Genomic DNA, 98897 nt, shown 5'->3' with positions numbered 1-98897 from the left:
GCCGAGAACCGTCTGCGTGTCTTCATGCTGGATCGTCCTTTTCATCGGTCGATCCACCTTATGCCCCTGTCTCGGAAACCGGGACCACCTCAGATGTTGCGGACGCCAGCCGTGAACGAGGTCTGCTCGTTGAAGCGATATTCGGCGTTTATGTTGGCGAGCCCAAATCCCGGAACCCGGAAGAAGGCCAATTCCCTGTTGTTTGTCGACCAGCGATGGCTGGAAAGCTCGATGCTGGGCGTGACGGTGAGCGCTTCAACCGGGGTCCAGTGTGCGTAGAGATAGGCGACGTGCTCGGGGCGGCCCACAGGCTTGAGATCTGGCCGGCCGGGATCTTCATACTTGCTCTTCAGGTAGGTGTAGTTGCCGCCTAGCGTAAGTTCGGGAAGAACATCCCACTCACCCGATACCTCGAAGCCGTAATAGGTCGCCTTTCCGATATTCTGGAACTGGCTGAATTGACCCGTTTCTCCGGGCGGGGTGGCGATTCTCACAGATTGGATGGCATCTCCGACATCACTGTAAAAGATGGCGCCGCCAATGCGGGCACGTCCATCGAGAATTGCGCCAGTGCCGCCGATCTCATAATTGGTGGCGCGCTCCGGCCCCAGGTCGGGGTTCGGAAGATTTGTATTGAAGCGTGTGCTGTAGCGCTCGAACAGGTTCGGGAAGCGGGTGCGCGACGAAATGCTGGCGTGGAATTCCGTTTCGGCGTTTGGTCGCCAGATGGCCGCCGTCTGCCAGTTCAGGGCGTGGTTGCTGAACAACGGATATTCCCCCAAGGTGCTTCCGTCGAAATTTTCAGCGCGCTTCGTGTCATACCAGTCGTAGCTGACGCCTCCCACCAGATCTATCGTGTCGGTCGCATGGAAGGTGTTTTCGGCAGCTATGGACCAGGTGTCTTCAATCCGGCGTTGCAGCGGGGAGATGTCGGGCGTTCCAGCCGCGCCCGGATTGCGATGGTTCCAGCGCCTGTGGACGTCCTTGCGGAAATGCAGGGCGGCTTTCAGCGTATTCATGGGGATCAGCTCGGTTCCCCCTTCCATACTGAAGCCATAGGCATAGTCGTTGTAATAGCTGTTTTCCCCGCTGCCGGCCTGCGACGTGAACGTGCTGTCGTCGTACATGGCCAGCAGATTGTCGAAGGTATTGTAGTAGACCTTGGTTTTCACATAGGAATCGTCGCCGACCTGTGTGTGCGAATTGAAGGATGTCGATGCGATGTCCCACTCTGGCCATTTCCAGTTCTGTTGGGAACCAAGAGCCTGCCGGACATTGTACGGTGCGCCCTTGCTGCCTTCCTGACGCGTATAGCTGATCACGTATTCGTCTGTTTCGTTCGGTGTGAAACCGAATTTCACATTTCCGCGCCAGTCGTTGACATCGCTGAAGTCGCGCTTGCCCGACTCCTGCGTGGGCGTTCCGCCGAAATAGCTGGGTTCATAGTTGCGCGAGAGGAACCATCCATCGCTGTCGCGGATTGCGCCGCTGGCCTGAAGATAGAACATCTCCTGTTTCGTGCCTACCGAGCCGGACAGGGTGTAACCCGCCATGTCACCGGTGTTGCCAAGATCGAAGCCGGCGCGGACTTCGCCTTCCAGTTCCCTGGTGGGCTTGCGCGTGACCAGATTGATTGCCCCGCCCATGCCGCCCGGTCCGTCAAGCACCGACACATACCCTTTGTGGATCTGGATCTCTGCAAGGTCAGGCGTCAGAAAGCGACCGTAGTCCAGCCTGTTGTCAGCCGGCAGGTAGATGCGCACGCCGTCGATCGACAAGGGCGCCTGCCAACGGTCGAAGCCGCGTATATAGACCATGCGCTCGTTGCGCTGGCCGCCGAAATTCGAGGATTCGACACCCGGAACAGTGCGCAATGCGTCATCCAGCGTGTTGCGGTTCTGGCCGCGTATATCCTCGGCGGAAACCACGCTTTGCGAGACCGCCTGACCGCTGGTCCCGCCAATTTGCCGATCGCCGTAGACGTTGATGCGCCCCAGAACGAAGACGTCCTCATCGGCCTTTTTGGCGCGAGGTTTCTTGTCCTTTTCATTAAGCCGGGCCTCGGAAATCTCATTTTCCGCTGTCTGCGCCAGACCGTTCTGGGCGGACAGGATGGTGGCTAGCGCCGTCGTCGCTAACCCAATCAGGATATATCGCAATTTTATTCCCCCAAACTAACAAAAACTATGGCCATGATTTCATGGGAAATTCTATTTAATGGAATCGATCTGTTATATTCATAAAAACATATCGAGAGCTGACGCAAGGGTATTTGACTGCGCCGCATGAAACGGCGGATTTTCGTCGGCGAAACCATTGCGAGTGGAAAGACGTTTCTCTATATCGATAGCATCCTACTTAATAGGAGTGCATTCAAATGGACGCTGGCGAACTGTTCGCCGTCGAACTGGCTCGTGTGAGCCGGCAATGGCGCAAGCGCATCGATGAGAGGCTGCGCCATCTTGATCTCACGCAGGCGCGGTGGATGGTGCTTTTGCACCTTTCCCGGATGGGTGCGCCGGTATCACAGCGCGAGCTGGCGGACATCATCGGCGTCGAGGGGCCCACATTGGTGCGCGTTCTCGACAATCTCGAACGGCAAGCTCTTGTCCAGCGTCGTGCTTGCGAGGCCGACAGGCGCGTCAAGCTGATCGAGCTGGCCGAAGGAGCGGGGCCGGTGATTGCCGAGATCGGCCGCATTGCAGCCGGCCTGCGACAGGAATTGTTGGAAGGCGTGCCTGCCGAAGAATTGGAACGGGCGCGCGAGCTTTTGAAAATCATTGCAGATCGTTTGGAGTCAGGCGTCCGTGGATAAGGTTGTGGAACTGCGCAAGGACAAAGATGTGGCGGAGGCCGGACACAAGGCGACGCCGACCGTTCCGCCGGCCGCGCCACCGGGAAGGGCTCGCGGGCGGATCGGTGGGGGCAGGGCAAAGCTGGGCCTGCTGATCGTGGCGCTGGTTGCGGCGACGCTGGTGGCGTGGCCATGGCTGTCGCACCGTTGGACCCATGTCGCAATCAACGATTCGCGCATCGCAGCCAACCTGGTCACGGTCGGCAGCGAGGTCAGCGGTCGCGTCGCCTCCATCGATGTGATTGCAGGCGATCAGGTGAAGAAGGGCGACCTGCTCGCCTCGATCGACAGCGAGAACGCCAAACTCGAACTTGCCGCGCTCGATGCGCAGATTGGCGGCGTGAGCGCCCAGCAGGCGCAGTTGCGTGCGCAGCAGGATATGGTGCGCACCCAGGTGGTGGCGAAGCTGGCCGCTGGCGAAGCGCAACTGACCGCGGCCGAAGCCAATCATCGCGCCAGCGAAGCTGGTCTCGTGAACGCCCACAGCCGTTTCGAACGCGTGAACCGGCTCGCCAGCAGCAAGGTCACATCCGAGCAGGTGCTGGAAGAGGCGCAGGCGGCGCTCTCCACCGCCACGGAGCAGGAAAAATCGGCGGCGGCCGCCATATCCGCCGCCAAGGCCAATCTGGACGTCGCAAAGGCCGACGAAGCACAGATTGCCGTGCTTGACCGCCAGATCGCCGTTCTGGAAAGCCAGAAGGCGGCGCTGGCGGCCGAGCGCGGCCAGAAGGAAGTCGATCTGCGCAAGCGAGAGATACGGGCCGGCTTCGATGGCGTCATCGACAGCACCTTTATCGAGGCGGGCGAATATGTCGGGCCCGGCACGCGGCTTCTCATCTACCATGATCCGAACGTGATCTGGGTGGATGCGAACGTGAAGGAGACCGATTTCGCGCGGCTGAAGCTCGGCGCGCCGGCTGCCGTCACCGTCGACGCCTACCCGCAGCTCAAGGTCGAGGGCAAGGTGACCCGCATTGGCGAAGCGGCGACCAGCCAGTTTGCGCTGCTGCCGAGCCCGAACCCGAGCGGCAATTTCACCAAGATTACCCAGCGCCTGCCGATCCGGATCGAGATCGACCAGCGGGACGGGCTGTTGCGGCCGGGCATGATGGTGGAAGTGAGCGTCGATGTCGTCAATTGAAGGTCTTTTTGACCGCTATGGGCCTTCCTACCGGTGGTTCGCCACCGGTACGGTGATGGTCGCGACGATTGCGGTTGTGCTTTCAACGACCATCGTCAACGTCGCCATTCCGGATGTCATGGGTGCGTTCGGCATCAGCCAGGTGCAGGCGCAATGGCTCTCCACAGGCTTTCTCGCGGCCATGACGGCAACCATGCTGGTGACCGATTGGGCCGATCGGGCCTTTGGCCAGCGCGCCACGATGGTGGGAGCGCTGGTCATCTTCATGGCGGGATCGGTGCTGGGGGGCATCGCGCCGAACGAGACCGTGCTGACGATTGCGCGCGTCATTCAGGGGGCGGCCGCGGGCGTGGTGCAGCCGCTTGCGATGATCCTTCTCTTCCAGGTCTTTCCGCCAGACCAGCGCGGCGCGGCCATGGGAATTTTCGGCATCGGCGTGGTGCTTGCGCCGGCCCTCGGGCCGTGGATCGGCGGTCTGCTGATCGACGCCTTCACCTGGCGCTACGTCTTCTATCTGGGCATTCCGTTCGCCATTGTAGGCATCTTGCTGGCCAATCTTTTTCTGCCGGGGCGAAAAGATGGCGGCCCGCGTCCCGCCTTCGACTGGGGCGGCATGGTGTTGCTGTGCATGTTCCTCGCAACGCTGCTCAATGCGCTGACCAATGCCCAGCGCCTCGGCTGGTCGTCGGACCCGATCCTGTTTCAGTTCGCCATTGCCGTGGCGGCGCTGGCCGGCTTCATCTGGTGGGAAATGACGACGGGCAAGCCCATGCTGGATCTTCGCTTGTTCGCCAACCTGCCTTTTTCCTCAGCCTCGCTGGTCGCCTTCATCATGGGTGCAGGCCTTTTCGGCTCGACCTACCTGGTGCCGCTTTTTGTGCAGACGATTCAGGGGCTTACCCCGACGCAGGCCGGCCTGATGCTGATGCCCTCCGGGTTCGTTCTGGTGGTGATCTTCCCCATTGCGGGGCGGCTGTCGGACAAGGTGCCCGCCGGTTACCTGATCGGGGCGGGAATGTTGATCTTCGCGTGGTCGTCATGGCTGACGGCGTCGGTCAGCGTCGACACCGCCTTCTGGACCCTTGCCTGGTGGACCGTGATTTCCCGGATCGGGCTTGGCCTGCTTTTCCCGTCGCTGACCGCCGGCTCCCTGAAGGTGCTGCCGCGCGAACTGGTGGCGCAGGGATCGGGCGCGATCAATTTCATCCGCCAGCTTGGCGGCGCTTTTGGCGTCAATCTTCTGGCGGTCTTTCTGGAACGCCGCACCGTCTACCATTCCGACGCGTTGACGGCGACGCAGACGAGCCACAACCCCGCCACCATGGATTTGCTCCAGACCGTCGCAGGTTTGGCGAAGGCCAGCGGTCTGCCGGACTATCAGCAACTTCCGGCCGCGATACAGTTTCTGGGGCAGGTCATCGCCATTCAGGCCAACACGCTGGCATTCCACGATGGCTTCCTGATCGTTACGCTGGTGTTTCTGATCGCGCTGGTCCCGACATGGATGTTGCATCGCGCGCATCGCAAGCCCCGCGGCATTTAACTTCCCGATCCTGATAGGAAACGGCGTGGCCCGATTTGAGCCGGCAGGTTCGCCCGATAGCTCGTCGGAGGAAAGATTCTGTTTCAAATTGGCGCAATATCGCATGGCATGAGATATGCGTCGCCTGCTATGCCGGCCTTGCCGGCGGCCCGATGCAGAGAGGGCCGGCTGTCGGGGTGGTTGGGCTTGGGCACCCCGGCAGTCACACATCACAGCCCGTGCGTCCAGTTGGATGCACGGGCTCTGACACTTTGATCGAGCATTGGAATAATCCGACAAACCGCGCAGACTGTTTGGTCCGACGCTTCGACAAACGATATCTGCTGCCGCCTCGCAGCAATCATTTGTTAACCATAGCGACCTAATCAATTCAGGCAGATAAACTGAATTCGGACGGGTCGATGTCAATTTCCCGCAGAGGTTTTATTATTGGGCTGCCATTGTTTATGGCCGGGTGCACGACCTCCCAATATGCCAACTACGGAGCCATCCAGGGCGAGCGCTTTCCGCTGCCGGCGATACCTGCATCCGAGATCAAGCCGGAATTGCGCCGCACCGAGGTCGCCTATAGCGGCGGCGAGTCTGCCGGGACCATCGTGGTGAATACGCCGGAGCGCCGGCTGTATTACGTCCTCGGCAACGGCCGGGCGATCCGCTACGGCATCGGGGTCGGCCGTGAAGGTCTGGCGCTGCGGGGCAATGCAACCGTCGGCCGAACGGCCGAATGGCCGAGCTGGACACCGACAGCGAACATGATGCGCCGCGATCCCCGTAACCGGCGATATGCCGGCGGTGTGCCGGGCGGACCGAACAACCCCCTGGGCGCGCGAGCGCTGTATCTCTACAGGGATGGGCGCGATACGATGTTCCGTATCCACGGCACCAATCAGCCTGGCACCATCGGCAAGGCGGTTTCCAGCGGCTGCATCCGCATGCTCAATCACGACGTGATCGATCTTTACGCGCGCGTCCAGCCGGGTACGAAAGTGGTCGTCATCCAGGCTTGATTACATGCCTTGAACGAGCCGAACCCTGCGTGAGGCGAAGGCGTGGCTTACAGCGCCCAGCTCGCATCGCGTTTGAGTGAGCGCCTTGATTCATAAAGATGAATTGAAATTCTCGGGATTTTTCAACTGGTCGGAGTGGCAGGATTTGAACCTGCGACCCCATCGTCCCGAACGATGTGCGCTACCAGGCTGCGCTACACTCCGTGACCAGTGGCCGGGCTTATAGCGCTGCGATTTCAATCCTGCAAGCGTCAAAGGCACGACAACTTGCGGGTTTGTGACGATTGTTTGTGCAAGAGGCGAGAAGGTGAGAGGATAACCCCCTTTAAAGGCTTTGCTGCTAGGCAAACTGGCAGGATTGCATATGAAGGTGCGGGGAGCCTCTCAAGTGAAGCTGACCATTGTGGAGCAGGCGCGGCCGAACACGTTCGAGTTCGAGACCGCGGCGTTGATCAGGCCTACCGGTTTTCGCGAATATGACGCGCGCTGGTGGTTCGGCCGTCCGGGCTCAGAAAAGGAACCGGAACTGAACCTCATCGGCGTGCAGGCGCTGGGCATGGGGCTGGCCACGCTGATCCGGCGCATGGGCATCGGCCCCGAGATCGTGACGGGGCACGATTTCCGGGAGTATTCCCTGGGGATCAAGCTGGCGCTGGTTTCGGGCCTGATGGCGGCGGGCGCGAAGGTGAAGGATATTGGCCTCGCCCTTTCGCCCATGGCCTATTTCGCGCAGTTCGCGCTCGACACGCCTTCAGTCGCCATGGTGACCGCCTCGCATAATGAAAACGGCTGGACCGGCGTAAAGATGGGCGCCCAGCGCCCGCTGACCTTCGGCCCGGACGAGATGACGGCGCTGAAGAACATCGTTCTGGGCGGCGACTTCGATCTCGTCGGCGGCGGGTCCTACGAATTCGTGGGAGGCTTTCGCGAGACCTATCTCGATGATCTGGTCGAGGGCAAGGCGATCGGTCGCAAGCTCAAGGTGGTGGCGGCCTGCGGCAATGGCACCGCCGGGGCGTTCGCGCCCGAAGCGCTTGAGCGCATCGGCTGCGAGGTGATACCGCTCGATGTGGAACTGGATCACAGCTTCCCGCGCTACAATCCGAATCCGGAAGACATGCAGATGCTGCATGCTATCCGCGACAAGGTGCTGGAGACGGGGGCCGATGTCGGCCTCGGCTTCGATGGCGATGGCGACCGCTGCGGCGTGGTCGACAATGAAGGCAATGAGATCTTCGCCGACAAGGTGGGCGTGATGCTGGCGCGCGACATTTCGCGGCTGCATCCGGGTTCGACCTTTGTCGTCGACGTGAAATCGACCGGCCTGTTCAAGACCGATCCGCAATTGCAGGCGCAAGGGGCTACCACGGATTACTGGAAGACCGGTCATTCCTACATCAAGCGGCGGGTGGCCGAACTCGGGGCCATCGCCGGCTTTGAGAAATCCGGCCATTTCTTCTTCAACCCGCCGATCGGGCGCGGCTATGACGACGGGCTGGTGACGGCGATTGCCGTGTGCGGCATGCTCGACCGCAATCCGGACAACACGATGGCCGATCTCTATCGCGAACTGCCGGTCACCTATGGCACGCCGACCATGTCGCCGCATTGCGACGACGAACTGAAATACGGTGTGGTCGAGCGCGTGCTGGCCGATTTCGAGCGCATGAAGGCCGCCGGCGAGCGCTTCGCCGGGCAGGAAATCGTCGATCTGGTAACGGTGAACGGCGTGCGCGTGGTGGCTGGGGACGGCACCTGGGGGCTGATCCGCGCTTCGTCCAACAAGCCGGAACTGGTCGTCGTGGTGGAAAGCCCGATCTCCTCGGAGCGGCGGCGCGAGATGTTCGAGGCGCTGGACGCCGTGCTGCGGCGCAGCCCGGAAGTCGGCCCCTATAACCAGACTTTCTGAGTGACATCATGAGCGAACGCATTGCCTGTTTCGTGATGAGCGGCGGCGTGGGTTCGCGGCTCTGGCCGCTCTCGCGCGAGGACAATCCCAAGCAGTTCCATGACCTGTCGGGCGATGGCTCGATGCTCGCCAAGACGTTGCGCCGCATGACGGGGCGCACTGCCGGTGCTGCTCCGGTATTCCTGATCGCGTCCGAACGCCATTCCGGGCGGGTGCATGCCGACATAAATAGCATCGACCTTGCCGGAGGCGGGGTGTTGTTCGAACCGGTGGGGCGCAATACGGCAGCCGCCGTGGCGCTGGCCACGCTGCGCACGCTGGCCGACTTCGGCGACAGTCTGGTGCTGGTGGTTCCGTCCGATCACGAGATTTCCACCACGGCGCAATTCTGGCAGACCGTGGAGCAGGGCGTTGCGGCGGCGAGCGAGGGGCGGCTGGTGGTGTTCGGCATTCGCCCCGACCAGCCCGAGACCGGCTATGGCTATATCGAGGTTGGCGCGGAAAATGGCGGCGTGTTCGACGTCTCCCGCTTCGTGGAGAAACCCGATGTCGAAACGGCGCAGAAATATGTCGCGGCGGGCAACTATTACTGGAACGCCGGCATCTTCCTGTTTCGCGCAAGTGTGATGCGCGATGCGTTTTTGCACTTCCAGCCAGAGATCTGGGGGGCGACGGAAAAGGCGTTTGCGGCGGCCACGAGCGATCTCTCCGGCCTCTACATGCCGGAAGAGCTTTATGCCGCTATTCCCTCCGATTCCATCGACTATGCGGTGATGGAGCGCGCCGGGCATATCGCCATGGTGCAGGCTGGTTTCCGCTGGAACGATCTCGGCTCCTGGCAGTCGCTGCTCGACGTCGGTCCTTCCGATGAGAACGGCAATGTCATCATCGGCGATGTCGTCGCCATCGATTGCCAGAATTCCTATATCCGCAGCCATGGACGGCTTCTGTCGGCGGTCGGGTTGAACGGTACGGCGGTCGTCGCCACCGCCGATGCGACCTTCGTGGCCCCGGTGTCGCACAGCCAGAATGTGCGCAAGGTGGTGCAGCAGCTTGAAAAGAGCGGCCGGCTGGAAACACGCTTCACGCCCTCGCATGATCGCGTGGTGGAAAGCGGCGCTTGGCGCGGGCGGGTGCGGCACTGGCTGTTCGAGGAAGCGCTGCCGCTATGGTCCACGGTTGGCGTGGACGAAGTTCATGGTGGGTTCCATGAAGCGCTGGGCCTCGATGCCGTGCCGCTGGCCAGACCCAAGCGCATGCGCACCATGGCGCGACAGGTCTATGGCTTCGCCGTGGCGAAAGCGCGCGGCTGGGACGGTCCGGCCGACCGGCTGATCTCCCACGGTCTGGAATTCATGTCGCGCGGCCGCACGGATCGCGGCGGCTGGGCGCGCACCTTCAATGTCGACGGCTCGGTGAGCGATGCGACGGAAGACGCCTACGACCATTCCTGCGTTCTGCTGGCGCTGGCGCATGCTCATATGTGCGGCAATGCGGATGCGTTGAAGCTTGGCCGGGAGACTTTCGCTTTCCTTGACGAGCATCTGGAGGACAGCAGTCTTGCCGGTTTTCTCGAAGCGCCGGAAGGCGGCAGCCTGCGCCGCTCCAACCCGCATATGCATTTGCTGGAAGCGTTTCTAGCCTGGCATGAGGCGACGGGCGACCGCACCTATCTGCGCCGCGCCGCCCGCATCGTCGATCTCTTCCGCAGCTATTTCTTCGATGCCGAAAGCTGGACGGTCGGCGAATATTTCCAGGACGGCTGGGCTCCGGCGGCGGAGGGCAAGGGGGACTGGACCGAGCCCGGTCATCATTTCGAATGGGCGTCCCTGCTGATCGATTTCGCCAACCGCAGCGGTCAGAAAAGCCTGACCGTCTATGCCCGCAAGCTCTACGCCTCCGCCGTAGCAAACGGCCTCAACCGGGCGACCGGGCTAGCCTATGGCGCGGTGTCGAAACAGGGCATGCCGCTCGATCGGGTGTCGCGGAGCTGGCCTCAGACGGAGGCGATCAAGGCTTCGATCGCGCTGGACAGGGCCGATGGACCCGATCTCAAACCCGAGGTCGAGGCGCGCGTGGGCCGCCTTTTCCGCTGGCATATCGATCCCGCGCCTGTCGGACTGTGGGTCGACCGTATCGATGAGCGCGGCCGGTCGGTGGCGGGCGAGGTGCCGGCCTCGATCTTCTACCACCTCGTCTACGCGCTGATGCAGTATCTCGACGCGACGGACGAGAGAGCTCAGTAAGGGCTGTCGACGTCGCCGGTCTCCACATAGACCGACTTGATCTGCGAATAGTGTTGGAGTGCGGCCAGCGAATTCTCGCGGCCGATTCCGGACTGCTTGTAGCCGCCGAATGGCATCTCGACCGGGGTGAGATTGTAGGCGTTGATCCAGCAGGTTCCGGCCTGCAACTCGCCGATGACACGATGGGCGCGTGCCATGTCGCGGGTGAAGACGCCGGCGGCGAGGCCGAATTCGGTGCCATTGGCGCGGTCTATCGCCTCGCTCTCATCCTCGAAGGCCAGCACGCTCATTACCGGGCCGAAAATCTCTTCCCGCGCGATGCGCATGTCGTCGGTCACGCCGGTGAAGACGGTCGGCTCCACGAAGAACCCGCCATCGAAGCCTTGCAGGGCGGGAACATTGCCGCCGCAGGCGAGTGTCGCGCCTTCCTGCTTGCCCGCTTCGATATAGGACAGCACGCGCTCATGCTGTGCCTTGTTGACCAGCGGCCCCATCTGGGTTTCGGGATCGAGCGGATCGCCGATGCGGATTTTCTTGGTGCGCTCGGCGAGACGCTCGACGAAACGGTCGTGCAGGCCCTTCTGGACAAACACGCGGGTGCCGTTGGAGCAGACCTGTCCGGTGGAATAGAAATTGCCGAGCATCGCGCCGCCGATGGCGTTTTCGAGATCGGCATCGTCAAAGACGATGAGCGGCGACTTGCCACCAAGTTCCATCGTGGCGTGTTTCATCTCCGCCCCGGCCTGCGCCAGAACCCGTTTGCCGGTGGCGACGGAGCCGGTGACCGAAACCTTGGCGATGGAAGAATGGCCAACCAGCGCCGACCCCACTTCGCCATAGCCCTGCACCACGTTGAACAATCCGTCCGGCAGGCCGGCCTCGGAATAGATTTCCGCCAGCGCCAGCGCCGAAAGCGGTGTGTTCTCGGATGGCTTGAAGACCATCGCGTTGCCCATGGCGAGCGCCGGGGCCGATTTCCAGCCGGCGATCTGGATGGGATAGTTCCATGCGCCGATGCCGACGCAGACGCCGAGCGGCTCGCGCCGCGTATAGGCGAAGGGGCCGCCGAGATCGATGAACTCACCGTTGAAGCTAGCGACGGCGCCGGCGAAATATTCGAGGCAATCGGCGGCGGAAGGCGCGTCGGCAACCAGCGTTTCCTGAATGGCCTTGCCGGTGTCGAGCGTTTCGAGCCGCGCCAGCGCCTCGTTGCGTTCGCGCAATATGTCGGCGGCGCGGCGCAGGATGCGGCCGCGCTCCACCGGCTTGATGCGCGCCCATTCGACCTGGGCGGCGCGCGCGGACTCGATCGCCAGTTCGATGATGTTGGGCGTGGCCGCATGCAGTGTTGCGATGCGCTCGCCCGTCGCCGGATAGATGACCGCGATCTCCGTGCCGCGATCGTCGTCGATATAGCGTCCATTGACATAGTGGGAGGCGGTTGGCTGGGCGCGCATCATGGGGGCTCCGGAAACTTCTATCGGATCGGGCAGGTGGGGCGGATCATGCTTTATCTGTCCGACTCTTGCCAGCGCGGATTGATCCATGGTTCCTGATTGGACGGTGGCAGCGGTGTGCGGCCCAGAATATGGTCGGCGGCCTTCTCGCCGGTCATGATCGAAGGTCCGTTGAGATTGCCGTTGGTGATGCGCGGAAAGATCGAAGAATCCGCCACCCGCAAGCCTTCCACGCCGATAACCCGGCATTCGGGGTCCACCACGCTCATAGGATCGTCGGCGCGACCCATGCGACAGGTGCCGCAAGGGTGCAGCGCGCTTTCGGCGTGCTCGCGAATGAAGACGTCGAGCTCATCGTCGCTCTGCACATCCTCGCCGGGAGAAATCTCCCTGCCGCGATAGGGATCGAAAGCCGCTTGCGAGAAGATTTCGCGGGTGAGGCGGATGCAGTGGCGGAATTCCAGCCAGTCGTCGGGGTGTGACATGTAGTTGAAGCGGATGACCGGCTTGTCCCATGCATTGGGCGAACGCAACGTGACCGAGCCGCGCGATTTAGAGCGCATCGGACCGACATGGGCCTGGAAGCCATGCGTGTCGGCCACCGCCTTGCCGTCATAGCGCACGGCGGCGGGAATGAAATGATACTGGATGTCGGGATAGTCGATGCCGGGCGCGGAACGCAGGAAGGCCGCCGCCTCGAAATGGTTGGTGGCTCCAAGCCCGCTCTTGAACAGAAGCCACCGCGCCCCGATCAACGCCTTGGAGAAGGGGTTCAGCACGGAGTTCAGCGTGATTGGCTGGGTCGATTCCTGCTGGATGTAGAGTTCGAGATGATCCTGAAGATTGGCGCCGACGCCCGGCCGGTCCGCCACCACGGCGATGCCGTTGTCCTGCAGGTGCCGGGCGGGACCGACGCCCGACAGCATCAGGATTTTGGGCGAGTTGATCGAGGAGGCGGCGACGATCACCTCACGTCGCGCCTTAACGACCTGAATCTTTCCGCGAGCTTCGATCTCGACGCCGGTTGCGCGTTGATTCTCGATCACGACTTTTCGCGCGAAGCCGCTGACAAGGCGAACGTTTTTCCGTTTCAGGGCAGGGCGAAGATAGGCGTTGGCGGTGGACCAGCGGCGGCCGCCATGGATGGTCTGCTCCATCGGCCCGAAGCCTTCCTGTTTTGAGCCGTTGTAGTCCCGGGTCAGTTCGAAGCCCGCCTGCCTGCCTGCCTTGATGAAGGCGGCGTAGAGCGGGTTTTCGCGCTTGCCGCGCTGGACATGCAAGGGCCCGTCAACGCCCCGCCAGCCTTCCTCGCCGCCATGCGAGTGTTCCATGCGCTTGAAGTAGGGCAGCACATGCGCATAGCCCCAGCCGGTCGCGCCTTCCTCGGCCCAATGGTCGAAATCACGGGCGTGGCCGCGCACATAGACCATGCCGTTGATGGAGGAGGAGCCGCCCAGAACCTTGCCGCGCGGCGTGGCCAGAACGCGTCCGCCCAGATGCGCCTCAGGCTCGCTGGCGAACCCCCAGTCGTAGCGCGACATGCCGAGCGGGATCGACAGGGCGGACGGCATCTGGATCAGCGGGCCGTAATCGGTGCCGCCATACTCGATGACGATGACCGAATGCCTGCCATCCTCGGAAAGCCGGTAGGCCATGGCCGAGCCGGCGGAGCCGGAGCCGATGATGACGAAATCTGCCTCATGCATGGCTATTCACCTCGCGGAAACCGTTTCTGTTCCTCCAGAACGTTGAGGTCCATGTGGTTGCGCATGTAGCGCTCGGAAGCTTGTCTGAGCGGCTGGAAATCCCATGGAAAATAAGAGCCGTTGCGTAGCGCCGGATAGACGACCCAGCGCCGCGCCTGGCTCTCGCGCACGGCGGCGTCGAAGGCGGGCATATCCCAGCGGGCGCGGACTTTTTCCATAAATCCGGCGACCAGAGACTCATGTTGAGGGTCGGCCGCAATGTTGTTGGCTTCCAGCGGATCCGATTCCAGATCAAACAGTTGCGGCGGGTCGATCTCGCAATGCACGAACTTGTATTTGCCCTCGCGGATGGCGACCAGCGGGGCGTAGGAGCCTTCGGCTGCATATTCCATCAGCACGGGTTCGGTGCGCGCGCCGCCTTGCAGGAGCGGCTTGAGCGATTGCCCGTCCGTCCATGGCATGATGCCGGAAATGTCGATGCCGGCGAGATCGCAAAGCGTCGGGCAGATGTCGAGGTTGGAGACGGGGGTGTCGATACGGGCCGGGGCGACGCCGTGTCCGGCGATCATCAGCGGCACGCGGGCCGAGCCCTCGAGGAAGCTCATCTTGAACCACAGGCCGCGCTCGCCCAGCATGTCGCCATGGTCGGAGCAGAACAGGATGACGGTGTCGTCCAGCATGCGGGTGCGTTCGAGCACGTCGAGCAGTTCACCCACCTTGTCGTCAATATAGGAGATGTTGGCGAAGTAACCCTGGCGCGAGCGGCGCACCTGCTCCGGTGTGATGTCGAAGCTCGCATAGTCGCTGGCCAGATAGAGGCGCTGCGAATGCGGGTCGTGCTCCTCACAGGGGATGAAGCCGACTTCCGGCTCCAGTTGCGGGCAGCCCTCGTAGAGGTCCCAGTACTGGCGGCGTGCGACATAGGGGTCGTGCGGATGGGTGAAGGAGACCGTCAGGCACCAGGGGCGGCGGCCGGCCACGTCGGACTGGCGCGAGAGGTCGTAGAGTTTCTGGCCGGCGAGGAAGGCGACCTCGTCGTCATATTCCATCTGGTTGGTGATCTCGGCGACGCCCGCCCCGGTGACGGAGCCCAGATTGTGATACCACCAGTCGATGCGCTCGCCGGGCTTGCGGTAGTCCGGCGTCCAGCCGAAATCGGCCGGATAGATATCGGTGGTCAGCCGATCCTCGAAGCCATGCAACTGGTCCGGCCCGACGAAATGCATCTTGCCCGACAGGCAGGTGTAGTAGCCAGCGGCGCGCAAATGATGGGCGAAGGTGGGGATCGAGGAGGCGAACTCGGCGGCGTTGTCATAGACGCCCGTGCGTGATGGAAGCTGGCCGCTCATGAAGGAGGCCCGGGCGGGGGAGCAAAGCGGAGAGGCGGTGTAATTGTTGCGGAAGCGGGCCGACCGCGCCGCCAGCGCCTTCAGATTGGGCGTGTGCAAAAAGCTGGCCGGACCGTCCGGGAACAGGGGTCCCGCAAGTTGGTCGACCATCAGGATGAGGACGTTCGGACGAGCGCTCATGGTGCGTTGGCCTGCCTTTCGAGTTTCGCGTCGACATAATCTTCCACAAGCGATGTGGCGCTTGCCGGGTTTGGGAGGCCATCGCGCAAGGCGCGGCGGATGTAGAGCCCGTCGATCAGGGCCGCGATGGCCTCGGCCATGCGTTCAGCTTCCGGGCGCGAGGTGAGCGGCAGGAGCCCGCTCATCAGGTTGGAGTGCAGCCGCCGCGCATAGACGCGCAGCAACCGTCGCAGCAGCGGCGAGTTCTGGGCCTCGACATAGAAGGCGAGCCAGGCATGCACGGTTTCTTCCCGAAACTGGCCGGCGTTGAAATTGACGGTGATGACTGCCGACACCCGTTCGCGCGGCGTGGCCGCCCCGCGCAAGGCGGAAACGGTGTCGCGGCCCAGATCGGCAAGCAATTGTCGCATCGTGGCCTGCAAAAGTTCTTCCTTCGGGCCGAAATAGTGATGCGCCAGCGCGGAAGATACGCCAGCCCGCCCGGCAATCTCCGCCACGGTGACGTTGAGCGTGCCGCGTTCGCCGATGGTGGAGATGGTCGCGTCGATCAGCGCCTTGCGGCGCAGCGGCTCCATACCGATTTTTGGCATTTCGAATTCTCCTTGCGGCGATGGTATTTTTAATTGACTGATCAATCAACAAAATAGTCGTTCTCCTGTTGGGCGATAGGGATCGGCTTGAGCAGAACCGTATTTGGCGGCTATGTCTCTGTCCAAGATCGCCGATCGCTGAGGACTGAACAGACATGACGAATCCGGTTTTGGTTGAGGTGCTTCGCGGCGCTGTGGTGGAAAGCCTGCATCGTGGCGCTGTCGCCGTCTGCGATGGGGAGGGCAAGCTGGTCTGGGAAATTGGCGATACGGCGAAGCCTGTTTTCCCGCGTTCTGCGGTGAAGGCCATACAGGCGCTGCCGCTGGTGGAAAGCGGCGCGGCTGACGCTTACGGCTTCGGAGACCGCGAACTGGCGCTGGCATGCGCCTCGCATTCAGGCGAACCGGAGCATGTCGAGACGGCGCGGTCGATGCTCGCAAGGGCGGGACTGGACGAGACGGCGCTGGAATGTGGCGTCCACTGGCCGGGCAATCATGCGGCGACCATAGCGCTGGCGCGCAGCGGCGGCGTGCCGAACGCCTTGCACAACAACTGCTCCGGCAAGCATGCGGGCTTTCTGTGCGCCTGTCGCCATTCCGGGGTGGCGCATCGCGGTTACGTGGCTGCCGGACATGAATTGCAGGATATGGTGCGCGACGCCATGGAAGCGGTGACGGGCGCGGCCCATGACGCGGACCACTGCGGCGTTGATGGCTGCTCGATACCCACCTATGCCGTGCCGCTGCGCAGCTTCGCCGCCGGATTTGCAAGAATGGCGACAGGTACGGGATTGGGGCCGGTGAGGGCGAATGCGGCGCGTCGCCTCCTTTCGGCCTGCATGGCCGAACCGTTCATGGTGTCCGGCACAGGCTGCGCCGACGAGCGGCTGATGAAGGCCGCGCCCGGCCGCATCTTCGTCAAGATGGGGGCGGAAGGTGTCTACTGCGCGGCCATTCCGCAACTGGGCCTCGGGATCGCGCTGAAATGCGATGATGGCGCAATACGTGCCGCCGAAATCACCATTGCCGGTGTGCTGGCGAAGCTGCTGGCGAAAGATGAGGACCTGGCCGGAAATTTGCACGGGCAGGCGATACAGCCGATACTAAGCCGCAACGGCGTGAAGGTGGGCGAAATGAGACCGGGAGGAGCATTGGTCGAGCAGCTATGAGCAGGGCCTTTACGAGAGAGGAAGATAACGAGAATGCGGCGTCGGCGCTTGGCGAACGCCCGGTGAGCCCGCATCGCAATCTCGTCACGCGAAGCGGCCTTGCGATGATCGAGGCCGAACTCGCGCGGCTGCGTGAGGAAATGGCGGACGTGGAGTCGGATGAAGATCGTGAGCGCGTGGCGCTGATGGCGCGCGACTTGCGTTACTGGACCGCGCGGCGCGAAAGTGCCGAACTGTCCTTACCGGAAGCGGATTCGGATGTCGTGCGCTTCGGCATGACGGTTTCGCTGGAGGATGAAGACAGCAAGACGGCCCGGTGGAGGATCGTGGGCGAGGATGAAGCCGAACCGGCGAAAGGCTCGATCTCGCACGTCTCGCCCATGGCGCAGGCCTTGTTCGGCCGCAAGGTCGGTGACCTTGTGACCGTCAACGCTCGCGAGTGGGAGATCGTGGCGCTGACGGCGGACGCCTGAAGATCCGGCATTTCGTCATGTGCGGCAGGATCGTGGAAAGGCGGCCGCGCCAGCTTTGTCGCTTTGGCTCGCTGCGTTGCGAGCAGAATTATAATCGATGAGGGTCAGGGCGCGTCGCCAGCCACGGCGTCCATTCCCAGCGGGTGCAGCGCCTCGCAGAAGACGACCCCATCGGTTGGGGCGGAATGGCGCTCCGCCGCAAGGGTCGGGACCGTGCCTTCCGCATTCGCACGGGTCGCGCGCTTGCCCGCGCCGGCCTGCAATCGCTGTCGGGCGGAGGCCCTGACGCGGGACTGAATGTGCCCGGCCCTGAGGCTTGGCAAAATACCGCCCTCCTGCTCTATGCGCTGGAATTCCGCCCATCCCTGCTCTGCAAGGTTATTGGTAAGCACGTTGATGTCGTCGGAGGTTTCGACGTCGTGATGCGTCATCATCATCTGGATGTCGAGAGCGACGCGCCGGGCGGATTCCTCCGGCAGGCCATGCCCGATGGTGTGCGGCAGAACTGCTATTGAATCCGCGCCGCCGGCAACCGCACCCGAACAGGCGGCGGCGTTGCGGGCGACGTTTCCGGTGAGATCGTCTCGTTCGACAATGCGCATCGAGGTTTCGGCATGGATCGCGGCGGGCGCAGGCGCGATCATGAAATTTTCCTGCAAGCGGGTCCACAGAACGCGCAACGCTTTGATTTTGGCGGCCGACAGCGCAACGTCGTCATCCACGCCCAGCGCAAAGCCGATATGTGGCGCGGCATAGACCAGCGCCTGCCGCGCTTCCTCGAAAAGCCGCAGATGCCCGGCTGCCGAGGCAAGCATCGCGCCAAGCTCCTGAGCCTCGCTGGCGCCTGCGTTGTGCAGCACGCGCCCGTCTGCTTCCAGCAGGATGCCCGGAAGGTCCATGGCGAAGAAATGCGCCAGCGATTGCGGCATCGACGCCTGCAAGGCTTCGATGCTCATGCGCAGGCGACCGGTGCCGGCGAAGGTCGCCGCCGGATCGATGCCGAAGGAAAGGTTGAGACGCCCGGGGTCGACCTTGCCACGACTGAGCAGGCTCACCAGCCAGTCGGCCATGGCGCGGCTGGCGGGATGCACGTCTATTCTGAGATAGATCCGATCCAGCGGCACGCCTTCCAGCACCTGCTCCAGAGCCTCGGCCGTGCCGGGCAGGCCGTAGCCAAAAGCGTTGGGCGCGCCGTCGAACAAGAGCGCCAGCCCTGTCGCGCCATTGGCGAGATCTTCGGCGATCTGGGCGCGGGCGCGTTCGACATCCGGATCGTCGATGCGCTGGCACGCGATCCAACGCCTCGAACCGGCGCCGCCGTCGTGGCGAGCCTCGCCGCCAAGCACCCTTTCGGCGAAGGCACGCCACCGCTTCTCCTGGCCGTGGCGATCTGCTGCTGTATCGGTCAAGAATTTATTCCTCTGCTGCACCCCCGCGGCCACGCATTGGCCGGATCCCGCGCAGTGTACGGTCCCTGCTTCTCTACCGCAATGCAACAGATGGAGGAGGAGGAAGAAGATGCATCTTTGAATTTGCCCGCTGCCTTACTATACCGGAAGGTGGCCAGTAAGCTCTGGACCATTCGGGATTGCGGAGAACTGATGATGGCAGGTGACGACAGCATTTTCCTTGGCGCAAGCCGCAAGCCTGACGATAGTTATCAGGAGGCGGAGACCCTTCTGCTGCGCTACGGCAACCGGCACGGACTGGTCACAGGGGCGACCGGCACCGGCAAGACGGTAACCTTGCAGATATTGGCCGAGGGCTTCTCCAACGCCGGCGTTCCGGTGTTCTGCGCCGACATCAAGGGCGATCTCTCCGGCATCTCCATGATGGGTGAGGCCAAGGATTTTCTGCTGAAAAGGGCTGAGGAAATTCACCTCGATCCGTATGAGTTCCAGGAATTCCCGGTGATCTTCTGGGACCTGTTCGGAGAGCAGGGCCATCCCATCCGCGCGACCATTTCGGAGATGGGGCCGCTGCTGCTGTCGCGGCTGATGAACCTCACCGAGGCGCAGGAAGGCGTGATGAACATCGCTTTTCGTATCGCCGATGAGGAAGGCCTGCTTCTGCTCGACATGAAGGATCTGCAGGCGTTGCTTTCCAATCTTGCCGAACGGGCCGCCGAGATCGGCGCTCGCTATGGCAATGTCACCAGGCAGTCGGTGGGCGCGATCCAGCGCTCGCTGCTGGTGCTGGAGCAGCAGGGCGGCGACAATTTCTTCGGCGAACCGGCGTTGCGCATCGCCGAATTGATGCGCACAACGCGCGACGGGCGCGGCGCTATCAACGTGCTGGCCGCCGACAAGCTGATGATGAATCCGCGCCTCTATGCGACCTTCCTGCTGTGGCTGATGTCGGAGCTGTTCGAGGTGCTGCCCGAGGTAGGCGATCCTGACAAGCCGAAGCTGGTCTTCTTCTTCGATGAGGCGCATCTTTTGTTCGATGGTGCGCCGAAGGCTTTGGTCGACCGTGTCGAGCAGGTCGTGCGTTTGATCCGCTCCAAGGGCGTCGGCGTCTACTTCGTGACGCAGAACCCGCTCGACGTGCCGGAGACGGTGCTGGCCCAGTTGGGCAACCGCATCCAGCACGCATTGCGCGCCTATACGCCGCGCGAGCAGAAGGCGGTGAAGACGGCGGCCGACACGTTCCGGCCCAACCCGGATTTCGATTGCGCCACGGCGATCACCCAGCTTGGCACCGGCGAGGCGCTGGTTTCCACATTGGAGAACAAGGGCGTTCCGTCGATGGTGCAGCGGACGCTCATCCGCCCGCCATCCTCCCGGCTCGGACCGGTGACGCCGCAGGAACGGCAGAAGATCATGGCGATGAGCCCGGTGGCCGGTCAGTACGACCAGCCGATCGATCGCGAATCCGCCTTTGAAATTCTCCAGAAGCGCGCGCTGGAAGCACAGGCCACCCAGCAGCAGGCGCAGCCCCCGGCGCAGACCGGCAGCGGGACGGGTTGGACGCTGCCCGATTTCGGCAATGCTCCCGCGCCAACCACCCGCACCCGCGGAACCGCCGCGCCACGGCCATCCAATCGCCAGACCGTGACGGAAGCCGCGATCAAGTCGGTGGTCCGTTCGGTCGGATCTTCCGTAGGGCGCGCGCTCGTGCGCGGCATTCTCGGCAGCCTGAGTCGAAAATAGCAGTTTGCGACGCAATTCAAAAAAAGGCGGCGCTCCATGCGCCGCCTTTTTATTGAAGCGTTCAGCCTGCCGTCAGAGCCACGAACGGCTGACGCGACCGAGCAGGGTGGAGTCTTCCGGCACACCCGCATCGACAGGCACGCCGCCCGGATCGTGGCTGGCAACCCGCGCGCCAAGCCCGCTTGTGACGAGAATGGGCGTCTTGCCGGGAACGCGGCTGTGGAGGTCGATGATATCCTGGTTCATCAGGCGCACGCAGCCTGACGAGATCGACTTGCCGATTGAATGCCATTCCGGCGAACCGTGGATACGGTAGAGCGTGTCTTCATTGTTCTGGAAGATATAGAGAGCGCGCGCGCCAAGCGGGTTCATCAGGCCGGGCGGCATTCCGCCATTGCGCACGCTGTATTTTTCCAGTTCCGGCTGACGGGCGATCATCTCATCCGGAGGCGTCCACTTCGGCCATTCGCGCTTGTACTGGACGACCGCGCGTCCCGCCCACTCGAAACCGGCCCGGCCGAGACCGACGCCGTAGCGTATGGCCTCGCCATTTTCACGGACGAGATAGAGGAAGTGTTCGGAGGTGTCGACGACAATGGTGCCGGGGCGCTCCCCGGTCGGATCGCGCACGATCTGGCGCAGGAATTTCGCATCGATCTTGCGGTAGGGGACCGCGGGAACCTCGTAGCCGCCGTCGAATACGGGGCCATACATGATGTCGTAGCTGCCGAGCTCGGGCTGGGCTTGCGGTTCCGGGGGGGCAAGCGGAACGGACGGGCCCGTAGTGGTGCAGGCCGATACGGTAGCTGCCGCTGCGCCCATCGCCGCCATATTGAGGAAACGACGCCTTGTCAGCAGGACGGGAGATGAATCTGTTGCCATAAGCTGCGGTCTCGATCTTTCTTACTGTTCATATCGGCGCGCCCTCGGCGGCGTCGCCTCTCCCGACCGGGCCGATAGGTAGCGCCGAATCTGGCCGCAGGGAGGATAAATAAAGGCGAACATGTGACTAAGGTTCCACTGTTGCCGATCGGCAACGGGTTGTCCGAACCTAACCAGCGCTGCTGAAAGGAAGGTAAACAGATTATATGGACGGCTCTGGATCAATGGTTATGACGTCTTCGTGATTGACGGGCGGGCGGCAAGAGAAGACCAATGAGACATTGGTTAAAAACCGGACGGACTGGAAACAACATGACATTGGCGGAAAAAGCGCGCACGACGACCTGGACCTATGTGGACGGCGACTGGCATGAGGGCAATGTCGCGCTGATCGGGCCGATGAGCCATGCCATGTGGCTGGGCTCGACCGTATTCGACGGAGCGCGCTGGTTCGAAGGCGTGGCCCCCGATCTCGATCTTCATGCGGCTCGCGTCAATGCGTCTGCGATTGCGCTGGGCCTGAAGCCGACCATGAGCGCCGACCGGATCGTGGAACTGACCCGGGATGGCCTGAAAAAGTTCGACGGCAAGACAGCCGTCTACATCCGTCCCATGTATTGGGCAGAGCATGGTGGTTATATGGGCGTGCCGGCTGACCCGGCCTCGACCCGATTCTGCTTGTGTCTCTACGAATCGCCAATGCTTGCCCCGGAAGGGTTTTCGGTCACCGTGTCGCCGTTCCGCAGGCCGACCATCGAAACCATGCCCACCAACGCCAAGGCCGGGTGTCTTTACCCCAACAATGCGCGCGCCATCATGGAGGCGCGAATGCGCGGCTTCGACAATGCGCTGGTGCTGGACATGCTGGGGAATGTGGCCGAGACCGGCTCGACCAATATTTTCATGGTGAAGGATGGCCACGTCTTCACGCCAGCCGCCAACGGCACGTTCCTCGCCGGAATCACGCGTGCCCGCACGATCCGATTATTGGCGGACTATGGTTTCCGAACCACTGAAAAGACGCTGACGGTGCGCGATTTCCGCGACGCCGACGAGATATTTTCCACCGGGAATCACTCAAAGGTGGTGCCTGTGACCCGTTTCGAGGACCGGGAATTGCCGGCAGGGCCTGTGGCCAGGAAAGGGCGGGAGCTTTATTGGGAATGGGCGCATTCGACTTCCGCCGCGTGACCACATAAAAGGTGCCCATTGCCTGCTGGCGGGAGTTGTTCCCGAGGCATAGAGACCTATGTTAGTCCGGTAACCCGCCGGATTTTTTTTGAGGAGTAAGACCAATGGCTTTCGAACTTCCCGATCTCCCATATGACTACGAGGCTCTTCAGCCTTTCATGTCCAAGGAGACGCTCGAGTATCACCACGACAAGCACCACAAGGCCTATGTCGACAACGGCAACAAGCTGGCGGCGGAAGCCGGCATGGGTGATCTCTCGGTCGAGGAAGTGGTCAAGCAATCGTTCGGCAAGAACCAGGGCCTCTTCAACAACGCCGCCCAGCACTACAACCACATCCATTTCTGGAAATGGATGAAGAAGGACGGTGGCGGCAACAAGCTACCGGGCGCGCTTCAGAAGGCGATCGACAGCGATCTCGGCGGTTATGACAAGTTCAAGGCCGACTTCACCAATGCAGGCGCCACGCAGTTCGGCTCGGGCTGGGCCTGGCTTTCGGTCAAGGACGGCAAGCTGGAAATTTCCAAGACCCCGAACGGCGAGAACCCGCTGGTTCACGGCGCTTCGCCGATCCTCGGCGTCGATGTGTGGGAACATTCCTATTATATCGACTATCGCAACGCCCGCCCGAAATATCTCGAAGCTTTCGTCGACAGCCTGATCAACTGGGATTACGTGCTGGAGATGTACGAGAAGGCCAGCGCCTGATCGTTTTAAAGCGCAAGGCCCCGGCCAGTCCGGGGCCTTGTTTTTTCGCCTTCACCCACGCCTCACGCAAGCGTGATGGGCAATCCTCCACATTTTGGGACAGCTTAGGCCCCATCCTCCGATTCCTTCGGAATAGCCACGTTTCTTCGCCAGATACGGAGCCACGCATGAGAAAACTTCTACTCGCCATCTCCATCCTCGCCCTTGCCGGAACTGCGGCGTCCGCCGACCCCCTTGGCGACCGGCAGGCCCTGATGAAGGAGCGAGGCAAGCTGACCGGCGAGCTTGCCAAGGTGGTGAAAGGCGAGCAGCCGTTCGACGCCGCCGCTGTGCTGACGACGTTGCAGGCGATGAAGGACAATGCCGGCAGATTCGATATCGAAGCGCTTTATCCCGAAGGCTCCAATACGGGCGACACGACCGCCGCGCCCGCGATCTGGGAGAACCCGGACGGCTTCAGCGACGCCGAAAAGAAATTCGAAGACGCGGTCGATGCGGCAGTCGCGGATGCGCCGGCCGATCTGGATGCGCTCAAGGCGAAATTCGGCGCCATCGGTGCGAGCTGCGGCGCGTGCCACGAAAACTTTCGCATCCGCAAGGGTTGATCGCCGCTCATGTCCAGGAGTGGAAAAGTCGGCGCCGTTTTCGGCGTCGTGGTTGCAGCGGGTGCGGCAGCAGGCTGGTTCCTCTCCGCGCCACAGCAACTGGATAACCGGATCATGGCGGCCGCGGAACCTGGAAACGCGGAGCGCGGGCTGCGTATCTTCCATGCCGGCGGATGCGGGCCCTGCCATGCAGCCAAGGGTGCGGAAGGCGACGCCCGCTTCCAGCTTGCCGGTGGCCTGGAACTCAGAACGCCGTTCGGCACCTTCATTGCTCCCAACATCTCGCAGGATGCAAAGGACGGCATCGGCAACTGGACGCCGGACGATTTCGCCGCAGCGATGCTGAAGGGCGTTTCACCGGACGGCAGACACTATTATCCGGCTTTTCCCTACACGTCCTATGCACGCATGAAGCCGCAGGACATCGCCGATCTGTTTTCTTTCATGCAGACATTGCCAGCAGTGGCGGGGCGGACAGCCGGGCATGAGCTGGCGTTTCCATTCAATATCCGCCGGGGCATCGGCCTCTGGAAACTGCTCTATATGAACGATGGCCCGGCGGTGGATATCGCCGGCGCATCCGACAAGGTGCTGGCGGGGCAATATCTGGTCGAAGGGCCGGGCCATTGCGGCGAATGCCACACGCCGCGCGATTTCGGCGGGGGCACAGACAAAGGCAAGTGGCTGGCCGGCGCGGTCGCTGCGGAGGGCGAAGGCGTGACGCCCAACATCACTTCCGGCGAGGGTGGTATCGGCGACTGGTCCGAAGCGGACATCTCCGGCTATCTCGAAACCGGCTTCACGCCCGACTTCGATTCCGTCGGCGGATCGATGGTCGAGGTGCAAAAAAACATGGCCGAACTCACCCCACAAGACCGCGAAGCGATCGCGGCCTATCTCAAGGCCATACCGGCGCATCCGAATGGCTATCCGGCGCGCCGGCCCTGACGGGGCTTAAGAAACCGGCGTGACGCCGGCCCTGCCTGTGACTTTCAGTGCGAACGCGTAAGTGTAGGCGATTTCCTCCAGCCGCGAGAAGCGGCCGGAAGCGCCAGCATGGCCGGAATCCATGTTGATCTTGAACAGGACGGGATTGTCGCCGCTCTTGCGATCGCGCAGCCGCGCGACCCATTTCGCCGGCTCCCAATAGGTGACACGCGGGTCGGTGAGACCGGCGAGCGCCAGTATCGGCGGATAGTCGCGCGCGCCCACATTGTCATAGGGCGAGTAGGCGGCGATGGTCTTGTAGTCTTTTTCCGAAGCGATGGGATTTCCCCATTCCGGCCATTCCGGGGGCGTGAGCGGCAGCGACGCGTCGAGCATCGTGTTGAGCACGTCGACGAAAGGAACTTCAGCGATGATGGCGCCAAAGACCTCCGGCGCGATATTCGCTACTGCGCCCATCAGCATCCCGCCAGCCGAGCCGCCATGCGCGACGATGCGGTCGTGCGCCGTGTAGCCTTCGCCGGCGAGGTGCTTCGCGACTGCGATGAAGTCCCTGAAGGTGTTCTGTTTGTGCGCTCGCTTGCCGTCGTCGTACCAGGAATAGCCTTTGTCCTTGCCGCCCCGGACATGCGCGATGGCGTAGACGAAGCCGCGATCCACCAGCGACAGGCAGTTTGTGTTGAAGGAAGCGGGGATGCTGATTCCATAGGAGCCGTAACCGTACAGCAGACATGGCGCAGACCCGTCCAGCGGCGTGTCACGGCGGTAGAGGAGGGAGACGGGAACCATCTCGCCATCTTCCGCCGCAGCCATCAGACGCCGGGTGACATAGGCGTCCGGATCGTGACCGGAAGGAACTTCCTGCGTCTTGAGAAGGGTGCGCGTGCGCGTGCGCATGTCGTAGTCGAACACCTGCGCAGGCGTGGTCATGGACGAATAGGAAAAGCGCAGCACGTCCGTATCGTATTCATACGATCCGGCCATGCCGAGCGAGTAGGCTTCCTCATCGAAAGCAATGGCATGTTCCTCGCCCGTGGCGCGCTCCCGCACGACGATCCGTGGCAGTCCCTCGAAACGTTCGAGGCGGACTAGATAATTGCTGAAGCCGGCGATTGACAGGATGAGGCGTCCCGGCTGGTGCGGAACCAGTTCCTCCCAGTTTGCGCGTACGGGGTCGGTCGCCGGCGCGGTCATGATCTTGAAGTCCTTGGCGTCGCCTTCATTTGTCAGGATGAAGAAGACATCCCCGCCTTCCTCCAGGTCGTACTGGAGGCCGGTCTCGCGTGGCGCAACGAGCCGGGGTTCGGCGAAGGGATCGGCCGCAGGAAGGATGCGATATTCCGATGTCTCATGATCGCTGATGCTGATCATGATCCAGTCGTTGCGGCGCGTGCCGCCCACGCTCATGAAAAAGCCGGGGTCGGTTTCTTCATAGATCAGGCGGGCGTTCGCAATGTCATCTCCCAGCCTGTGGAACAGCACTTTCGAGGGCCGGTGGTTGTCGTCCAGCAGCGTGTAGAAGAAACCGTCATTGTCGGCAGCCCATGCGCCGCCGCCTCCGGTGCTCTCGACCCGGTCCGGCAGTTCGGCGCCGGTGGCGATGTCGCGCACACGCAGGGTGTAGAATTCGGAACCCTTGTCGTCATACGCCCATAAAAGACGCTTGTGATCTGACGAATGATCTATGCCTCCGAGCTGGAAATAGGCCTTGCCTTCTGCCTCGCGGTCGCCGTCGAGCAGGATTTCCTCATCCGGCGCGCCTTCCAAAGCCTTGCGGAAGTAGCGGGGATGCTGGCCGCCGAGTCTGTATGATGAGCCATAGGCATAAGGGCCGTCCCTCATGGGCACGGACGAGTCATCCTCCCTGATGCGCCCCTTCATCTCGGAGAACAGGATTTTACGGAGCTCGACCGTGTCGGCCATGAGCCTTTCCTGATAGGAATTCTCGGCTTCCAGATGCGCGCGTATGGCGGGATCGAGCCGCGAGGGGTCGCGGAACACTTCCTGCCAGTTCTCGGCCCGCATCCATGCATATTCGTCGGAGCGGGCGATGCCGTGCCGCGTGTCGGAGTGGGGCCGTTGCTCCGGGCGGGGGGGCTGCGCCTGCTCAAAAGGCATAGTCGTCGTCATCATGTCATTTCCGTTTCTTTCACAGGTGAATGACCATGACATGCATCCGGGTTCAAGTCCTGTCCGGCGTTGCGGGCTCAATTTGTAATAGTTCTCTTGTTGGACAAGCAGTTGAGGTGTGGCCTCGGGCGACTGGAGTTTGAACTTGTGTATTAATAATTGAGTACTTCAGATGTAAAAAACATTGAATGATTACCGAAGCGACCGAAAGAGGTGATTGACTTGACAGTCATCAGGTATCATGAAAATCACGCAGGCCGAATCGCAGTCGAGGTCTGCAACCTCAGAATCCGTAGATGCCCTTGAAACGATCACTGGCATCGTCATCACGTCTCTCGTTGGGATTTCACTATCATGGACACTGCCGAAACATCTCCGAAAAATATCGACACGCTGATCGAACTTACAGCTGATGTCGTGGCAGCCTATGTGAGCAATAATCCGGTGCCGGCTTCCGAATTGCCGAACCTGATTGCAGACATCCATGCCGCACTCGGCCGGGTAGGGGGCAGTGTTTCGGCGGAACCGCAGCCCGTCGACAAACAGAAGCCTGCAGTGAATCCAAAAAAATCCGTCCATGACGACTTCATCATCTGTCTGGAGGACGGCAAAAAGTTCAAATCCCTCAAGCGTCACCTCATGACGCACTATGGGCTGACGCCGGAGCAGTATCGTGAAAAGTGGGGCCTGGACGCCAACTACCCGATGGTTGCGCCGAGCTATGCCGCCGCCCGTTCCGAACTGGCTAAGAAAATGGGTCTGGGCCGCAAGCGCAAGAGCCACTGAGCAGAGCGCCAAATCAGGCGCAAGAACAGAAAACGGCGCTTCACCGCGCCGTTTTTTAGTTCTGGATTGTCCCGATCCCCTATCCTTTCATCTCCCGCAGCCGGTCGCGCGCCTGCTTCAAGGCTATGTGGCGGTTCAGATCGTAGCTCCAGTGTCGTCGCAACCCCCTGAGACGCTCACGCTCAAGCAAGCGGTCCACACGCTCGATGAGCCGGAGTTTTTCCTGGCTTCCGGCTGCCATTACGTCTTCAAGATCGAGCCCGCACAGCAGCCGCAACGCCACGCGCTGGCCTGCCTCTGTCGCCTTTTCCTGCCTGTGCCTCGCAAATCTGCTGGCATCTCGCTGCAGCGATCGCATCTGTCATCTCCCTGAAACAAGGCGCCTACTTTCGATCCGCCAGCGGAGGGTGGGGAGTAAAATTCCTGCCGCACCTGTGTGAGGGTGATGAAAATCGTTCAATATCAATATCCTATGGAATGTTGACAGAGATCGATGTTCGTTGTTTGTTCACATATCGTCCGAAACCTCCTATAAGGAAGATATTCCTATTTTGGAGAAAGTTTCGTGCAGGCAAATCTCACTCCTATCCCGGACGATCCCGTACATCTGACCACCGAACCCGAGGCAGGCGACTGTCCCGGCCATGTCCTTCCCAAACGGAAGGATGAGATCGCGCTGGAGGTGTGCGAATGCCTGATCGACATTGCCTCCGCGCTGTTTGCGCTCTCCTCGAAGGAGCTCCGAAAGGCGGGCAGGACGTCTCAGCCGGTGTCGCGCGTGCGTCAGATCGCCATGTATGTGGCCCATGTGGTGCTGCGCATGACCATGAGCGACGTGGGACGCGGCTTCGGACGTGACCGCACGACGGTGATGCACGCCTGCCAGACCATCGAGGATCTGCGCGACGACCCTGAATTCGACCGGGTCGTGCATATGTTCGAGCAGATCGCCTCCGCCGCATTCCGCAGCCGACTGGGGTTTTGACTGATGCCGGGGTCTTTTCGGGAATTGCCTGCTCGTCTCCTGACTTTTCTGTCCAAAGGATCGGGACGCGTGACGCAAGCTGCACAAGGCGGCAAGCTGCTGGTCGAGGCAGGCGATAGAGGCGCCGTTTCGGTTGACGAAGATGTGTTTCAATGGCTGGTTTCGGAAGGGATCGTCACTGTGCGCGGAGTCGAAATTTCCTTGTCGCGAACAGGATTTGAGATAGCGCACGATCTTACGGCCGCCCGGTCGTCCGGGAATAGGCGGCGTGAAGCAGGCGCAGTGTACGCCGATGTAGCCGGCGAGGCCCGACCAATTCTGGTCAATCTGTCGGAGTCGCCTCTCGCGCAGCTGGCGAGATTGCGCACGAAAACAGGAAATCCGTTCCTCTCTGCACGCGAGTTCGAGGCAGGCGAACGACTTCGCGCAGACTACACCCGTGGTCAGATCATGCCCCGCCTCGGCGCCAACTGGATTGCCAGCGTTGCGTCCGGCAAACGTTCCGGAGCGGGCGGTGCGGCGGAACTGACGGAAGTGGCGCTTGCCGCGCGGTTGCGGGTCGAAAAGGCAATTGCAGCGGTAGGCCCCGAGCTTTCCGGCGTGCTGATAGACGTATGCTGTTTCCTGAAAGGCATGGAAACGGTCGAGCTTGAACGCGCGTGGCCCGTAAGGTCAGGCAAGATTGTGCTCAAGACTGCGCTGTCCGCGCTGGCCCGCCATTATTGGCCGAAGGCGGCGTCGGACGAAAGCAAGCCGGCGCGCATGCTGCACTGGGGCGCGCAGGACTACAAGCCGAGCATGCACGGGTCCTAGAAGATGGAACTCAAACGGCCTGACGTGCTCTGTCCGCATCCGTGCGGATGCGCCTGACCATGGAGCGCAGCCCGTTGGAGCGCTGCGGGGTGAGGTGCTCGTCGAGGCCGAGCTTGCGCAACGTGCCTTCCGCGTCGATGTCGAGAATGTCGCTTGCCCTTTGGCCCGAGTACAAGGCCAGAAGGATGGCGACGAGTCCACGCACGATATGCGCATCGGAATCGCCACTGAAGGTGATGACTGGATCGGAGCCGTCACCATAGCCTGTGGTCAGCCACACCTGGCTGACGCAACCCGGCACCTTGTTTCCCGGCGTACGTTCGCTTTCCGGGAACTCGGGAAGCGCTTCTCCGAGTTCGATGACATAGCGGTACCGCTCTTCCCAGTCGTCGAGCAGGGCGAAGTCGTCGAATATGCTTTGGATCGTCGTCACCATGCGGTTGGATATAGTGTCGGGAAAGGGTCGCGTCACGGAAAAAAACGCCAGAACGGCCCGCCGCTCCACAAAGGTGAGGATGCTCAGTCTTTGGAAGGGATACTGCCGGTCGTGACGGGTTCCTGGGGTGAAGGCGCAGATGTGGCCGGTGCATCCTCGATCATGGTTGCGGCCAGGCGCGCCGCGATCCTGGCGCGCTCCGTGACGGTATGGATTGCGGAAGCGCCGGTTTCGCAGACATCCGGCTGACGGTCGCACATGCCGGCGATATCGCCCACCGCGTCGCGCGCCGCCAGCAGCGCCTGAATCGGATTGACGCTTTCACGACCGCTTCCGTCCGGCCCAACGTCGAAGGGCAGGGCAAGCAGCACCAGAGAAAACCAGAACGCAAACCTGATCAGGAAACCCATGTTCTTCTTCTTTCCAGAGCCCCTTGCTCAACTCGCGCCATCCTAGCTGGACCGCACCAAGGAGCGATTGCAAGCAAGACAGGAATTTTATTAAAATTTGAAATAATTCCCGTGCACCTCGCATTTGCCTCCCACGCGGAACCTGCGTGAAGACATGGTGACCGGTTCAACCTATCCTTTTGATTCAGCGTTGAAAGGTCCGCTTGCAAGCTGTCGTGAGGATCGCCTTCAGATTGTGCTCGCGGCTAACCCGACATTTACCATGGGGTGAATTGACGCCTTTCATGAGGCCTTTCTACGGAAAAATGACCCCGAAATGGATCGCGCGCGCGGTGCTTTATCCATTCCTTAAAGGCTGGATGCGACTTTCAGGTCCAATCAGAAACGATCTGCGAAGCAGGTGTGTACGAGGCGTTGAGTTGAGTTCGATTGCGGCAAGATACGTTGGATTGCCTGACGCGGTTGCGACGGGCTGCGAGCGTCTCGTGCATGGCTGCGTGACCGAAAAAACGGCGCGCGCCAGACATGCCCGTTTCATCGGCGTCATGCTTGCCGCGCCGTTCCTTGCAGCCGGAAGCGCGGTTATGCTTGTAACCGCCAGCCTCGGCGCGTCGGCGACGCTGGCGACCATTCTCGCCATCTTTGGCGTGTGCTGGCTCGCTGCCCTGCTGGTGTCGGCGAGCGGTCGCCATGTGGAATCCGGCACCGCGATTCTTGCCATCTCGGCGCTGGCTATCGGCGCTCTTGTCGCCTTTTCGGGCGGGCTTGCATCACCAGCCGCATTGCTTCTGGCTGCACCTGTCGTGGAAGCATTCTGGGTCAGCCGGTCGAGGCGCTGGGCGCTGGCCGGAGCCGCCGCGGCAATCGCCGGTGCGCTCATGCAATTCCTGCCGGGTGAAGCGGCGCTGCCCGCTTATGTGCAGCCTGCGCCCTGGCATTGGCTTCTGCCGCTGGCCTGGGGCGCGACGCTTGTTCCTCGCTGGGCCGGGTTCCGACATGACGGCGATGTCAAAATGGAAACCGCGGCCGATCTCGATGTCGAGGGGCTGACGAGCGCCGTCCTTCTACGGATCAACAGGCAGGGCGATGTGCTTGACGCCGGTGAGCGCACGAACGCCGTGCTCGGCCTGGCGCCTCATCTTCTGCTTGGCAACGCTCTCTTCGATCGCATCCACATCGCCGACCGCATCAGCTATCTCAACGCTCTTGCCGATATGCGCGACGGTGCGATTTCCGCTTCTGTGGAAATGCGCGTTCGCCTGCCGAAGGCGACAGACGAAAGCACGAGCAGCCACAAGCCTTTCATGTTTGAACTGGCCAGAGGCGACGAGGAAGGCAATGCGTTCCTCGCCTTGCTGCGCGACAATTCCGAAGTGGCCGAACTGCGGCAGGCGCTGTGCGAAGCGCAGGAGAGCGCGGCGAGCGCCGAGGTGACGAAGAGCCGCTTCCTCGCCGCCGTCAGCCATGAACTGCGTACGCCACTCAATGCGATCATCGGCTTTTCCGATATGTTGCTGCATGAGATGTTCGGGCCGTTCAACGATCCGCGGCAGAAGGAGTATGTCACGCTGGTACGTGATTCCGGGCAGCATCTGCTGGAAGTGGTGACGTCGATCCTCGACGTGTCGCGCATCGAGGCGGGCGCCTACCGCACCAATCCGGAGCCGTTCCGCTTCGCGGAAGCCGCCGAAATGTGCCGCGCCATGATGCAGTTGCAGGCCGAAACCAGGAAAATCAGGCTGGAAATGCGGGTGGCTGCCGATACGGGCGAGGTGAATGCCGACCGTCGCGCCATTCAGCAAATCCTGATCAACCTGGCCTCCAACGCCATAAAGTTCACGCCGGAGGGCGGCGAGGTGGCGATCGGCGCGCGGCGTGTCGGTTCGCGGTTGCATTTCTGGGTGAGCGATACGGGAATCGGCATTGCCGAAGAGGATCTGGCCCAAATCGGCCACCCGTTCGTACAGGTGCAGAACGACTACACGCGCGGTTTCGAGGGAGCGGGGCTGGGCTTGTCGCTGGTCAAGGGGCTGGTCAGCCTGCATGAGGGCGCCATGTCCATCGACAGCATGCCGGGTGAAGGCACCACGGTTTCAGTGAGCATTCCGGTCGATGGACCGAAGGCGGACAAGGACAGGCTGGTGGTGCTGGCGGATGCGACGCCGGCAGGCAGGAAAAATGAGGAAGTGCATGGCTCGCTCCGCAAAACGGGCTAAGGCCAGAAAGCGGTCGAACCGTCCGGGCGTGATCCAGCGTGGAGCGGTCGCCGTCGGCGAGATGGTCACGCGCAATCCGGTGCTGGTTGGCGGCTCGACGGCGTTCCTCGTGACGCTGTTCTACGTGTCGGCGAATGCGCTCTGGTATCAGCCCTTTCCGCATTCAGGCGCTTTTTTCGCCACCAGAAGCCTGCAGGATTTTCCCGTCGCCGAGCCAGCCGAGCCGGAGACCACCATCAATATCGTACGCCCGGACCCGGCGGTGCGGCCGGCAGCGCCCAAAGGCGATCCGGTTGTGCGGCAGGTGCAGTCCATCCTGCGCGATCTTGGTTTCTATACAGCCGAACCCGACGGCCTGAGCGGGCCGAACACCCGCGACGCGATAGCCTCCTATCAGCGCAAGGTAGGGCTGGCGCCGACCGGAGCGGTCGACGATGCACTGCTCGATCAGCTGGGCGCAGCTCCGGCGTCGGCCATGCCTGTTCCGGGCAATCGCAATGACATGACGGGATCGGTGAAACCGAACACGGATATTGTTTCCGGCGCGAGCCAGGTTGTGAAGATTCAGGCGGGCCTCAGAGCCTTCGGAAATCCGGATATTCAGCTCGACGGCATCGCAGGCGCGCGCACCAAGGCCGCGATCCGGGAGTTCCAGTCCATCTTCGGTCTCGCCGCCACCGGCGAGCCGGACGCCTCTGTCTACATCAAGATGCGCGAAGTGGGCCTAACCGACTAACGTCTCGTCATACAGTGTTCCGGCTGCTATGCAGCAGGATGATCGATCTGAATTTCTTCACCTGAAATGCGTGTGACGACAGACCTGTGGGCGTCTGCACTGGTGCGCCGCGTGTTCGGTTCCGGTGGGTTCGCGGCGATTTTGAAGCGCGGATCCAGTGAGGCGGGGGCGGCCTTTGTCCTTGTCAGGGACAGGTTTGGCGAGGTGGCGCTATACGGGCCCGCACCGCAGACAAGCTATGATTCCGCCAGACCCGATGAGCGCCTGTTCACACGAATGGGAGACGGGGAAACAGTCGAGCTACTGGAGGCCCGCATCGAGCGTGAGAAGCGTTTCGATCCCGATATATGGGTGCTGGAAATCGAAACCGGCGCGCTGCCTGTCGAAGAGCTGGTTCCGATAAAAGGCTGAAACTCAGCCGGCTTTGAGCGTCCGCCCGCCAGCAGGGGAGATGTCGCCGCCTTTCGCCCATGATGCGACCCTGGCGATGGCGTTTTTCGGTTCGAGGCCACGATAGCGCTCGATGAACAGGCGCACGCTGCCGGTGTCGGGGAAGGAGCCGGGCAGGGCGGCGCTGGTGATCAGGAACGCCTCGGCTTCTCTTAGTTCAAGTGCGCGCAGCGCTGTGAGCAGCGACAAATGATCGGATGACGAGGCGATCTTGCGGGCGGCGTCGAACTCGATTGCGAGAGCGTCGGCAAGGGCGGTATGGAAAAAGGCGGCGTTTGCGTCGAGCGCCGCATCCAGCAACCGGCCGAAGCCATGCGGCGTCGCCGGTGTGACGGAAAAGGACGGGTGAGGGCCATCGGCCATCATCGATCTGAGCTGGTCGCGCGTCCTGTCTGCCGCCTTGCCCTGGGTCGCTGACGCTTTTTGTTCTGATGACGTGCCGGGGCGATCAAGCGCACGAACAAGGCTGGCGATCGTCGGGTGCAACTCCTTGCGGCGGGCGATGGCGCGCGCGTGCGGCAATCCATGACGTCCGATGAGCGCAATAAGTTCCACATCGGCGAGCGCGCGCGAGCGGACGAGCAGGGGAGCCGAGATCTCGACGGGCTCATCCGAGAGGCGTTTCACAAGGCCGGCCGGTGCACTTTCGCATTCCGACAGGGCGGCGGCGGCGAAGCGACGGGCTTCGGGCGAAACCTCGTCGAACAATGGCAGCGTCAGATCGTCCAGCTGCGTAATTTCCCGGCGCGAAGGGCGCGTCAGGGCGCAAAAGGCGGATATGGCCGCGCGGAACAGGCGCTCGGCCTTGCCGGCTTCAGTCCTGATCGCGATTTGCCGGAAATCCGAGGATGACACGAAGATACGCCTTCAACGACTCGCGATGAAACCCGCAGGCCAACAGCGGCATGCGCGGCAGAACAACATTCAAATTAGCCGCGATCCGTTAGCGCTCCGTTAACCCTCAAGGGGACTCTATGCATAAAGGAGGCGTTGCGTTGTGCTCCGGTTGAACCGAGAGGGATGCGCGAAATGGGTATAGTCCTGTCTTTCACGCCGCAAAGCGCGGCCATGAAGAAACCTTCGAGAGGCTGTGGAACCGCCGCGGTGGTGATCTTCCCCGGCGTCCGCTACGAGCGGGAACAAGCGGGCGCGGCTGCGCCGCAAGGCAAAACACCTTTGTTGCCCGTGGAATTACCGCCCGCGCCGAAGCATTGAAGGGCGCGGCTAAAGCTCCTTCAGTTCGCAGGAGCTTTGCCGGAGAAACTGCGAGACCGCGGGCCGCCAGCTTTCATCGGGAACGAAGGCGCGCAGCACAATGACGCCTTCGCCGATCGGGGTTTCAACGAAGATGGAGCCGTCGAGGTCGTCCGGCAGTTGCCGCCGCACCTCCAGCATCTGGGCGGGAGTGAGGGCGACGGCGTCGAGCGTGGCGTTGGTCGCGCTGTGGTCGTTGAAGCTGTAGATATTATGGCCGTTGCGATCATAGATCGAGACCGACCAGAATGGGGCCTTGCCGGGAGCCTTGAGCTGAACCATGCCTTCGCGGAGGTCGAACCGGCAGGCGACGGCGAGGAACAGCGGATCGACGGATTTCACCACGGGCTGACCGCCGGTTTCCGCCTCAAGCGGCGTCATGCGATAGAGGTCCGAAGCCATGGCGAGGCGCGACCATGCATCGCGTTCGGACAGTTCCGGCACCAGCATCAACACCAGAATGTGGATGATGCCCGCACCCACAAGCCCGACCAGAACGGCATATAGAAGATTACGCATCGCAGCCGCTCCTGACGATGCGCGGCAGTTCGATGCCGGACAGACCCGTGCTGCTGGCGATCGGTGTGTCGTAGAAAGTGAGCACGAAATACATGGCTCCGCTTCCCGCCGTCAGAAGCCAGTTGCCGGGAGCCGGGTGTCTGGACGCTGTGATGCGCACGGAATTGTCCGGTTCTCTCACCACCTGGTAGGATTGCAGCGCAGCCGGGCGGGATTTGCCTGTCTTGATGACATCGAGTGACCGGTCCGCCGCATAAAGCGTCCAGAACCGGGCGATCGGGAGATGACCCTCAAGGCGGTAGGTGCATTCCTTCGTCAGCGGTCTTCCGCCCGAATCGTGTTCGGCCACGAAGGCGAGCCCTTCGGCGCGACCAAGGGCGAGAACCCCCTCACGCGCCACGCGGGCATTGGTGTAGGGATCCGCTTGCGGGGTGCCGATATCGGGAAAGGCGGTCCATGAACCGACGCCAATTGCGCCTGCGCCCTTCTGGACATGCAGGGCATACCACACGCTGGCCGCACCGCCGCCAATGGCGATGACCAGCGCGATCAGCGTCAGCATGGCTCTTTTCAGCATCAGCGGCCCCGATGAATAGTCGAGGCGCAGTTACCGCGAGCGGCGTCCGCGTGGCAAGTTGTCTGAAGCTTCACAGCGAAGACACCGTCTCCGGTTCGGCATCCGGCTGGAGGACGGGGGCCGACAGGAACTGCTTGTTCATCTGTCGCAGGAGCTGCGTGCTGCGGCTGGACAGGACCGGCGGACGTTCGGAGGCTGCGCGGTCGGCTTCCGCCTGCGCGGCAGCCCTGGCTGCCTCCTCGGCCTTGGCGGCGACGGTTGCATCGACAAACGGATTGGCGATGCCGGGGATCGGCTTTAGGTCGATGTTCTGATGAGCGTAGGCCATCAGACGCTGCCAGACCATGGCCGGCAGCGAACCGCCGGTCATGTTGCGGGTAGGGCTGTAATCGTCATTGCCGATCCAGACCGCGGCCGTGTAATTGCCGGTGAAGCCGACATACCAGGCGTCGCGATAGGACTGGCTGGTGCCCGTCTTGCCGCCCGAGACGATGCCCGGCAGGGCGGCGCGGCGCGCCGTGCCGATGACGGGCACCTGAACCAGCATCGTGTTCATGTAGGAAACGGCCTGTTCCGACAGAACGCGATGAGGCGGCGCAGCATCCTTGGCGAAATCATAGATGACGTCGCCCGTATGAGTGACGAGCTGGGTGACGCCGTGCCGCGTGCCGACCATGCCGTCCTGCGGGAAGACACTGTAGCCTGTGGCCTGATCCATGACGGTCATGCCCGAGGTGCCGAGAACCATGGTCTTGTGCGATTCCAGCACCGATTCGACGCCCATCGCCTCAGCCAGTTCCTTGATCGGCTTGATGCCGAGATTGTCCTTGGCGAGGCGCACAGGCACGGTGTTGATCGACTTGACCAGCGCCGTGGTCAGCGTCATGCGGCCGGCCGAAGCGCCGTTGTAGTTGCCGGGATGCCAGTTGCCCCAGCTTACCGGAGCGCCCGAAACGATGGTTTCCGGTGTAAAGCCGTGTTCGACGGCCGCGGCATAGACATAGACCTTGAAGGAGGAGCCGGGCTGGCGAAGCGCCTTGGTGGCGCGGTTGAACTGGCTGGCGCCATAGTCGCGGCCGCCGACGATGGCGCGGACCGCGCCGTTGGTCTCGATGACCACGATTGCGCCCTGCGAGGCGTTGTACTCCTTGCCATGCTGGCGAAGGTGAAATTCCAGCGATTCCTCGGCTGCCTGCTGGATGTTGGGATCGAAGGCGGTATGGGCGACCAGCGAATGCTGGCGCGAATTCGCGGCGAACTTGCGCACCTCCTCGAAAGCCCAGTCGAGATAATAATCCGGGCTTTTGCGGTCACCCCGATCCACCACATCCGCTGGATGCCTGCGGGCCTGCAACACCTGTCCCTCGGTCATGAAGCCGCTGTCGACGAGATTGGACAACACGACGTTGGCGCGGGCGCGAGCCGCCGGCAGGTTGACGTGCGGGGCGTATTTGCTGGGCGCCTTGAACAGGCCGGCCATCATCGCCGCTTCGGGCAGAGTAAGATCACGTACGCTCTTGCCGAAATAGAAGTCGGCCGCCGCTTCAATGCCGAAGGTGCCGCCGCCCATATAGGAGCGGTCGAGATAGAGCTGGAGAATCTCCTTCTTGGAGAGGTTGGCCTCCAGCCACAGGGCCAGGAACGCCTCCTTGATTTTGCGCTCCAGCGTGCGTTCATTTGACAGGAACAGGTTCTTGGCCAACTGCTGGGTGAGGCTGGAGCCCCCCTGCACGACCGAATTGGCGCGCACATTCTCGGTCATGGCGCGCACGAGCCCCAGAGCGTCGATGCCGTAGTGCTCGAAGAAGCGGCGATCTTCCGTGGCGAGAACCGCCTTGATGACGTGATCGGGCATCTGGTCCACCGGCACGGAATCGCGCTGGATGAGGCCGCGCTGGCCGATCTCGTTGCCGTAGCGGTCGAGGAAGGTGACGGCGAAATCGTCCTGCGCCCGCCAGTCTCCCGAGGTTTCCTGGAAGGCCGGCATGGCGAGCGCCAGCATCACCACCGCCCCTCCCGCGCCCAGCGTGAAGCCCTCGCTCAGCAGTTCAATGACACCGCGCCGCCAGCCCTTGACGCGGAAGCGGCGGAAGAAGATCGTCGCGGCTTCCCAGAACTCACGGAATTTGAAGCCGACTTCGTAGAGAGTGGAATCGAGCCAGGCGTCGATCGCCAGCAGGAAGGCGGCGATCCGGCCACGTTTCTTCTTCGGCTCCAAGGGACTGACCATCTACAAGCTGCCCGGCTGTATTGGGCGCCGGAAACACTCCGTCAGAAACCGCCCACATATTCCTTTTCCCCCATCCGCAAATGGCCGGCAAGAGGGATTCTCAATCAAAGCGCGTGCGGCCGAAATAAGTTAAAATTCCTAGGAATTAATTCTTGACACCGTAACGCTGCTCTGATAGTGTTCAGTTATCGTCAAAAAAGTGTGACTGGCGCAGGCCGGTTCACAAGGAAGCGGCCGGAACCGGGCGCTTGGCGATCCAATCAATCACAATTCCCGTTTGCTCATGTTTGGATGAGGCGAGGACCATGCCGGAAGCTGCGGCAGGGCGGATGGCCCGTTTGCACGCGTTGCGCATACTGGCCGAAGGCGGGCATGCGACGATCGAGCGACTGGCGATGGCCAGTGGACGATCGGTCGCTTCCCTTCGGCGTCTGGCGCGGGACGAAGGCTGGAAGCTGGTCGAGGCCGGCCCGCTGGATGTCTCGGCGCGTATACGCAAGGCGGCCGGCATGGTCCTTGGCAAGGTGGAGGAATTGGGAAAGGCAGCAGAAAACGGCGGTAATATCGACAAGGGCGCCATCGACGGGCTGATCGCGATGATCCGCGGGCTCGAGAAAATCGGCGAGATCATGCGGCCGGAAGAAGCCGCCAGGGAAAACCACATCAGGGATAATGAGGACCTTGCCGAGACGCTGCGACGGATCGAGGAACGTATCGTCGAGCTTGCGGGCGAACTCGCAACTCGAATGGTTGAGGAAAAATCTGCGGCCGCAGGAGGCGCGCAAGGCGGTGCATGAATGGCTCATCCGGGGGCGGGCCAACCAGATTCAGCTCGGGCGCGATCCGGCTGGATGGCTGGTGATGGGCGGTCGCGGCTCGGGAAAGACCCGTCTCGGCGCTGAATGGGTGATCGCGCTGGCGCGCGGATTGCCGCCTTTCGCACGGCCCGGCAACCGGCATGGGCTGATCGCTCTCGTGGGCGAGACGCTGGGTGACGTGCGTGAGGTGATGATCGATGGCGCTTCAGGCATCGCCAGCGTGGCCCGGGGCGACCGGCCCCGCTATGAGGCGTCCCGGCGGCGGCTTCTGTGGCCAAGCGGTGCGGTGGCGCAGGTGTTTTCCTCCGAAGACCCCGAAAGTCTGCGAGGCCCGCAATTTGCTGCGGCCTGGTGCGATGAGCTGGCCAAATGGAAGAATGCCGAGGCCACTTATGACATGCTGCAATTCGGCCTGAGGCTTGGTGAAAGGCCACGCCAGCTCATCACCACCACGCCGCGCCCGACACCATTGATGAAGCGGCTGTTGGCCGATCCTTCCATGATGCTGACGAAGCTTGGCACCCATGAGAATGTCGCCAATCTCGCGCCGGGTTTCATCGAGGCGATCGAGCGGCGCTATGCGGGCACACGGCTTGGGCGGCAGGAACTGGGCGGCGAACTGATCGAGGATCGCGAGGACGCGCTCTGGTCGCGCTCCATGCTGGAGCAGGCGGCGGCGAGCGCCGTGGCGGCGGAGTTGCAGCGGATCGTGGTGGCGGTCGACCCGCCGGCCAGTTCGCGCCGCACTTCGGATGCTTGCGGCATCGTTGCGGCAGGGCTGGATGCGCAAGGTTTCGCGGTTGTTCTGGCCGACGAGACCGTGCGGGCGGCCAAACCGCAGCAATGGGCGCAGAAGGCGATCGGCCTGTTCCACAGGCTTCAGGCGGATTGTCTTGTGGTGGAGGTCAATCAGGGAGGCGAGATGGCGACGGCCGTGTTGCACACGGTTGACCCCGCCGTTCCGGTGAAGCCGGTACGGGCGAGCCGTGGAAAATGGCTGCGGGCCGAGCCGGTGGCCGCGCTCTACCAGCAGGGCAGGGTGCGCCATGCCGGCCGCTTTCCCGAACTGGAAGACGAAATGTGCGATTTCGGCCCGGACGGTTTGCCCGGCGGCCGGTCGCCCGACCGCATGGATGCGCTGGTCTGGGCGATCACCGAATTGACGTCAGGTCGGGGTTCGGCCCCGCGTATTCGCGATCTTCTTTAAACGACAGGATTTGCAATGGCTTGGAAATGGCCCTGGCCCCGAAGCGCGGGGGATGGCGGCGCGCGCCTGGAAACCAAGGAAGCGGCGGGTTCCGGCTTCATCGCCTTTCATGCGCAAGGCGAGGCGAACTGGTCGCGGCGCGACTATGCGACGCTGGCCCGCGAAGGCTTCATGCGCAACCCGATCGTACATAGGGCGGTGCGGCTGATCGCTGAGGCGGCCGCGAGCATCCCATGGCTTCTTTACGAAGGCAGCAGCGAGATCGAAGCGCATCCGCTGCTCGATCTTCTGGAACGGCCAAACCAGCGGCAGGCGGGCGCGACTTTTCTGGAGGCGCTCTATGGGCATCTGCTGCTTGCCGGAAACGCCTATGTCGAACTTGTCGAGGCCGGTGCGCAGACGCGCGAACTGCATCTGCTGCGCCCCGACCGGGTGACGGTGGTTACGGACGCAGCCGGCTGGCCCGTGGCGCTGGACCACCGGGAAGGAAGCACGAGACGGAGGGTGCCGCTCGATGCCGGCGGAGCGGTGCATCTGACGCTTTTTCATCCGCTGGAGGATCACTACGGCTTTCCGCCGCTGGAAGCCGCGCTGATGGCGCTCGACACGCACAATGCTGCCGGGCGCTGGAACAAGGCCCTGCTCGACAATTCGGCCAGGCCTTCGGGCGCGCTGGTTTATGCGCCGAAGGAAGGCGGCAACCTGACCGACGAGCAGTTCGACCGGCTTAAAGCCGAACTGGAACAGGGCTATTCGGGCGCAACCCGCGCCGGCCGGCCGCTTCTGCTGGAAGGCGGGCTCGACTGGAAGGCGATGGGCCTGACGCCGCGCGACATGGATTTCGTGGAGGCCAAGCATTCGGCCAGCCGCGACATCGCGCTGGCCTTCGGTGTGCCGCCCATGCTGCTCGGCATTCCGGGCGACAACACTTATGCAAACTATCAGGAAGCGAACCGCGCCTTCTACCGGTTGACCGTGCTGCCGCTGCTGGCGCGCACGGCCAGGGACCTGTCGGCCTGGATGAGGCCGGCCTTCGGAGAGGGCCTGAGGCTCTGGTACGACGCGGATCGTGTCGATGGCCTGACCAGCGACCGCGATGCGCTGTGGACGCGTCTGGAAGCCGCTTCCTTCCTGAGCGACGACGAGAAACGCGAGGCTGTGGGCTATCAGCCGCGCCGCGCTGATGAAGGAGACCGGTCATGACCGATATGTCGCAGGGAAGCTGGCTGTGGGCAGCCAAGGGCGTTGGCGCGATCGCGGGATCGGCGGCCTCGCTTGTCTATATCCTGCCCCAGGGACGCCGTGAGGCGGCGTCGCGCTTCATCGTCGGGGTGATGTGCGGCGTTGTTTTCGGCGGGACGGCAGGTTTGAAGGTCGCGACCGATCTCGGCATCGAGGAGCGAATCGGCTCCTCCGAGATGGTGCTGATGGGATCGGCGCTGGCCAGCCTGTGCGCCTGGTGGGCGCTGGGCTTCGTCCTGAAGCTTCTTGGACAGTATCGCCCCGATCGTCCACGCGGTGACAGCGAAGAGGGGAACGGCCATGAACGCTGACCCTGTCGCGCCCGGATTCGAACGAAAATTCGCGAACCTCATTGTCGACCGGATCGAGGCGAACGGGACTTTCGCCGGTTATGCCAGCGTGTTCGGGATGGTCGATCTCGGCAAGGATGTGGTCGAGCCGGGCACATTCGCGAAGTCGCTGCGCCGGCGAAAGGCCTCCGGCATCCGAATGCTCTACCAGCATGATGCGGCGCAGCCGATCGGCGTGTGGACCGAAATCCGGGAGGACAGGCGCGGCCTGTTCGTGCGGGGCCGGCTTACGCCGGGCGTGCAGCGTGCCGATGAAGTGCTGGCGCTGTTGCGCAGCGGCGCGCTGGACGGGCTGTCCATCGGCTTCAAGGCGGTGCGCACGCGACGCCATCAGCCAAGCGGCGTCCGCCACATCATCGAGGCCGATCTGTGGGAAATCTCGGTCGTGACCTTTCCCATGCAGCCGGCGGCCCGTGTCGAGACCGTCAAGGCAGAGCGCCGCAAGCAACCCGCCGACGACGAAGCCGGTGTGCGTCAGCTCACCAGAGAAATCCGTCACGCAATCAGCATCATCAACCCGAAAGGACGTTCTCTATGAATGCATCGCAGCCTGCCCAGCCGCTCGAAACCAAATCGATGAGCGGTGATCATCTGGACCTGAAGGACGCCTTCGGCGAGTTCATGTCCACCTTCGAGGCTTTCAGGGAAAGCAATGACGGAAAGCTTGCCGAGATGGAGCGCCGGATGGACGCTGACGTGCTCACCACCGAGAAGGTGGACCGCATCTCGCGGGCGCTCGACGAACAGAAGCGCGCTATCGATCAGCTGGCCCTGAAGCGGGCGCGGCCGGTTCTGGACCGGGAGCAGGCGATCCTGCCCTCCGAACACAAACAGGCCTTCGACGCCTATATGCGCAGCGGCGATGACCGCCATCTGCGCGCGCTCGACACCAAGGCCATGTCCTACGGTTCGGGGCAGGATGGCGGCTATCTGGTGCCACCGGAAACGGAGGTTGAAATCGGCAAGCGGCTTGCCGCCATCTCGCCGATCCGCGCCATCGCCTCAGTGCGTCAGGTGTCGTCGGCCGTACTGAAGAAGCCCTTCGCGGTGAACGGCCCGGCGGTCGGCTGGGTGGCCGAGACAGCGGCGCGCCCGCAGACCAATACGGCGATGCTGGCCGAGTTGCAGTTCCCGACCATGGAACTGTACGCCATGCCGGCTGCGACCGCGACGCTGCTGGAGGATTCCATCGTCGATCTCGACCAGTGGATTTCGGCCGAGGTGGAGGCCGCGTTCGCCGAACAGGAAGGGGCGGCCTTCGTGTCCGGCGACGGCGTGAACAAGCCGAAGGGCTTTCTCGACTACACGATGGTGGAGGAGGATTCCTGGGCGTGGGGTTCCATGGGCTACAAGGCGACCGGCGTGGCGGGCGATTTCCCGGCCAGTGACGAGTCCGACATCCTGATCGACACGGTCTATGCGCTGAAGGCGGGATATCGCCAGAACGCGCATTGGGTGATGAACCGCAAGACGCAGGCCGCGATCCGCAAGCTGAAGGACGGCGACGGCAACTACATCTGGCAGCCGCCGGCCGGCCCCGGCCAGAACGCCATGCTGATGGGCTTCCCGTTGGTGGAGGCCGAGGACATGCCCGACATCGCCACCGATACGACGCCGATCGCCTTCGGTGATTTCGGGCGCGGCTATCTGGTGGTCGACCGGGCGGGTGTGCGCGTCCTGCGCGATCCCTACTCCGCCAAACCCTACGTGCTGTTCTACACCACCAAGCGCGTGGGCGGCGGTGTGCAGGATTTCGACGCTATCAAGCTGGTCAAGTTCGGCGTCTCTTAAGCGGCGCTTTACGCTGCTCAAGCCTGCCGATGCGGCCCCGGATTCCTCCTCCGGGGCCGCTTTTTGTCTCCATCATAAGGCGATTGCATGACGCTGATCAGAACCGTGGAGCCATCCGCCGAGCCGGTGACGCTGGCGCAAGCGAAGGCGCATCTACGCATTGACCATTCCAGCGAGGACGAATTGCTTTCGGGCCTCATTCGCGCGGCGCGCGAGGAGGTGGAGCGGGCCGCTGGCCTGGCGCTCATCCAACAAAGCTGGCGGCTGGTGCTGGACACATGGCCGCGCAATGGCGTGGTGACGATCCCGCTGCACCCCGTGCGCGAAATCCTCTCGGTGACGGCTTATGGACGGGACGGCGAGGTATCGCTGGTCGATCCGACCAGCTATCGGGCCGATACCATCTCGCGCCCGGCGCGCATCGCCTTCGGCGCTGCGCCGACGGCCCTGCGGGCCATGAACGGCATCGAGATCGATTTTGCGGCCGGCTTCGGCGAGGCGGGGACTGACGTGCCCGACCTGTTGTTCAGGGCGATGCTGCTTCTCGTGGCGCATTGGTATGAGTTCCGCACCGCCTTTGGCCCGAAGGATCAGCCGGTCGGATATCCGGCCGGATACGACCGGCTGATCGCGCCGTTCCGGACAAGGAGGCTTTGAATGCTGGCCTCCTTCATCAATCCGGGTGCGCTGCGCACAGAGCTGGCGCTCGAAAAGGTCGAGGCTGCGCCGGACGGCATGGGCGGATTTTCCGAGCAGTGGAGCGAGGTGGCGACCGTTTTCGCGCATATCGAGCCGCTGGCGGCCGAAAGCCGCTTCGGCGCCGACAGGAGTTTGGAAACGGTGACGCATCGCATCACCCTGCGCAAGCGTGAGGGTGTCGCCGGCGGTATGCGCTTTCACCGCGGCGGACGTATTTTCCAGATCGTGACCGTGCACGATCCTGACGAAACCGGCCGCTATCTGGTCTGCCGGGCGAGGGAGGGCGCGCCATGAATGTGAGCATCGCCCTGACCCTCGACGGGTTGCTGCGCGCCCTGCGCTGGAAAGGTCATGAACTGGTGGAGCAGATAGAATTTCGCAGGCCTGAGCAGGCACGCAACGCGGATCAGATGAAGGAGGTACGCGATGACCGCAGCCTGCGCTGATTTGCAGAAGGTCATGTTCGAGACGCTGACGGGGAATGCGGTGCTCGTCGCCTTGCTGGGCGGCGGGCGCATTTTCGACCGCGCGCCGACCGATGCGGCGTTTCCCTATGTCACTTTCGGCCGGACGAGCGTGTTCGACTGGAGCACCTCGACCGAAAGCGGTCTCGAACATCTGGTGACGCTTCATGTCTGGTCGAAGGCGAAGGGCAGGAAGGAAGCCTTCGCCATTGTCGACGCCGTGAGGGCGGCGCTGGAAACGCCGCTGACGATCGACAACCAGCATCTGGTGAATTTCCGCTTCGAATCCGCGGATGTAATCTTCGATGACGACATTTCCGTCCATCACGGCCTGCTGCATATGCGCGCCGTGACCGAGGATGCCGTCTGATCCTTCCACTTCATTGCAATCAGGGAGACCGACATGGTCGCACAGAAGGGCAAGGACCTTCTTCTCAAGATCGATTCCGATGGGCAGGGGGCCTTCGTCACCGTCGCCGGCTTGCGCACCAAGCGCATCGCCTTCAACAGCGAGACTGTCGACGTGACCGACGCGGATTCGACCGGGCGCTGGCGCGAACTTCTGGCCGGCTGCGGTGTGCAGCGCGCGGCCGTCAGTGGCTCCGGGATTTTCAAGGACGCGCAGTCCGATGCGCTGATGCGGCAATGCTTCTTTGCCGGCGACATCGTCGGCTGGCAGCTCGGCGTTCCGGATTTCGGGGTGATTTCCGGACCGTTCCAGATCACCTCGCTTGAATATACCGGCGCGCATGACGGTGAGGTCACGTTCGAGATGGCGCTGGAATCGGCCGGGTCAATCAGCTTTGCGGTGACGCCATGAACGCCAATCGCAGGCGCGGCGAAATCGCAGCGGAACTGGACGGCAGGCATTTCCGGCTGTGCCTGACGTTGGGTGCGCTGGCCGAACTGGAAGCCGCATTCGCCGCCGACGACCTCGGTAAGCTGGTGGAGCGCTTTTCAAATGGCAAGCTTTCGGCGCTCGACATGATCCGCGTCATCGGGGCCGGGCTGCGCGGCGCGGGCGAGGCGATCAGCGACGAGGAGATCGGGCGCATGAGCGCGCCGGGCGGCATGGCGGGATTCGCCGCTATCGTGAGCGATCTGCTGATCACGACATTCGGGGGCTCCCCCGGGGGCGAGCAGTCGCCACGCCCTTGAGCGCCGCAGCGGGCACGACAGCCTTTCCCTGGGATGAGGTGATGGCGACCGGCCTTGGCCTGCTGCGGCTTTCCCCGAAGGATTTCTGGGCGATGACGCCGATCGAGTTCGAGCGCGCGGCACGGCCGTTTTCGCAGCCCCGGCAAGCCGCTCCGGCGCGGGCCGAACTGACGGAACTGATGCGTGCATTTCCCGATCAATGACACAGGAGGCTGATCTTGGCACAAGACATGACCGTGGCCATCAAGGCGGATGTCGCGCCGTTCCAGATGGCGCTCGCCAATCTGGAAAAACTGTCTGACGGCTTCGGCGCCAATCTGGCCGGAGCCATGAAGCAGGCCGTGGTGGGCGGCAAGGAACTGGACGACGTGCTGCGCAAGCTAGCGCTCAATCTTGCCGGCATGGCTCTCTCGCAAGGGCTAAAGCCGCTGCAATCGCTGGCGGGATCGCTGTTTTCGGGTTTGCTCGGCGGTTTGGGCGGTGCGCTCCCCTTCGCCAAGGGCGGCGTGGTGCCCTTCGCATCCGGCGGTGTGGTGTCGTCGCCGACCTATTTCCCGATGGGCGGACAGATCGGCCTGATGGGCGAGGCGGGCAGCGAGGCGATCCTGCCGCTGAAGCGCGGTCCCGACGGCAGTCTCGGTGTCGCCGCCGGCGGGGGAAGCGCGCCGGTCAATGTCGTCTTCAACGTGAGCGCACAGGACGCCGCCTCCTTCCGCAAATCTGAAGCGCAGATCACTGGCATGTTGGCGCGTGCCGTGTCGCGCGGAACACGAACCTTCTGAGGTGATGCGTGTCCGAACTCGCAAGCTTTCATGATGTGCTGTTTCCGCTCGCCGTATCCTTTGGCGCGACGGGCGGGCCGGAGCGGCGCAACGAGATCGTGGCGCTGACTTCCGGCCGGGAAAAGCGCAACGCACGCTTCGCCCATTCGCGCCGGCACTATGATGCCGGCACCGGCCTGCGCTCGCTGGAAGACCTGCACGAGGTGCTGGCTTTCTTCGAGGCCCGGCGCGGTTCGCTGCACGGCTTCCGTTTCCGCGATCCGTTCGACATGAAATCCTGCCCGCCAGGCGCGTCTCCTGTGGCTCTGGACCAGATACTGGGAACCGGCGACGGCACGACGCATCGTTTCGCGCTGGTCAAGACCTATGGCAACGGCCCTGACGCATATCGGCGGCCAATCGAAAAGCCGGTGGCCGGCACATTGCGGATCGCGGTGGGCGGGACGGAAATTCCGGCGGCGGATTTCAGCTTCAATGGGGCGACCGGGGAGGTGGTGTTCGCCTCGGGCAAGACGCCCGGAGGCGGGCAGGCGGTGACGGCGGGCTATGAATTCGACGTGCCGGTGCGGTTCGACACGGATCGGCTGTCGATGAGCCTTCGGGCCTTCAAGGCCGGCCAGATTCCTTCCATCCCCCTGATCGAGGTGCAGCCATGACCGCCTATCCGCAGGAACTGCTCGACCATTTCGGGCAGGACGTGACCAGCGTTTGCCATTGCTGGCGGCTGACGCGCAGGGACGGAATCTTGTTCGGCTTCACCGATCATGATCGCGAGCTGACCGTTGACGGGATGACGTTCGAACCGGAGACCGGACTGAGCGCCAGCGAGGCGCGGCAATCTCTGGGACTTTCGGTGGACACCGTCGATGTCGAAGGCGCGTTGTCATCGAACAGTATCAGCGATGAGGACATCGCTGCGGGCCTCTATGATGGGGCGGTGGTCGAGACGTTTCTGGTCAACTGGCGAAAGCCCGAGGACTACGCGCTGATCGGCAAGGCGACGGTGGGCAAGATCACGCGCACGGACGGGCGCTTCCTGGCCGAATTGGAAAGTCTCCTGCATCAGTTGGACAAACCCAATGGACGCCATGTAGCACGCAAATGCGATGCCGAAGTCGGTGACGTGCGCTGTGGGGTCAATCTTGGCCAGCCTGCCTTCAACGGCGTGGGCATGGTCGACGCCATCGAGGGGCCGGATATGGTCCGTGTTTCGGGGCTCGGAGGCATTGATACCGGCTGGTTTTCGTTTGGCGCGCTGACATGGACAGGCGGGGCGCGGCAGGGACGAAGCGAGAGGGTGGTGGATCACCGAAGCGACGGCGCATCTGCTGTCCTGACGCTGCAAGTCGGCGCCGGACCGGTGATCGGCGCGGGAGACGGTTTCACCATCGTGGCCGGTTGCGATCATTCATTTGCGACCTGCAAGGCGAAATTCGCAAATTCGCTGAACTTCCGTGGCTTTCCGCATCTGCCCGGAAATGACGTGGCTTATGCCTACGTTTCCGAGGGTGGCGTCTTCGACGGCGGCCCGGTGACGCCATGATGGAAGCCGAGAATGTCGTGATCGAAACGCTGTCATGGATCGGGACGCCATATCGACGCCAGGCGAGCGCCAAAGGTGTCGGATGCGACTGCCTCGGACTGGTTCGGGGCGTATGGCGTGCGCTCTACCACAATGAACTGCCTGCGCCGCAGGATTACGCCCCAGACTGGAGTTGCAGCGATGCGAAGGAAGCGCTGCTTGCCGGTGCTTGTCGACATTTCCAGTCCTGCGATACCGGCGCACCTTTGCGCGGGCGGCTGCTGATCTTCCGCTGGAGGCCGCATCTGCCGGCGCGGCACGCAGGCATTGCGGTCGCAGAAGATCACTTCGTGCATGCCTATGACGGCGGCGGCGGGGTCGTGCGATCCTTCCTTGTTCCGCAATGGCGCCGGCGCATCGCCGGCGTTTTCGCTTTTCCTGACAACTGACCAACGCCGGAGCGTTTCATGGCGACCATCCTGCTGCAGGCGGCCGGAGCCTATCTGGGCGGCTTCCTCGGAACATTCGGCGGTGCGATCGGGACCGCGGTTGGCGCGGTGGCGGGCTATGCGATCGATCGCGCGCTGATCAGCGGCACGCAGCGGATCGAGGGACCGAGACTGGCGAATGCAAGACCGTTCAGCGCCGAGGAAGGCGCATCCATACCGCGCCTGTACGGTACGGCGAGATTGGGCGGGACGCTGATATGGGCGACGCGTTTCGAGGAGCGCCGCTCTACCCGGCGACAGGGCAAGACGGGACCGAAGGTCACCGAATATTCCTATTTCGCCAACGCCGCGTTTCTGCTGTGCGAGGGCGAAATCGCCGGCGTCAGGCGTATCTGGGCGGACGGGCAGGAGATTGATCGCGAGACGCTTGAGTTCCGTGTCTACACCGGCGGCGAGGACCAGCAGCCGGATCCGTTGATCGAGGCGCGGCAGGGGACGGGCAACGCCCCCGCCTACAGAGGTTCGGCCTACGTGGTCATCGAGCAGATGGACCTGAGCCCTTTCGGCAATCGTATTCCGCAACTGCAATTTGAGGTGATCCGCCCGGTCGGCAAGGTGCACACGGGCGTAAGGGCGGTTGCGCTGATCCCCGGCGCGACGGAATACGGGCTTTCCACGACACCCGTGACAAGCCGCAAGCGGCCCGGTGAAGAGGCCTATGTGAACCGCAATGTGTTGTTTGCGGGCACCGATATCCAGGCTTCGCTGGGCGAATTGCAGCAGACCTGCCCGAACCTGAAACATGTGGCGCTGGTCGTCGCCTGGTTCGGCGACGATCTGCGCGCCGGCCAGTGCCGGATCAGGCCGATGACGACCACCGGCCTCGATGGAGGCTTCTCGAAAGAGTGGCGGGTATCGGGAATTTCACGACAGGCCGCCCCCGCTGTTTCGAAACATGACGACGGGCCAGCCTATGGCGGAACGCCCTCGGACGGGAGTGTCATGGAGGCTATCGCCGAGATAAGGGCGCGTGGCCTCGAGGTTACGCTCAATCCCTTCATCATGATGGACGTGCCCGCCGGCAACGGGCTTCCGGACCCCTATGGCGGGGCGAACCAGCCAGCTTATCCATGGCGCGGGCGCATTACCTGCCATCCGGGGCCACTACAGCTTGATTCGGCCGACCGCACGGCTCTGTCGAGAGCGCAGGTTGCCACATTCTGCGGCTCGGCCCAGAGGAACCAATTCTCCCCTTCCGGAGACACGATTTCGTTCAGTGGCGGAGCGGACTGGGGCTACAGGCGTTTCATCCTCCATTATGCGCATCTCGCGGCAAGGGCAGGAGGGGTCGACGCCTTCCTGCTGGGCAGTGAATTGCGCGGTCTCACGACGCTTCGCGATCAGGCCGACGCGTTTCCCTTCGTGGAACAGCTTGGCGCGCTCGCAACCGATGTGCGCATGGTGGTCGGTCCGTCGACGCGGATCAGCTATGGAGCAGACTGGAGCGAATATTTCGGCCACCACCCGGCCGATGGTTCGGGCGATGTCTTCTTCCATCTCGATCCGTTATGGGCGCACCCCGCCATCGACGCCGTGGGGATCGACAATTACATGCCGCTGTCGGACTGGCGGGACGCGGATTACGCAGGTGGCAACCCTGACGGCTTTGCCGGTCCCTATGATTTGAGAGGCCTGCAGGCTGGCGTCGCCAGCGGCGAGGGCTTTGACTGGTATTATCCCGATGCTGCGGCAAGAGAGGCGCGTGCGCGGGAGCCGATCGCCGATGGCGCGCACAACAAACCATGGGTTTTCCGCTACAAGGACATCCTGTCCTGGTGGTCCAGTCCGCACTACGACCGTGTGGGGGGTGTCGAGAAACCTGTGCCGACCGCCTGGGCACCCATGAGCAAGCCGATCTGGTTTACGGAACTGGGCTGCCCCGCTGTCGACAAGGGGCCGAACCAGCCGAATGCATTCCCGGACCCGAAATCTGCCGAGAGCACCACTCCCTACTTCTCGAACAAGGGGCGATCCGATCTGGCGCAGATGCGGTTTCTTGAGGCCCACATGTCGCACTGGGATCCGTCTTCCGGGGATTTTGACGAGCCGGGAAATCCGCTCTCGCCTGTCTACGCCGGTCGGATGGTCGATCATGAGCGGAGCTACCTGTGGGCCTGGGACGCGCGCCCGTTCCCCGCGTTTCCGCAGCGTGTCGACCTTTGGTCGGATGGCGAGCACTGGAGCCGCGGCCATTGGCTGAACGGGCGATTGAGCAATCCTGACGTAGCTGCACTGGTCGCCGCAATCCTGCGGGATCATGGCTATCATGACGCAATTGTCGGTGAGGTCGATGGTTGCGTGAGCGGCTACGTCATCGCCGACCCGACGACAGCGCGGGCAGCACTTGAGCCGCTGATGGACCTGTTCGACCTGAGCGCGCATGAAGCCTGGGGAAAGCTGATCATCGAACGCGCGGGCGCCGGGAAAAGGCCGGCGCTTTCCATCGATGAACTTGTCGTTGACGACAGCGCGCCAACGCTGGAGGCGGTCCGCGAGGCTGACCATGAATTGCCTGTAGAAGCATTGCTCAGCTTTGTCGATCCTGCGAACGATTATCAGGTCGCCACGGTCAGGCGCGCCCGTGGCGGCGTAACCGGCAGCAGGCAGCAAGCCATCTATTTCCCCGGCGTACTGGAAGCAGGACAAGCAGGGGCTCTGCTCGATGATTGGCTCAGGCGCGTGTGGCGTCAGCGCGAGGCGGTTTCTTTCGCCGTGCCTCAGCCCAACGCGGATATCTTGCCGGGCGCGGTGGTCCGATTGCCGTTTTCCGATTTCCCGTCGGATTATCTCGTAACCGGCATAGAGGATGGCGTCACGCGCAGGGTGGAGGCGCGCCAGATTTACGCCGCCGTTCCTTCTCCATGGCGGGAAGCCGTTCTTCCCGGCGTGCCGCAGATATCCGTCGTCGCGGGCCAGCCACATGTATTGTTCCTTGATTTGCCCGCAGGCGCTGGCGGAACCGGCGCGACGGAACAGTTTCGTGTTGCGGTCTGGCAAAAGCCCTGGCGCAGCCAGACAGTATTTGCCTCTCCCGAAGGGGAGGGGTTCGCTTATCGGCAGCTTGTTCCAAGACCCGCTTCATTGGGACGCCTGCTTGAACCATTGCCACCGGGGTTTGAAGGCCGGCTCGCACATGGCAGTTCGATCATGGTCGAATTGTTCGACGCCGATGTGCAAAGCGTAAGCCTGCTTCAGATGCTCAATGGAGCCAACTCGGCGGCGGTCAAATCGGCTTCTGGCGCCTGGGAGGTCATGCAGTTCAGACAGGCTGAGCAGGTGGCTTCGCAAACATGGCGTCTGTCTTTTCTGCTTCGGGGGCAGTTGGGTACCGGTGACGCCATGGCGGCCGGCGCGCCTGCCGGTTCCGATTTCGTGATTCTCGACGAAGCGGTGGTTCCGACAGGCCTTCAACCGGCGGAAGTCGGCCTCGAACTCAATTGGCAGGTCGGCCCGACGGCGATGGATGTTTCCGATCTCCACTTCATAACGGAGCGGCATATCGGTGGATTGCGGTCACAGGTTCCGCTTTCTCCGGTGCATCTGAAAGCGAAGCGCGTGGGAGACGATGTGCGGCTTTCGTGGATCCGCCGTGGCCGGCTGGACGCGGATAGCTGGGAAGCGCCCGATATTCCCGTGGGCGAGGAGCGCGAAGAATATCGTATCGAGATTGCCGATCCCACCGGCCAGGTCGTGCGCACCGAAACGGTGACCGAGCAAGGCTGGCTGTATGCGCAGGCCCTGATCGCCACGGATTTCGCAACGCTGCCTGAAACCATCGGTCTGACGGTGCGCCAGGCGGGCGGGCCGACCGGGTGGGGGCTGCCCGGTGTATCGCGCCTGAGCATCATTTGAATCAACCGACATGTGAAAGGAACAGCCAATGAAAGCGATCAAACCCTGGTATTTTTCCCGAACCATATGGGCGTCGATCATAACGGTCGTGACAGGTGCGGCCGGTGTGGCCGGTCTGCCTGTCGAGGCAACCCATGGCGCTCTGCTTACCGACACGCTGCTACAAGGCGTAAGCGCAATCTCGGGCCTGATCGCCATTCTTGGCAGGTTGTCTGCAAAGGACAGGATAGGTTAGGATTGACATGTAGCGCCTCCGGCGAGGCTTGGTTCTTGTGTGCAAATGCCTGTTGGGGGGATATGCGCGATGCGTTCAGCATTCATTTCACGTTCAGCCATGGCAGGTTAGAACGGCGACCATGGAAAAGTTTCGAAACACGATCCGGTCGACGATGTTGGCGTTTTGCGCCGGCGCACTACTCGCGCCGCCCGCTGTCGCCGCCGATTGCTATTCGATCGGACAGCAGGTTGCCGCGCAGAACGGTGGAACGCTGGCAAAAGCTTCCGAAGCCAACAGGGGCGGGCAGGCGGTGTGCGTCATCGTCGTGCTGGTTCCGGGCAGAGATGGCGAACGGCCCCGCCGAACCGAGGTCGTGGTGCCGAAGGGCTGAAATGCGTCTCGTTTCAATGACGCCGGAATCGCTCTATATCTGACAGCAATTGGGCCGACTGGCCGCTACGGCAGGATCGTTTTCATGCGTGTGCTCGTCGTCGAGGATGACAAGGATCTCAACAGGCAGATTTCCGACGCCCTGATCGATGCCGGATATGTGGTCGACAAGGCCTATGACGGTGAGGAAGGCCATTTTCTCGGTGATACCGAACCCTACGACGCCGTCATACTGGATATCGGTCTGCCGCAGATGGACGGCATCAGCGTGGTCGAGCGCTGGCGTCGCGACGGACGCAAGATGCCGGTGCTTATGCTGACCGCCCGTGATCGCTGGAGCGACAAGGTGGCCGGCATAGATGCAGGCGCGGACGATTACGTGGCCAAACCATTCCATATCGAGGAGGTTCTGGCACGGCTGCGCGCGCTCATCCGCCGGGCCGCGGGCCACGCTTCGTCGGAACTCGTTTGCGGCCCGCTGCGGCTCGATACGAAATCTTCCAAGGCGGATGTCGACGGGGTTCCGCTCAAGCTGACATCGCTCGAGTTCCGGCTTCTCGCCTATCTCATGCACCACATGAACGAGGTCGTATCCCGCACCGAACTGGTGGAACATCTCTACGATCAGGATTTTGATCGCGATTCCAATACTATAGAAGTGTTCGTGGGACGTTTGCGCAAGAAGCTCGGCGTCGATCTGATCGAAACCGTGCGCGGCATGGGTTATCGCATTCGTGAGCCGGAGGCTTGAACTCGCAGAAGTTGCCCGCACTTCCTGCATCGAAACCTGCCAGACGGTTTGGCCGGATCGGCCGGGTGCGGCTTTGGCCCCGATCTCTGACCTTTCGCGTCATTGCCTTCTCGACCATGTGGGCAATACTGGCGCAGGTCGTTGTTTTTACCCTTATTACAACCCTTTACAGGCAGGCGAGCGAACGCGGCTTCGACAGCCTGCTTTCCGCGCATCTTTTCAATCTGATCGGCTCCGTCGGCGTTTCCGACGACGGCAGGCTCACAGGCGCGCCCGACCTCGGCGACCTGCGCTTTTCCGAGCCACGATCCGGCTGGTACTGGTCGGTGGAGCCTGCTTCTCCAGGCGTGACCGGTGGTTTGCGCTCTTCGTCCATGACGGGAGCAATTCCGTCGCCGAGCGCCGCTGACGCGCCTTTCAACACCGAATTCCAGCGCAGCTATGTTGCCAAGGGCCTTGCCGGGGAAGAACTGGCGGTATTTGAAAGCGAGTTCGTGCTCGACACCGGTAACCAGATCGCCCGGTTCCGCGTGATGGGCAATGAAAGCGAGCTGGAGAATGAAATCGCGACATTCCAGCGTCGTCTGCTCATTTATCTTTCGCTGTTCGGCTTTGGCATGATCGCGATCAATGCCGTTGCCATTCTGTATGGCCTCCAGCCGTTGCGGCGCGTGCGCGCGGCGCTTGCGATGGTGCGGGAGGGAACGGCGCAGCGCCTGGATGGCCGTTTTCCCGCTGAAATCGAGCCGCTCGCCAACGAAACCAACGCGCTCATTGAAAATAATCGCCGTATCGTGGAGCGCTCACGTACGCAGGTCGGCAATCTCGCACATTCGCTGAAGACGCCGCTGGCTGTGTTGCTTAATGAAGGTCGCGCACTGGGCGGAGCGAAGGGAAAGCTGATCGCGGAGCAGGCGTCATCGATGCAGCAGCAGGTGGAGCACTACTTGCAGCGCGCGCGCGTCGCAGCGCAGCGTGACAGCGTGGTTTACCGCACGCCTGTCAAAACGCTCGTGGAACGGCTGGCGAGAGTGATCGGCAAACTGAACCCGAATACAAAACTGTTGGTTGAATTGCCGGAGGACGACATCGTGTTCGCCGGTGAGCGCGAAGACCTTGAGGAAATGCTTGGCAATCTGCTCGAGAACGCGATGAAATGGGCCCGGAGCAAGGTGTCCATATCTGTGGCCTCCCTTCCCGAATCGGAGGGCGAGCCGGACAGTTTCGAGATCAGCATCGAGGATGATGGCCCCGGTATTCCGGAGGACAAGGCGCGCGACGCTTTGAAGCGCGGCCGTCGACTGGACGAAAGCAAGCCGGGAACGGGCCTTGGGCTGGCAATAGTCACCGATTTGGTCAATGAATATGGCGGAAAGCTGCGTCTGGAGCGAGGCCGGCTGGGGGGGCTGAAAGCGGTTGTCCAGTTGCGGAGGATCGAATGAGAGGCGCGGGGCGACGCGACCTGAATTTGGTCAAATTAAACATGTTAGCGCTGGCCATAGCCGGAAAAGCCTGCGATGCAGGTTTGTGTGGGCGTCGGTTGTCCGAAAACAGGATTCCATTTCGGTTCGATGCTCCAGGGTGCAGGGGATGAAATGAGCGTTCGTCTGGTTCTCGTGGCTGGATCTCTGATGCTGGCGGGTTGCGGCACGACCGGCATGGGCAGGGGCGGAGCAGGCGTGAGCGGCCAGCCGGGCTCTGTGCCTTCCACGGTCATTTCCGCGATGGGCGGAGGCCTCGTCAGCGGCTCCATCGGTTCGGGCCTTTCCGGCAGCGAAAGGCGCAGTGGTCTGGAAGCGGAATACAAGGCGCTTGAATATACACCGAGCGGACAGACGGTGACCTGGAAAGGCAATCAGCCCAGCCGGTATGGCGAAGTTGTCGCCGCGCAACCCTATCGCGTGGGCTCGCAGGATTGCCGCCAATATACGCACACCGTCTATACTGGCGGAACCGGCGTGAGCGCGCGGGGAACTGCCTGTCGAAATGCGGATGGAAGCTGGACCCCCCTTACCTGACATGTGCGTCCACGTCTCCTCGACGGTTCTTCACGAAGAATCGTCAAAGGGTCGCAGGCTCGCCATGTTGGCAGCGCATGGCCCTGAGGCTATTTAGACAACATGTTGTTCTGGGTGATTGCCGCTGTCTTGACCTTGGGCGCGAGTCTGGCGGTTCTGCTGCCTCTCGCGACGCGACCCAAATCCGAAAATTCGGACACGGCGCATGATCTCGAAGTCTATCGCGATCAATTGTCCGAGCTTGATCGCGATCTTGCCCGCGGATTGATCCAGCCCTCCGAAGCCGAACAGGCGCGCGCCGAGATCGGGCGGCGTATTTTGCGCCTTTCCGCTGCGCCGCAAGAAAAGACAGGCGTTGAAAAATCTTTCAGCCTGCGCCTCATCCCGGTGATCGCCGTCCTTGCCGTGCCCCTGATCAGCTGGGGCGTGTATGCGCGCCTCGGCTCTCCCGACATTCCATCGCAGCCGCTCGGCGAGCGGCTTGCCAGGAATCCGGCAGACAGTACTGTCGACGAACTCGTCGCGCGCGCCGAGTCGCATCTGGCTGCAAATCCATCCGACGGCAGGGGCTGGGAAGTTCTCGCTCCCATCTATATGCGCATGCAGCGCTTCTCGGATTCGGCGCGAGCCTATGACAACGCCATCACGTTGCTTGGCTCGAATGCGGACCGGCAGTCCGGACTTGGCGAGGCGATGGTCAATGTCGCCGGTGGCAGGATCGCCGAAGATGCGCGCGCCGCGTTTCAGGCGGCTCTCAGACATGATCCCTCCAATGCAAGGGCGCGGTTCTTCCTTGCCATGGCGTCCGCGCAGGATGGGCGCATGGAAGAGGCCGTTGCCGACTGGACGCGCATGCGCGATGATCTTCCGGAAGGCTCACCATGGCGCGGCGCAGCCGAACAGGCGCTGGTGCAGGCCGGCCAGGAAACGACTGAGCGCGGCCCTGGACAGGAAGAGGTCGAGGCAGCCGCTTCGATGTCGGCTGAAGAACGCGCCGACATGATTGCCGGTATGGTCGAGCGGCTTGACGAACGCCTGCGCGAAAACCCGAAGGACGCGGAAGGCTGGACCCAGCTCATCCGGTCGCATCTGGTTCTGGGCGATGCAGACAAGGCGCGCGATGCGCTCACCCGGGCAATCGAGGCGCTCGGCGCGGACAGTGAGCAGGCACGGGCGCTTATCGCCTTTGCAGCATCGAACGGCCTCACCATGACGGAACAGGTGCAATGACCCGCAAGCAGAAACGGCTAGCTGTCATTTTCGGAGGATTGGCGTTCCTCGGGGCAGCGACTGCGCTGACTTTCGTCGCCCTGGGCCAGAAGGCGTCCTACTTCTATATGCCGGGAGACGTGGTCACCGCGAATTTGCAGCCCGGCCAGCGTATCCGTCTCGGTGGGATCGTGGAAAAAGACTCCATCGTTCGTGAGCAGGACGCGACCGTCACTTTTGGGGTGACCGATACGGATGAAACCGTGAAGGTTACGTACAAGGGCATCCTGCCGGACCTGTTTCGCGAGGAGCAGGGCGTCATCACCGAAGGTTCCTTCGGCCCGGATGGCGGCTTTGTCGCAGACAGCGTTCTGGCCAAGCACGACGAAAACTACATGCCCAGGGAAGTTGCGGACAGCCTCAAGGAAAAGGGCCTGTGGCAACACAATGAATAGGCGGAGCCATGGTTGAGATCGGTCACTTCGCTCTCGTTCTGGCGCTGGCTCTGGGGCTGGTGCAGATGACGGTTCCGCTGATCGGCGCGCGGCTTCGCGATGAGCGCATGATGGCTGTCGCGGGACCGGTCACGCTGGCCGGTTTCGCCTTCACGGCGTTGTCCTTCGCCATATTGACCATGGCCTATGCCCAGTCTGACTTTTCACTCCAGAATGTCTGGGAGAATTCCCACTCGCTGAAACCGGTGCTCTACAAGGTCACCGGGGTGTGGGGAAACCATGAAGGCTCCATGCTGCTGTGGGTGCTGATCCTGGCCTTCTTCGGGGCGCTTGTGGCCATCTTCGGCAACAACTTGCCGACAACGCTGAGGGCGACCGTTCTGGCGGTGCAAGGTTCGATCGGCGTCGCCTTCTTCCTCTTCATCCTGATCACCTCTAATCCGTTCACGCGCCTTTCTCCTGCGCCGATCGAAGGCCGCGACCTCAACCCGATTCTCCAGGACATCGGTCTCGCCATCCATCCGCCGCTGCTGTATCTCGGCTATGTCGGCTTCTCCATCTCGTTCGCCTTCTCTGTCGCTGCGCTGATCGAGGGGCGCATCGACGCCGCATGGGCGCGCTGGGTGCGGCCGTGGACGCTGGTGGCCTGGGTCTTCCTCACCGGCGGCATCGCCATGGGATCATACTGGGCCTATTACGAACTGGGCTGGGGCGGTTTCTGGTTCTGGGATCCGGTGGAAAACGCCTCCTTCATGCCATGGCTGGCGGGCACCGCCCTGCTGCATTCAGCCATCGTCATGGAGAAGCGGTCCGCGCTGAAAATCTGGACGCTGCTCTTGGCGATCCTCACCTTTTCGCTGTCTTTGCTCGGCACCTTCCTCGTGCGCTCCGGCGTGCTCACCTCCGTTCACGCCTTCGCCACCGACCCGTCGCGCGGCGTCTTCATCCTCTGCATCCTGATGCTGTTCATCGGCGGCTCGCTGGCGCTGTTTGCACTGCGCGCCTCATCGCTGACGCAAGGCGGCCTGTTCCAGCCGATTTCGCGCGAAGGCGCGCTGGTGCTGAACAATCTCTTTCTGACGACCGCGACCGCGACCGTTTTTATCGGCACGCTCTATCCTCTGCTGATCGAGGCGATTTCCGGCGACAAGATTTCGGTCGGCCCGCCGTTCTTCAATCTCACCTTCATTCCGCTGATGGCGCCGTTGCTCCTCCTCGTGCCGTTCGGCCCACTTCTGGCTTGGAAGCGGGGTGATGTGATGGCGGTCGCCCAGCGGCTGATGTTCGCCTTCGCCGCCGCGCTTGTGGCGGCGCTTGTGACGGCTTTCCTGATTGACGGATCGTCTGCAATCGCGGCTTTCGGTGTCGGGCTCGGCATTTGGCTGGTGATCGGCTCGTTGACCGACCTTGCGGTCAAGGCCGGTCTTGGAAATGTGAAGCTCCCTGTCGCCTGGCGACGTTTCATCGGCCTGCCGCGCTCGGTTTTCGGCACGGCGCTCGCACATCTCGGACTTGGCCTGACCGTGCTGGGGCTGGTGGGCGCCATCTGCTTCGGCGCCGAAAGCGTGCTGACGATGAAGCCGGGGCAGATCACCGAACTTTCGGGCAAACGGGTGCGTTTCGATAATGTGGCGCCGGTCCAGGGTCCGAACTACAATGACGAGCGCGCGCATTTTTCGTTGCTCGGTCCGGCCGGACAGGTCAGGCGCGAAATCTGGTCGTCGCGCCGCTTCTATCCCGTACGCCAGATGAACACGACCGAGGCCGGCATCGCCATGCTCGGCTTCAGCCAGCTTTATGTCTCGATCGGCGAAACCACGGATAGCGGGCTTGTTGTGCGCCTGTGGTGGAAGCCGCTCGTAACGCTGATCTGGGGCGGCGGTCTGGTGATGATGGCCGGTGGAACGCTCTCGCTGCTCGACCGGCGGCTTCGGGTCGGCGCGCCGGCGCGCCGTTCCAGGAAAGGCGCGGCGAAACCGGCCGCGGAGGTCGCATGATCCGCCGCCTTGCCTTCGCGCTCATCTGTCTCAGCCTTTTGGCGGTCCCGGCTGCGCGCGCCGTGACGCCCGATGAGATGCTGGACGATCCAGCTCTGGAGCTGCGCGCGCGGGGCATCTCGGCCGGACTTCGCTGTCTGGTCTGCCAGAACCAGTCCATCGACGATTCCGACGCCGATCTGGCCCGCGATCTGCGCGTGCTTGTGCGCGAGCGAATCGAAGCCGGAGACACGGACCAACAGGTCACTGACTTCGTGGTTTCCCGCTATGGCGAGTTCGTTCTGCTGAAGCCGCGTCTCACTGCGCAGACCGTGTTGCTCTGGACCGCGCCGTTCGTGTTGCTGCTGGCAGGCGGCGCCTTCGTTTTCCTTGCGTCAAGGCGCAAGCGTCCGGCCGAGATCGCGAAGCTGACCGATGAAGAACGGACAGCTCTGGATGAACTGCTGAAGCGCGACCAGACTTCTCAACATTAACAAAGTTTCATCAACCGGAAATGGCGCAGTAAGGTCCGGCGTCCTATCTGTGCCTGCGATGATGCTCTTGAGGCATCCAGCGCAAGAAGGACCGAGATCGATGACCAGCATCTCAAAAATCGTTTCCCTCAGGAGCCGGAGGCTCGCCGCCGCCGCCGCTTCGCTCGCCATAGCAGGCGCCGTGGGCTTCACGGCCGTGACGGCCGGCACCGCGCCGGTGCTTGCCGAAGCCGTTCGCGTCGAGGCCCCGCAGGTTCCCAGTTTCGCCGATGTGGTGTCCAATGTGACGCCGGCCGTCGTCAGCGTCCGCGTCAAGGCCAAGGTCGACCAGACCGCCGATCGCGGCCCCGGCTTCGGCTTCCCCGACGAGGGCTTCGGCAATCTTCCCCCCGATCATCCCATGCGCCGCTTCTTCCGTGAATTCCGTGGTTTCGGTGACCGCGACGGGCGCCCCCGCGCCGAGCGTCGCGGCCCGGCCAAGCCGCGCCCCGTCGCCCAGGGCTCCGGTTTCTTCATCTCCGAGGATGGCTATGTGGTCACCAATAACCACGTTGTCGATAGCGGCGCGGAGTTCACCATCGTCACCAATGACGGCAAGGAGATGGACGCCAGGCTCATCGGCAAGGACGAGCGCACCGATCTCGCCGTGCTGAAGGTCGATAGCGACACCAAATTCACCTATGTCGAGTTCGCCGATGACGCGAAGGTCCGCGTCGGCGACTGGGTGGTTGCCGTCGGCAATCCGTTCGGCCTCGGCGGCACGGTGACAGCCGGCATCATCTCGGCCCGCGGCCGCGATATCGGCGCCGGCCCCTATGACGACTTCATCCAGATCGACGCGGCCGTCAATCGCGGCAATTCCGGCGGCCCGGCGTTTGACCTCGGTGGTCAGGTTGTGGGCATCAACACCGCCATCTTCTCGCCGTCCGGCGGCAATGTCGGCATCGCCTTCGCCATTCCCGCCTCCACCGCCAGGCAGGTGGTCGAGGGTTTGATCAAGGATGGCTCGGTCGCCCGTGGCTGGCTCGGTGTCGAAATCCAGCCGGTGACGAAGGAGATCGCCGAATCGCTTGGCCTGAAGTCGGACAAGGGCGCGATCGTGGCCAACGCGCAGGACGAGAGCCCTGCCAAAAGGGCCGGCGTGGTGTCCGGCGACGTGATCACCCAGGTGGACGGCAAGGATGTCTCGTCTTCCCGTGATCTGGCGCGTGTCATTGCCGGCTACGCTCCGGGCACGACGGTGGATATGACCGTATGGCGCGATGGCAAGTCGGAGAGCGTCAAGGTGGAGCTTGGCAAACTGCCGGGCGGCGACACGCAGGCGTCGGCTGCTCCTGAGAGTGCCGCGCCTTCATCCACCGATACGCTGGCCGACCTCGGCCTGACCGTGACCACGGCCGATGACGGCAAGGGCCTTGTCGTCACTGATGTCGATCCGGACAGCGACGCCGCCGACCGTGGCATCCAGACCGGCGATGTCATCACCGCGGTGAATTCCGAGGAGGTGACCAGCGTGAAGGACGTTGCGGACGCCATGGACAAGGCCGCCAAGGCCGGTCGCAAGTCGGTTCTGGTGCAGGTCAGCCGCGACTCCAACAATCGCTTCGTCGCTCTGCCGATAAATCAGGGTTGATCAATCAAAGCCGGCCGCTGCTGTGCCAGCAGCGGCCGGGGCTGTTGTTTAAGATTCAAATCCTTTTCGCCGGAATCACCTATAGTGATGCGATGAAGATTCTCGTCATTGAAGATGACCGCGAGGCTGCGGACTATCTGGAGAAGGCCTTTTCGGAGGCTGGGCACACCGCCCATGTGGCCGGCGATGGAGAGACCGGCTTCGCCCTGGCCGACGCCGGCGATTACGACGTCATGGTGGTGGACCGCATGTTGCCGCGTCGTGACGGGCTCTCCGTGATCGCCAGCCTGCGTTCACGCGGCAATACGACGCCGGTGCTTATCCTTTCAGCCCTTGGCGAGGTCGACGACCGGGTGACCGGCCTGCGCGCCGGTGGTGACGACTATCTCACCAAGCCCTATGCATTTTCAGAGCTTCTGGCCCGTATCGAGGTGCTGAACCGGCGCGCCGGCAGCCGCGAGAGCGAAACCGTCTACCGCGTCGGCGATCTTGAGCTCGACCGACTGTCCCATTCGGTGAAGCGCGCCAGCCAGGAGATCACGTTGCAGCCGCGCGAATTCCGGCTGCTCGAATATCTGATGCGCCACGCCGGGCAGGTTGTCACCCGCACCATGCTTCTGGAAAATGTCTGGGATTATCACTTCGATCCGCAGACCAACGTCATTGACGTGCATGTCTCGCGCCTGCGCGGCAAGATCGAGAAAGGTTTCGACAGGCCGATCCTGCACACGGTGCGCGGGGCCGGCTACATGCTCAAGCACGGCTGACGGCCGATGGCGCTTTCCCTGCCACCGATCATGAAGACGACGGCGGCGCGGCTTTCGGCGCTCTTTCTGCTGCTGTTCGCGCTGTGCGCCATCCTTCTCGTCTTCTACATGAGCTCCCTGTCGGTGCGCATGCTGGCGACGCAGACGCAGGAAACCATCAATGAAGAGGTGTTGAGCCTGGGCGGGGCCTACCAGCGCGGCGGTCTGCCGACGCTGGTGCGCGTGGTGGAGCAGCGTTCGCGCCAGCCCGGCGCCAATCTCTACCTGCTGGCCGATGTCAATGGCCAGATCCTGTCCGGCAATGTCCAGAGTCTCGAACCGGGCGTTCTTGAAACCGAGGGTTGGACGACACGATCCTTCTACTATCGTCGCTACGGTGAGAGCGAGGCGGAGCGGCAGCGGGCCGAGAACGGCCAGAACGAGGAGCAGGGCACGGAGATGCGCCGACATGACGCGCTGGCTGTGGTGCTGCGCCTGCCCAACCAGATGATTCTGCTGGTCGGACGCGATCTGGGTGAGCCGCAACGCTTTCGCGATGTGGTCAATCGTTCGCTGATGCTGGCGCTCGGCATGATGGGGCTGGGCGGCATCGTCATCTGGTTCTTCGTCGGTCGCGCCGCCCTGAAGCGCATTGACGCCATTTCGGCGGCCAGCCGCCGCATCATGGGCGGCGATCTTTCCGGCCGCCTGCCGACGACCGGCGCGGGCGACGAGTTCGACCGGCTGTCGGAGAATCTCAACGCCATGCTGGCGCGCATCGACACCCTCAACGAAGGCTTGAAACAGGTCTCCGACAACATCGCGCACGACCTCAAGACGCCGCTCACCCGCATCCGCAACCGTGCCGAAGCGACGCTGGCCGGCAAGCAGAAACCGGCCGATTACCGTGCCGCGCTTGAGGCCACCATTGCCGAATCCGACCAGCTCATCAAAATCTTCAACGCCATTTTGATGATTTCCCGGTTGGAGGCCGGTTATTCGGCCGAGAGCATGGCCGGCGTTGACCTCGCCGAAGCCGTCCGCGACGTTGTCGAGCTTTACGAGCCGCTGGCGGAAGACAGCGGTGTCGCTCTGGAGGCGGATCCCGCGCAATCCCTCACCATCAGCGGCAATCGCGAACTGATCGGACAGGCGCTGTCGAACATCGTCGACAACGCCATCAAATATTCGGCAGATGCCACCGGCGCGCCGCATGTGCATGTGCGGCTTGAGCGGGTTGGCGCGGAAATCCGCCTGTCCGTGACCGACAATGGCCACGGCATTCCCGACGAGCAGGACCGCACCCGCGCCACCGAGCGTTTCGTGCGGCTGGAAAAGAGCCGGTCACAGCCCGGTTCGGGGCTCGGCCTCAGCCTTGCCGGCGCGGTGATGAAATTTCATGGTGGCAGGCTTGATCTTTTACCTGCCGATCCTGGATTATCCGTGGTCATGGTGTTCCCCGACAAGGACAGGTCCTGACCCCTATGGCTTCAAGCATGGTTGCCGAACGCGCTGCAAACGGGTGGCTGTTGCGGCCCGCATTTCAACTCCGGCCGCTCGATGAAAGCCATGCCGACGCGGTGCTTGCCGACATAGCCGCCAGCGCATCGGAACGCGAGTTGCCGCGCGTCGCGGCATTGCTGGGCAGGGACGGCGACGTCCGACGCTTCCTTGCCGCCGTCTTCGAACTGTCGCCTTTCCTGCGCGATCTGGCGCGGCGGCGGCCACAAATGCTCGATGCGCTCTTCGACCAGACGGTCGCGGAGCGGCTGGATTTTCTTGGTTCCGAGATCGAATGCTGCTGGACAGGCGAGGGTGTTTCGGAATCCGAACTGATGAAGCGGCTGCGACTGCTCAAGACGGAAGCGCATTTTCTCATCGCGCTGGCGGATCTGGCAGGCGAGGGCGATACGCAAGCCACCGTCCACCGCCTGAGCAGGCTGGCGGAAAACTGCGTTCACGCCGCCATCGCCTTTCTGCTGGCCGACCTCGCCCGGCAGGGCAAGCTGAACCTGCCTCACCCCGACGATCCGGCCCGCGACAGCGGCCTGATCGTCCTTGGCATGGGCAAGCTCGGCGCGCATGAGCTCAATTTTTCCTCCGACATCGATCTCATCCTCTTCTTTGATCACAAGGCCGTGGTCGGCGATCCGATGGAGGCGACGGATATCTTTTCGCGGCTTGCCCGCCGGCTGGTGCGCATCATGCAGGACCGCACCGAGCATGGTTATGTCTTCCGCACCGACTTGAGGCTGCGGCCGGACCCCGGCTCCACGCCGCTGGCGATCCCCGTCGTGGCGGCGTTGACCTACTATGAAGCGCGCGGACAGAACTGGGAACGCGCCGCGATGATCAAGGCCCGGCCATTGGCGGGCGATATTGAGGCTGGCGAGGCCTTTCTGAAGGAATTGCGCCCATATGTGTGGCGCAAATATATGGACTACGCGGCCATTGCCGACGTCCATTCCATCAAGCGCCAGATTCATGCCCATAAGGGCCATGGCGAGATCGCGGTGAAGGGTCACAACGTCAAGCTTGGGCGCGGCGGCATTCGCGAGATCGAGTTTTTCGTGCAGACACAGCAGCTCATCGCCGGCGGCAGATTCCCGGAGCTTCGCGGTCGTGAGACGGTGCAAATGCTTTCCCAGCTTGCCGGCAACGGCTGGATCACGGCCGAGGCGTGCGATGCGCTCACCCGTCAATACTGGTTCCTGCGCCGTGTCGAACATGCCGTGCAGATGGTCGCCGACGAACAGACGCACATTCTGCCGGAAGACGACGAAGGGCTGGAGCGCATCGCCCATTTGCTCGGCTTCGCCGATGCGGACGGTTTTTCAAAAGCCTTCCGTGAATCTCTCGTGGACGTTGAACGTCACTATGCGGCCTTGTTCGAGGCCGCCCCGGAACTGTCGGCGGGCATGGGCAATCTGGTGTTCACCGGGGATGTCGATGATCCCGATACGTTGCAGACGCTCCACAATCTCGGCTTCCAGCGGCCCAGCGACATTTGTCGGGTCATTCGCGCCTGGCATTTCGGTCGCTACCGGGCGACGCGTTCCGCCGAAGCGCGCGAGCGGCTGACGGAACTGACCCCGGCGCTTCTCGAAGCTTTCGGCAAGACCCGCCGCGCCGACGAGGCGCTGATGCGTTTCGACGAATTCCTGTCCGGCCTGCCCGCCGGGGTCCAGCTTTTTTCCCTGCTGCAATCCAATCCCGCGCTGTTGCGTCTGGTGGCGACCATCATGGGAGCAGCGCCGCGGCTGGCGGCGGTCATCACGCGCCGCTCGCACGTCTTCGACGGGCTGCTTGACCCGGCCTTGCTCAGCGAACTGCCGGATCGCGCCTATCTGGAAGCGCGGCTTTCGGCCTTCCTTGAAGGCGACAGGCCCTATGAGGAGGTTCTGGACCGGCTGCGAATCTTTGCTGCCGAGCAGAAGTTCCTGATCGGCGTGCGCCTGCTGGCCGGTTCGATCGATGCACGCAAGGCGGGGCGTGCGTTCTCGCATCTTGCCGATCTCACTATCAGCGCGGCGCTCGACGCCGTGACGGCCGAGTTCGCAATCCGGCATGGCCGCATCCGGGGCGCGCGCGTGGCCTTGCTTGGCATGGGCAAGCTTGGCAGTCAGGAACTGACCGCCGGCTCGGATGTCGATCTCATTCTGCTCTACGATCACGATCCGGATGCGGATGAGTCGGACGGCGACAAGGCGCTGGCGCCCGCGCACTATTACAGCCGCCTGACCCAGCGCCTGATCGCGGCGGTATCTGCCCCGACGGCCGAAGGCGTGCTTTACGAACTGGACCTGCGCCTGCGCCCTTCCGGCAACAAGGGGCCGGTTGCGACCCATATGGACGCCTTTCGCAAATATCAGCGGCAGGATGCGTGGGTCTGGGAGCAGATGGCGCTGACCCGAGCCCGTCCGGTCGCGGGGGACAAGGAACTGTGCGCCGAAATCGCCGGCGAGATCGCAGCGATCCTTATCCAGCCGCGCGAGGCGGCGAAGGTGCGCCGCGAGGCTTCCGATATGCGCAAGCTTATAGAGGAGGAGAAGCCGCCGCGCGACCTGTGGGACATCAAGCTGGCCAGGGGCGGATTGATCGACCTTGAATTCATCGCCCAGGTCGCGGTCCTTACCGGCAGTTTCACCGGCAAGCCCGGCATAACGGCGACGCTTGACGTGCTGGCGGGCCTTGCGCCGGATTATGCGGATGCCGGGATGCGCGAGGAACTGGTTCGCGCTTACGCGCTCTACGCCGCCATCACCCAGATCACGCGGCTTTGCCTGACCGGGCCTTTCGACAGGGAAGATGTGCCGCCTGGCCTGTCCGATCTTCTGCTGGCGGTGACCGGCATGCCCGATTTTTCGGTGCTGGAGGCCGAACTCAGGGACACGGAAGCCGGGGTGCGGCGCTGCTTCGATCGCATCTTGCGTGGAAAGGCGAAATAGTCAGGCGGCGGCCTTGATCGGCTGGCCCGCATGCTTCTTTTTCGTGGATGCGGGGATGCGCACCGAGACGATGGTGCCGGAACCTTCGGTCGAGCGGATCTTGAGCGCGCCGCCATGCAGTTCCGCAAGCGAGCGTGAAATGGCCAGGCCAAGACCGGAGCCGGTGTGGTTCTTCGAGAACTGGTTCTGCACCTGTTCGAAGGGCCTGCCGAGCTTCTTCAGCGCATGTTTGGGGATGCCGCAGCCATTGTCCTCGATCGAAAGGATCAGCGCGCCGGAAGCATGGCGGGCGCGCACCGAGATACGGCCGCCTTCTCCGGTGAACTTCACGGCGTTGGACAGGAGGTTGAGCACGATCTGCTTGATCGCCCTGCGGTCGGCATAGAGCTTCAGCGTTTCGGCGATATTGGTGTCGACCGTGATCCTCTTTTCCGCAGCCTGCAAGGAAACGACGCGAACCGTCTCGCGGATCAGCGGGCAGAGATCGATATCCTCGCGCTCCATCGAGAACTGGCCGGCCTCGATCTTCGACATGTCGAGAATGTCGTTGATGACGCCGAGCAGATATGTGCCGCTCGAATTGATGTCGGTGGCATATTCCTCGTAGCGCTCGCAGCCCAGGGGTCCGAACAGCTTCTGCGACATCAGTTCCGAAAAACCGATGATGGCGTTGAGCGGCGTGCGCAATTCGTGCGACATGTTGGCGAGGAATTCGGACTTGGCCTGATTGGCCGCCTCGGCGCGTTCCTTCTCCTTCATATATTTGCGGTTGAGCTCGGCCAGTTCGTGCGCCTTCTGCTCATCGGCGCGGCGGGCGAGGCTGAGGTCGTGGATGGTGGCCATCAGCCTGCGCTCGCTGTCGAGCAGCTTGTCCTGATGCTGCCTGATCTGGGTGATGTCGGACCCGACCGCCACGGTGCCGCCATCCCGTGTCTTGAGTTCGTTGACCTGCAGCCAGCGCCCGTCGGCGAGCTGGCGCTCATAGGTGACGCCGCCGCGCGGACCGTGGACATTGGCGAGGCGTCGCTCGGAGGCGAAAGCCTGCATGCGGTCTTCCAGCGTGGTGCGCGGCGCGCCCGGCACCACGTCGTCGTCCGACAGACCATTGTCCTGCTGGAATTTGGAGTTGCACATCACCAGCCGGTCGGAGGCGTCCCACAAGACGAAGGACTCGGTGATGTTCTCGATCGCCGTGCGTAGCCTCAGGTCCGCCGCTTCCGAACGCAGGGCGAGGTGGCGCTGCTCAGTCACGTCCATCGAGATGCCGATAAGCTGGATCTCGGGGGCGTCGGGATCGACCACCTGCGCGCGCACCCGCATCCATACCCACTGGCCGCAGGCATGGCGCATGCGGAACACCCGGTCGATCTGGTCGATGTCGCGGGCCATCACCCGATTGGCGATCTCGAACAGGTTGCCGTCGTCGGGATGGATGATGCGGTCCACCTCGCCGAAGGAGAGCATGGCGTCGCACGGCTCATAGCCCAGCATGTCGTACATGGAGGGCGACCAGTACATCTTGCCGCGCACCATGTCCCAGTCCCACAGGCCGCAGCGGCCACGCACCAGCGCCATGTCGATGCGCTGCTGGCCTTCCAGATAGACGCGGTCCGCCGCCAGCGCGCGCGCCGCCTGGCTGAAATAGGCGTAGAGGATGACGATCAGCACGCCGGCCGTCAGGACGAACAGCGAAACGTTGAGCGAAACGGTCCTGCGCCACTGGGCGTAGACCGCATCCTGCGGGATCAGCGCGGCGGTTGCGCGCTTGGCCTCGCGATCGATGGCGACCGCCGCATACCAGTCGTCCGCGCCGATCCTGACCGGGATCACGCCTGCCTTCTCGCCGAACAGGAACAGCGGCTGACCGCCGGAAACGATCTCGTCCAGCGCGCGGCCATACCAGCGGGTCGAGCGCGGCGTGACGGCGGAAACGACGAATTTCTCGTTGGTGAAGGCCAGCACATGGCCGCTGGAAAGCGAGGCCGTGCGGCTCACCTGTTCCAGAAGCTCCTGCGGGCTGCTGGCCGCCACGTCGGCTTCGATGAGCTGGCCCGCCGCCAGCGCCAACGCCGATCTGGCGTTGCGCTCGACATCGTCGCGCCAGTTCATCAGCGAGACGGAATGCAGGCCGGCGACGACCAGCAGGAAGATGACGATCAGAACCGGGATTATACGACGCAGGAAAGGCTCGGCCGCTACCAGTTTCTGGTAGGCAGGCTGGGCGATGAGTTTCGCGTTGCCGGCAAGGCCGCTTGAGCGCCGGTCAACAGAAATCCCACCGGGCGCGCTGAACGCGTCCGCCTTCGCCATGAAATGGCACTCCCCACTATGTCCCGTTTGAAGATCCGGCTACGCCACACATCCGAATCGTCCCTAAGGAATCAAACGTGATTCACCTTGTCCAGTGGGCGGGTGAAAAAAGATGACTGGACAGCGCTTTTTGTCAGGCCAGAGAACGCTCCACTATGTCGCGCAGATCGACGGAAACGCTGCTCGCCGCGGCGATGGAAACCAGAGCCTGCCGCGCTTTTTCCTGCCGCACCGGCTCCAGCGAACGCCATGAGCGGAAGGCCGTGGCGAGCCGGGCGGAAAGCTGCGGGTTGCCGCTGTCTATTTCGAGCAGAGCGTCGGCAAAGAAAGTGTAGGCCGCGCCATCCGCCCGGTGGAAGCCTGTCTGGTTGCCTGCGGAGAAGGCGCCAAGCAACGCCCGGACCCGGTTGGGGTTGTCGATGTGGAAGGCCGGATGCCGCATAAGGGCGCGAACGGTTTCGAGAGCCTGTGTTCCCGGTGCGGTCGACTGGATCTGGTACAACTTGTCCAGCGCAAGCGGCATCGACGCGTGGCGCGCTGCGAAATCCGCCAGCGCCGCACCAGCTTGCGACGACGCGGCATGTTCGTGCGCCAGCGTTCCCAGGCCGGCGATCAGGTCAGTCATGTTGGTGGCGGTGTTGTAGTGCCGCGCGGCGATATCCGCGCCGCCGTCGATGCGTGCAAGGTAGCCGAGCACCGTGTTGCGCAAGGCCCGCCGTCCCGCACTGGCGGCGTCGGGGCTGAAAGGCTCCAGGCTCCCAAGCTCTTCGTAAAGTTTGCCGAACGGTTCGCGATTGGCGGCGGCGATGAACGCGGCCAGCTTGCTGCGGGCGGAGAATATCGCGTCGGGGTCGATATCCCTGCCGATGTCGCGGGCGATGTCGGTTTCCGAAGGCAGGGTCAATGCGAGTGCGCGATAGGCTGGTTCGAGAGTTGCGTCTGTTGCGATCCTGCCTGCGAGTTGTGCGATATCCTTCTGATATTTCGCTTCTTTTCCACCAAGTAGAAGCCGGTAGGCGGCGATGAGGGCGTCGGTCTGAAGCGTGTTGAAAGCCTGCCAGCGGGCGAACGGATCGCTGTCATGACCGGCAAGGAAAATCAGATCCTGCGGGCGCTGCTCCATGGCGACGGTGATCGGCGCGGAAAAGCCGCGATTGAGCGACAGCACAGGTCGTTCCGCCACGCCGTGGAAGCGCAGCTTGTGGCTGCGTTTGCGCACATGGATGACGCCGTTTTCGACTGTCGCGCCTTCGGCTGCGCTGAAATCAAGTTCCTCGCCACTGCTGCCGATCAGCGCGAAAGCCAGCGGAATGTGCATGGCGCGTTTGCGGCTTTCCGACGGTGTCGGCGGCACGGACTGTTCGATGTCAAGGGTGAGAATGCCCGCCTCGTAGCTCGGACTGACGGTCAGGTTCGGTGTTCCGGACTGGTTGTACCAGAGCCCGAACTGGGAGAGATCGCGGCCCGACGCATCCTCGAACACCTTCAGGAAGTCCTCGATGGTGCAGGCCTGCCCGTCGTGACGCTCGAAATAGAGATCCATGCTGGCGCGGAAAGTTTCCGCGCCCAGAATTGTGCGCAGCATGCGCACGACTTCCGAGCCCTTTTCGTAGACGGTCGCCGTGTAGAAATTGTTGATCTCGCGGTAGCGGCGCGGCCGCACGGGATGGGCGAGGGGGCCTTGATCTTCCGGAAACTGGAGCCCACGCAGCGTGCGCACTTCCGCGATGCGCCTGACCCCGCGCGAGCGTTGGTCGGCCGAAAACTCATGGTCGCGGAAAACAGTCAGCCCTTCCTTCAGGCAGAGCTGGAACCAGTCGCGACAAGTGATTCTGTTGCCAGTCCAATTATGGAAATATTCATGCGCGATGATCGCCTCGATATTGGCGAAGTCGGCGTCCGTGGCGGTCGCCTCGTCGGCCAGAACATATTTGTCGTTGAAGATGTTGAGGCCCTTGTTCTCCATCGCGCCCATGTTGAAATCGGAGACGGCCACGATGTTGAACACGTCGAGGTCGTATTCGCGCCCGAACACGTCCTCGTCCCATTTCATCGACCGTTTCAGCGCATCCATGGCGTAGGCCGCAAGCTTCTCCTTGCCGTGCTCGACATGGATGCCGAGCTCGACCTTTCGCCCGCTCATGGTTGTGAAGCTGTCGCGCAGGCAGCCGAGATCGCCCGCCACCAGAGCAAACAGGTAGGAAGGCTTGGGATGGGGGTCATGCCATTCGGCGAAATGCCAGTCGTTTTCCAGATCGCCGCCCGCCACCCGATTGCCGTTCGAAAGAAGGAGGGGCGCTTCCGGCTTCGGCGCTTCGATGCGCACTTGATAGACCGAGAGTATGTCCGGCCGGTCGAGGAAATAGGTGATGCGGCGGAAGCCTTCCGGCTCGCATTGGGTGCAATAGACGCCGTTGGATCGGTAAAGACCCATCAGCGCCTTGTTATGGTCGGGGTCCAGCTCGGTTTCGATGAGCACGCGAAAGCTGCGGGATTCCGGCAACTGCGTCAGAACGAGCTTGTCGGGCGTCGCCTCATGGGTGGGGTTGCCGACGCCATCGAGTTCGAGGCGCTTCAGCTTGAGCCCGTCACCATCAAGCGTGAGCGGCGCGCCCGCATCCGTTCCGGGTCGACGTTCGACCGTCAGCTCCGCAACGACGATGGTCGCGCCGCGCGCCAGCCGGAATGTGAGACGGGTCTGCGGGATGAGATAATCGCTCGGCCGGTAATCCTCGAGCCTGAACACCTGGCCGGCATCTTTACGCATATGCTTTCCATTCCTTCCACGACCGGATGTCCATGGGCGGGCGAAGTCATGATTTTGGCTCAAGACAATCCGGCCAAGGTTCTTTACATGATAGGCGCCTGCGTCGGGAAGCCCACGACAGGGACCCGCATTCTCATATCGTCCAAGGACGCAGGGCAAATTTGAGTACGTCAACGCTTGAGCATTCCAGCAGGCCCCTGACAGCCATCGGTCTGAAGGTCACCTCCGTGGTGGTCTTCGTGGCCATGTCGTCGGTTATCAAAGCGGCGGGGGCATTGCCGGCGGGCCAGGTGGTTTTCTTCCGCTCGTTCTTTGCGATGTTGCCAATTCTGCTCTTTCTGGGCTGGAAGAAGGAATTGGGAACCGCTTTCAAAACCGAGCGTCCATTGGGGCATATGGCGCGCGGGTTCGTCGGCGTCTGTTCGATGGGCCTTGTTTTCTTCGCACTGGCGCGCCTGCCGCTGGCGGACGCCATTACGCTCAACTATGCGCAACCGCTCATGGTTGTCGTATTCAGCTCGCTGTTTCTGGGTGAGACGATCCGCATTTACAGATGGGGCGCGGTCGTCGTTGGCCTGGTCGGCGTCGTCATCATCTCCTGGCCTGAACTCACACTTCTACGTTCGGGCGCTGGGGTGGAGGACCAGCAGGTTCTTGGGGTGATGGCCGCGCTAACGGGTGCGGCGACGTCTGCGGTTGCAGCCATTCTGGTGCGCAATCTGGTTCACAGCGAACGCACGTCAACCATCGTATTGTGGTTCTCGCTTATGGCCAGCATCATCGCTCTCGGCACCGTGCCCTTCGGCTGGGAGCCGATCGACCTTCGTCAGACGATATTGTTGATCTCCGCCGGAATTTTCGGCGGAACTGCGCAGATATTCATGACCGCAGCCTACCGTCATGCAGAGATTTCGGTGGTGGCTCCATTCGAATATACCTCGATCATTCTCGCCATCGTCATCGGCTATCTGGTGTTCAGCGATTTGCCGAGCATCCATATGCTCGTCGGCGGTGCGATCGTCGTGGCGGCCGGCCTGTTCATCATCTACCGCGAGCGCAAGCTCGGGCTGGAACTGGCGGGAAGAGCGAAGGCCCGCAAGGTCACGCCGCCGCAGGGATGAGGGCGGGCTGCCCGCGTCAGGAAAGCGCGCGCAGCTTCATCTTCACTTCCAGAAAATCGCGCCAGGCCAACCGCTTGTGCGCCGGCGTGCGCAGCAGATAAGCTGGATGCAGCGTGGGCATGGCCGGAATTTCGATGCCGGACGGACCGGTGTAGACGCGCCAGTTGCCACGCAGCCGTAAAATGCCTTCCGGGGTGTTGAGCAGCGTCTTGGCGGAGGCTCCGCCCAGATGAACGAGCACCTTCGGGCCAACCAGTTCGATCTGGCGCTCGATGAAGGGCCGGCAAATCTCGGTTTCCTGCGGGGTTGGCGCACGATTGCCCGGCGGCCGCCATGGAATCACATTGGCGATATAGACCTTGCTGCGGTCCAGCTCGATGGCGGCCAGAATGCGATCCAGCAACTGGCCGGAGCGCCCGACGAAGGGCTTGCCTTCCAGATCCTCGTCGCGGCCCGGCGCTTCGCCAACGAACATGACGCCGGCTTGCGGATCGCCATCGGCAAACACCAGATTTTTGGCCGTGGCCTTCAGGTTGCAACCCTCGAAACCGGCCATACGCTCGCGCAATTCCTCCAGCGTGGAGGCGCTTGCGGCAAACTCGCGGGCAAAGGCGACCTGCTGCCCGTCCGGCACGGCCGCTGTCTGCATAGAGGCGGGCGTGACCGGCGGCGCGGCCGGAGGCGGCGAAGTGTTGCGCTGCGCCTGCGCCCGTTCGGCCGGCTGCTCGGCCCGTGGCTGGACGGACTGCGCCGGCTGAGGCGGTTTTTCCTCGAAGCGGTTTACCGGAGCATCGTCCAGCGCTTCATCCACGCCAGCCTCGGCGTAGAAGGCCAGGAGAGCCTGGATATCGGTAAAGGGTTCGGGGGCGGCTGCGCTCATGCCGGCACAATCGGCATATCGGCGGCCATTTTCAAGTCAGGACGAAGCAATGCGCGGGTCTTGCACCAGATAGAATGTCCAGCGCGGCGTGAAATCGGTGATCACGAACTGAAATGAGACGGTGCGCAAGGGATCGACCTGTCCGCCGGAGAACAACAGCCTGTCATACGGCTCGAATTTGCGGTCGAACCGGGAGAACGCGCTGGAGACGATCGTCTCTGGCGACTGGTTACGCTGGTCGAAGGAGAGACCGTCGCCGAACACGCTTGGCCGTCCCGGCGCTTCCTGTAGCTCGAATTCGAATTCGATCCATGGATGGCCGCTGTTGTTGAGAATGTCCAGGCGCACATGCAGCACCATGAGTTGCCCTTCGCCGGGAAGGCGTGGCATGCGTCGCATGGCGGTGCGGATCGTCAATGTCGCCGGCGTTGCTGACCGGAACTCTTCGAATACGACGATCGGATCGTCCGCCGTTCCCGTGCCGCCGACGGCGCTGATCGTGAAGTCGCCAAGCTCGTCGGAGAGCATGTAGGGGCCGGCAGGCCACAGGCCGCCATCTTCAGCGAAGCCAGGGCCCGCGCCAAGCACCAGTGACGCCAACGCCGAAACCACGAATTTCCAGCGCCGGCCGGGCGGTTTCGGCAGGCGCATGGGCAGCAGGCGGGGCCATCCCTGGGTGCGCATGCTCCAAGTATCGCCGATCTGCGCGCGGACGCCCATTCAATTATGCGCCAGCAAGGATCAGGGAAGTCAGGAAGCCATCTCATCGACAAAATATTGACGTTTACGTTTACGTAAAATTCTGCGACTTTAAGCGGCAAGGGAAAATGCCGGTGGCGGCGTTCTGCCGGTTCCCCGTCGCAGACTGATGCGCTATGGAGCGCTGGAGCCAGCACAGTATCGGCAAGCCAATGCGGAGGGATTGATGAGCGATATGGAACGCGAGAGCATGGAGTTCGACGTGGTGATCGTCGGAGCCGGCCCAGCCGGTCTCGCCGCGGCGATCCGCCTCAAACAGGTCGACCCAGAGCTTTCCGTGGTCGTTCTGGAAAAGGGTGGCGAGGTTGGCGCTCATATTCTTTCCGGCGCGGTGGTCGATCCGATCGGCATCGACCGGCTCTTGCCGGACTGGCGCGACGACGCTGACCATCCCTTCAAGACGCAGGTGACGGACGACCACTTCCTGGTGCTGGGGCCTGCCGGTTCGATCCGTCTGCCGAATTTCCTCATGCCGCCGCTGATGGGCAACCATGGCAACTACATCGTCTCGCTCGGCAATGTCTGCCGCTGGCTCGCCGGCAAGGCGGAAGGACTTGGCGTCGAGATTTATCCGGGCTTCGCCGCCGCCGGCCTCATTTATAACGAAGAGGGCGCGGTCACCGGCGTCTATACCGGCGACATGGGAGTGGAGCGTGACGGGACCCAGGGCCCGAACTTCGCCCCCGGCATGGCGCTGATGGGCAAATATGTTCTGATCGGCGAGGGCGTGCGCGGCTCGCTCGCCAAGCAGCTCATCGAAAAATACGAGCTTGCCGCGGGCCGGGAACCCGGCAAATACGGCATTGGCCTCAAGGAACTTTGGCAGGTCAGGCCGGAGAACCACAAGCAGGGCCTTGTCCAGCATTCCTTCGGCTGGCCGCTGGACATGAAGACCGGCGGCGGCTCGTTCCTCTATCATCTGGAAGACAATCTGGTCGCGGTCGGCTTCGTCGTTCACCTGAACTACAAGAATCCGTATCTCGCGCCGTTTGAGGAGTTCCAGCGCTTCAAGACGCATCCGGCCATTCGCGGCACTTTCGAAGGGGCGAAGCGCATCGGCTATGGCGCGCGCGCCATCACCGAGGGCGGCTGGCAATCCGTGCCGAAAATGTCCTTCCCCGGCGGCGTGCTGATGGGCTGTTCGGCCGGCCTCGTCAACGTGCCGCGCATCAAGGGATCTCACAACGCCGTGCTGTCGGGCATGATGGCTGCCGAGCACGTGGCCGAGGCTATCCGTGCCGGCCGCGCCAATGACGAACTCGTCAGCTATGAGCAGGCGTGGCGCGGCTCCGACATCGGCAAGGATCTGAAGCGGGTGCGCAACGTCAAGCCGCTGTGGTCGAAGTTCGGCACGCTGGTTGGCGTCGGCCTCGGCGGACTCGACATGTGGCTGAACACGCTATTCGGCGTTTCGCCCTTCGGCACGCTCCGGCACGGCAAGACCGACGCCGCCGCGCTGGAGCCGGCGTCGAAGCACAGCAAGATCGAATATCCCAAGCCGGACGGCGTTCTGACATTCGACCGCCTGTCCTCCGTGTTCCTGTCCAACACCAACCACGAAGAAGACCAACCGGTCCACCTTCAGGTCAGGGACATGGGTTTGCAGGAGCGCTCGGAGCACGATGTCTTTGCCGGTCCGTCGACGCGCTATTGCCCGGCCGGCGTCTACGAATGGGTCGATGCCGATGGCGACGCCGCGTCCGATCCCGAAGCGAAGGACGTTCGCTACGTTATCAACGCCCAGAACTGCGTTCACTGCAAGACGTGCGATATCAAGGACCCGAACCAGAACATCAACTGGGTGCCGCCACAAGGGGGCGAAGGGCCAGTCTACACGAACATGTAGGGAATTGCGGGGCTTCAGGCCCCGCTTTTCATTTTCAGCCGCGTAACATTTCGAGCGAAACGGTGGCGCTTTCCTGCTCGTTGTCCGGCTCTCCGGGCTCTGGCCGTATCGAGAATTCGACCAGCACCGGAACATGGTCCGAGCCAACGGCATCCAGTCGCTCGATGGAATGAATCACCACGCCGCCCTTGACGAACACGTTGTCGATGGGCAGCCCGGCGAAGAGAAAGGCCATCGGCAGCCGCCGGTCGATCCAGGTCGGCCCGGGTGAGGGAACGAGATCGAGTCCCCCCGCCGTGGCCAGCCGGGATGCAGCCGTGCTCCATGGCGCGGCGTTGAGGTCGCCGGCGAGGATCGCATTGTCTGCGAGCCTGGAGAGCGGCCCGCTCATTTGCGTGATCTGCCGGGATTGCGGGAGAGGCCACGGCCAGCCGAGATGCAGTGCGGCTATATCGACCGTCGATCCGCTGAAATCCACGGAGGCCATGGTGAGCGAAACCAGCGGGTGGCAGGCCGGTTCGCTGCGCTCGACGAAGGGGCGACGCGACAGGATCGCAACTCCATAGCGCGTGTCCGCATAAGTGCAGAAACTGGTGTAGGGGTAAGCGCCGTTGAGGAGCTTCAGCTTTTCTTCCCATCCCGGACTGACCTCGGAAAGGCTTACGACATCCGGCTGCACGCGGCCGATCAGCGACAGCACTTTTTCAGGCGTCGCATTGTCATGCCGCAGGTTGAGTTCGAGCAGTCGATAGACGGCGCTGTCCGCAGGCCTGGCCGGAAAGGCCTTTGCATTGATCCCGCCCGGAAGGTGCATCATACCGGTCACGGAAGACAGGGCGCTCAGCGCGAACACCAGCGCCGACAAGGAAAGCAGCCGATCCGGCGTAAAGAGCAGCGGCATAGCCAGGAGCGCGGTGAGGAACGCCAGATGCACGCGAAAATGGGCGAAGGAATCGAAGGCCGGGTGCAGGTCGCCGAAAAATCCCAGCATCAACGCCAGTGATGCGCCGATCATGCAGGGCAGAACAAGGGAGCGGAGCTTACGTGTCATGAGCGATGCTTGTGGACCCAATTGCGGCTCATTGATGGTGTCGCGATGCTCGCATAGGATGCGCGCTGGAAATGGCGGATACATACCGGGAAAAGCGTTTGAAGGCGACCGTCGCAGCATTTTCGATCCTGACCGCAGCTCTCACGGTCACGCCCCCGACATATGCGCTGGCCGGTGGCGAGATCGTCGAACGGGTGGAAACCTATTCCATATCGGGACGCACGGGCATCGAGCTCTATCGTTCGATCGGAGAGCGGGGTCCCAAAAGCGGCGTCGGGCGCGCCATCGCGCATACGACTTTCAAGCTGACCTGGCGCAGGGATTACCGGCCGCAGGGGGCTTCGTGCACGCTCGTTTCCGCCGTCCCGCGTCTCATCATCACCTATACCCTGCCGAAACCCTCCAATCCTCTCCCGCCTGAAACGAAGAAGCGCTGGGAAACCTTCATCGACGGCATCAAGCGCCATGAGGAAGTCCATGGCGTTCATATGAAGGAGATGGTGGCCGAGATCGAGGCCAACACGATCGGTGCGACGGCCGGAAACGATCCGGGTTGCAAGAAGATCAGGCAGGACATTCAGGCGCCGCTTGGCGCGGCGTCGCTGCGACAGCGCCAGCGCAGCAGCGAATTCGATCGGGTCGAGATGGCCGAAGGCGCAAATATGCACCGTCTCATCCTCGGGCTGGTGAACGGCGAATAAAAAATGTCGCGGCGCAATCCGCGCCGTTACTGGAACGCCGTTTCCGTGAAGCTGCGCAGCTTGCGCGAATGCAGTCGCTCCATCGGCATTTCGGCAAGCTTCTCCATGGCCTTGATACCGATGGTGAGATGCTGGGCCACCTGCCGCTTGTAGAACTCGCTGGCCATGCCCGGCAGCTTCAGTTCGCCATGCAGCGGCTTGTCGGAAACGCACAGCAGCGTTCCGTAAGGCACGCGGAAGCGGAAGCCGTTGGCCGCGATGGTGGCCGATTCCATGTCGAGCGCGATGGCGCGTGACTGCGACAGCCGCTGCACCGGACCGCGCTGGTCGCGCAGTTCCCAGTTGCGGTTGTCGATGGTGGCGACGGTGCCGGTGCGCATGATGCGCTTCAGGTCGTAGCCGGAAAGGCCGGTCACCTCCGCAACCGCCTCCTGCAAGGCCACCTGAATTTCGGCCAGCGCCGGCAGCGGTATCCATACCGGCAGATCGTCGTCCAGAACGTGATCCTCGCGCACATAGGCATGCGCCAGCACATAGTCGCCCAGCGCCTGCGTGTTGCGAAGACCGGCGCAGTGACCGAGCATCACCCAGGCATGGGGGCGCAGCACGGCGATGTGGTCCGTGATGGTCTTGGCGTTGGAGGGGCCGACGCCGATATTGACCATTGTGATGCCGCCGTGACCGGGTTTCTTCAGGTGATAGGCCGGCATTTGCGGCACTCGCGAAAGCCCGCCTTCGGGGCGGCTGCGATCCTCCCCGGCTCTGGTGATGAAATTGCCCGGCTCGACGAATTCAGAGTAGCCGCCACCGCCTTCCGCCATCAGGCGCCGGGCGCGGGCCACGAACTCGTCCATGTAGAACTGGTAGTTGGTGAACAGCACGTAGTTCTGGAAATGCTCCGGGCTGGTGGCCGTGTAGTGCGGCAGCCGGTGGAGCGAATAGTCGATGCGCTGCGCCGTGAACGGGGCGAGAGGGCGCATTTCGCCTAACGCCAGTTCGAAGGTGCCGTTGGCGATGTGATCGTCGATGCCGTCAAGATCCGGCACGTCGAACAGGTCGCGGATGGGGCGGCGGATGCGTTCGGCGGCGGAGCTTTCTACATAACTCCCTTCGAGGAAGGCGAAATGCAGTGGGATCGGCGTCGCCGATTCCTGCACAGTCATCGGTACGCCGTGGTTGCGGATGATGAGACGAAACTGCTCGGTCAGATAGGTGTCGAACAGGTCGGGCCGCGTGACGGTGGTGGAGAAATGTCCGGGCAGGGGCATGTGCCCGTAAGCCTGACGCGAATCCACCTGCGTGAAGGACGTCGTGGTCACGCCGACTTCAGGATAGAAGGCGCGATAACGTTTGTCCGTGTCGCCGCCTGACGCAAGGGCGGTAAAGGAATCTCGCAGGAACCTCGTGTTGCGTTCATAGATGCGGCGCAGCGCGGCGACCGCTTCGGCGGGATCGGTGAAGCTTTGCGGCTGCACCGGCTCGGGCGTGATGATCGTTTCGATGGCCTGCGGGTAGATTCTCTTTTCCATGACCCACTATAGGGCCACGGCTCGAAGGTGTGGAAGAGGCCCGTTGAAGCTTGCTGTTGATGTTCGCTTGACGGTCATGCCCGCTTGAGGCTGACCAGCAGCACGAAGCCGACGCCCTTCTTCTTCAGCGAGGGGGCCTCGATGGTCTGGCCCATATCGCCACGCACCAGGGGAACGGCCAGAACTGGGGCGGCCAGCAGCGCCAGGATCAGGGCCGCGCGGGGGAGGATGCGCAGGAAGGTCAGGCTGTTTTCGATGGCGGCGTTCATTGTGCTGTTCCCTGTTCCCCGCCTCAGCGGCCCGTCGCGCCGGTGCAGCCGAGCAGGCATTTGCTGGCGCGCACCTCATCCCAGTGGCGGGGCTGGCGACCGGCTTCGGCGACGATCATGGCGAAGCCGATGCCGAAGAGCGTGGCCAGCAGGCAGACGATGGTGAAGCGGCGAGCGAGCATGTCTCGTTTTCCTTGATGTCTGCGTCAGGATCGCACCGGCCGCCTGAACTCTCTCTGAGAGGGCCGTTCATCTGAGGTTCAAAATTATTGACGCTGCTTAACCATGCCCGCTTATTGCGCCGGGATGGGGAGCGCCTATGTGCTTGGGCAGGTCATGAAACTGCCGGAGAACGACGAATGACGATCCAGACCGCCCCTGTGGAACTGCACTACTGGCCGACGCCCAACGGCCACAAGATCACGATCTTCCTGGAGGAAGCAGGCATCCCCTATGAGGTGCGTTATGTGAATATCGGCCGCGGCGAGCAGTTCGAGCCGTCCTTCCTGCAAATTTCCCCCAACAACCGGATGCCGGCGATCGTCGATCCGGAGGGGCCGGGCGGGCAGCCGATTTCGGTCTTCGAGTCCGGCGCCATCCTGCAATATCTTGGCCGCAAGTTCGGCAGGTTCTACCCCGCTGACGAGCGCCAGCGCACAGAGGCCGACCAGTGGCTGTTCTGGCAGATGGGGGGGCTTGGGCCGATGGCCGGACAGGCGCACCACTTCCGCCAGTACGCGCCGGAGAAAATCGAGTATGGCATCGACCGTTACACCAATGAGGTCAACCGGCTCTACGGGGTGATGAACAAGCGCCTTGCCGACCGCGACTATCTCGCCGGTGACTATTCGATCGCCGACATGGCCGCGTTCCCGTGGGTTCGCCCTTACCGCAATCAGGGACAGGATCTGGAGGATTTTCCGAATCTCAGGCGTTGGTTCGAGGCCATCGCCGCGCGCCCGGCCGTTGTGAAGGCGGTCGAGGTCGGACAGGACCACCGCAACAATCTGGCCGAGGACAAGGAAGCGCAGAAAATCCTGTTCGGCCAGAAGGCGCGCGCCTGAACACCGTTCATTCAGGAATGAAAGGCCGCCGGATAAGCGGCGGCCTTCTCTTTGGCTACTGGCGGGTGAGCTTTTCGCTTTTGCAGATCAGCCCGCCCAGCACGCAGCCGGAAAGCGAAAGGGTGTTGCCCGACACGCTGGCCTTGCCGTTGTAGGTCTTGCCTTCATCCAGCTTGTTGACCGTGCCCTTGTAGGCGCCGCCGCCGCCTTCCATGCAGCCGATCGATTTGCCCTTGTATTCCCCGGACATAACCGTGCCGCAATATTTCGCGGCGCTGCCGGCATAGGAGATCAGCGTGCCGTTGGGCCGCTTCCATGTGCCTTCGATCGGATCGGCAAGGGCCGTGCCGGCCGTCATGAGAATGGCGAACGCCGCCACGCTGGCAATACGAAACATGTCTCCTCCCTGAGCGCTGCGTTCCTCTTACGCAAACGTAAGCTAATCCAGTCCCGCGCCGAACGAAAGTCGTGCCGCTGGGGAAGTTGGCCGATATTTTTCGGACCCTCACGGAGCCCGGGTAAAACGAAATCACGAAACCGATGCGTCGCCGTGGTTAGCGAAGGGTTGAATTCGGGGTGTGAAATTTCCGTAAAATTCGAGTTGAAAGCCAGCTGTTCCCGGCCTTTCCATCGTTAACGAAGTGTGACGTTTACCTATTGTTTTAGCTTTGTTTTCCTCAAATTAAGCACGTCTTTTTACGGCGAATTCAAGCCCATGGGGCATTCTCGGAAGCATCGAAGGGCAGCCTCCCGAACACCAAGAACGAGGCGCTCTCGCAACGGGACAGGGGTTTGAAATGGCACGTTTTGAAATGCACGAAGCCGGTTTCGGCGCCATGGGCACGATGGCTCAGGCCGACATGTTCGTTGAACTCGGCATGATGTACGCCACGGGTCGCGACTGTGAGGTTGATCAGATTGCCGCCCACAAGTGGTTCAACATCGCGGCCATTAAGGGTTCGGCCCGCGCCGCGGAGCTGCGCTCGGAAATCTCGGCCAACATGTCGAAGACGGATCTGGCGCGGGCCCTTCGCGAGGCGCGTGAATGGATGACGATGCACTGACCGAAAATTGAAAAGCCGCGCATAGAACGCGGCGATGACAAGGCGACGGTCGCTCCAACGGCCAGAACCGCAAGACAGGGCAGGCATGGAATAGGCGCGGGGGCGCTTCCACCAAAACAATGCATACACAGCCGGGCCGCGACCGATCGGGACAAGATCGGCGCGGCCTTTGGCTTTCCAAACCATGTCGGGACAGGGCTCACGGCGTTCTATGGGAGGCGGCCTGCTCCTCGGCGGGCTCTGCGAAACGCACCAGCACCGCGCCGTCGGTGACCTGGCTGCCCTCGGCGGCGATTTCCGCGATCATCCCGTCATGCGGGGCGGCAATTGCGTGCTCCATCTTCATCGCTTCCAGAACCAGCAGGGGCTGGCCTTTGGCGACCATATCGCCGGCGGTGGCGCGCACCACCTTGACCAGACCCGGCATCGGCGCGCGCAGGCTATCCGCGCCGCCGCCCCCTTCTTCCGCCCGGTCCAGCGGATCGGGAACCGCGAATGTGCAGCTCACCGGCCCGTCGAACACACTGACATGTCCGGGCCAGCGCGCCAGGTTGACCGTCGCCGGACGCAGGCGACGCATCTTGCCGTCCCGTCCCTCGAGTTCAACAAATACCTTGCCGGCTTCGACGCCGGCGCGCGCCCTGATTTCCTGCTCGCCATATCTGAGGACGACTCGTTTTGGCGTCGCATGGAAGTGGGCATAGCCGGCGAGCGCCGACCACGGATCATCGGGGGCCGCGGGGTCGGAAAGATCGAAAACGGCAAGAGCGGCGGCGGCGATCTGGCCCTCGGAAGGTTCCGGAACCGCGGTCAGAGCATCCTGTTTGCGGCCTATCAGCCCGGTATCGACATCGCCGGCGGCGAAATCAGGGTCAGCGGCAAGGGCGGCGAGGAAGGCAGTGTTCACCGTCGAGCCGGCGATTTCCGTCTCCGCCAGCATGTCGCCGAGCGCATCGAGCGCCGTCTTCCGGTCAGGCCCGTGAACCACCAGCTTGGCGATCATCGGATCGTAGAAGGGCGAGATGGCGTCGCCTTCGCGCACCCCGGTCTCCACCCGCAGAGACGTGCCCGGCGCAGGCTCATCCGGAAACCACAAATGGTGCAGCGTACCGGTGGCAGGCAGAAAACCCCTGGCCGCATCCTCGGCATAAAGCCGCGCCTCGAAGGCATGGCCATTCAGTTCAATCTCATCCTGGCGTTTCGGCAGCGCTTCGCCATAGGCGACGCGCAACTGCCATTCGACCAGATCGCTGCCGGTGATCATCTCGGTGACCGGATGCTCGACCTGCAGGCGGGTGTTCATCTCCATGAACCAGAAGCGATCGGACCTGAGCCCCTGCGAGGCGTCCACGATGAATTCGATGGTCCCCGCCCCGGAATAGGAGATGGCCTTAGCCGCTGTGACGGCTGCCTCGGTCATCGCCGCGCGCATCTCAGCGGTCATGCCGGGGGCGGGGGCTTCCTCGATCACCTTCTGGTGGCGACGCTGCGCCGAGCAATCGCGCTCGAACAGATGGACGACATTGCCGTAATTGTCGCCGAACACCTGCACCTCGATGTGACGCGGCTTCTCGACATATTTCTCGACCAGAACGCGGTCATCGCCGAATGCGGCCTTGGCCTCGCGGCGCGCCGAGGACAGCGCTTCCGCTAAATCCTGCGGATGATCGACGCGCCGCATGCCGCGCCCGCCGCCTCCGGCGCGGGCCTTGATCAGCACGGGAAAGCCGATTTCGTTTGCCTTGGAGGCGAGCAGCACAATGTCCTGCGCCTCGCCGTGATAGCCAGGCACCACCGGCACGCCGGCCCTCTCCATCAGCCGCTTGGCGGCGTCCTTGAGGCCCATGGCGCGGATCGAGGTTGCGGACGGGCCGACGAAGATCAGCCCGGCGTTCACCACCCGGTCCACGAAATCCGGGTTTTCCGACAGGAAGCCATAGCCGGGGTGGATGGCTTCCGCGCCGGTCATCAACGCTGCGGCGACGATGCGCTCGCCGTCGAGATAACTCTCGGCCGCCGGTGGCGGGCCGATGCGCACCGCCTCGTCGGCCATGGCGACGTGTATCGCGCCGGCGTCGGCGTCGGAATAGACGGCGACCGTCGCCACGCCCATGCGCCTTGCAGTGCGGATGATGCGGCAGGCGATCTCGCCGCGATTGGCGATGAGGATTTTAGAGAACATTGGACTGGTCGGCTCCCGTCCGGTCGATGGAGAAGTCCCGGTCGTTTCGCGGGAATTTCAGAGGCTTGTCGGCCCCCTCGTACAGGATCATGAAATCGGAATAGATTTTCACGAGGCGGCATTTTTCGCAGCCGTCAATGGTGACATATGCATTGTTCCGTGAAGAAATATTCCAATGGAAATTCGAATATCCATGGAAGAAAAGAACGGTCAGGACGAAAAACATGGAAAGGAATTGAACGAGGATTTTCTTCTCTGTCTTGTCGAAGATTTTATGCAGGAATCGAATTATGAATGGGGACAGGGATATGAGAATGATCGTTACGGGAAGATCGATTGTCTCCTTCCTGCTTATCAGGAGCAATAGAACGCCTATCATAAACATCGATATGATTATGAATATATGAGACTTTCTGCTGAAATCGAAATCGTTCTGCGTAAATTTAAGAATACCGTTTCCAGCGACATACAGAAACAGAACGAAAGGAAGAAGGTATATCGTTCCGCTCAATAAATCATTGTACGATAATGTCGTCACGATTCCTGTTTCGGTTGGAAGAAGGAAACCGAAATTGTAGGAGGACGAAGCTGCAATCGTCGCGATGACGATTGCAGGAAGGTCTTTCTGAATCTCCGAAAATACTTGCATCCCTACATCCTGAAAAGGCCGAATTTGGTGTCTGACGCCGGCGCGTTGAGCGCGGCCGACAGCGACAGCGCCAGCACTTCGCGACTTCTGGCCGGGTCGATGACGCCATCATCCCACAGGCGCGCCGAGGAATAGAGCGGATGGCCCTCGCGCTCGTATTTCTCCAGCGTCGGGCGCTTGAACTCGGCTTCCTCCTCCGCGCTCCAGCTACCGCCCCTGCGCTCGATGCCCTCGCGCTTCACCAGCGCCAGCACCATGGCGGCCTGTTCGCCGCCCATCACCGAGATACGCGCGTTCGGCCACATCCACAGGAAGCGGGGCGAATAGGCGCGGCCGCACATGCCGTAATTGCCGGCCCCGAACGAACCGCCGATGATCATCGTCACTTTCGGCACGCCGGCCGTTGCCACCGCCGTCACCAGCTTCGCGCCGTCCTTGGCGATGCCGCCGGCCTCGTATTTTTTGCCGACCATGAAGCCGGTGATGTTTTGCAGGAAAATCAGCGGAATGCCGCGCTGGCAGCACAGCTCGATGAAATGCGCGCCCTTGAGCGCGCTTTCGGAAAACAGCACGCCATTGTTGGCGATGACCCCGACCGGCATGCCATGGATATGCGCGAAGCCGGTCACCAGCGTCGTGCCGTAATTCTGCTTGAACTCGTCGAACTCGGAGCCGTCGACGATGCGGGTGATCACCTCGCGCACGTCATAGGGCTGGCGCAGATCGGTCGGCACGACGCCATAGAGTTCGCGCGGATCGTGAAGGGGTGGAATCGGTTCACGAAGATCGAGCCCGATCTCCTTCTTTCGATTCAGGTTTCTGACGATGCGCCGCGTGATCGCCAGCGCATGCTCGTCGTCCACAGCAAGGTGATCGGCGACGCCGGATTCGCGCGTATGCAGGTCTGCGCCGCCCAGTTCCTCGGCGCTGACATCCTCGCCGGTCGCGGCCTTCACCAACGGCGGACCGCCGAGGAAGATGGTCGCCTGCTTGCGCACCATGATCGATTCGTCGGCCATCGCCGGCACATAGGCCCCGCCGGCGGTGCAGGATCCCATCACGCAGGCGATCTGCGGTATGCCGGCCGCCGACATGGTGGCCTGATTGTAGAAGATGCGGCCGAAATGCTCGCGATCGGGAAACACCTCGTCCTGGTTGGGCAGGTTCGCCCCGCCGGAATCGACCAGATAGACGCAGGGCAGGCGGTTTTCGCGGGCGATCTCCTGCGCGCGCAAATGCTTCTTCACAGTGACCGGGTAATAGGTGCCGCCCTTCACCGTGGCGTCGTTCACCACCACCATCACCTCGCGGCCTTCGACACGGCCGATGCCGGCGATCATGCCCGCCGAGGCGATGTCGCCGCCATACATGTCCCAGGCGGCGAACTGGCCGATTTCGAGGAAGGGCGAACCCGCATCAAGCAACTGCGCCAGCCGCTCGCGCGGCAGCAGCTTTCCGCGCGAGACATGGCGCTGGCGGGCTTCTTCCGACCCACCTTGCTGCACGGTTGCCGCCTTTGCGGCAATGTCGTCCACCAGCGTGCGCATACGCTCGTCATTGACGCGGAAGGCCTCGGACGACGGCGAGATTTGCGAGCGAAGCACCGCCATCTCAGATATCCTCGCTCATGATTTCGCGGCCGATCAGCCAGCGGCGGATTTCGGAAGTGCCCGCGCCGATCTCATAAAGCTTGGCGTCGCGCAGCAGGCGGCCTGTCGGGTAATCGTTGATGTAGCCGTTGCCGCCGAGAAGCTGAATGGCGTCGAGCGCTGTCTGCGTCGCCTTCTCCGCAGCATAGAGAATGCATCCGGCTGCGTCCTTGCGCGTGGTCTGGCCACGGTCGCAGGCGGAGGCGACGGCATAGACATAGGCGCGGCAGGCGTTCAGCGTGGTGTACATGTCGGCCAGCTTGCCCTGCACGAGCTGGAAGTCGCCGATGGGCCGGTCGAACTGCCTGCGCTCTCGCACATAAGGCACAACCACGTCGAGGCAGGCGGCCATGATGCCGAGCGGCCCGCCGGCGAGCACCGTGCGCTCATAGTCGAGCCCGGACATCAGCACTTCGACGCCCTTGCCTTCCTCGCCCAGCACGTTCTCGAACGGCGCCTCGACATTTTCGAACACCAGCTCGCCGGTGTTGGACCCACGCATGCCGAGCTTGTCGAGCTTCTGCGCCACCGAAAATCCCTTGAAATCCTTCTCGATCAGGAAGGCGGTGATGCCGCGCGACTTCCGCTCCGGGTCGGTCTTGGCATAGACGACCAGCGTGTCGGCGTCCGGCCCGTTGGTGATCCACATCTTGGTGCCGTTGAGCACGAATCGGTCGTTTTTCTTCTCGGCTCGCAGCCGCATCGACACCACGTCGGACCCCGCGCCGGGCTCCGACATGGCGAGCGCGCCGCCCGCCTTGCCTGAGCACAGCGGCGGCAGGTATTTTTCCTTCTGCGCCGGCGTGCCCCAGCGGTTGATCTGGTTGACGCACAGATTGGAGTGCGCGCCGTAGGACAGGGCGACAGATGCGGAAGCGCGTGAAATCTCCTCCATCGCCACCACATGGGCGAGATATCCCATGCCGCTGCCGCCATAGGCCGGGTCGGCGGTCATCCCGAGCAGGCCGAGCGCGCCCATTTCCTCCCACAGATGGGCCGGAAACTCGTTGCTGCGGTCGATCCCGGCGGCCAGCGGGGCGATCTTGTCCTGCGCGAAGCGATGCACGAGATCGCGAAGCGCCGCGACGTCTTCTTCATGCCCGAAGTCGAGTGCCTGCCTGTACATGATGGATCTCCCGTTTCGTTGACGCCCCGACGAGGCGCATTGTCATGGAAAGATAGGTTCGCGTCACGCCCTCGACCGACAGTCGCTCGTCCGGCCGAAACCAGACGATGACGCCGGTGATCATCTGGATGATCGCCATGGCGGTGAGCCCGATGTCGTCAATATCGAAGACGCCGCTTTCCGCGCCCTCGCGCAGGATGGCGCGCAGTTCCTTTTCATAAGAGGTGCGCAGTCTCAGGATGATGGTCAGCCGCTCGGGCGACAGGCTGCGCAACTCCATATTGGAGACGTGGGTCTGCGAGCGCCGCTCGATATGGAAGGCGATGTGATTGGCCACGAAAGCGGACAGCCGCTCGGCGGCGTCGCCGGAGGAAGGGCGGGCGTCGTTCCATGCACCCAGCAGCGCCTCCATATGCGCGCGCATCAGTGTGAACAGCAGTTCTTCCTTGGTGGGAAAGTAGCGATAGAGAGCGGCCGGCTGCACGCCCACCCGGGCGGCGAGCTGGCGCATGGTCACCGCCTCGTAGCCGTGACGCGCAATGAGGTCGACAGCCGCCTCGCGGATCGCCGCCTCAGTCCGTTCTCCATCCGAGCCTGCCGTTCGCGCCATCGGATTCCTCTCCATCAATTAATAAAACGTACGTTCAATTAATTCAAGGGGCGCTCATTTCAGTAAGGACGATGGCTGGGAATGGATGGAAGTCGGGTCAGACCTGATCCTGCTCCGGATAAGAGCGCCCCTTGCCGAGAACCATGCCGACGCCGATCAGCGCCAGCCCGAGGCCTGAAAAGGCGGCCAGGCTTGGCAGATGCTTGGGGATTTCGCTCCATACCGGGCGCACAACACTGGCCGTGTCGAATGTGTCGGCGCTGTACTGGCACAGAATGAAGGACGATTGCTTGCGCACCATATCCGCGTCGATGCGCGATATGAGGTCTTCCACGGCTGCCTTGTTGGCTGAGGTTTCCCGCATATGGGAAAGCAGTTCGCGCGCAGCCGACAGATAGGCATGGGCGCACTCGTTGAAGGGGCTTTCCTCGTCGCTCAGCGAGCCCGGAACCAGCCCCCACAGGCAATAGGTATACTGGATATTGCCGTAATTCAGCAGCCGCACGAAAGTGTCGTCCACCTGCCGCTCCTGCGCGGCGAGCTTCATGATCTCGCTGCGGTGGTCCGCAATCACGGCCATCTGGCCGTGTGACAGGCTGGCGATCGGTATGCCTTTGATTTCCGCCGGATTGCTGCGCCGATGCGCTTCAGCCGAAGATGATGCGAAGCAAGCCGCGGCAACCGCAACAAGAAGCGCGGCGCGCGCCGGTGGGGGAGCGCGCCGCGTCATGGCGTTGTCAGGCCGCCCGGGCGCGTGCGCCGGCAGGCAGGGCCCGCTCGGCGACTGCGCCGAAGGCAAGGCCGATCACCGTCCACAGCACGGCGTGCATGCCGAGCGAGGAGGTGCGGAAGCGCCAGAGCAGGTCGGCTGAATAGCCTTCCGGAATCTCGTTCACCGTCGGCAACGCATATTGGGCGATGGCGATGATGACGAGGAAGGCGAGCCCACCGACAATACCGGCGGTCCAGCCGCCAAGCCGGGTCCACAGCCGCCGCGCCAGCGCCACGGCGACGACAGCGGCGATGATGGAGACGATCAGCATGACGAAGAACAACTCCGTGCGTTCGCCGATCGTTTCGGGATTGCCGACGGCCGGCGGCGTCGCCGGATATTTCAGCGCCGGCGCCAGCACCACGGCGATGAAGGCGGCGACGGCCAGAAGCCCGGCGGTGGCGCGGGGTCCGAGCGAGGTCACGCGGCCATGGACATAGGCGAACACGAGGGAGAACAGACCGCCGATGGCGGCGCCGTAGACGACCGAGCCGGTCAGGAGGCCCAGGCCCGCCTGGGTCTCGCGGCTGACCAGTTCTTCTTCCTCTTCGGCAGGCTCGCCGGAGGCTGCGGCCATCGCTTCTTCATAGGCGATGGCGCTGTCGATGTGAGGCTCGCCGAACACACGGGCGAATCCGAACGCGAAAAGTCCGGCCAGGATGCCGACCAGCATCCCGCGAAGCAGAAGATTTCCAACCATGGCGTCAGACTTTCAGTGGCAGGGGAAGCCGAGGAGATGGCGCGCGTCATGAACGAATTCATGCGTGCTCAGGTTCGAGAGCAGGGTTGTCGCCCCTTCCTCCGCCCCGATAAAATAGATGGCCAGCATCATGAGCAGGCCGCCAAAGATCGCCCACGGCATGATTTCGCGCACCGGAATCGGAACCGGGCGGACTTCTGGTGCAAAAGTGATGTCGGACATCGTGCTTCTCCCTGGGATGCTGCGTCCCGCTGTTGCAAGCTGTGAAACACGGATCAAGGCCTGACTTCCGGCGATAATTGCCGGTCACAGTGGCGCGACCGCGCTGGATTTTCACCAGCTTCCAGATCCGTAATCTTTGCCGACACTAGTCGCCGTCATGTATGGCTGTCAATGAAGCGAAGGGAGTGTGAATGACAGGACGCCTGACGTTGATCTGCTGCGGCTCCACGGAAGCGAACAGGTTTGGCGCTTTCGCACGGGATGAGCCGCTGGAGCCCGGAGCGATCGAGTATGCCCGGATGGTGGCCTGCGGCCTTGCGCGCGCCGATCGTGTGTGGCGAAGCCCGGCGCTGCGCGCCGTCGAGACCGCCGGGGCTCTCGGGCTGGACGGCGAAGCGCGGCAGGCGCTGCGCGATCAGGATTTCGGCCAGTGGGCCGGACGCAAGCTTGCCGAAGTTGAGCCGGGCGAACTGGCGACGTGGATGTCGGACCCGGACGCGGCGCCGCACGGCGGCGAATCGCTCCGCGATCTCAGGCGTCGTGTGTCCGCCTTCCTGGAAGAGGCCCTCGGCATGGCCGGTCACACGCTCGCGATCACCCACCCGCCCGTGATCCGCGCGGCAGTTTGCGAGGTGCTCGATGCGCCGCCGCAAGGCTTCTGGTCGGTCGATGTCGAGCCGCTCGGGCTGACGCGTTTCACCAGCGATGGGCGGCGCTGGGCCCTGCGTCTGGCCGCGCTCCGGTAGGGCCTGCTAGCCGGCCCTCGCAATCTCAAGAGCCTTCGGCATTTCCTCGGCCAGAATGTCGAGCTCATGGTCGAGCCCGACGCTGATGCGAATGCAGCGATCCAGCCCTGCCGCCATGGGTTTGCGGATGAACACGCCTCGCGCCAGCAGCGCCTGCATCAGTTTCAGGGCGAACGCTCCGTCCTCACCGCAATCCACGGCCACGAAATTCGTGGCCGAGGGCAGGGCCTGCAAACCGTTGTCCCCGGCTATTGTCGCGATACGGCGACGACCTGCATCCACCTTGCGCACGACCCCGGCCAGATAGCCCTGATCCTCCAGAGCCGCTTCACCGGCGATCTGCGCCATGCGGCTGACGCCATAGTGGTTGCGGATTTTCTCGAAGGCGGCGATGACCGTTTCCTCTCCGATGGCGTAGCCGCAACGGATGCCGGCGAGCCCGTAGGCCTTGGAGAAGGTGCGCATGCGCACGACGTTCGGCCTCGCCACATCGATCGCGGGCAGGGCGCTTGCCGGCGCGAGTTCGCAATAGGCTTCGTCCAGAATGAACATGGTGGTGTCCGGAAGCGCTTCGATGAAGCGGTTCACATCCTCTGCATCCCACCAGCTTCCCATCGGGTTGTCGGGATTGGAGAGGTAGACCAGCCGGGCGTCTTCCCGGCGCACCGCATCGAGCAGCCCGTCGAGGCTTTCGCGGTCGTTTTCATAGGGAACCGGCGCCAGCCTGCCGCCGACGCTGGCGACATGGAAATTGAAGGTGGGATAGGCGCCGAGCGACGTCACCACCGGCTCGCCCGGCGAAACATACATGCGCGTCAGCAGGCCGAGCAGCCCGTCTATGCCTTCGCCGACGACGATGTTCTGCGGCTTTACGCCGTGATGGGCGGCGGCCGCGACCTTGAGGTGGTGGTTGTCCGGATCGCAATACATCCACATGTCGGGCGCAGCCTTCACCATCCGTTCGATCACGCGGGGCGAAGGGCCGAAGCTGCTTTCATTGGCGCCGAGGCGGGCGCGGAATTTTTTGCCGCTGTCGCGCTCCTGGGCTTCCGGGCCGACAAAGGGGACGGTAGACGGCAGAGCGGCGATGACTGGCGTGAACGGCGTATAAATAGGCATGGCGATCCTGTTGTCGAAACGGCCCGCAGGTAAGCCCGACAAAGGGTAAAGTGCAAGAGTTTTCGAGAGTTGAGGGCCGTGTCACGTTCCGCGCGGAAAGACCTTCAAAATCAGCAGCGCCGGGCCCTCTCGGCAGTCATGGCGGTTCCCTGCTGCTGCAGCCCGTCGATCTTCGCGGTCTGCCTGTTCTTCACCGCATCTGCCCCGCGTCTGGCGCCTACCAGCCAGAATGGCGGCTCCCAGCTATCCACCTTTCCACGGCGAACGGCCGTCGCGCTGATTTCCCTCGCGTTTGTGCCGATCGATGTGTCGAGATCGATGCAGGACGCGCTCTGGTACGCCGCCGGGTCGACGGGGCGTGACGCGCACCCGGTCATGGCTGCGGCGGTGAGTACGGTGAGGCTGAGGACCGTGCAGGACAGTCTCATGGAATGTGCCCTTCCCAATCCGGATGACGCCTTCTCAATCTGCGACGCTATCTGTGCAGCCCGATTGGGTCGATCGTATGGTCGCCAATGTCCGTGCTTTCGTGCGATGACCCGGAACAGGAAAAGCATCAGGCACGAATAACGTCCGCCTGCGGTCTGAAGTTCCGTCCTGCTCGTGTGGGACGAACATCCTGCGCGTTGCGGGGTTGGAATACGGGCCGAAGTTCTGCTTGTCGTTTATTCCAACCAGGGGGAGCGGCACCCAGTGCTGCCCGTCAATCGGGCGCAGGCGGGCGGTGATCTTGCCGCATTCCGAAAAGCTTTGCCTGATGCTGCCAATATCGGGACATTCGGCTGTCACAAACCGATCAGGATTAGCAGTGTGAGCGACTATAGTGGCGGGCCATGCGAGATAGCGATGAGTACTATACCTACTCCATTGCCCTCCATACCCCTCCTAAATAGGCACGCCTGCTTAGCACCCTCATCTCAGGCACTCGGGCAACCTTTACCTTCTTCCGAAAGCGGACGTTCCAGCTCGCTTAGTCCTAGCCATGTCAGGCGCTGCTGATACTGGCGGGCTGTGAATCCTTGCGCAATATTCGTGTCGCGGCCTTGTTATGTTCCGGTGCGTTCCAGACCACGCCTTTGTCCGATGGCGCCGTTAATAGGACCGTGGAGCAGGGCAGACCGGCCGCATCGAATTTGCGTGCGATGAACTCACTCTCGCCACGGTCATGGCTCGACATGATCAGCTGATAGCCGTTCAATTCAACCATATTGCGCATCACATCGACAAAGGCGGCGGTGTGGATGATGTCGTTATGCTGCAGCGGATCATCGAGCAGCAGTGCGCGCCAGCGTGACCACGGATAGGCCGTGCTCGCGGCGCACAGGATGCTGAAGCCATTTGCGGCAAGTTGGCCTTCGCTCAGCACGACCTGGGGCGGCAAATCCTTCTTCGTCTCGATCGCATTGTCGACCTTCTCGCGGTAACGCAGCGCCATTCCGAAACTGGTCGCATCAACCCTCGTGTCGGCCTTGAACTGAATGCTTTCACCGGGCGTGCTCAGCATCGCCTCATTGAAATCATCGATCACTGTATTGAGCGGATCCAACACACGCGTCGAAAAATCGTCAGCCTGCTTCTGAAGGTCTTCCGAGTAGCGCTTTACCGCGCTGCGTGCCGTAGTGGTGAGTTTGACCGCCGCCCGCGCTGCCTCAAGCTTGCTTTTGAGTTCGGCTAGATAGGCCGTCGGATCCCGCACACCGTCCTCGCCTCCGGTCACCCGCATAGAATCGACGATCTCGTCGATCTCGCTCTGGAGAAGCGCATCCTCATTTTCGCGGGCAAGGACGAGCTGGCGTTCGGCCAGTGACCGCAAATCCGCCAGCACGGCGTCGATGGCCGCGAGCCCACGGTCATATTCAGTCTGGCTCGGAATGTCCTTAAGACCAGCGCGGGTCCAGCGCTGCTGCATCTGCCGCGCCGCCAAGTCCGAGGTTGTGCGGGCTGCCTCGGCCGCGGAAAGGTCGCGCTGTGCGAGGTCGAGCGCGGCCTGCTCGCGCTGGACGTCCGTAGAGGCGCTGGCCGCCGCCTCGTTCATCTGTGCCAGACGAGCCCGCGCGCCTTCGCCCCGCTCACGCTCAGCCGTTAATCTCGCTTCAATGTCGCCGATCGTTGCGTTTGACAGATTGCGTGCGGCGATGCGATCGGCGCACGCCTTGTCCTCTGCCTGATACTTTGCCAGCCGGGCACCAAGCTGATTGTCTCGCGCGATCAGTTCGTCGAGATCAGCTGCAACGCTCGATCGCTGTTCTATTGCCGCCGCCGCATTCGCCGACAGCGGGGCCAGCGCTGCCTCTGCCGCTGCAAGTGCGGCATCTGCATCGCGTGCCCGGCTTGCCGCAAGCGCGTCAAGGTCGCTATCGGGGGCTGTAGCCAGAGTTTGGGCAATGCTGGCACGTGCGTTTGTTACGGCGTCAGCGGCCGCCCTCGCGACCCGTTCGAGCCCGTCGACCGCCACCACCACCCCAAGCAGGCGACGGACTTCATCGTTAAGCGCAGGTCGGGTGCTCCGCAACGCCTCCAGCGCGTCATCGGCCTGCGCGAGACGATGGTCGCTGCCTGATGCGGCAGCATCGGCTAGCGCCTTGAGTGCGCCCGGTTCGAACTGCGTCCGGCACACTGGGCAGTCGGTGTCTCCCTCATGGATATGGCTGGCGAGCTGCGACAAGGCCGCGCTGATCGCCGACGCATGGCGATCGGCCTCGGCGCGTTCGCGTTCAGCAGCGGCAATCTTGCTGTCGAGATTAGAAAGTCGCGATTCGAGCGGCGTAAGTTCGGTCGCTGCGCGCGCGGCGGCTTCGCGTCCCTGGGCCAGCGCGGCCTCGGCGGCCCCGGACTTGCCTTGGAGATCGAGACAATCCGCCATCGACTCGTTAAGCGCGCGCGCGGATGCGGCGAGACTTCGCAGCCGAGCGACTTCGGCACTGGCCTCGCTATGCTGGCTGATCGCCGCATCGGCTTCCGCAATCGTCGTGCGATGTGCAGAGATCGCCTCGTTCAGCGCTGTCCGATCCTGCTGCTCCGTTGAGATCAGCGTGGTCAGCTGGGCGCGGCGAGCGAGATCGGTACGCGCGGCATCAAGCACACCGATGTTCTGATCGATTGTGGCGATCGCTGCGGTTTGCGCGATCACCGCGTCGCCGGTCGAGCCAACCAGCGGAGACGCCCGATCGAGCCGCGCCTGCGCATCGCTCACTACGCTGCGCTGCCGCACGAGACTTGGATGATCAAGCTGGCCTTCGGCTTGGCTGACCAGGAACTGCGCCGGAAGCGCCGAAAGCGCTTCGAGCGCTGCCTTGCGTTCGCCGGTGGTACGCAGCGCCTCGCCGATCCGGTCGCCAAGCGCCGCAAGGCGTTGCCCAACGCCTTCGCTGGTGACTGCAAGAGGCTGACCCGCTGCGAGCTGCTGAAGGTCAGCCTCGAGCTGCTCGATCCGCGCTACGACTTCGTCGGCCGTCAGCGCACCCGTGGCACGGGCGGCCGCGCGGAGGCGCTCAAGGCGCGTCATCCATCCTTGCCAGTCCGCGATCTGCCGATCGAGCGAGGCGACGACGCCCTGTTCGGCGTCGAGCCGGCGCGTGAAAGCCGCAATGGTCGGCCGCCCGCGCAGGCCCGCGCGAATACGCTCGAGCCGATCGATGCCGCTTGGCCCCTTGAGCGCCTGCCATTGATCGTGTGGGTCGCGGCTGGTGAAACGCTGCTGAGCTGCCTGGCCGAGAAAATGGGTAAGAGCGAGATACGTCCCAAGATCGTTGATCGTACGGCGGTCGGGCCGCGCAAGTTGCGCAACGATTTCCGCCATTGCCGTGGCGCCCTTGGCACTGCGCTCGACGGCGCCACCGCCCGAAAAGGTCAGCGCGACGCTATGCGAACCCGGCTCAGCGCCCCGGCGCGTAAGATAATCCTTCTCGACAAGTTTCTTGCGGCCCCTGTTGATGTAGGGTTCGAACCGCCGGATCTTGTTGGTCAGTCCCCATTCGATTGCATCGAAGAAACTGCTTTTTCCCAGGCCGTTGGTGCCGGTAAGTAGCACGAGACCGGGTGCTGCCGGAATGTCGATCGCGAAGTCGCCGAAGGTACGAAAATCTTGGATCGCGATGCGGGAGAGGAAAATCTCGCTCATGCTTGACCCCGCCGACCCCAAGATTTGACCAACGCCGCGACGATATCATCCGGAGTCTTCTTCTCATCGAGCGCGATCCGCTCCCATTCGTCCGCAGTTGTTCGGGGCAGACCCGGCGCGGTCGCACCGGTGCCACTCAGCTCATCGAGCGCGACGTCCTCGAACTGGCCTTCGGCATGGACCCATGGCCGCGCGAGGAACGTGCGCTTGAGGAAGTCGGTGAAACTCTCGTCGTCATTCAGCGGATCTTCGGGTCGCAGCCACGCCAGCTTGCGAGCAACGCGGTCATCGCGCTCGACCATCAACGCCATCGCACGCCATGCCTCCTGTCGCTCACTCGCACGAGGCCCGAGCAGCATCAGCTGCAAGTCCAGCGTCTCGTTGGTCCCAAGGAACGAGCGCGCAACGACACATTGGTTGCGGCAGCGCCGCAACGTCTCGATCACAGCTTCCATGGCCGCAACGTCAGGAAGTATGCCCAGCACGATATTGAAGCGATCGATCCGGATCGCATGGCTCTCCGCCGGCAGATCGGTCGGGCTGAGCATCGTCGACTTGCTCGATCCGCCGTTGAAGGTCGCGCTCGCCAGTTCGGGCCGATCCACGACCTCAAGCTCAAGCGCCAGCGCCGCCTTGCGCAGCCGGTCAGCGAAATCCGCGAGTCCGGGTGAAAGAGTCGCACTAGCCGTCATGCCGCGCCTTTCATGATCGTCTTTTCGAGCGCCTCGAAATGCTGCGCCTCGACTGCTGCCAGCAGAGCGCGCAACTCGGCCAAGCCCGCCGCCGCCGCTTCGATGAAATCGCGACTGATCGACATGATTACGGGGCCAGAGCCATCCGTATCGCTGAGCCCCGGCTGGTCGGTGTCGATCTGTGCGAACGGCCGTTCGGCGATTCGGCTGACCTCGATGCCGCTTTTGACGACGAGGATGACGAACTGGGTCTGCCACATGAACGAGGCGGCACACAATGACATCTCGTCACCGTTTATCATGTCGGCCGCGCATCCATGACCGGCCCATTCGCTGTCGCCGTCGCGGAGGCGAACCAGATTGCCCGGCCTGGCGCTTTTTGGCGATGTGGCGTCCCAGGCTGCAGCAATGGCAAGCGCGACCGCGGTGCCGCGCAGGATCACGGGCCACTTGCTGGGACCGACGAGAATCTGAGCCGCGTCACGATGTTCGTCCTCATCGACCGCACAGATCATCAGGCGCAGGAAATGATTTAGCAGTGCCGGGTCGTCGGTGAACGACGCATGCCAGATCGCCCAGGTCGCGGTCATGGCCGCCCGAAGATCCTGTGCGATCTTGACATTGATCGGGCGGCCGGGATCGGCATTGCTGGCGAAAAATGGCTGGAGGTGTGCGTCAAGGCGGCCGAGCAGCCAGCTATCGAGCGACCGGTGAATCCGACGTGCGAGAATTTCGGGCGGCAGCGCGACCGGATTCTGGGCAGCGCCGCCGGGATTGCCGGCCGCGATCGCCGGCATCGCCATGCCTTCAGCGTGCGGCGATTCCAGGCTTAGTTCGCGGACAAGCTGGCTCCACAGGCCGGGTGCAGCGTGTAGCCGGCAATTGCTGCTGTGGCAGGCGACCCGCAGCACCGCACCCGCGACGGCGCCAAGCGCCTCCGGACCATCGGGTAAAATGACTTCAAAGGGCCGCTGCTCGCTCCACGACCGGATAAGCTGCTCCGCAGGAACCGCTCCGGACCAGCGAATGTTGGTGGCTTCGCGCAGCAGCTGCACTGATATGGGAAGCTGGTTGGCTGCCTGTCGCTGCAGCCGCGGCGCTAGGATATTCGCGCTGCGCGCCGCCTCCCGGAACAGGGAACGTGCCGGTCCCGATAGTTTCGGGACAAGCGTTGCCTCGCCATGGCGGGCAAGCCATTCCCTGTGCGTCACATCGAAACTGCCCAGGTGCGGGGCAAAGGGGGCCCGCACCACTTCGCGTTGGGGGCCGCGGCGGACGACCACCGCGTCCGCCGCGACTGTCTCCCCGGCGCAGTCGAGCCAGAAAGGGGCAACGACCGGTGCCGCGTCCGGCGCGTCGATCCGGGTGACGACACCGCAATGCAGATGCCGGAAGGAGCGCTGGGCGTCGCCTGCGCACGCCTTGATCGTGAGATAAGCGGCCAGCCGGTTGAGTGTTGCCGTCGAGACGTCGAACTGAGGTGGTCCCGGTTTCCGAGACAGGGGCATAAGGTGGATCGACCGATGAAAAGGACGATCCAGCATGAAGACACGCAGACGGTTCTCGGCCG

At 62.7% G+C, this 98897-nt stretch carries 94 protein-coding genes, 1 tRNA gene and 1 riboswitch; of the genes, 57 read left to right on the top strand and 38 right to left on the bottom strand.

Translation table 11 applies throughout. The annotated features are described in order from the left end of the window. Positions 1-89: 89 nt before the first annotated feature. Positions 90-2159 (bottom strand): TonB-dependent receptor plug domain-containing protein, encoded by a 2070-nt coding sequence (locus ABID44_RS14975; RefSeq protein WP_354152512.1) that lies wholly within the window; start codon positions 2157-2159, stop codon positions 90-92. A gap of 218 nt (positions 2160-2377) precedes the next feature. Here ABID44_RS14975 and slyA point away from each other — a divergent pair, with 218 nt between their 5' ends. From slyA to ABID44_RS14955, 4 genes are all read left to right on the top strand, one after another. Further along, positions 2378-2815, top strand: a complete 438-nt coding sequence (gene slyA / locus ABID44_RS14970) for a transcriptional regulator SlyA (RefSeq protein WP_354152511.1) — start codon at positions 2378-2380, stop codon at positions 2813-2815. Continuing rightward, positions 2808-3995 (top strand): HlyD family secretion protein, encoded by a 1188-nt coding sequence (locus ABID44_RS14965; RefSeq protein ID WP_354152510.1) that lies wholly within the window; start codon positions 2808-2810, stop codon positions 3993-3995. Before slyA ends, ABID44_RS14965 begins: the two co-directional genes overlap by 8 nt. Beyond that, positions 3982-5538, top strand: coding sequence for a DHA2 family efflux MFS transporter permease subunit (locus ABID44_RS14960; protein WP_354152509.1), 1557 nt, complete (start codon positions 3982-3984; stop codon positions 5536-5538). The genes ABID44_RS14965 and ABID44_RS14960 overlap by 14 nt, the downstream gene beginning before the upstream one ends. A gap of 401 nt (positions 5539-5939) precedes the next feature. Continuing rightward, complete coding sequence (locus tag ABID44_RS14955; RefSeq protein ID WP_354152508.1) at positions 5940-6545, top strand: L,D-transpeptidase; 606 nt, start codon at positions 5940-5942, stop codon at positions 6543-6545. A gap of 127 nt (positions 6546-6672) precedes the next feature. Here the strand turns inward: ABID44_RS14955 and ABID44_RS14950 are convergent. Continuing rightward, positions 6673-6749 (bottom strand) — tRNA-Pro (locus tag ABID44_RS14950). A 184-nt stretch (positions 6750-6933) separates the two neighbouring features. Between ABID44_RS14950 and ABID44_RS14945 the strand changes: the two genes are divergently transcribed. Further along, on the top strand, positions 6934-8454 hold the full coding sequence (locus ABID44_RS14945; protein ID WP_354152507.1) for a phosphomannomutase/phosphoglucomutase: 1521 nt from the start codon (positions 6934-6936) through the stop codon (positions 8452-8454). A gap of 8 nt (positions 8455-8462) precedes the next feature. Beyond that, positions 8463-10700 (top strand): mannose-1-phosphate guanylyltransferase/mannose-6-phosphate isomerase, encoded by a 2238-nt coding sequence (locus ABID44_RS14940; RefSeq protein WP_354152506.1) that lies wholly within the window; start codon positions 8463-8465, stop codon positions 10698-10700. Here the strand turns inward: ABID44_RS14940 and betB are convergent. From betB to betI, 4 genes are read right to left on the bottom strand one after another with little or no spacing between them, the layout of a single operon-like run. Continuing rightward, complete coding sequence (gene betB, locus ABID44_RS14935) at positions 10694-12157, bottom strand: betaine-aldehyde dehydrogenase (RefSeq protein ID WP_354152520.1); 1464 nt, start codon at positions 12155-12157, stop codon at positions 10694-10696. The genes ABID44_RS14940 and betB overlap by 7 nt on opposite strands. 53 nt (positions 12158-12210) lie before the next feature. Beyond that, entirely contained in the window at positions 12211-13863 is a 1653-nt protein-coding gene (gene betA / locus ABID44_RS14930) for a choline dehydrogenase (protein WP_354152505.1), read from the bottom strand. Positions 13864-13865: 2 nt separating this feature from the next. After that, positions 13866-15392 (bottom strand): choline-sulfatase, encoded by a 1527-nt coding sequence (gene betC, locus ABID44_RS14925; RefSeq protein WP_354152504.1) that lies wholly within the window; start codon positions 15390-15392, stop codon positions 13866-13868. Beyond that, the gene (gene betI, locus ABID44_RS14920) at positions 15389-15982 is read right to left on the bottom strand and encodes a choline-binding transcriptional repressor BetI (protein ID WP_354152503.1); all 594 of its coding nucleotides are present in this window, start codon (positions 15980-15982) and stop codon (positions 15389-15391) included. Before betI ends, betC begins: the two co-directional genes overlap by 4 nt. A 155-nt stretch (positions 15983-16137) precedes the next feature. Here betI and ABID44_RS14915 point away from each other — a divergent pair, with 155 nt between their 5' ends. Both ABID44_RS14915 and greA read left to right on the top strand, forming a co-directional pair. Further along, positions 16138-17151, top strand: a complete 1014-nt coding sequence (locus tag ABID44_RS14915; protein WP_354152502.1) for an asparaginase — start codon at positions 16138-16140, stop codon at positions 17149-17151. After that, positions 17148-17624 carry a transcription elongation factor GreA gene (greA, locus tag ABID44_RS14910; RefSeq protein WP_354152501.1) on the top strand — a complete coding sequence of 159 codons (477 nt, stop codon included), beginning with the start codon at positions 17148-17150 and terminating at the stop codon, positions 17622-17624. Before ABID44_RS14915 ends, greA begins: the two co-directional genes overlap by 4 nt. A 104-nt stretch (positions 17625-17728) precedes the next feature. On the opposite strand, the gene ABID44_RS14905 is transcribed toward greA, so the two are convergent. Further along, positions 17729-19033 (bottom strand): methylmalonyl-CoA mutase family protein, encoded by a 1305-nt coding sequence (locus ABID44_RS14905; RefSeq protein WP_354152500.1) that lies wholly within the window; start codon positions 19031-19033, stop codon positions 17729-17731. 195 nt (positions 19034-19228) lie between these two features. On the opposite strand from ABID44_RS14905, the gene ABID44_RS14900 reads away from it, so the two are divergent. Beyond that, positions 19229-20776 (top strand): helicase HerA-like C-terminal domain-containing protein, encoded by a 1548-nt coding sequence (locus tag ABID44_RS14900; RefSeq protein ID WP_354152519.1) that lies wholly within the window; start codon positions 19229-19231, stop codon positions 20774-20776. 72 nt (positions 20777-20848) lie between these two features. Here ABID44_RS14900 and ABID44_RS14895 read toward each other — a convergent pair whose 3' ends face one another. Beyond that, complete coding sequence (locus ABID44_RS14895) at positions 20849-21658, bottom strand: L,D-transpeptidase (RefSeq protein ID WP_354152499.1); 810 nt, start codon at positions 21656-21658, stop codon at positions 20849-20851. 312 nt (positions 21659-21970) lie between these two features. Between ABID44_RS14895 and ABID44_RS14890 the strand changes: the two genes are divergently transcribed. From ABID44_RS14890 to ABID44_RS14875, 4 genes are all read left to right on the top strand, one after another. Next, positions 21971-22849, top strand: a complete 879-nt coding sequence (locus ABID44_RS14890) for a branched-chain amino acid aminotransferase (RefSeq protein WP_354152498.1) — start codon at positions 21971-21973, stop codon at positions 22847-22849. A gap of 104 nt (positions 22850-22953) precedes the next feature. Then, a complete protein-coding gene (locus ABID44_RS14885) occupies positions 22954-23556 on the top strand; it encodes a superoxide dismutase (RefSeq protein ID WP_354152497.1) in 603 nt (200 codons plus the stop codon). Positions 23557-23723: 167 nt separating this feature from the next. Further along, positions 23724-24161 (top strand): c-type cytochrome, encoded by a 438-nt coding sequence (locus tag ABID44_RS14880; protein ID WP_354152496.1) that lies wholly within the window; start codon positions 23724-23726, stop codon positions 24159-24161. A 9-nt stretch (positions 24162-24170) separates the two neighbouring features. Beyond that, positions 24171-25109, top strand: a complete 939-nt coding sequence (locus tag ABID44_RS14875; RefSeq protein ID WP_354152495.1) for a c-type cytochrome — start codon at positions 24171-24173, stop codon at positions 25107-25109. A gap of 6 nt (positions 25110-25115) precedes the next feature. Here ABID44_RS14875 and ABID44_RS14870 read toward each other — a convergent pair whose 3' ends face one another. Further along, a complete protein-coding gene (locus tag ABID44_RS14870) occupies positions 25116-27236 on the bottom strand; it encodes a S9 family peptidase (RefSeq protein WP_354152518.1) in 2121 nt (706 codons plus the stop codon). Positions 27237-27590: 354 nt separating this feature from the next. Between ABID44_RS14870 and ABID44_RS14865 the strand changes: the two genes are divergently transcribed. Then, positions 27591-28022, top strand: a complete 432-nt coding sequence (locus tag ABID44_RS14865) for a Ros/MucR family transcriptional regulator (protein ID WP_354152494.1) — start codon at positions 27591-27593, stop codon at positions 28020-28022. Between the two features lie 79 nt (positions 28023-28101). On the opposite strand, the gene ABID44_RS14860 is transcribed toward ABID44_RS14865, so the two are convergent. Continuing rightward, positions 28102-28380, bottom strand: a complete 279-nt coding sequence (locus ABID44_RS14860; RefSeq protein WP_354152493.1) for a cytoplasmic protein — start codon at positions 28378-28380, stop codon at positions 28102-28104. A gap of 207 nt (positions 28381-28587) precedes the next feature. On the opposite strand from ABID44_RS14860, the gene ABID44_RS14855 reads away from it, so the two are divergent. Both ABID44_RS14855 and ABID44_RS14850 read left to right on the top strand, forming a co-directional pair. Then, a complete protein-coding gene (locus ABID44_RS14855; protein ID WP_354152492.1) occupies positions 28588-29007 on the top strand; it encodes a helix-turn-helix domain-containing protein in 420 nt (139 codons plus the stop codon). Positions 29008-29289: 282 nt separating this feature from the next. Then, positions 29290-29820, top strand: a complete 531-nt coding sequence (locus ABID44_RS14850; RefSeq protein WP_354152491.1) for a DUF6456 domain-containing protein — start codon at positions 29290-29292, stop codon at positions 29818-29820. Positions 29821-29830: 10 nt separating this feature from the next. Here the strand turns inward: ABID44_RS14850 and ABID44_RS14845 are convergent, their stop codons facing one another. Both ABID44_RS14845 and ABID44_RS14840 read right to left on the bottom strand, forming a co-directional pair. Then, entirely contained in the window at positions 29831-30256 is a 426-nt protein-coding gene (locus tag ABID44_RS14845) for a SufE family protein (protein WP_354152517.1), read from the bottom strand. Between the two features lie 83 nt (positions 30257-30339). Beyond that, positions 30340-30666 carry a DUF5330 domain-containing protein gene (locus ABID44_RS14840; RefSeq protein ID WP_354152490.1) on the bottom strand — a complete coding sequence of 109 codons (327 nt, stop codon included), beginning with the start codon at positions 30664-30666 and terminating at the stop codon, positions 30340-30342. A 449-nt stretch (positions 30667-31115) separates the two neighbouring features. Between ABID44_RS14840 and ABID44_RS14835 the strand changes: the two genes are divergently transcribed. From ABID44_RS14835 to ABID44_RS14825, 3 genes are all read left to right on the top strand, one after another. After that, positions 31116-32882, top strand: a complete 1767-nt coding sequence (locus ABID44_RS14835) for a sensor histidine kinase (protein ID WP_354152489.1) — start codon at positions 31116-31118, stop codon at positions 32880-32882. Continuing rightward, positions 32857-33618, top strand: coding sequence for a peptidoglycan-binding domain-containing protein (locus ABID44_RS14830; RefSeq protein WP_354152488.1), 762 nt, complete (start codon positions 32857-32859; stop codon positions 33616-33618). Before ABID44_RS14835 ends, ABID44_RS14830 begins: the two co-directional genes overlap by 26 nt. A gap of 66 nt (positions 33619-33684) precedes the next feature. Beyond that, positions 33685-34029: a DUF1491 family protein gene (locus ABID44_RS14825; RefSeq protein ID WP_354152487.1), complete on the top strand. Its 345-nt coding sequence runs from the start codon at positions 33685-33687 to the stop codon at positions 34027-34029. A gap of 3 nt (positions 34030-34032) precedes the next feature. Here the strand turns inward: ABID44_RS14825 and ABID44_RS14820 are convergent, their stop codons facing one another. The 4 genes from ABID44_RS14820 to ABID44_RS14805 form a co-directional block, all read right to left on the bottom strand. After that, positions 34033-34923 carry a hypothetical protein gene (locus ABID44_RS14820; RefSeq protein WP_354152486.1) on the bottom strand — a complete coding sequence of 297 codons (891 nt, stop codon included), beginning with the start codon at positions 34921-34923 and terminating at the stop codon, positions 34033-34035. 369 nt (positions 34924-35292) lie between these two features. Next, positions 35293-35841 carry a DUF1254 domain-containing protein gene (locus ABID44_RS14815; protein ID WP_354152485.1) on the bottom strand — a complete coding sequence of 183 codons (549 nt, stop codon included), beginning with the start codon at positions 35839-35841 and terminating at the stop codon, positions 35293-35295. Then, positions 35834-36418 (bottom strand): DUF1214 domain-containing protein, encoded by a 585-nt coding sequence (locus ABID44_RS14810; protein ID WP_354152484.1) that lies wholly within the window; start codon positions 36416-36418, stop codon positions 35834-35836. Before ABID44_RS14810 ends, ABID44_RS14815 begins: the two co-directional genes overlap by 8 nt. A gap of 70 nt (positions 36419-36488) precedes the next feature. Next, a complete protein-coding gene (locus ABID44_RS14805) occupies positions 36489-38648 on the bottom strand; it encodes a transglycosylase domain-containing protein (protein ID WP_354152483.1) in 2160 nt (719 codons plus the stop codon). A gap of 329 nt (positions 38649-38977) precedes the next feature. On the opposite strand from ABID44_RS14805, the gene ABID44_RS14800 reads away from it, so the two are divergent. From ABID44_RS14800 to ABID44_RS14650, 31 genes are all read left to right on the top strand, one after another. Further along, positions 38978-39445, top strand: coding sequence for a hypothetical protein (locus ABID44_RS14800; protein ID WP_354152482.1), 468 nt, complete (start codon positions 38978-38980; stop codon positions 39443-39445). After that, positions 39372-40673, top strand: coding sequence for a DNA-packaging protein (locus ABID44_RS14795; protein WP_378226544.1), 1302 nt, complete (start codon positions 39372-39374; stop codon positions 40671-40673). The genes ABID44_RS14800 and ABID44_RS14795 overlap by 74 nt, the downstream gene beginning before the upstream one ends. Positions 40674-40688: 15 nt before the next feature. After that, entirely contained in the window at positions 40689-41876 is a 1188-nt protein-coding gene (locus tag ABID44_RS14790) for a phage portal protein (RefSeq protein WP_354152481.1), read from the top strand. After that, a complete protein-coding gene (locus tag ABID44_RS14785) occupies positions 41873-42226 on the top strand; it encodes a DUF6107 family protein (RefSeq protein WP_354152480.1) in 354 nt (117 codons plus the stop codon). Before ABID44_RS14790 ends, ABID44_RS14785 begins: the two co-directional genes overlap by 4 nt. After that, positions 42216-42803, top strand: coding sequence for an HK97 family phage prohead protease (locus tag ABID44_RS14780; protein WP_354152479.1), 588 nt, complete (start codon positions 42216-42218; stop codon positions 42801-42803). The genes ABID44_RS14785 and ABID44_RS14780 overlap by 11 nt, the downstream gene beginning before the upstream one ends. Further along, positions 42800-44056: a phage major capsid protein gene (locus tag ABID44_RS14775; RefSeq protein WP_354152478.1), complete on the top strand. Its 1257-nt coding sequence runs from the start codon at positions 42800-42802 to the stop codon at positions 44054-44056. The genes ABID44_RS14780 and ABID44_RS14775 overlap by 4 nt, the downstream gene beginning before the upstream one ends. An 87-nt stretch (positions 44057-44143) precedes the next feature. Continuing rightward, positions 44144-44713 carry a head-tail connector protein gene (locus ABID44_RS14770; protein WP_354152477.1) on the top strand — a complete coding sequence of 190 codons (570 nt, stop codon included), beginning with the start codon at positions 44144-44146 and terminating at the stop codon, positions 44711-44713. Then, positions 44714-45049, top strand: coding sequence for a phage head closure protein (locus tag ABID44_RS14765; RefSeq protein ID WP_354152476.1), 336 nt, complete (start codon positions 44714-44716; stop codon positions 45047-45049). It begins immediately after the preceding gene. Continuing rightward, positions 45046-45201: a hypothetical protein gene (locus ABID44_RS14760; RefSeq protein ID WP_354152475.1), complete on the top strand. Its 156-nt coding sequence runs from the start codon at positions 45046-45048 to the stop codon at positions 45199-45201. Before ABID44_RS14765 ends, ABID44_RS14760 begins: the two co-directional genes overlap by 4 nt. Continuing rightward, positions 45182-45589 carry a DUF3168 domain-containing protein gene (locus tag ABID44_RS14755; protein WP_354152474.1) on the top strand — a complete coding sequence of 136 codons (408 nt, stop codon included), beginning with the start codon at positions 45182-45184 and terminating at the stop codon, positions 45587-45589. Before ABID44_RS14760 ends, ABID44_RS14755 begins: the two co-directional genes overlap by 20 nt. A 33-nt stretch (positions 45590-45622) precedes the next feature. Continuing rightward, a complete protein-coding gene (locus ABID44_RS14750; RefSeq protein ID WP_354152473.1) occupies positions 45623-46039 on the top strand; it encodes a phage major tail protein, TP901-1 family in 417 nt (138 codons plus the stop codon). Continuing rightward, positions 46036-46377 carry a gene transfer agent family protein gene (locus tag ABID44_RS14745; protein ID WP_354152472.1) on the top strand — a complete coding sequence of 114 codons (342 nt, stop codon included), beginning with the start codon at positions 46036-46038 and terminating at the stop codon, positions 46375-46377. Before ABID44_RS14750 ends, ABID44_RS14745 begins: the two co-directional genes overlap by 4 nt. Next, entirely contained in the window at positions 46374-46580 is a 207-nt protein-coding gene (locus ABID44_RS14740; RefSeq protein WP_354152471.1) for a rcc01693 family protein, read from the top strand. The genes ABID44_RS14745 and ABID44_RS14740 overlap by 4 nt, the downstream gene beginning before the upstream one ends. 27 nt (positions 46581-46607) lie before the next feature. Continuing rightward, the gene (locus ABID44_RS14735; protein ID WP_378226551.1) at positions 46608-47159 is read left to right on the top strand and encodes a phage tail tape measure protein; all 552 of its coding nucleotides are present in this window, start codon (positions 46608-46610) and stop codon (positions 47157-47159) included. An 8-nt stretch (positions 47160-47167) separates the two neighbouring features. Further along, complete coding sequence (locus ABID44_RS14730; RefSeq protein WP_354152470.1) at positions 47168-47815, top strand: phage distal tail protein, Rcc01695 family; 648 nt, start codon at positions 47168-47170, stop codon at positions 47813-47815. Then, positions 47812-48702 (top strand): phage/gene transfer agent baseplate hub protein, encoded by an 891-nt coding sequence (locus ABID44_RS14725; RefSeq protein WP_354152469.1) that lies wholly within the window; start codon positions 47812-47814, stop codon positions 48700-48702. The genes ABID44_RS14730 and ABID44_RS14725 overlap by 4 nt, the downstream gene beginning before the upstream one ends. Beyond that, positions 48699-49130: a C40 family peptidase gene (locus ABID44_RS14720; protein ID WP_354152468.1), complete on the top strand. Its 432-nt coding sequence runs from the start codon at positions 48699-48701 to the stop codon at positions 49128-49130. The genes ABID44_RS14725 and ABID44_RS14720 overlap by 4 nt, the downstream gene beginning before the upstream one ends. A gap of 18 nt (positions 49131-49148) precedes the next feature. Further along, positions 49149-53042, top strand: a complete 3894-nt coding sequence (locus ABID44_RS14715; protein ID WP_354152467.1) for a baseplate multidomain protein megatron — start codon at positions 49149-49151, stop codon at positions 53040-53042. Between the two features lie 28 nt (positions 53043-53070). Then, entirely contained in the window at positions 53071-53277 is a 207-nt protein-coding gene (locus ABID44_RS14710) for a hypothetical protein (protein WP_354152466.1), read from the top strand. Between the two features lie 121 nt (positions 53278-53398). Continuing rightward, complete coding sequence (locus ABID44_RS14705) at positions 53399-53650, top strand: hypothetical protein (RefSeq protein ID WP_378226540.1); 252 nt, start codon at positions 53399-53401, stop codon at positions 53648-53650. An 84-nt stretch (positions 53651-53734) separates the two neighbouring features. After that, complete coding sequence (locus ABID44_RS14700) at positions 53735-54400, top strand: response regulator transcription factor (RefSeq protein WP_354152465.1); 666 nt, start codon at positions 53735-53737, stop codon at positions 54398-54400. A 116-nt stretch (positions 54401-54516) separates the two neighbouring features. Then, the gene (locus ABID44_RS14695; protein ID WP_354152513.1) at positions 54517-55842 is read left to right on the top strand and encodes an ATP-binding protein; all 1326 of its coding nucleotides are present in this window, start codon (positions 54517-54519) and stop codon (positions 55840-55842) included. Between the two features lie 153 nt (positions 55843-55995). After that, positions 55996-56418, top strand: coding sequence for an RT0821/Lpp0805 family surface protein (locus ABID44_RS14690; RefSeq protein ID WP_354152464.1), 423 nt, complete (start codon positions 55996-55998; stop codon positions 56416-56418). A 102-nt stretch (positions 56419-56520) separates the two neighbouring features. Next, positions 56521-57648 (top strand): c-type cytochrome biogenesis protein CcmI, encoded by a 1128-nt coding sequence (gene ccmI / locus ABID44_RS14685; RefSeq protein ID WP_354152463.1) that lies wholly within the window; start codon positions 56521-56523, stop codon positions 57646-57648. After that, the gene (gene ccmE / locus ABID44_RS14680; RefSeq protein ID WP_354152462.1) at positions 57645-58082 is read left to right on the top strand and encodes a cytochrome c maturation protein CcmE; all 438 of its coding nucleotides are present in this window, start codon (positions 57645-57647) and stop codon (positions 58080-58082) included. Before ccmI ends, ccmE begins: the two co-directional genes overlap by 4 nt. Positions 58083-58090: 8 nt before the next feature. Further along, complete coding sequence (locus ABID44_RS14675; protein ID WP_354152461.1) at positions 58091-60079, top strand: heme lyase CcmF/NrfE family subunit; 1989 nt, start codon at positions 58091-58093, stop codon at positions 60077-60079. Continuing rightward, the gene (locus tag ABID44_RS14670; protein WP_354152460.1) at positions 60076-60552 is read left to right on the top strand and encodes a cytochrome c-type biogenesis protein; all 477 of its coding nucleotides are present in this window, start codon (positions 60076-60078) and stop codon (positions 60550-60552) included. Before ABID44_RS14675 ends, ABID44_RS14670 begins: the two co-directional genes overlap by 4 nt. Positions 60553-60652: 100 nt before the next feature. Continuing rightward, on the top strand, positions 60653-62185 hold the full coding sequence (locus ABID44_RS14665; RefSeq protein WP_354152459.1) for a Do family serine endopeptidase: 1533 nt from the start codon (positions 60653-60655) through the stop codon (positions 62183-62185). 92 nt (positions 62186-62277) lie between these two features. Continuing rightward, positions 62278-62952 carry a response regulator transcription factor gene (locus tag ABID44_RS14660; protein WP_354152458.1) on the top strand — a complete coding sequence of 225 codons (675 nt, stop codon included), beginning with the start codon at positions 62278-62280 and terminating at the stop codon, positions 62950-62952. A 6-nt stretch (positions 62953-62958) separates the two neighbouring features. Further along, positions 62959-64410: a sensor histidine kinase gene (locus ABID44_RS14655; RefSeq protein WP_354152457.1), complete on the top strand. Its 1452-nt coding sequence runs from the start codon at positions 62959-62961 to the stop codon at positions 64408-64410. A 17-nt stretch (positions 64411-64427) separates the two neighbouring features. Further along, complete coding sequence (locus ABID44_RS14650; protein ID WP_378226538.1) at positions 64428-67379, top strand: bifunctional [glutamine synthetase] adenylyltransferase/[glutamine synthetase]-adenylyl-L-tyrosine phosphorylase; 2952 nt, start codon at positions 64428-64430, stop codon at positions 67377-67379. On the opposite strand, the gene ABID44_RS14645 is transcribed toward ABID44_RS14650, so the two are convergent. Both ABID44_RS14645 and pepN read right to left on the bottom strand, forming a co-directional pair. Beyond that, positions 67380-69689 (bottom strand): PAS domain-containing sensor histidine kinase, encoded by a 2310-nt coding sequence (locus tag ABID44_RS14645; RefSeq protein ID WP_354152455.1) that lies wholly within the window; start codon positions 69687-69689, stop codon positions 67380-67382. It abuts the gene before it with no gap. A 133-nt stretch (positions 69690-69822) separates the two neighbouring features. Next, positions 69823-72456 (bottom strand): aminopeptidase N, encoded by a 2634-nt coding sequence (pepN, locus tag ABID44_RS14640; protein ID WP_354152454.1) that lies wholly within the window; start codon positions 72454-72456, stop codon positions 69823-69825. Positions 72457-72617: 161 nt separating this feature from the next. Between pepN and ABID44_RS14635 the strand changes: the two genes are divergently transcribed. After that, the gene (locus tag ABID44_RS14635; protein ID WP_354152453.1) at positions 72618-73577 is read left to right on the top strand and encodes a DMT family transporter; all 960 of its coding nucleotides are present in this window, start codon (positions 72618-72620) and stop codon (positions 73575-73577) included. A gap of 16 nt (positions 73578-73593) precedes the next feature. Here the strand turns inward: ABID44_RS14635 and ABID44_RS14630 are convergent, their stop codons facing one another. Next, positions 73594-74457, bottom strand: a complete 864-nt coding sequence (locus tag ABID44_RS14630) for a uracil-DNA glycosylase (RefSeq protein ID WP_354152452.1) — start codon at positions 74455-74457, stop codon at positions 73594-73596. A 36-nt stretch (positions 74458-74493) separates the two neighbouring features. Further along, the gene (locus tag ABID44_RS14625) at positions 74494-75177 is read right to left on the bottom strand and encodes a hypothetical protein (protein WP_354152451.1); all 684 of its coding nucleotides are present in this window, start codon (positions 75175-75177) and stop codon (positions 74494-74496) included. A gap of 205 nt (positions 75178-75382) precedes the next feature. On the opposite strand from ABID44_RS14625, the gene ABID44_RS14620 reads away from it, so the two are divergent. Further along, on the top strand, positions 75383-77062 hold the full coding sequence (locus ABID44_RS14620; protein WP_354152450.1) for an electron transfer flavoprotein-ubiquinone oxidoreductase: 1680 nt from the start codon (positions 75383-75385) through the stop codon (positions 77060-77062). 34 nt (positions 77063-77096) lie between these two features. On the opposite strand, the gene ABID44_RS14615 is transcribed toward ABID44_RS14620, so the two are convergent. Further along, a complete protein-coding gene (locus tag ABID44_RS14615) occupies positions 77097-78113 on the bottom strand; it encodes an endonuclease/exonuclease/phosphatase family protein (protein ID WP_354152449.1) in 1017 nt (338 codons plus the stop codon). 71 nt (positions 78114-78184) lie between these two features. Here ABID44_RS14615 and ABID44_RS14610 point away from each other — a divergent pair, with 71 nt between their 5' ends. Further along, positions 78185-78814: a DUF922 domain-containing Zn-dependent protease gene (locus ABID44_RS14610; protein WP_354152448.1), complete on the top strand. Its 630-nt coding sequence runs from the start codon at positions 78185-78187 to the stop codon at positions 78812-78814. Between the two features lie 26 nt (positions 78815-78840). On the opposite strand, the gene ABID44_RS14605 is transcribed toward ABID44_RS14610, so the two are convergent. The 3 genes from ABID44_RS14605 to ABID44_RS14595 all read right to left on the bottom strand — a co-directional run bounded on the left by ABID44_RS14605 (position 78841) and on the right by ABID44_RS14595 (position 80794). Beyond that, positions 78841-80343 (bottom strand): AMP nucleosidase, encoded by a 1503-nt coding sequence (locus tag ABID44_RS14605; RefSeq protein WP_354152447.1) that lies wholly within the window; start codon positions 80341-80343, stop codon positions 78841-78843. A gap of 74 nt (positions 80344-80417) precedes the next feature. Further along, complete coding sequence (locus ABID44_RS14600) at positions 80418-80612, bottom strand: hypothetical protein (RefSeq protein ID WP_354152446.1); 195 nt, start codon at positions 80610-80612, stop codon at positions 80418-80420. A 23-nt stretch (positions 80613-80635) separates the two neighbouring features. After that, complete coding sequence (locus ABID44_RS14595) at positions 80636-80794, bottom strand: hypothetical protein (protein ID WP_354152445.1); 159 nt, start codon at positions 80792-80794, stop codon at positions 80636-80638. A gap of 177 nt (positions 80795-80971) precedes the next feature. Here ABID44_RS14595 and ABID44_RS14590 point away from each other — a divergent pair, with 177 nt between their 5' ends. Then, positions 80972-81676: a glutathione S-transferase family protein gene (locus tag ABID44_RS14590; protein WP_354152444.1), complete on the top strand. Its 705-nt coding sequence runs from the start codon at positions 80972-80974 to the stop codon at positions 81674-81676. Positions 81677-81731: 55 nt separating this feature from the next. Here ABID44_RS14590 and ABID44_RS14585 read toward each other — a convergent pair whose 3' ends face one another. Further along, positions 81732-82073, bottom strand: coding sequence for a DUF2147 domain-containing protein (locus tag ABID44_RS14585; protein ID WP_354152443.1), 342 nt, complete (start codon positions 82071-82073; stop codon positions 81732-81734). 400 nt (positions 82074-82473) lie between these two features. On the opposite strand from ABID44_RS14585, the gene ABID44_RS14580 reads away from it, so the two are divergent. Continuing rightward, complete coding sequence (locus ABID44_RS14580; RefSeq protein ID WP_354152442.1) at positions 82474-82740, top strand: sel1 repeat family protein; 267 nt, start codon at positions 82474-82476, stop codon at positions 82738-82740. A gap of 199 nt (positions 82741-82939) precedes the next feature. Here the strand turns inward: ABID44_RS14580 and ABID44_RS14575 are convergent, their stop codons facing one another. Together ABID44_RS14575 and ABID44_RS14570 are read right to left on the bottom strand one after the other, a co-directional pair. Continuing rightward, positions 82940-84922, bottom strand: a complete 1983-nt coding sequence (locus ABID44_RS14575) for an ATP-binding protein (RefSeq protein WP_354152441.1) — start codon at positions 84920-84922, stop codon at positions 82940-82942. After that, positions 84912-85034 (bottom strand): hypothetical protein, encoded by a 123-nt coding sequence (locus ABID44_RS14570; protein WP_354152440.1) that lies wholly within the window; start codon positions 85032-85034, stop codon positions 84912-84914. The genes ABID44_RS14575 and ABID44_RS14570 overlap by 11 nt, the downstream gene beginning before the upstream one ends. Before the next feature lie 81 nt (positions 85035-85115). On the opposite strand from ABID44_RS14570, the gene ABID44_RS14565 reads away from it, so the two are divergent. After that, positions 85116-85289, top strand: coding sequence for a hypothetical protein (locus tag ABID44_RS14565; protein WP_354152439.1), 174 nt, complete (start codon positions 85116-85118; stop codon positions 85287-85289). A 284-nt stretch (positions 85290-85573) separates the two neighbouring features. Here the strand turns inward: ABID44_RS14565 and ABID44_RS14560 are convergent, their stop codons facing one another. The 6 genes from ABID44_RS14560 to ABID44_RS14535 form a co-directional block, all read right to left on the bottom strand. Further along, complete coding sequence (locus ABID44_RS14560) at positions 85574-87181, bottom strand: carboxyl transferase domain-containing protein (RefSeq protein WP_354152438.1); 1608 nt, start codon at positions 87179-87181, stop codon at positions 85574-85576. Between the two features lies 1 nt (position 87182). Beyond that, the gene (locus ABID44_RS14555) at positions 87183-88346 is read right to left on the bottom strand and encodes an isovaleryl-CoA dehydrogenase (RefSeq protein ID WP_354152437.1); all 1164 of its coding nucleotides are present in this window, start codon (positions 88344-88346) and stop codon (positions 87183-87185) included. Further along, positions 88315-88956: a TetR/AcrR family transcriptional regulator gene (locus tag ABID44_RS14550; protein WP_354152436.1), complete on the bottom strand. Its 642-nt coding sequence runs from the start codon at positions 88954-88956 to the stop codon at positions 88315-88317. Before ABID44_RS14550 ends, ABID44_RS14555 begins: the two co-directional genes overlap by 32 nt. A gap of 97 nt (positions 88957-89053) precedes the next feature. Beyond that, the gene (locus ABID44_RS14545; RefSeq protein ID WP_354152435.1) at positions 89054-89686 is read right to left on the bottom strand and encodes a hypothetical protein; all 633 of its coding nucleotides are present in this window, start codon (positions 89684-89686) and stop codon (positions 89054-89056) included. A gap of 7 nt (positions 89687-89693) precedes the next feature. Further along, complete coding sequence (locus ABID44_RS14540; RefSeq protein ID WP_354152434.1) at positions 89694-90428, bottom strand: CbtA family protein; 735 nt, start codon at positions 90426-90428, stop codon at positions 89694-89696. Between the two features lie 12 nt (positions 90429-90440). Next, the gene (locus tag ABID44_RS14535) at positions 90441-90650 is read right to left on the bottom strand and encodes a CbtB domain-containing protein (protein WP_354152433.1); all 210 of its coding nucleotides are present in this window, start codon (positions 90648-90650) and stop codon (positions 90441-90443) included. A 48-nt stretch (positions 90651-90698) separates the two neighbouring features. Continuing rightward, a riboswitch (adenosylcobalamin (AdoCbl) riboswitch) is annotated at positions 90699-90781 on the bottom strand. Between the two features lie 60 nt (positions 90782-90841). Here ABID44_RS14535 and ABID44_RS14530 point away from each other — a divergent pair. Beyond that, the gene (locus ABID44_RS14530; RefSeq protein ID WP_354152432.1) at positions 90842-91396 is read left to right on the top strand and encodes a histidine phosphatase family protein; all 555 of its coding nucleotides are present in this window, start codon (positions 90842-90844) and stop codon (positions 91394-91396) included. A gap of 6 nt (positions 91397-91402) precedes the next feature. Here ABID44_RS14530 and ABID44_RS14525 read toward each other — a convergent pair whose 3' ends face one another. The 5 genes from ABID44_RS14525 to ABID44_RS14505 all read right to left on the bottom strand — a co-directional run. Beyond that, positions 91403-92515, bottom strand: coding sequence for a pyridoxal phosphate-dependent aminotransferase (locus ABID44_RS14525; RefSeq protein WP_354152431.1), 1113 nt, complete (start codon positions 92513-92515; stop codon positions 91403-91405). 110 nt (positions 92516-92625) lie between these two features. Beyond that, a complete protein-coding gene (locus ABID44_RS14520; RefSeq protein WP_354152430.1) occupies positions 92626-92943 on the bottom strand; it encodes a hypothetical protein in 318 nt (105 codons plus the stop codon). A gap of 557 nt (positions 92944-93500) precedes the next feature. Next, positions 93501-96635 (bottom strand): AAA family ATPase, encoded by a 3135-nt coding sequence (locus tag ABID44_RS14515; RefSeq protein ID WP_354152429.1) that lies wholly within the window; start codon positions 96633-96635, stop codon positions 93501-93503. Further along, positions 96632-97327: an ABC-three component system middle component 1 gene (locus ABID44_RS14510; protein ID WP_354152428.1), complete on the bottom strand. Its 696-nt coding sequence runs from the start codon at positions 97325-97327 to the stop codon at positions 96632-96634. Before ABID44_RS14510 ends, ABID44_RS14515 begins: the two co-directional genes overlap by 4 nt. Continuing rightward, positions 97324-98897 (bottom strand): ABC-three component system protein (locus ABID44_RS14505; protein ID WP_354152427.1); only part of this gene is annotated, 1574 nt, incomplete at its 5' end. The genes ABID44_RS14505 and ABID44_RS14510, both read right to left, overlap by 4 nt.

It is taken from the genome of Aquamicrobium ahrensii (genome assembly GCF_040545755.1).
Taxonomy (GTDB): domain Bacteria; phylum Pseudomonadota; class Alphaproteobacteria; order Rhizobiales; family Rhizobiaceae; genus Mesorhizobium; species Mesorhizobium ahrensii.
This window is presented reverse-complemented; position numbering and strand designations above follow the sequence as displayed.

What these genes read in the sequence shown, in the direction of transcription:
- ABID44_RS14555 (WP_354152437.1), bottom strand. Translation starts at nt 88,346, where the DNA reads ATGTACAGGCAGGCACTCGACTTCGGGCATGAAGAAGACGTCGCGGCG.
- pepN (WP_354152454.1), bottom strand. Translation starts at nt 72,456, where the DNA reads ATGCGTAAAGATGCCGGCCAGGTGTTCAGGCTCGAGGATTACCGGCCG.
- ABID44_RS14605 (WP_354152447.1), bottom strand. Translation starts at nt 80,343, where the DNA reads ATGGAAAAGAGAATCTACCCGCAGGCCATCGAAACGATCATCACGCCC.
- ABID44_RS14775 (WP_354152478.1), top strand. Translation starts at nt 42,800, where the DNA reads ATGAATGCATCGCAGCCTGCCCAGCCGCTCGAAACCAAATCGATGAGC.
- ABID44_RS14875 (WP_354152495.1), top strand. Translation starts at nt 24,171, where the DNA reads ATGTCCAGGAGTGGAAAAGTCGGCGCCGTTTTCGGCGTCGTGGTTGCA.
- ABID44_RS14630 (WP_354152452.1), bottom strand. Translation starts at nt 74,457, where the DNA reads ATGAGCGCAGCCGCCCCCGAACCCTTTACCGATATCCAGGCTCTCCTG.
- ccmI (WP_354152463.1), top strand. Translation starts at nt 56,521, where the DNA reads ATGTTGTTCTGGGTGATTGCCGCTGTCTTGACCTTGGGCGCGAGTCTG.
- ABID44_RS14660 (WP_354152458.1), top strand. Translation starts at nt 62,278, where the DNA reads ATGAAGATTCTCGTCATTGAAGATGACCGCGAGGCTGCGGACTATCTG.
- ABID44_RS14675 (WP_354152461.1), top strand. Translation starts at nt 58,091, where the DNA reads ATGGTTGAGATCGGTCACTTCGCTCTCGTTCTGGCGCTGGCTCTGGGG.
- ABID44_RS14535 (WP_354152433.1), bottom strand. Translation starts at nt 90,650, where the DNA reads ATGTCCGACATCACTTTTGCACCAGAAGTCCGCCCGGTTCCGATTCCG.
- ABID44_RS14825 (WP_354152487.1), top strand. Translation starts at nt 33,685, where the DNA reads ATGCGTGTGACGACAGACCTGTGGGCGTCTGCACTGGTGCGCCGCGTG.
- ABID44_RS14545 (WP_354152435.1), bottom strand. Translation starts at nt 89,686, where the DNA reads ATGACGCGGCGCGCTCCCCCACCGGCGCGCGCCGCGCTTCTTGTTGCG.
- ABID44_RS14880 (WP_354152496.1), top strand. Translation starts at nt 23,724, where the DNA reads ATGAGAAAACTTCTACTCGCCATCTCCATCCTCGCCCTTGCCGGAACT.
- ABID44_RS14870 (WP_354152518.1), bottom strand. Translation starts at nt 27,236, where the DNA reads ATGACGACGACTATGCCTTTTGAGCAGGCGCAGCCCCCCCGCCCGGAG.
- betA (WP_354152505.1), bottom strand. Translation starts at nt 13,863, where the DNA reads ATGCATGAGGCAGATTTCGTCATCATCGGCTCCGGCTCCGCCGGCTCG.
- ABID44_RS14845 (WP_354152517.1), bottom strand. Translation starts at nt 30,256, where the DNA reads ATGGTGACGACGATCCAAAGCATATTCGACGACTTCGCCCTGCTCGAC.
- ABID44_RS14770 (WP_354152477.1), top strand. Translation starts at nt 44,144, where the DNA reads ATGACGCTGATCAGAACCGTGGAGCCATCCGCCGAGCCGGTGACGCTG.
- ABID44_RS14655 (WP_354152457.1), top strand. Translation starts at nt 62,959, where the DNA reads ATGGCGCTTTCCCTGCCACCGATCATGAAGACGACGGCGGCGCGGCTT.
- ABID44_RS14860 (WP_354152493.1), bottom strand. Translation starts at nt 28,380, where the DNA reads ATGCGATCGCTGCAGCGAGATGCCAGCAGATTTGCGAGGCACAGGCAG.
- ABID44_RS14595 (WP_354152445.1), bottom strand. Translation starts at nt 80,794, where the DNA reads ATGCTCGCTCGCCGCTTCACCATCGTCTGCCTGCTGGCCACGCTCTTC.
- ABID44_RS14805 (WP_354152483.1), bottom strand. Translation starts at nt 38,648, where the DNA reads ATGGTCAGTCCCTTGGAGCCGAAGAAGAAACGTGGCCGGATCGCCGCC.
- ABID44_RS14705 (WP_378226540.1), top strand. Translation starts at nt 53,399, where the DNA reads ATGGAAAAGTTTCGAAACACGATCCGGTCGACGATGTTGGCGTTTTGC.
- ABID44_RS14885 (WP_354152497.1), top strand. Translation starts at nt 22,954, where the DNA reads ATGGCTTTCGAACTTCCCGATCTCCCATATGACTACGAGGCTCTTCAG.
- ABID44_RS14955 (WP_354152508.1), top strand. Translation starts at nt 5,940, where the DNA reads ATGTCAATTTCCCGCAGAGGTTTTATTATTGGGCTGCCATTGTTTATG.
- ABID44_RS14890 (WP_354152498.1), top strand. Translation starts at nt 21,971, where the DNA reads ATGACATTGGCGGAAAAAGCGCGCACGACGACCTGGACCTATGTGGAC.
- ABID44_RS14520 (WP_354152430.1), bottom strand. Translation starts at nt 92,943, where the DNA reads ATGAGACTGTCCTGCACGGTCCTCAGCCTCACCGTACTCACCGCCGCA.
- ABID44_RS14800 (WP_354152482.1), top strand. Translation starts at nt 38,978, where the DNA reads ATGGCCCGTTTGCACGCGTTGCGCATACTGGCCGAAGGCGGGCATGCG.
- ABID44_RS14755 (WP_354152474.1), top strand. Translation starts at nt 45,182, where the DNA reads ATGACCGCAGCCTGCGCTGATTTGCAGAAGGTCATGTTCGAGACGCTG.
- ABID44_RS14700 (WP_354152465.1), top strand. Translation starts at nt 53,735, where the DNA reads ATGCGTGTGCTCGTCGTCGAGGATGACAAGGATCTCAACAGGCAGATT.
- ABID44_RS14560 (WP_354152438.1), bottom strand. Translation starts at nt 87,181, where the DNA reads ATGGCGGTGCTTCGCTCGCAAATCTCGCCGTCGTCCGAGGCCTTCCGC.
- ABID44_RS14550 (WP_354152436.1), bottom strand. Translation starts at nt 88,956, where the DNA reads ATGGCGCGAACGGCAGGCTCGGATGGAGAACGGACTGAGGCGGCGATC.
- ABID44_RS14750 (WP_354152473.1), top strand. Translation starts at nt 45,623, where the DNA reads ATGGTCGCACAGAAGGGCAAGGACCTTCTTCTCAAGATCGATTCCGAT.
- slyA (WP_354152511.1), top strand. Translation starts at nt 2,378, where the DNA reads ATGGACGCTGGCGAACTGTTCGCCGTCGAACTGGCTCGTGTGAGCCGG.
- ccmE (WP_354152462.1), top strand. Translation starts at nt 57,645, where the DNA reads ATGACCCGCAAGCAGAAACGGCTAGCTGTCATTTTCGGAGGATTGGCG.
- ABID44_RS14790 (WP_354152481.1), top strand. Translation starts at nt 40,689, where the DNA reads ATGGCTTGGAAATGGCCCTGGCCCCGAAGCGCGGGGGATGGCGGCGCG.
- ABID44_RS14810 (WP_354152484.1), bottom strand. Translation starts at nt 36,418, where the DNA reads ATGCTGAAAAGAGCCATGCTGACGCTGATCGCGCTGGTCATCGCCATT.
- ABID44_RS14645 (WP_354152455.1), bottom strand. Translation starts at nt 69,689, where the DNA reads ATGGCGAAGGCGGACGCGTTCAGCGCGCCCGGTGGGATTTCTGTTGAC.
- ABID44_RS14625 (WP_354152451.1), bottom strand. Translation starts at nt 75,177, where the DNA reads ATGGGCGTCCGCGCGCAGATCGGCGATACTTGGAGCATGCGCACCCAG.
- ABID44_RS14610 (WP_354152448.1), top strand. Translation starts at nt 78,185, where the DNA reads ATGGCGGATACATACCGGGAAAAGCGTTTGAAGGCGACCGTCGCAGCA.
- ABID44_RS14735 (WP_378226551.1), top strand. Translation starts at nt 46,608, where the DNA reads ATGACCGTGGCCATCAAGGCGGATGTCGCGCCGTTCCAGATGGCGCTC.
- ABID44_RS14530 (WP_354152432.1), top strand. Translation starts at nt 90,842, where the DNA reads ATGACAGGACGCCTGACGTTGATCTGCTGCGGCTCCACGGAAGCGAAC.
- ABID44_RS14785 (WP_354152480.1), top strand. Translation starts at nt 41,873, where the DNA reads ATGACCGATATGTCGCAGGGAAGCTGGCTGTGGGCAGCCAAGGGCGTT.
- ABID44_RS14695 (WP_354152513.1), top strand. Translation starts at nt 54,517, where the DNA reads ATGTGGGCAATACTGGCGCAGGTCGTTGTTTTTACCCTTATTACAACC.
- betI (WP_354152503.1), bottom strand. Translation starts at nt 15,982, where the DNA reads ATGCCAAAAATCGGTATGGAGCCGCTGCGCCGCAAGGCGCTGATCGAC.
- betC (WP_354152504.1), bottom strand. Translation starts at nt 15,392, where the DNA reads ATGAGCGCTCGTCCGAACGTCCTCATCCTGATGGTCGACCAACTTGCG.
- ABID44_RS14540 (WP_354152434.1), bottom strand. Translation starts at nt 90,428, where the DNA reads ATGGTTGGAAATCTTCTGCTTCGCGGGATGCTGGTCGGCATCCTGGCC.
- ABID44_RS14620 (WP_354152450.1), top strand. Translation starts at nt 75,383, where the DNA reads ATGAGCGATATGGAACGCGAGAGCATGGAGTTCGACGTGGTGATCGTC.
- ABID44_RS14895 (WP_354152499.1), bottom strand. Translation starts at nt 21,658, where the DNA reads ATGGCAACAGATTCATCTCCCGTCCTGCTGACAAGGCGTCGTTTCCTC.
- betB (WP_354152520.1), bottom strand. Translation starts at nt 12,157, where the DNA reads ATGCGCGCCCAGCCAACCGCCTCCCACTATGTCAATGGACGCTATATC.
- ABID44_RS14715 (WP_354152467.1), top strand. Translation starts at nt 49,149, where the DNA reads ATGGCGACCATCCTGCTGCAGGCGGCCGGAGCCTATCTGGGCGGCTTC.
- ABID44_RS14525 (WP_354152431.1), bottom strand. Translation starts at nt 92,515, where the DNA reads ATGCCTATTTATACGCCGTTCACGCCAGTCATCGCCGCTCTGCCGTCT.
- ABID44_RS14865 (WP_354152494.1), top strand. Translation starts at nt 27,591, where the DNA reads ATGGACACTGCCGAAACATCTCCGAAAAATATCGACACGCTGATCGAA.
- ABID44_RS14760 (WP_354152475.1), top strand. Translation starts at nt 45,046, where the DNA reads ATGAATGTGAGCATCGCCCTGACCCTCGACGGGTTGCTGCGCGCCCTG.
- ABID44_RS14915 (WP_354152502.1), top strand. Translation starts at nt 16,138, where the DNA reads ATGACGAATCCGGTTTTGGTTGAGGTGCTTCGCGGCGCTGTGGTGGAA.
- ABID44_RS14840 (WP_354152490.1), bottom strand. Translation starts at nt 30,666, where the DNA reads ATGGGTTTCCTGATCAGGTTTGCGTTCTGGTTTTCTCTGGTGCTGCTT.
- ABID44_RS14615 (WP_354152449.1), bottom strand. Translation starts at nt 78,113, where the DNA reads ATGACACGTAAGCTCCGCTCCCTTGTTCTGCCCTGCATGATCGGCGCA.
- ABID44_RS14650 (WP_378226538.1), top strand. Translation starts at nt 64,428, where the DNA reads ATGGTTGCCGAACGCGCTGCAAACGGGTGGCTGTTGCGGCCCGCATTT.
- greA (WP_354152501.1), top strand. Translation starts at nt 17,148, where the DNA reads ATGAGCAGGGCCTTTACGAGAGAGGAAGATAACGAGAATGCGGCGTCG.
- ABID44_RS14510 (WP_354152428.1), bottom strand. Translation starts at nt 97,327, where the DNA reads ATGACGGCTAGTGCGACTCTTTCACCCGGACTCGCGGATTTCGCTGAC.
- ABID44_RS14725 (WP_354152469.1), top strand. Translation starts at nt 47,812, where the DNA reads ATGACCGCCTATCCGCAGGAACTGCTCGACCATTTCGGGCAGGACGTG.
- ABID44_RS14960 (WP_354152509.1), top strand. Translation starts at nt 3,982, where the DNA reads ATGTCGTCAATTGAAGGTCTTTTTGACCGCTATGGGCCTTCCTACCGG.
- ABID44_RS14940 (WP_354152506.1), top strand. Translation starts at nt 8,463, where the DNA reads ATGAGCGAACGCATTGCCTGTTTCGTGATGAGCGGCGGCGTGGGTTCG.
- ABID44_RS14780 (WP_354152479.1), top strand. Translation starts at nt 42,216, where the DNA reads ATGAACGCTGACCCTGTCGCGCCCGGATTCGAACGAAAATTCGCGAAC.
- ABID44_RS14665 (WP_354152459.1), top strand. Translation starts at nt 60,653, where the DNA reads ATGACCAGCATCTCAAAAATCGTTTCCCTCAGGAGCCGGAGGCTCGCC.
- ABID44_RS14830 (WP_354152488.1), top strand. Translation starts at nt 32,857, where the DNA reads ATGGCTCGCTCCGCAAAACGGGCTAAGGCCAGAAAGCGGTCGAACCGT.
- ABID44_RS14565 (WP_354152439.1), top strand. Translation starts at nt 85,116, where the DNA reads ATGGAAGAAAAGAACGGTCAGGACGAAAAACATGGAAAGGAATTGAAC.
- ABID44_RS14815 (WP_354152485.1), bottom strand. Translation starts at nt 35,841, where the DNA reads ATGCGTAATCTTCTATATGCCGTTCTGGTCGGGCTTGTGGGTGCGGGC.
- ABID44_RS14710 (WP_354152466.1), top strand. Translation starts at nt 53,071, where the DNA reads ATGAAAGCGATCAAACCCTGGTATTTTTCCCGAACCATATGGGCGTCG.
- ABID44_RS14765 (WP_354152476.1), top strand. Translation starts at nt 44,714, where the DNA reads ATGCTGGCCTCCTTCATCAATCCGGGTGCGCTGCGCACAGAGCTGGCG.
- ABID44_RS14745 (WP_354152472.1), top strand. Translation starts at nt 46,036, where the DNA reads ATGAACGCCAATCGCAGGCGCGGCGAAATCGCAGCGGAACTGGACGGC.
- ABID44_RS14900 (WP_354152519.1), top strand. Translation starts at nt 19,229, where the DNA reads ATGGCAGGTGACGACAGCATTTTCCTTGGCGCAAGCCGCAAGCCTGAC.
- ABID44_RS14690 (WP_354152464.1), top strand. Translation starts at nt 55,996, where the DNA reads ATGAGCGTTCGTCTGGTTCTCGTGGCTGGATCTCTGATGCTGGCGGGT.
- ABID44_RS14585 (WP_354152443.1), bottom strand. Translation starts at nt 82,073, where the DNA reads ATGTTTCGTATTGCCAGCGTGGCGGCGTTCGCCATTCTCATGACGGCC.
- ABID44_RS14720 (WP_354152468.1), top strand. Translation starts at nt 48,699, where the DNA reads ATGATGGAAGCCGAGAATGTCGTGATCGAAACGCTGTCATGGATCGGG.
- ABID44_RS14575 (WP_354152441.1), bottom strand. Translation starts at nt 84,922, where the DNA reads ATGTTCTCTAAAATCCTCATCGCCAATCGCGGCGAGATCGCCTGCCGC.
- ABID44_RS14670 (WP_354152460.1), top strand. Translation starts at nt 60,076, where the DNA reads ATGATCCGCCGCCTTGCCTTCGCGCTCATCTGTCTCAGCCTTTTGGCG.
- ABID44_RS14600 (WP_354152446.1), bottom strand. Translation starts at nt 80,612, where the DNA reads ATGAACGCCGCCATCGAAAACAGCCTGACCTTCCTGCGCATCCTCCCC.
- ABID44_RS14590 (WP_354152444.1), top strand. Translation starts at nt 80,972, where the DNA reads ATGACGATCCAGACCGCCCCTGTGGAACTGCACTACTGGCCGACGCCC.
- ABID44_RS14580 (WP_354152442.1), top strand. Translation starts at nt 82,474, where the DNA reads ATGGCACGTTTTGAAATGCACGAAGCCGGTTTCGGCGCCATGGGCACG.
- ABID44_RS14515 (WP_354152429.1), bottom strand. Translation starts at nt 96,635, where the DNA reads ATGAGCGAGATTTTCCTCTCCCGCATCGCGATCCAAGATTTTCGTACC.